Origin of the sequence: Microbacterium sp. NPDC056044 (assembly GCF_042267145.1) — a bacterium.
Lineage (GTDB): Bacteria > Actinomycetota > Actinomycetes > Actinomycetales > Microbacteriaceae > Microbacterium.
Genome location: NZ_JBHJWZ010000006.1, coordinates 339,253 through 439,395, shown reverse-complemented (window position 1 = coordinate 439,395; position 100,143 = coordinate 339,253). Strand labels below are relative to the sequence as shown.

Below are 100,143 nucleotides of genomic sequence, written 5' to 3'. Positions count from 1 at the left end.
ACCCGGCTGGATCCACTTCTACAATCACCACAGGCGACACTCCGCAATCGGAGCCGCACCCTTCAGCAGACTCAACAACCTGCCTGGACATCACAGCTAGATCTCGCCATCTGCGGGCTGATCGCCGTCGACCACCAGTCGACGATTCTCGACGTGAATCCGCAGATTCTCGAGTGGCTGAGCTGCGACCGCGAGGACGCGGTCGGAAAGCCCCTCGAGTCGCTGCTCACGCTGCGCATGCCCCTGGCCGACGCCGCCGGGCAGCGCCCGACCGATGCCACTCTCCACGGCGTCTCGGGAGTCGTCCGCCCCGTCGTGGTCGGCTCGCTCGGCGAGGACGACTGCGGGGTGGAGCGCATCGCCGTCTACGACGTGTCGACGCGCTCGTCGTTCAATCTGGGCTTCCAGGGCGCCGAGGCGAAGACCGAACGCGGCCGGCAGCGACTGCAGATCCTGCTCAACGCCGCGGTCGGCTTCGGCAATGTCCGCACCGAGGAAGACGCGGCCGAGCTCTTGGTGGACGTCGCGCAGCGCGCGTTCGCCGCGAGCGCGGTGAGCGTGCACATCAGCAGCCCGGAGGGGCTGTTCCAGGTCGCCGGCGTCAACCCGCTCGCCGCCTACTGGCCACCGGGCATCCGGCCGGCCGGGACGGTGACCATGCTCGGCGGCCAGGTGCTGATCGTGCGCTCCCCCGAAGACGCCGACGCCTACGTGCCGGGCGTCGGCATGAGCGACATCTACCGCGCGGGCGGCGTGCACGCGGCGATCGCCTCGCCGATGCGGTCCCACGGCGATGCGGTCGGGTCGATGGTCTGCTTCTTCGACCACCCCCGCGAGTTCGACGAGGAGGCCGTGCCACTTGCCGAGGCGCTGTCGAATCAGGCGGCGCAGGCGATCGCGCGCATCCGCCTCGAAGACACGCTGCGCCGCGCGGCGATGCACGACGAGGTCACCGGGCTGCCGAACCGGCGCCTGATCGAGGAGGACGTCACGCGCACCCTCTTCCAGGACTACTCGGCGCTGACGGTCATCTTCATCGACCTCGACGGGTTCAAGGCGGTGAATGACCTGCTCGGTCACGCCGCCGGCGACGCGCTCCTGCGCGAGATCGGTCAGCGGCTGCGCGGAGTCATCCGCGAGACCGACGTGCTGGGCCGATTCGGCGGTGACGAGTTCATCGCCGTCGCCGCGGTCGACAGCGTCGGCGACGCCGCGGCGCTCGCCGACCGCATCCGCGCCGCCGTCGCCGAGCCGTACGACGAGCTGCCGCCGGTGCTGTCGATCACGGCGAGCGTCGGCGTGGTCACGGTGGGCAACGACGGCGCACCCGTGATGGACCAGCTCATCCGCGCCGCCGACCACGCCATGTACGAGGCGAAGATGGCCGGCGGCGACCGCGTCGCCGTCGCCCACCACGTGCCTTCCCCCGCCGTCCTCGGCCTCTGACCCAGGCCCTCCCGACGGATGCCTCGGCCCGGCGCACGAACGCCGGGCCGAGGCATCCATCCTCGCGTCAGCTGCTCTTGCGCATCGCACGGATCCCCACGGCCAGCCCGATCACGGCGAGCACGATCGCGGCGATCCAGCCCCACAGCACCTCGACGGCGCCGAGGTCACCGACGAACAGCGCGCGCTCGGCCTGCACCACCCAGTTGACCGGGTTCACGGTCGACACCGCGCGCATCCACGCCGGCCCTTCGTCGAGCGGCAGCAGCATGCCCGACAGGATCAGCAGCGGGAAGATCAGCGTCTGCTGCACGCCCCAGAAGAGCCACTCGCGGTCCTTGGTCTTGAGCGCCAGCGTGTACGACAGCGACCCGAGCCCGACGCCGAACACGGCGAGCAGCGCGAGACCGATCACAAGGCCCGGAACGTTGATCGTGAAGCCGAACGGCCACGCGATGAGCACGATGATGAGCGCCTGCACCACGATCGGCGCGATCTCCTTGAGCGCCCGCCCGACCAGCAGCGACGACCGCGCCAGCGGAGCCACCAGCGTGCGCTCGTGCGAGCCCGTCATCATCTCGTACTGCAGGTTCGATCCGGTAGCCCCGGTGCCGAACAGCACGATCATCACGAGCACGCCCGGCACGAACCACTGCAGGGTCTCCCCCACCGGCGCACCCGACGAGCCGACCAGCAGCGGCGCGAACAGCCCGAGGAACACCAGCGGCTGCACAAGGCTGAAGATCAGCGTGAACGGGTCGCGCACCACGGGCTTCAGCTCGCGCGTCAGCACGTTCCACGTGTCGCGCGCCGGGTTCGCCCGCACCGCGGTGTCGGGCCGGGTCTCGATCTGAGTGGTCATCACTTCGCTCCTGTCGTCTGGGTCACCTGTTCGGTGACGGATGCTGCGTCCTCCGCGTCCGCCGTGTTCTCTTCCGGTTCGCCCTCCCCTTCGCCCGCCTCGCGCAGCGTGCGGCCCGTGAGCGCGAGGAACACGTCGTCGAGCGTCGGCGGCACGCCGGTCGCGGTCCGCACCGTGAGCCCTGCCGCGTCGAGCGCGCGCACGGCGGCGGGCAGCAGCGCGTCGCCTTCCGGGACCGTGAGGACGACGGATGCCCCGACCCGCCGCACGTCGCGATCGGTGAGCTGCTGCACCACGGCGACGGCGGCCGCAGCATCCGTGTCGCTCGCGAAGCCGAAGGTGAGCACGTCGCCCGCGAGCTCCGCCTTCAGCCGGGTCGCGGTGTCGTCGGCGATCACGCGGCCCTTGTCCATGACCATGACGCGCTCGGCGTAGCGGTCGGCCTCCTCGAGGTAATGCGTCGTGAGGAAGACGGTCGTGCCGTACTGCGCGCGCAGGTCGATGATGTGCTGCCAGAGGTTGGCGCGGCTCTGCGGGTCGAGTCCGGTGGACGGCTCGTCGAGGAACAGCAGCGGCGGCGCGTGCATGAGCCCGAGCGCGACGTCGAGCCGGCGCTTCTGTCCGCCCGACAGCTGCTGCACCGACCGGGTCGCGAAGCCCGAGAGGTCGAGCGATTCGATGAGCTCGTCGGCCCGTGTGCGGGCGGCCGCCTTCGACATGCCGTAGAAGGCGCCCTGGCTGAGCAGCTCATCGCGCGCCCGCTGCGAGAAGCTGCCGCTCGTGAGCTGGCCGACGTAGCCGATGCGGGCGCGCACCTCGGCGGGCTGCTTCAGGATGTCGAACCCGACGACCCGCGCCGTGCCCGAGGTCGGCGGGATGAGGGTCGTGAGCATACGCAGGCTGGTCGATTTGCCGGCGCCGTTGGGTCCGAGGAAGGCCACGAGCTCGCCGCGCGCCACCTCGAACGCGAGGTCGGTGACGGCCTCGACGGTCTTGCCTTTCACAGTGAAGCGCTTGGTGAGTCCCTGCGCTTGGATGATCGATTCGTTCGCCATGCCGCCAAGCTACGAGCGGATGCGGACAGATCTTGTCCGCGATGCATGAGATTCTTTTCGCATGTCCGACACCACGACCCGAGCCCTCTCGCTCCTCAACCTGCTGCAGACGCACCGGCACTGGCCCGGCTCCGAGTTGGCCGGGCGGCTGGGCGTCACCGAGCGCACGGTGCGGCGCGACGTCGAGCGGCTGCGCGAGCTCGGCTACCGCATCGAGTCGATTCCGGGTGCGGCGGGCGGCTACCGGCTCGAGGCGGGCAGCGCCGTGCCGCCGTTGCTGCTCACTGACGAAGAGGCGGTGGCGATGGCGATCGGGCTGCGGGTCGCGGCATCCCAACGGCTCGTCAGCGGGCCCGAGACGACCATCACCGCGCTCGCGAAGCTCGAGCAGGTGCTGCCCGCGCCGCTGCGCCGTCGCGTCGCCGCGCTGGCCGAGGCGGTGCAGCCCGCCGGACTCAACGCCGGCGCCGCCGTATCGGGCGAGGTGCTCGGCGAGCTGGCCCTCGCCACCCGCGACCACGAGCGCGTGCGCTTCACGTACACGGCAGCCTCGGGCGAGGTCACGCACCGCCGCGTCGAGCCGCACGCCCTCGCGCCCGCCGACCGGCACTGGTATCTGCTCTGCTGGGACCTCGAGCGCGAGGACTGGCGCACCTTCCGCGTGGATCGCCTGGCGGATGTCGCACACACGCGCGTGCTCTTCGAGCCGAAGCCGCTCACACCGGAACAGATCGAGGAGTTCATCTTCGTCGCCCGCTCATGGGTGCGGCAGGCGGTCGAGGCCGATGCCGTGATGGAACTGCCGCTGGACCGGATGCGCGAGTACTTCGGGCAGTGGGGGCAGGGGGCGACCGCCGAGGACGAGTCCCGCACGCGGTGGCCGGTGGGCGGGGCGGACTTCCGCGAGACGATGTACGGCCTGACCTGGATCCCCGCCGGCGTCGAGTACACGACGGACCTTCCCTCGCCGGCGCGCGAGGAACTTCGGGAGACGCTGGAACGGATGCTGCGGGCCCTCGATGCGCCGTCACCTCCGGTGCCGCCGGAGCGGGCGCTGGCCCGGGAGCGCCAGCTGCCGGCGTAGCGCGGCTCGAGGGCTCGCGGCATCCCTCCCGTTTCGCTTCGAGAGACGACCCACCAACCGGACAGTGGCTCAATAGGCTGTGCCCATGGAGCTGGGGATCTACGCGGTCATCGCCGTGGCGGTCATCGTGGCGGTCGCCGCGTTCTCCAAGAAGCTCGGAGTCGCGGCGCCGATCATCCTCGTGGTGGTGGGGGTGGGGCTGTCGTATCTGCCGGGCGTGCCCGACATCGAGCTGCCCCACGAGATCATCCTCGACGGGGTGCTGCCGCCGATCCTGTACGCCGCGGCAATCAGCGTGCCGATCACCGACTTCCGCCGGAATGCGGGGTCGATCGCGAGCCTGTCGGTCGTGCTGGTGATCGTGACCGCGTTCGTCGCGGGCTTCCTGCTGTACTCGCTGCTGCCGGACCTCAACCTGGCGGCGGCGATCGCGCTCGGCGCCATCATCAGCCCGCCCGACGCGGTGGCGGCGACCTCCATCGGCCGGCGCGTGGGGCTGCCGCCGCGGCTGCTCACGGTGCTCGAGGGCGAGGGCCTGCTCAACGACGCGACGGCTCTCGTGCTGCTGCGCTCGGCCGTCGCCGCCGCGGCGGTCGGCGGCCTCACGACACCGTGGGCCGGAGTCGTCGACTTCGCCTACGCCGTCGTCGTCGCCGTCGGGATCGGCCTCGTCGCCGGCTACGTCACCGTGTTCGTGCGCTCGAAGCTGAACGATCCCGTGCTCGATACGGCCCTGTCGATCGCGGTTCCGTTCGTCGCGTTCGCGCCGGCCGAGGCGGTCGGCGCATCGGGTGTGATGGCGGTCGTCGTCGCCGGCCTCTACACCGGACACGCGGCCCCCACGAAGTTCACCGCGCAGTCGAGGATCAGCGACCGCATCAACTGGCGCACGATCCAGTTCCTGCTCGAGAACGGGGTCTTCCTCCTCATCGGCCTCGAGATCCGCACTCTCGTGGACCACGTCGACCCGACGGTGCTCAGCGCCGGCGACGCGATCCTCATCGGCCTGCTGGCGACCGCGGCCCTCATCGTGATCCGCTTCCTGTGGATCGGCCCGCTCGTCTACTTCCTCGGCAGGCGCGAAGAGCGCACCGAGAAGCGCACGTACCACGCTCTCCTCGCCCTGCAGTACTACCGCAGCCACCCGGTCGGCACCGCGCGACAGGCCCGCGTCCGCGATCGTCTCGAGCGCGACTACGACCGCCGACGCGCCGACCTGGAGCAGCAGCGCCAGCAGCACATCGACTGGCGCGGCGGAGTCGTGCTCGGCTGGTCGGGCATGCGCGGAGTGGTGACGCTGGCCGCCGCACAGTCGCTGCCCGAAGACACCCCGTATCGCCCGCAGCTGATCCTCATCGCGTTCACCGTGGCGGTGGTGAGCATCGTCGTGCAGGGCGGCACGCTGCCGTGGGTCATCCGCATGCTGAAGGTGCAGGGCATCGACGCGCAGGAAGACCGCAAAGAGCTCGCGTCCCTCCTCGAAGACATCAGCAACGTCGGCCTGCAGACACTGGACACGATCGAGACCGAGGCCGCCACCACCGCCCCGATCGACCCCGATGTCATCGAACGCGTGAGACAGGCTTCGTTCCTCAGTACCGAGGCCGCCTGGGAGCGGGCGCACGTCGTGCGCAAACCGGGCGAGATGCCGCATCAGCGGTATCGCGAGGTGCGCCTCGCCGTGGTCGAGGCCGAACGGGAGCGCCTGCTGGAACTGCGAGCGCAGGGCGTCTTCTCCTCGCGGGTGCTGGCCGAGGCGCAAGCCGTGCTCGACCTCGAGGAGACCCGCCTGTCACGCCAGACCGGCGACCACTGACCCTCTCGCCACGAACGTTCTCCGCTCGTCGCGGGGCACTTCGGCGTCACCCACTGGGGCGCGGGGCGTGGGTGGGGTGGGGGTTGCCGGGTCGGGGCGGGTTATGCGGGTTTGGCGTGTGCGAGTTCGTGGCGGAGGAGCCGGTTGGGTCCGCGCCATCGTCGTTGCGGGTCGATCCAGCTCGGCGGTCGCAGCTGTGGCATGCCGTCGACCATGCGGATCTCCCACCCGCTGGCCTCGAGCCCGTGGTGGTGGTACCAGCAGAGCAGCACGCCGTTGTCGACCGTGGTCGGCCCGCCCCGCGCCCAGTCGACGACGTGATGCACTTCGCACCACGCCGCGGGCACCGTGCAGGCGGGGGTGATGCAGCCGCCGTCGCGGGCGCCGATCGCCTTGCGCTGCCAATGGTTGAACACCCGGTCCTCGACCTGCAGCTGCGTGATCGCCCCGTTCTCGGCGAGGGTAAGCCGGTGGATCGTGCCGTGACAGCCGGCATGCCGGGCCACCGCTGCCGGCACCGGCACCGGCCCGCCCGCGCTCTCCACGAACGCGACCCCGCCCGGGTCTGCCAGGTCGTGTGCGGTGGTCGTCACGATCAGCGTCGGCGCGGCACCGCCCAGCGTCGGCGTCGCGGCGGCGCCCGCCGCCGCGGACAGGATCGACGCGAACGCGTCGTGCCGCTTCTGATCCACGGTGCGGGGATCCAGCACCCGCTCCTGCGCCTCACCGGATGCGCCATCCTCGGCCGCCGGGTCGGCGAACCGCGGCCCACGCTCCTGTACCCGCGGGTTCAGGTGCGCGTCGATGAGCCGGTCGAACTGCGCCGCGACGACCTCGGTGACATCACCGGAGATCCGCCGCAGCCCACGATACGACCGGCGGCCGATCCGGATCCCCCGCGCCCGCTGCGCGTACTCCTCATCGGGCAGCGTGCCGTCCGGGTCCAGGAACAGCGCCCACGTCGTCGCCATGATCTTCAACTCATGGATCCCACACGCCGGCGCCCCCGCGTCCCCGACGGCGGCGGCGACGAGCTCGAGCTCGGCCACCTCGATCTGTTCGACCCCGCACCGCCCCAGCAACGGCCGCAGCGCGTCGACGATCGTCGTCAACGCGTCCGCGCTCAACCGGCCCGCCGCTGACGCCGCACGCGCATGCTCGAGCGGCGCCGGACGGGTCTGCCCCGTCAACGTCACCCGCCCCGTGATCGCCTTCGCATCCCGCAACCGCGCCCGCGCCGTCGCCGCCGACACCAGCGTGCTGCGTTCCACCAGCTCCTGCGCCGACCCGACCCCGAACTGCCGGGTGATGGCATCGTCACCGAACTCGGAGTCGGCACGACGCCCGACCTCACCGGCCAACGCCAGCCGCGCAGCATCCACCACCCGCCCCAGCCGCTCCACCACCCCCAACGCATCGATCAGCGCGCGGTGCGACAACCCCCGCTGCGCCTGACCGCCCAGCGCCCCACAGAGCGTGTCGCCGAGCAGATCGGCGACGCCCTCAAGGTCGGCCAGCGGGAAGTTCATACCCCCCATTCTGCTGACAGCCTCCGACATCGGACACACCACAAAACAGCAGATCAGCAAAGGTTCTGTGGACAACTCCGAAAGTGCGGGAGAACCGGCCACCTGGGGAGGAGCCGCCGCTCCACGCATCCGATCGACCCCACGAACAGGCGCGCCGAACAAGAAGTCCTCACATCCAGACCGTCGGCACGGCGCATCCCTCAGGCCGCGCTACCGTCGTTCGTATGACCGACGACACCGCCGCCCTGCTCGCCCGCGTCGAAGCCGATGAGGCCGAGGTGGTGCTTCCGCGCTTCGACGTGACGGATGCCTGGGCCCTCGGCACCCGCATGCACGAGGCCGCGGCGGCCCTGGGCCTGCCGATCGTCATCGGCATCACGCTCGGCGAGGCGCGGGTGTTCCACACGGCGCTGCCTGGTTCGAGCGCCGACAACGACGGCTGGCTCGACCGCAAGACGCGGGTCGCGCGGCGCTACGGCCGCTCGTCGTGGGGAGTCGGCTTGTCATTCCAGTCCGTCGGAGGCGACTTCGACCTGCACGGCCGCCTCGACACCACGCTCTACGCCGCACACGGCGGCGTGTTCCCGATCACGATCCAGGGCGTCGGCGTCGTCGGCACCGTCGGCGTCTCAGGCCTGCCGCAGGCCGACGACCACGCGTTCGTCGTCGAGCACCTCCGCGCCTGGCTCGCCGACACCGCCCGCGCCGACCACTAGCTCCTCAGCTCGGACCCCGCTCGTTGAGCGAGGAACGAGCAAGCTGGAACGCCGCGGACCCGGCGCACACCCCGGGCCGCAGCATCCGTTCCCCGAAGGCTCACTCGCCCCGCATGTCGATGGTGGCGGCCCTGCCGTCGAGCACCTTCACCGACAGCGTCACCGACTCGCCGATGGCGGCGGCGATGTCGTCGTCGGTCACGCCGAGCGCGAGTGCACCCTCGCTCTTGTCGATGAACTGCAGCGAGGTCTGCAGGTCGGCGAAGCGCACCATGTCGAGTCCGCCCTCGTGGCCGGCGGCCCGCTGCTGCTTGCGGATCTTGCGGCCGCCCATCTGGTACATCCACGTGGGGATGGTGATGACGCGCTTGCCCGGCGTGCCCACGTACTTGTGCACGATCGCGAGAAGCTCGGGCCACGTCATGTTGAACCACCCGATCGGGTACACCGCTCCGCCCTCGGTTCGCTCGAGCGCGCCCACGGTCGCCTGCGCGACCTGGCGCACCGTGACCATCGTCGTGCCGCCCTTCGGGTAGAGGGTGACGCGCTTCATCGCGCGCACCGACTCGACGAGGAACACCCAGACCGGCTTGCGACCGGGCTGCGTGCCGAAGATGTACGGCAGTTCGAGCACCGCGACCGAGAAGTCATCATCGGCGAACGACAGCGCCATCGTCTCCTGGTCGCGACGGCTGCGGATATAGGGATGCTGCTGCGCAAGGTGCTGCGCGGGCCTCGTGCGTTCGAAGTAGGCGAAGTATGAGCCGAAGACCACGGTGTGACGCACACCGCTCTCCTTCGCAAGGCGCAGGAGCCGCTCGAGGGCGTCGATGTTGTACTTCTTGAACAGGTCGTAGATGGGTGGCGGCCCCTCGACGCGTTCGTCCACGCCCGCCGCGAAGACGAAGCCATCGCAGCCGCGGAAGCACTCGCGCAGCTCGTCGTCGGCCATCTCGAGGTAATTGCCGAGCGTCACGGTCATCTCGGGTGGGAGCTGCTCCCCCGGCGGAATCGGCGGCAGCGACAGCGTCGCCACCTCGTACCCGTGCGCGATCAGCTCGCGCGCGCCGGCGCTGCCCAGCAGCCCCGTACCGCCGATCATGAACACCTTCTTGAGAGTCCCCATGAGGCGTACAGTACCGAGTCCGCGTGACGCAATCGCAACGATCGTTGCGCATGTCGGGAACGCGATCGCCGGGTGCCGCATGGCGGCGCGCGGTCCTGGTGCGACCCCGGATAGAGTGCTGCGGTGACGACACGGAAGGGCCTCGCGACGGCGGGCGGGGTGATCCTGACGATCGGGGTGGCGGTGCTCGCCATCCCGTTGACGACCCTCGAGTCGCTCAACGTGGTGAGTGCCGTCGGCGGAGCGGTCGTGCTCGCCGGACTCGTCGTGCTCGTGGTGGCGCTGTTCCGGCCGAGCAGCCCCCGCGTGGCGCCGGCGCCGCCGGTCGCACAGCAACGGAGCGCGCTTCGAGCCAAGCTCAGGGAGCTGAAAGACGAACTGGCCGATGCCGACACCAGGCTGGAGCGCAATGAGATCGAACGCCAGCGATCCGCGAGCTTCAGCGACGGCGCCGCCCACCTGTACGCCTCCATCGAGTCGGGGCTGAAGGCAGACCGCGACAAGATCGCGGGTCGGATCTCGGACCTCGAGCGCGACCTCGCGGAGCTGGAAGCCCCGTAGCCGATGGCCGCCCGGGCGGTCGTCCGCCCCCTCCCCTACCCTCGGGGTATGCGGTGCGTCGCCTTCATGCGGAACGTGAACCAGGGTCAGCGCGGCCACCCGTCCACCGCCGACATCGTAGCCGGGTTCGCCGATGCCGGGTGCCCCGAGGTGCAGATGTTCCAGAGCAACGGCACGGTCGTGTTCGACTCCGACGACCCGGCCGAGGTGGTCGCGAGCGCCGCCGAGGCGATCGCCGCTCGGTCCGGCCAGGAGCGCGACATCCTCTGGATCCCGCTGGCCGACCTGCTCGCCGTCGTCGACGCGCACGGCGCGGCGCCCGACCCGCGCCGGCACGAGTTCTCTCTCCACGGCGGTGGCACCGTCGACCCGCAGTCCGCCGACGCGGTGCGTCTCACCGGCCTCGGCAGCTGCTCGATCGTCGACGCCGGGCCAGGCTGGGCACTCGTCCGCAACGACATCGACGGCCAGGGCAACGCCACCCCCGTGATCGAGCGACTCACCGGCACCCGCGCGAGCTCCCGCGGCCTGCCGACCCTCCTCCGTCTGGCGTCCCGCTTCGGGTCCCGCTGAGGCGACCTGCGGTCGTCGCATCCCCCAGCGAGGCAGAACCCAGGGGCGCAGCATCCGTCTTCGTCTCAGCTCTCGGGTATCGCATCGGACGCCTGCTGCGCCCGGGCGAGGTCGAACACGCCCCAGACCGCCACTGCGCCGGCGGCCGCCAGCACGAGGAGCGTCCACCACGGCGCCCCGGTCGCCTCGCCGAGGATCGTGATGCCGAGCACGACGGCGACGAAGGGGTCGATGACGGTGAGCCCGCCGACGACGACTTCAGGCGAATTGACGGTGTGGGCGCGCTGCACGAGGTAGATCGACAGACCGCCTGAGACCGCGATGCCGATCAGGCACGCGAGGGTCAGCACGTTCGAGGAGTCGAACCGGTAGTCCTGGTCGTGGAGCACCGTCTGCACCCGCAGGATCACGGTCTTGCCGAGCGTCGCGACGAAGCCCGAGAACACGCCGGCGGCGATGACGATCAGGACGGCGGGCACGGGGTGTCCCCGCGCGACGACGGCCAGGACGATCGCGACCACCAGCACGACAGCGAGTGTCAGCAGGACGGCGATGAGCTGGCTGTCCTGGATCGTGCGCTGCGTGCTGACCAGGGCGGCGACGGTGACGAAGGCGCCGACCCCGATGACGCTGGTCGCGATGGCGCGGACCTCTTGGCGCGAGGGCCGTCTGTGCGTCGCCCGGGCCGTGAGCAGCGACGCGAAGACCAGCGCCACCACCCCGACCGGCTGCACGACGATGAGCGGTGCGAACGTGAGGCTCGCGAGCTGGAGCAGCACCGCCGCGCCGATCAGCAGCGCGCCGATGACCCATGGCCCGTTGCGCAGGAGGGCGAAGAACTGCTTGGCGCCGAGGGTTCCGGCGGTGTCGCGGCGCACCCCGCGCGCCTGCATCATGTTGCCGAGCGCCAGCACGGCCGCCGAGCCGACCGCCAGCACGATGCCGAGCAGCGGGAACGACGCGATGGTCGACGGCACCGGTCCCCCTCTCGGCAGTGCCCCTCACGCTACACAGCGCCGGGCGCCGCAGCGCCCGCATCACACAGGCCCGACACCGCGCCCGCGCGACTCAGCGCAGCTCCGCGTGGTCCTCGTGCCGGGCATCCCGCAGCGGGGAGAACACGATGACGAGCGCAGCGATCGCGAACACCACGGCCCCGATCGCGATGGTGACCTGGTAGCCGAACGAGGTCATCAGCACCCCGGCGAGCAGGGCGCCGACGAAGAAGACGATCCTGTTCACGGTCCGGATCGTGGAGTTCATCCGCCCCTGGATCCCGTCGGGCGCCACCCCCTGCCGGTACGAGATGTCGTTGGTGTCTTCGATGCCCATCGCGAAGCCGTAGAGGAACTGCGACGCCGAGACCGCCACCAGGACGACGGCGACGCCGCTGTCGGCGGACAGCGGCGCCACCGCGAGGAGCACCCAGGGGATGACGACGAGCGCCCGCCCGACCAGGATCGCCCGCCCGGCGCCGAGCCATGAGCCCACGCGGGGCGCGATCATCGCTCCGAGGAATCCGCCGACGCCGCCGACGCCCAGGGCGACGCCGTAGGCCCACGACGGCAGATCGAGCTCGCGCAGCACGAACACGGCGAACACGGTCGACACGATGCTGTTGCCGAGGAACCAGACGTGCACCGACAGAGCGAGCGGCCGCAGCGTCGGGTGCCGATACGTGTACTGCATGCCCTCGGCGATGTCGTGCCCCACGTGGCGTCCCGCGGCGCGCGGCTCCGGCCGGGGCTCGACGACCTTGATGCGCGACTGAAGGAACGCGGCGACGACGTTGATGAGCGCGTCGAGGGCGAACAGGATCGATGGGCCGAGCAGGTTGATCAGCGCGCCGCCGAGGGCCGGGCCCGCTGTCGCCGCGACGGTCTCGCTCTGGCCGAGCCGAGCGTTCGCCATCACGAGCGAACGACGCGGGACGATGCGCGGCAGCAGCGGCTGCGCGGCGGAATCGGTGAACAGCGTGAGCACGCCGATGGTCAGGATCACGGCTGCCAGCGACCAGAAGTTCAGTGCGTCGAGAAGCAGCAGAGCCGGGATCGAGGCGAGGGCCAGCGCCCGCCCGATCGTCGTGAGCACCAGCGCTCGCTGCCGACGCCAGCGATCCATCAGCGCCCCGATGATCAGCCCGAGGAACAGGTACGGCACCACGCTCAGCGCGCTCAGGACGCTGATCTGCATCGGGGTGGCCTCGATGACCGTCACGATGAGGATCTGGAACCCGACCCCCGCGATCGCTCCCCCGAACGCCCTGATCGTCGTCGCGCTCCAGAAATACGCGAACCCCGGCAGCCGCAGCACCTCGCCCGACGGTGGAGCAGAAGGTGATCCGCCGCCGGCTGCCTCATCGCGCACGATTTCAGCGTACCGACCGCGGATCCTCACCCTGCGTGACGGTGACGGATGCTGCGGGCCGAGGCATCCACCTCCACACCGCCGTGGTGGCCGTGGCGGACCGCCCTCGCGTCATCGACACCCACCACGGCACCACTGCGTTTCGTCAGGAGGCGGGAACCAGCACGCGGTCGATCGTGTGGATCACGCCGTTGCTGGCGGGGATGTTGATCGCCCAGACCACCAGCCGCGGGTCGGAGAGCGCCGGTGTCTCGTCGCGCAGCTTGATGCCGCGCGGCTGGACGACGCCTCCGTTGGCCATGGTCAGGGAGCCCGCCGTGATGATCTTCACGAGGCCGAGCTTCTTGCCCGCGACCACGTGGTACAGCAGGATGTTCGAGATCTGCTGGGCCGTGAACGTCGAGGTGATGGCCGCCAGCGCGTCCGCCTCGCTCGCCGGCGCGGTGCCGGTGAGGTCGGTCACGAGCCGCAGGAACGCGCGGTCGTTCGGCGCGAACACGGTGTAGGTCTTGCTCGTGTCGGCGAGTGCCCCGGTGAGCCCGGTGGCGACCACCGCCTGAACGAGGATGTCGTAGTCCCACGGGTTGTTGTCGGGAGTGCCGCCGCCGGACGCGGCGACCGCGACGTCGACGATCGTGCCGGCGGGGGCAGAGCCGCCGTGAGCCTGCGCGGGCGTGGCCGTGAGGACGAGCGCCAGGGCGGCGACCGCCGCGACGGCCAGGCGAGACTTCTTCATGGTTCCGATCTCCTTCGATGCGATGCCCGGCACGGTCCGATCGGAAGGTGCCGTAGAGGTATTCGCACGGAACCGCGGGGATGGATGCAGCGGCCACGAGTTCGTTCTCGGCTCGGGCGTGGCCCGCCCAGGCCGCACCACGCCGCCGCGAACGGTGTCAGCCGAACTCGAGCTGCCCGCGCACGATCGAGTCGCCGGAGTGGGCGGGGTTGCCGTCGAGCGGCTCCTGGGACACGTCGACGAGAACGTAGTCGCGCAGGTCGACGTCGGCCGGGACGACGAACGTGCCCTTCTTGCCGTCGAGCTCGCCGAGGCTGACCAGGTCGGAGGCATCCGCGGTGATCAGCCAGACCTCGCGGAACCCGCCGCTCTCATCGAAGTCGTCGAGACTCACCGTGAGCGTGCGCTCGCCGTCCGAGAGCTCGGTCACCTGGGCGGTGCCGACCGCGCCGGGGTGATCCGGGAAGGCGTCGAGGGTCGCCGACGCGATCTCGACCGGCTGCGTCGTTCGCACGAGGTTCCACACGCCGGCGACGGCCAGCACCGCGGCGATGCTCGCCGCCAGGGCGAACAGCATCCATCCCCTCCGTCGCGCGGGACGCCGATCCGGTCGGTTCTCCGCGACGGCCGGTGGAGAGGCGACGGCGACATCGACGGGGATCCCGGATGCTGCGGCCTCCGGCTGCGCCCGGACCTCGTCGCGGATGCGGTCCCAGACGCGCTCCGGCGGCGTTTCGAGTTCGCCCAGGGTGACGGTGGAGCGGCCGACCGCGACCGTGTGCTCGAGCTCCGCGAGCTCGAGTGAGCAGGCGTCGCACGTCGCGAGGTGCTGCTGCTCAGCATCCGTCAGCGCGTCTCCGACGGCGGCCAGCGCCAGGCGCTCGGGGTCAAGATGCGACATCGGGCACCTCCAATCGGTCGCGCAGCCGGGTGAGACTTCGGCGGATGTGGCTCTTCACGGTACCCAGCGGCATGTCGAGGCGCGTGGCGATCTGCTGGTGGGTGAGGTCGTCGTAGAACGCCAGCCGCACGACGCGCCGCGCGTCGGGCTCGAGGTGGTCGATCTCGTCGGCGAGGAGCAGCCGGTCGCCGAGGTCGATCTCGGACGACATCGGCTCGTCGCTCACCGCGAACCGCTGGAGCTTCTCGTGCAGCTCGCGCACGCGCCGGCGCGCGTCGAGGGTGTCGGCGATGCGGCGGCGGGTGATGGTCACGAGCCACGTCGACAGCCGGCCCTTCGCCGGGTCGTACGAGGCGCGCGATGTCCACGCCGAGACGAAGGTCTTCTGCGTCACGTCTTCGGCGTCGCCTCGGTCGCCGAGCACTCGCAGCGCGAGGGTGAACACGATCGGCGACCAGCGGCGGTAGATCTGCTCGAGGGCGCGCTCGTCGCCGGCGGCGAACCGGCCGCACAGCTCGCGCTCTTCCTCGTCGTCCACGGACTCCCCTGTTCGTCCGGCGGCGTCGCCGGATCACGTGATCGGGGTCGCGATCGCGACCACGCTATCCGCGCGGCGCCGCGCGCGGGAGAGTCTTCTCTCGAAGTGTGATTCCGCTGAGGAGGCGCATTCGGATGCACTCTCGATGAGCAAGCAGCGAACGAGCGAGACGAAACGCCCCGAACCGACGGCTCACGCCGGTCCGCGGCATCCGTCTCTATCGCCCGCCCGTTGCTAGTCGGACGCACCCGCTTCGAGTTCGGGCCTCGTGCTGGCGCTCAGGATCCCCGCGAGCTCGTCGTCATCGCCGCCGCGCCTCACCGACTCTCCATAGGCGCCCGCCACATCGCGCGCGACGAGATCGGCGAGGTACCGCCACGGATCCGAGCTGGCGAGGAGCCAGGTGCGGCGACTGTCGAACGCGCAGTCCTCGAGCATCTCGAACGCGATGACCGCGATTCCGTCGGGATCCACCGTCGCCCCGACGTCAGCGAGCACCCGGCGCTGCACATCGGGGACGATCCGCACGCGCGCCTGCCGCAGGAACGCGTCACGCTCCTCGTCGTCGATGGGCGGCGCGAACATGCCGCCGCCGCGGAGAAGGGTCAGGAACTCGCGGAAACGCCGGGCGCTCCAGAGGGATTCGTGCATGATCGTGCCGTCTCTCGTATCAGCCGTGCGGGGTCGACCGCAGGGGTGGTGAATCGATCAAGGTCGGCCGACAGCGTCGACCGCGAATACTCAGCGGATCGCCGAGCATTGGCTCCTTGGGTTGACGGCGCGGAGAGACGCGCGCACGTCATCGTTCACGAATGACACGCCTGCGACCCTACGACGGAGGTCCGACAGAGGTCAAGACGTCGTCGGGCGTCCGCCCGGCGAACTCCGTCATCCACGCGCACCGCGGCTCTGCCACCGTGGCCACCGACGCCGCCGGCACCGCCACTGTCTCGATTTGGCGCGGCAGCACGGCCGGGATCAGCGGCTCGATCCGCCCCGGCTGCGCGTGCAGCGGGCCGGCGAGCGCCCATCGCTCCCCCACCTGGACGACCGCGAGCGGGTGCCCGTCTGCCGTCGCGACGCCGGCCTCGAACGGCAGCGCCGCGAGCAGCGCCGCGAGGGTCACCTGCACCTCTGCCTCTGACGCCTCGCGCGAGTGCAGCACCGCGTGCGGCGACCGGAGGTCGGTGCGGTCCGAGCGCCGCAGCAGCGACCGCAGGTTGGTCCGCAGCGCGACCACTGCCGCGTCGGGTTCGCTGTGCTGCTCAGACAGCGCCAGAGCGATCGGCCAGAGTCGCGGGTCGGTGGCGATGAGCGGACGAATGCTGCCGAGCAGCCGTTTCCGCTCACCCTGAAACAATCGCCGCACCCCGCGCGCGTGGCTCAGCACCGCGTGGACCTCGGGCAGGTCGCCCAGCAGCCGCACCGCCTCCTCGACGGGTGTGCCCGAACCCACACCCTCCGGGACGTCCGCCACGAGATTCGCGTAGCCGAAGTCGCCGTCCCGCGTGTAGAGGAACACGTCCGCCGCGAGCCGGCCCGCCGACCGCGCCGGCAGCACCAGGTCGATCGGTCCGGCCGCCGGCCTCGACGTGGCGATCGCCCGGCTGGCCCCGGTGTTGCTCAGCGCGGTCACACGTGCCTGCGCGTTCGACGTGCGATAGGTCAGCTCAAGATCCACCAGCGGTGCAACGTCGAAGTCCGCCCGCGAACCCACGATCTCCGCGAACCCCTCGGCCGACACGTCCACCCCTCGCGGCCGCGCGTTGATGCCGTCGGGCGACGCGAACCCGGCGGCCCGCGCCCGTCGCCAGAGCGAAGGCAGGTGCTCGCGGTGGTGCTGGGGTTGCAGCATCCGTTCCAGCATCCAGAGCAAGCGACCCGACCCGCGTTGCGGGTGCGGTGAGAGGTGCCACCACGTCAGCCGGCGGGCGAGGTCGCCGGCGACGGCGGGCGCCCAGGTGGAGGCGTCCGCGTAGCCGAGCGCTGCCACCCACGCGAGGTAGCGAGGCAGGTCTTCGGCCGCGCGGCGGAGCTCTGCCATCGACACGCCCACCGGCGGGTTCTCGCGGGTGCGGGCGGGCGCGCGCAGCACGAGTTGCGCGGCCGCCATGCAGACGCGCGCGCCGAACCACTCGCCGGCGCGGGCGGCGACCCGCGGCGACCAGCCCCGCAGCAGCTCGTCGACGTAGTCGGCGTGCGTGCGCTCGTTGACGGGTCGCTCGCGCAGCGACAGGGTGGCGGTCGCGACCGTCTGCAGCACGAGCTCCTCGGCTTCGTCGGCCGTCGCCGGAAGCGGCAGCGACTTCAGCGCGACCAGCAGCGCACCGGCCGACGCGACGTCGATCATGAGGCGCGAGGTCAGCACACCGATCTCGGTGGGAGCGAGCCGCCCGTCGACCTCGGTCGCGAACCCGCGACGCAGCAGGTCGTCGACCACCGAGTCGAGGTCGACCGCCGACCGGTTCTGCGCGAACGCGAGCGTCTGCGCGAACCACGACCGAGCGGTCTCGCGGTCGACGACCGAGCCGAGCAGCAGCTCTGCGAGCACCGCGTCGCCCAGCGCTGCAGTGATGCGGCTGTTCGCCGCGTATCCGTCGCTGAGCTTGAGCTTCCACGCACCCTCTTCGGCGCGCGGCACGAGCATGAATCCGAAGCCCTCGGGCTCCTGTCCCGCGCGCCCGGCCCGCCCGAACATCTGTTGGGCCTGGCTCACCTCGAGCGGCGTCATCCCGAGTTCGAGGTCGCGGATGATAACGAACTTCGCGGGCGTGTTCACGCCCGTCGACAGCCCTGACGTGGCGACGAGCACTCGCAGCTGCCGCGATCGGAACGCCTCCAGCGCCCGATTCGCGCGCGGTGCATCACGGAAATGGATGCCGACGCCCCGGCGAAAGCACGCCTCGACGAGCGCGTCGAGTTCGACGCCGAAGTGCGGCACCCCGGCCGCGCGTGCGGCGGTGCGGAGGACGGCGGCCTTGCTGCCGCAGAACACGACCGCGCTGGATCCCGGTGAGTTGTCTCCGGCCGTGCCGAGGTCGTCGCCGACCAGGCTCCGCAGGAGCGGCACGACCATCTCGTCCTTCGCGGACTCGTACTGCTCGCGCTTGCCCTGCGTCGGCGCGTCGTACGGAACGAGCTGCGTCGTCAGCACCGTCGGCCGCCAGGCCGAGCGCACGAGGTCGGCGTGGAACCACGCCGCCAGCTCCTCCGCGTTCGACACGGTCGCCGACAGCGCGACGATCCGCGTGCGCCCCTCGGCGACGCGCAGCCGTGCGATGAGCGACTCGAGCGTGGCACCCCGAGTCGGGTCGCCCACGAGGTGGACTTCGTCGATGATGAGGCATCCGATCCGTCCGATGACGTCCTTCAGCGACGCGCGCCGGTACAGCGCCTCGAACTTCTCGGTGGTCGCCACCCACAGCTGCGCCTGCCGCACCGCGTCGCTCGACATGTTCGTCTCGCCGGTCAGCTCGATGGTGCGGATGCCGTGCGCATTCCACCGCCGCACGATCTCGGCGACCTCCGCGGCGAGCGCGCGTGCGGGCAGCAGCCACACCGCCGGCTTGCCGTCAGACACGATGGACCGCAGCGCCGCGACCTCGCCGATCAGCGTCTTGCCCGAGCTCGTCGGCGCGACGACCATCACGTGCCCGCTCGTCGACAGCACCGCCGGCACCGCCTTCGACTGCAGCGGGTTCAGCCGGTCGAACCTGTCGAGGTACTTCTGCAGGGCCGGTGGGATGAGAGTGGATGCTGCGGTCCACGCCTCGTCGCCGTGCGCGACCGCGTTCGCATTGTCGATGAGCGACGTGAAGCCGAGCTCGACGGCGTCGGCCATCGCCGGGTCGGTGTGGAGGAACCCGGAGTTCTGGTTGCGGCCGATCTCGGCGGCGGTGAAGTTCATCGAGTGGGTGATCGCGACGTCGTCGCTGAGGACTTCCTTCTCGTGGATGTACCGGACTAGTACGACGGATACGTCGGCAGTGCGGAGTTCGCGGAGGATCGCGTCGTTCGAGGCCTCGGGGCGCAACAGCACCTTGACGTCGACGCCACGTCGGTGGGCGGCGAGCACTGCGTCGAGCAGGCGCCGCGCGACCGGGGAGGCATCCCACCACGGCACCTTGACCCACACGCGGGTGCGCGCGGACGCGATGGCCTCGGTGAGTGCCACGAGCAGGTCGGTGCCCTCACCGTAGTTCGACAGCCGTCGAGGCTCCCCCGCCGGCTTCACGCGCTCCCCCATGTCCGGGCCAGCGTACCCGGGCGCGCCGACACCGCCCCGCCGGCTCCGGGCGCGAGCGAGCGGTGCGAGACGAAACGCCGCGGCCCAGCGAGCAACTCCGTTCCCCGCGACATCCCATCCAATTCCCTACGCGCCCCGAACAACTCTCACAGCACGGCAGATCGCCGCTGGGAAAGAGAGGTCTCTCATGGGCTCGTCACCGAATCGCATCGTCGCCACGGTCTTCGGCGCCGTCTACCTCCTCGTCGGCCTTCTCGGGTTCTTCGTCACCGGTCCGGTCAGCTTCATCGCGACCGAGGGCGGGCTGCTCCTGGGCATCTTCGAGGTCAACCCGCTGCACAACGTCGCCCACCTGCTCATCGGAGCGGCGCTGCTGATCGCCGGCATCGCCGGCGCGCGGCCGGCCAAGATCGTCAACATCACGGTCGGCGCCGCGTACCTGCTGCTGGGTGTCGTCGGCTTCTTCCTCGTCGGCACGCCGGCGAACATCCTCGCGCTCAACGCGCCCGACCACTTCCTGCACCTCGCGAGCGCCATCGTGCTGCTCGGCGTGGGCCTGGCCGCCGAGCGCTCGTCGCAGGTCGCGACGGCGTGACCGCCATGACCGAGGCACCCACGACGGGGCGCATCAGCCGCGCCCCGTCGTGGGTGGCCGTGGCCGCCTGGGGCTTCGGGCTCGTCACGGTCGCACTCGGAGCCGCGGCGATCATGGCCGTGCAGGCCGACCCACTCTCGCGGGTGCTCGGTGCGCTGTCGGTCGCGGTAGGGCTGAGCGCCTTGGGGTGGGGCGCCACGAGCCTCTATCTCAACCGCACACCGACGCCGCGGGTTGCCGTCGCCATCCTGTTCGCCGGGGTGGGCCTCGCGGTGGCGCTGCTCGCGACCGCCCCAGGGCGTGCGAGCATCCTCGCGGTGGCTCTCCTGGTGGGGCTCGGAGTCACCGTGGCCTGCGGGATCGTGCAGGGCACGCGGCATCCGTCCCCGCGGTCGAGTCTGTGGGGCCTGATCGGCTCCGCAGCGCTGGTGACGCTCGTGGTCGTGCCCGCGCTCGGCGTCTGCCAAGGCGCGGCACTCCTCGACGCCGACGGCACGGTTCTCCCCGTCGTCACCCACGACGGACATTGACGGATGCCTCGGCCGCGCGTTGCCGAGAGGGCTCGGGGCGCGTCACATCTCGTCATCGCCCGACACGCTCCGACACTCACCGGCGATCCACGCACCCGGCGTCTAGCGTGGTGTCATCGCGGCGATCCGGGCGGTCCCGGGCACCGGTTCATACCCGGGTGCGTTGCGGGTTCGACTCCCGCCGTCGCGTCCACCGAAACGTGCGGGTCGTTCAGCGGCGCACAACATCTCCCGAGCCCGACACGCGCACATCCGTGCTCGGGTCGCCGGAGTACGTGACTCGGCCACTGCCCGAAAGGTCGACCGACAGGCTGGCACTCGCCGAGACATCGACCTCGCCCGCCCCCGAGATGGTGACGACGGCATCCTGCGCCTCGAGCCCTTCGGCGTCGACGTTGCCGCTGCCCTCCAGGTCGATGGAGAGCTCGGTGGCCGAGCCGGTCAGGGTGACGTCGCTCGACCCCGAGATGCGCACCTCGACGCGATCGGCCGCCAGGCCCGACCAGTCGACGTCGCCCGAGCCATCGATGTCGAGCTGAACGGTGCCGGCGACCGAGACCGTCGCCTCGACATCACCCGAGCCGTTCAGTTCGATCCGCTCCAACCGGGGCAGGGTCAGGTCGTACCGCACGTCGCCCACCCCCATCGTGAAGCCGGGAGTGGTGTCCAGCACGAGGGTGTCGTCGCTCACATCGGAGGTGAGGCGGTCCATCATCCCCTCCGGCGCGTGCACCGTGAGCGCCGGCTCCCCCTCGGACACGACGAGATCACCGGAAGTCTCGAGCACGACATGCGACACGTCGCTGATGTCGCGCTCCTCGCTGGTCTCAGGCCCGACGGGGATCATCAGCGAGCACCCCGACAGTGCGAGGACCGACGCCGCGATCACGACGGCGCCGGGCACGCGGCATCCGTTTCCGTTCATGAGTGATCCCCTTCCTCATCGCAGGCGTGCCGACAGGTCTGCGGGCGTCCTTCGACAGCGCCGCCGGAAGCAGGCGATGCCGCGGAGTGCCTGAGCGCTCCCCGTCGCGCCCACGTCACCATGATGGAAGACCGAGTGCGCTCGTGCCACCCCTGCGGAATCTGCCGAGGTGCTGACGGACGAAGTCGCCGAACTCGGCGAGCGAGAGGGTTCAGCCGAGGGCGACGAAACGGGCAGTGGCGCCGTGGAAGGTGCTCGCGGGACCGGCGTGCGCAGCGGCCGGAGCAACCGCCTGGGCTCGCGGCGTCTCGGAGGAACGATCGACCAGTCGGCGATGCACGACGCGACGATCTCCGCGCGGACGCAGGAGTGCACCGGCTCGAACGAGGACGCGGGCGGTGTACGAGGTCGCTGCTGCAGGATGCACCCCGGCGACAGCGACCGGCGGGACGGACGGAATGGCGAAGGGCTTGCGACTACGCGGCTTCGGCATGACTCTGACACTCGAAGCACGCGGCGGCGTAGGGGAGGACTTCGAGCCGCGCGGCGGCGATCTGTGCTCCGCACCGGGTGCAGCTCCCGTACGTGCCGTGGCTGATGCGATTGAGCGCCGCGGTGATCTGCTCGATCGCGATGCGGTGGGACGCCGCCGACTGGTAGGCGACAGGATCGACGCTCGGCAGAGCGAACGGCTCGAGCTCTTGGAGGACGGCCAGCCGTTCCTCGAGCTGCCGCTCGAGCGCGCGCTGCACGCCGGCGAGAGGGACGGGTTCGGTGGTTTCGATGGGCATGGATGCTCCTCGGGGTACAAAAAAGCGCCGCAGGTGCGACGCGGGGTGTGTCCGGTTGACCGATCGTTCGGATCGGTCATCACGGGGGCGCGACGCGACGGTTGGACTGCACGGACAGACCATCCGCGTGGCTTCGCCGGGGCGGCAGCACCTCGTGACGGGCGCCCGCGATGTCGACCACTGCCGTCACCACGGAGGCGTCGGTGAGACGCTCGGCGCTGTGAGGGTGGGTCATCGGGGTCATGGCCATCACCATAGCCCGCTTCCAGAAAAAGGCAAGTCAGCGGTTTTTTCTTCGCGCACCGACCCGAGTTGACTTTCCTCGGAAGACCGCTATGGTCATGGGTTCACCCGCCAGCCAACCAGGGGAAGCGAGTCCGCATGTCAGGCCGATCACCGCGAGCACGCGACACGAAGAAGGTCGCTCAGTCGTCGCCGAAGGAGAAGCGCGCCGAGAAGCGCGCGAGCCAGGAGTCACGAGCGTTCATCAAGCCACGCAAGGGCGCGTCCGGTTGACGAACGGCGCGGGCTCCTCGCGTGAGGAGCCCGCGTGGCGGCCTCGCCGTCCGAGCGCAGCGCTGCAGCGGCGCGAGGATCACACCGGTCGACGCGGGCGCCGATCGTCACCGGCGCTGGCCGGGCCGAGGCATCCTGTCGTTCCCGATCATCGCCACGCTGCCTCTTCTTCGCCCGCGCTCTCCCCCGGGTCGTCGGCATAGCCTCCGACGAGCCCGAGAAGGACTCGGCCCAGGGTGACCACGATCGCGTCCAGGTGGGCGGCCAGTCGGTTCATCATGTCTCCAGGCAACGCCGATGCTCACGCGGGCGGGAGTCCCTGAGCTGACGTGCCCTGGCAGGGCATCCCGGTCGACGGCCCGCCCGACCTACCCTGTGTGCATGGACGACCGTTCCGAGGTTCGCGAGTTTCTGAAGTCGCGCCGCGCCCGTATCGAGCCTGAACAGGTGGGTCTTCCGCGCGGTACGGATCGTCGAGTTCCGGGGCTGCGGCGGGGCGAGGCCGCCGCGCTGGCCGGCGTCAGCGTCGAGTACTACGGCCGCCTGGAGCGCGGAGCCATCGGCGGAGCCTCGACGGCAGTGCTCGACGGACTTGCACGGGCGCTCCAGATGGACGACGCCGAACGCGAGTACCTGTACCGCATGGCCGACCAGATGAGCCGCGGCGCCGCCCGCCGCACGCGCGCCGAGCCGGCGAAAGCGTGGCAGATGTCGCCGAGCATGCGGTGGCTGCTCGACTCGCTGGAGTCTGCCGTCGCGATGATCGGCAACGGGCGCACGGACCTACTGGCCTGGAACGCGCTGGGCGGGGCTCTGATGGACGAGATGATCACGAGCGCCACGACATCGCCGCCGAACTTCGCGCGCTTCATCTTCTTGGAGCCGGTCGCACGGCGGTTCTACCCCGACTGGGACGGCATCGCGCGCATCAACGTCGCGCAACTGCGCACCGAGGCCGGGCGCGATCCGCACGACAAGGCACTCCACGACCTCGTGGGCGAACTGTCGACCCGCAACGACCAGTTCCGGCGGCTGTGGGGACAACACGACGTGTGGCACCACGACAGCGGAGTCAAGCGCTTCCATCACCACCTCGTCGGCGACCTGACGCTGCACTTCGACGGACTGGACCTGGTCGGCGAGCCCGGCGTGCAGCTGACCGTCCTCACCGCGCCGCCGGGCTCGGCCGACCACGAAGCGCTGACCCTGCTCGCGGTGGCCTCGGCGAAGAGCATCGGGGGAATGGATGCTGCGCCCCCGGCGCCGCCCACGACGACGGGGTCGGCACCGCGCGGCGTCGAGCGGCCGTGAAGCGCAACATCCGCGCGTGAACCGCCGCGCCGACGGCCACCCGAAGCGCCCGCCGTTCAGAGCGCGGCGGCGGGGCCGAGCTCGGCGAGAAGCGGGGTCATCGTCGTCCACGTCGTCGGTGCGGCGACGAACGGAGCGATCCTGCGGTCCAGCTCGGCGAGCCCCGGGCTCTCGTCATGGCGGTCGAGGTCCGAGCGCGAGGCCCACTTCTCGATCAGCACGATCGTCCCGTCATCGGCGTCGTGGATGGCGTACAGGAGGCACCCTTCCTCGCGATGCACGTCAGGAACGTAGTCGCGCAGCGCCTCGATGAGGTCGCGCTCGGCCTCCGGCCGCGGCGTGAACACCGTCACGACCACGACTGCCTGCGTGTTCTCGGTCATGCTCGTTCCTCACCACCACCACGAGCGCCCGTGGAGCATGTCGCCGAAGTCCTCGGGCGCCCCGCGCCCGCTGTGCCGCGCCCCGAGGTAGCTGTCCACCACCGCGCGACCCAGGTCGTCCAGCTCGGGCGCGACCACGTGTCCGCCGGCCCGCCGCGCGAGTGCGTCGATGAACCGGGCCAGTCCAGGGTCCTCCCCCAGGCGGAAGAAGGTCGTCTGCGCACCCATCCGCTGCACGTTGTCGAGCTCGCGCACGGTAACCGCGACCGTGCGCGAATCCGGCGGGTACGCGAAGAACACGCTCCCGTCCGGCCTCAGGTGCGACGTGGGCTCACCGTCGGTCACGATCAGCAGCACCGGCTGCGCCGTCGGGTTCTTGCGGAAGTGGCGCTGTGCGAGCAGCAGCGCGTGCTGGAGGTTCGTGCCCTTGTCCCACACGGCGTCCTTCGCGGTGAGTTGCTCGATGTCGATCACCTCGGCGTGACGGGCGAACGCGATCAGCTGCAGCTTGTCGCCGCGGAACCGCGTCGAGATCAGGTGGTGCAGCGCGAGTGCAGTGCGCTTCATCGGAACCCAGCGTCCGTCCATCGCCATCGAGAACGATGTGTCCACCAGCAGCGCGACGGCGGCCTGCGTGCGCACTTCGGTCTCGACCACCTCGACGTCGCGCGTGTCGAGCCGCACTCCACCCGACACCTCTCCCCCGTCGAGCACGGTCCGCAGGACCGCGTTCGACACCGTGCGCGGGATGTCCCATGGCTCGGTGTCGCCGAACGCCCACTCGCGCGTCGACCCGGTGCGGTCGCCGGCGGCGCCGACGTTCCGCGTCTCACGACGGCCCGAGCGGCCCGACTGCCGCGTCGCGATGTCCCTCAGCAACGCGCGCCCCAGCTGCCGCATCGCCCGCGGGGTGAGCCTGAGCTGTCCGTCGGACGCGCGCTGCAGCATCCCGGTATCCCTCAGTTCCTGCTCGAGCTCGCGCAGCGTGCGCGCGCTGACGGCGGCGTCCTCGCCGATGAGCCGCTCGAGCGCGTCGAGATCGATGTCGTCCATGCGCGCGCCCGGGTACATCTGGCCGAGCTGGTCGGTCAGCGAATCGAGGTCGGAGAGGTCCTGCATGATCCCGGTCGCCTCGCCGAGCCCCGTCGGCTGGTCGCCCGAGAAGGATGCCGAACCCGACCAGTCCTCGCCCGGCCGGAGCGAACGCAGGTTGTCGTCAAGGCGCGACAGCGACTGCATGAGGTCGGGCGAGCCGAACGCCTGCTCGGCGAGGCTCAGCAGCTCGTCGCGCTGCTCGGGCGTCATCGAGTTGAGCATCCGCTGCGCCGCGGCAGCGCGCTCGGCGAGCGTGTCGAGCAGCTCGTCGAGGTTCTGCGGATTCTCGGGGAACTGATCCCCGTGCTTCTGCATGAACTCGTCGAAGTCCTCCTGCGTGTCGTCGCCCAGCCGGCGCTTCTCGAGGAGGTCGTTCAGATCGTTGAGCATGTCGCGGATCGCCTGGCGGTCGGCATCCGTCGCGTTCTCGAGCGCGTTCTTCATACCCGCGAAGCGCTGATCCAGCAGCTCGCGGCCGAGCAGCTCGCGGATGCGGTCGTAGTCGGCCCGCGCGGTCGGACTCTGCCAGTCGTAGTCGGCGAGGTCGTTGACCGCGGCGGCGGTGCTCGCGGGGAGGTTCTCGAGCCGCATCTCGGCGAACGCCCTGGTGTCGTCGTCGAGGTTGACATCGCGCACGAGGTGCTTGCGCTCCTCGAGCACAGCGTGATCGAGGAGCCGCTTGACCTCTTCGAGAGTGCCGTCGAGGCGGTGGCGCTGGGTGAGCTGGGCACGCCGCTCGCGCACTCGCCGGGTGAGGTCGTCGAGCCCGAGACGGTTGCGGTCGCCGCGGCGCAGGTACTCCTGCATCGCGCGCTCGGCGGAGGTTCCCGACATGACGTCGCGTCCGATCGCCTCGAGCGCGGACTGGATGGCGACGGGCGGCGCCAGTGGGTCGCCGCCGGCGTAGCGGCCGTAGCGGGAGGTGTGTGCGGGGGTGCGGTGGAACGAGCGGGGCATCACGTGCCTCCGCGTGACGTATCAGCCATAGACCGTCTCGCCTCCCGCACTGTCCTTGCCGATCTTCTTCTCGAGGTACAGCGACTCGAGCAGGAGCTCCAGTGCGCCCGCCCGCTCGCCGGGCGTCACCGCCGAAAGACGATCAGCCACCTGGTCGTACAGGTCGGACTCGCCGAGCACGGGCATCGCCGCCAGCACCTCGGCCGCGGGAACCTGCTCGCCTGTCATCACCGTCGCGCCGGTGTGCAGCGCATCCGCGAGGGCCCGCGAATCGAGGCCTCGCAGGTGCGCCCGCGCCGTGTCGGCCACGGCGGTGCGCAGCAGGTGCTCGAGGATCGCACGCTCGCGGCCCTCCTCCCCCGTTTCGAACTCGATCTTGCCGCCGAGCACGTCCACGGCCGTCTCGAGGTCGACCGGGCGCGCCACCGCGACCTCCTCGTGCTGGCGCGTCGCGCGGTGCAGGGCCGCCGCGGCGATGGTCTCGGCGCCGGCGATCGCGAACCTCGCGGAGACGCCCGCACGCTGGTCCACAGCATCCGATTCCCGAAGGTTGCGGGTGAAACGCGCCAGGATCTCGAGCAGATGCGCCGGGACGGATGCGACCAGGTCGGCCTCCTGGCGGATGACGGCGATCTCCTCGTCGATCGTGTGGGGGTAGTGCGTGCGGATCTCGGCGCCGAAGCGGTCCTGCAGCGGCGTGATGATGCGGCCGCGGTTGGTGTAGTCCTCGGGGTTCGCGGTGGCGACGACGAGCACGTCGAGGTCGAGACGCAGCACGTAGCCGCGGATCTGAATGTCGCGCTCCTCCATCACGTTCAGCAGCGACACCTGGATGCGCTCGGCGAGATCGGGCAGCTCGTTGATCGCGACGATGCCGCCGTTGCTGCGCGGCACGAGCCCGTAGTGGATCGTCTCGGGGTCACCGAGCGAGCGCCCCTCGGCGACCTTGATCGGGTCGACGTCGCCGATGAGGTCGGCCACCGATGTGTCGGGGGTGGCGAGCTTCTCGGCGTACCGCTCACTGCGGTGGCGCCAGGTGATGGGCAGTTCGTCCTGCAGTTCGCCGGCGCGGCGAATGGATGCTGGGGCAATCGGGTGGAACGGATGCTCGCCGAGTTCCGACCCCTCGATGACCGGGCTGTACTCGTCGAGCAGTCCGTTGAGACTGCGGAGGAGGCGGGTCTTGCCCTGACCCCGCTCGCCCAGCAGGACGATGTCGTGGCCGGCGAGGATCGCCCGCTCGAGCTGCGGGATGACGGTGGTGTCGAAGCCGTGGATGCCGGGCCACGGATCGCGGTTGTTCGCGAGGGCGTCCAGCAGGTTCTCGCGCATCTCGACGCGGACCGGCCGGTAGGTGTGGCCCGATGCGCGGAGCTCGCCGGCCGTGGTGATCGCGGGTGAAGGCGTCATGACCGCACGCTACGCCTGGTGCGCGGGTGGGTGGGCCGGATCGGAGGAAATTGCTCAGGTGGGCGGGGCGAGGCGTGTGGGGCCCGACTGGTGGGCGCGGCGCGGCCGTGCGATACCGCGGACGGCCAGGAGTGCGGCGAGCGCGGCGGCGATGATCCAGAGGGCGCCGTGCCCGATCCAGGCGAAGGCCGCTGCGCCGAGCACGGCGCCGACCGCGATCGACGCCCACATCAGCAGGTGGCGCTGCCACCCCGTGCCGGGGTTGCCGCGCATCGCGCCGACGAGTCCCTGCCCGACCTTCACGAGCGCGCCGGTCATGTACGTGACGCCGAATGCGACCTGGCCGCCCCGCGCGAAGACGGTGTTGAGGGCGCCCATCGCCAGCGCCAGGCAGCATCCCGTCGCCCATCGCCCGTCGAATCCGGCGAGGAGCGCGGCGGCGCACACGAGCACGAGGATCAGGAGCAGCACGCGCAGCTGCCCGCGCGCGCGATCACCGGGAACGAGCGTGCCGGCCATCACGCCCGCGACGAAGGCGGCGACCAGCGCGAAGGCGAATGCGGCGCTCTCGAGCGAGAGGTGCGACACCTCGACGCTTCCGCGGGTGGTGTTGCCCGTCATGAACGACACGAAGTAGCCGCCCAGGAAGACGAACGCGAAGCCGTCGACGTACCCGGCGAAGCCCGCGAGCACCACAGCCGCCGCGAGCCCCCTCTTGCTCAGCGCCCGCACCATGATTTCGAGCGTATCGACCGGGGTGAGCGCGGCCGCCCGACTCGAGACATTGCGCGGGCCCTGCACGAGCCCCGGGGCGGAGCGTGCCGTCCCGGGACGACGGGTGGGAGCCCCGCGCGAGCCGCAACTCCCACCCGTCGACGGCTCACTGCGCGGGGCTCACGCTCCCGAACAGCCGCAGCTCGGCGACGCCGAGGATCTGCCCGTTGACGAGGCGGACGTAGCGGTACGCAGTGTCGCCCTGCACCGCCCAGCGCTGCCACTCGAGCGTCTTCGCGGGAGCGGCCGGCGTGAGGCGCGTCCACGATTCGAGGTCGTTCGAGCCCTCCAGCCGCATGTCCGCGATGCGGGACGTGCCGTACCCGTCCTGCCGGACGAGGATCTCGGCTCCCGTGAGCGCGACGCGCTTGTCAGTGCCCAGGTCCCACACGTTGCCGTAGGTGCCGGCGTTCAGACGGGTGTCGGAGTGCGTCGTCGCATCGCCGTCGAACATCCTCGCGGTGTACTGGGTCCACGCGGTATCCACCGCTCCGTCCGGGCGGAGCACCCGCGCCGCGCGGAACGCGTCGTCCACCAGCCCGACGTCGGTCGACAGGAAGAGCTTCGATCCGTCCGACGTCGCAGCGATCGCATCGGCCGGCCTGCCGTCCGGGGTCGTGAAGCGGATGTCGAACGTGACCGACCCGCCCGCCGGTGCGCTCGCCGGGATCACCGCCGTCGCGACCCAGTCGCCCGCCGCCGACGACGTCACCTGGGCCGGTGCGCCCAGCACGGTGACGGCCAGGTCGGTGTTGCCCGCCGGCCCCGTCATCCGCACCTCCACCCGGTCACCGGGCACGACCCGGCCTGCCACACCGTCCGGCGATCCGAGCGAGACGGTGTCCATGACACCAGTCGCCTCACTGCGCACACCGTCGATCCGGATGTCGGCAATGCTCCAGATACCCGGGTACGCGGGGTCGGACGGCACGCCGGGCTCGTCCACCTGGAACTTGAGGAACCGGAACCGCTGGTCGCGCACGTCCGCGCGCACCGGGATCCATTCGACCGACGCATCCTGTCCTGCATTCGGCCGCTCGGTGAGCAGCGTCCAGGTCGCACCGTCTTCGGAGCCGTACACGTTCGTACCCTCGGCACGGTTGGGGAAGGTGTCGCGCGCCTGGAAGCCGAACGCCGACGACGCGACACGGAAGCCCGCGCCGAAGTCGAAGACGATACCGCTCACGCGCTGATCGCCCCACGACGTCTGGTTGTCGCCGTCCACGAGCGCGCCCAGCTGCGCCGGCGACAGCCCCGGTGCGGTCACGACGCCCGAGAAATCGAGCGTGCCGTCCGCCAGACGCGGGCTGAGCACCTCGAGCCCGTCGATCGCCTCCCCCAGCTGCTGGAGCAGCGCCCCGAAGGTCGCCGAGTCCGCGGTCTTGCGCACCTTCTTCGCCTGCGCATGCAGTTCTTCCACACGCTGCCAGGATGCTGCGGTGTAGCGCTCGCGCGTTCCCTCGATGCGGTCGAGCAGCTTGCCGATCGCGGAGGGGCGGTTGGGAGCGACGGCCACCGCCACCGGAAGGACGGAGACCGAGGCGTCGTCGGACGCAACGAGCACCGGTTGCGCGCTCCCCGATCGTGCAGGCGTCCAGCTTGCCGTGTTCCCCGAGATCGACATCCCCGCCGGAGCGTTCTGCAATTCGATGCGGGTCTCGCCTCCGGACGCGTCGGTCGTGGCGAATGAGCGCGTCCACGGTTCGCCTGCCACTGCCATGACGTCGACCGCCGGGGACTCCGCGAACGCCGGCGGGGTCAGCACGCCGTTCGCCTGCGCCAGCACACCGGCGACGTCGACCGCGGCGTCACCGCCGGTCGCCTTCACGAAGACGATGTTGTCGCCGACCGCGCCCGGCGTCTTGTCGAGATGCAGATCGACCCACGCATAGCGCCACTGCCCGCCGGTGCCGGGGACGACCACCTCGGCGAACGGCGCCTCGCTCGCTGTGCGGGCGAGTTCGAGGCGCGCGACGCCGTCGCTGCGCACCCGGATACCGACGAGGGAGGTCTTGCTGCGGTCCGACCACACCGCGCGCCGCACAGCCACCTGGGCGTCGTCGGTGGCGGCGTCGAGCCGCACGAATGCGGTGCCGTCACCATCCACGTCGGCGTGCGCTCCCGCGCCCAGCGGCTTCCCGAAGGTGCCGACTGACAGCTCTGCGCTCGGCGCGAGCGGCGCGGCCGCGCCCTCCACCTCGGCGAGTTGCGGCGGAAACGCCACCCAGTACTCGGCGCCCGTGTAGTCCGAGCCGCGGTCGTTCCAGAAGTTCTGAACGCCTGAGCCGTAGCGGTACAGCGGCCCGTCGCGGTGCTCGTAGAGTGCGGCGACGTGGGGGGCTTCTGCCTCGACGTCGACGCCGGCGACGTAGCGGTACTGCAGGTACGCCTCGCTGAGCGGATCCTGCAGTCGGCCGCGATACGCCTGCGAGATCGCGCCGCCCTCGTTCGCCGGGATGTACGGCACCTGTTCGCCCATCATGAAGGCGTCGAACGTGTCGGCGCCCGCGAGGATGCGGTTGTCGAGGAACCGGTACGGCGAGACCGCGTCCGCTCCGTCCGACACGGTGCCGGCAACGGGGTCGAGCGTCGTGCCCTGGTTGTCGACGAGGCGCGCGATGGCGACGAGCAGATCCACGTCGCCCTGCCCGTGGGCCTGGTCGCGCAACATCTCCATGTGCTGGACGAAGGACTGACCTGTGGTGTTGCCGGGTGCGTCCGCGGGGACCTCCCGGAAGATCGATGCGAGCGCCCCGTTGACGTCGCCGCCGTACAGGTCGTGCTCGCTCTCGTAGCCCGCGTTGACCGTGAACCACTCGACGCGCTCGGCGTACAGATCGGCGTCGTCGAGGAAGATCGCCGCGGCGACCATGCCGATCACCCCGTACAGGTGCTGGTTCCACAGCCGGTTCGGGGAGTACAGGAACGTGTCGAGCACGGGGCGCACGAGGTTGTCTTCGATGCGCTGCTGGTCCTGCGCAGTCCACCGCAAGTCGTACCCGCCGAGCGAGTCGCTGACCGGCTCGGTGCCCCGCAGCACCTCCGCCGCGATCAGCATGTAGTACAGCGGCACGCCGGTGTGGATGTGGGCGTCGGCGAAGTACGCGTACTTCGCCGGGTCGAGGCTGCTCCAGGTGCGCAGCACGTGCAGCGCATTGGCCCGGTACTGCTCATCGCCGGTCACGACGTACTCCAGCGCCTGGCTCATCGCTCCGAGGCTGTCGCGCAGCGCGCTGGAACGCATGCCCGCGCTCGCGTAGGCGTCGTTCTTCGGGGTGTCGGTGCCGGGCTGGGAGTTCTCTGCGCGGAAGTCGCGCGCGGCATACCGCGTCTGCGACATCGCCTCGTAGTAGCTCTTCCACGGGTCGACCCCGGCGAGCACCTGCGTGCGCATGTTCTCGAGGTGGTCGGCGGTGAAGCCGAGACCCGGGTGCGAGAACCCGGCCTCGCTGACGCTGCGGACGATCTCGGGTGGTAGGGGCGCCTCTTCGGCGGCTGCCGGCTGAGCGGCCACGAGGGCACCGCCGAGCACGAGCAGCCCTGCGGTGAAGGCCCCGACCACCTGGTTCAAACGACGTCGTCTTGCGATCTTCATCGATCTCTCTTCTGTGTCTGCGCCGTTCTCGACAACGGCGCGGGATGAGTGGATAGCGTTTGCCACTTAACGAATGCCACAACCGCGGGTTCGCGTCAACCCCGGATCAGGAGCGGTTCACGGCGTGAAGCGCAGACGCGCGGACGCGATATCCGCGGTCCAGCCACGCCCATCGAGGTCCTCGGCACGTACGCCGACGAAGAGCCCTGTGAACCGCAGGCGCGGGCCGTAGTCGTCCGACAGCGTCCACGCCGGATACGCGCCGGGAACAGGCGCCCACTCCCCTTCGGCGCCGGTCCACGAGAATCGGAGTTCCGGTCCGTTCAGCACGGCCCGCAGCCGCAGCGGTCCCTCCGGCACCGCCACCGCAGCCGATCGCGTCGTCGTCGAGCCGTCGCGCCGCACCACGCGCAGGTGGCGGCCGTTCTCGCGGTCATGCGTGACCTGCAGCCAGATCCAGCCCGACCTGTCGTACCAGGCGATCGGCCCGACGGCCTCGCGCGGTGAGCGAGGCTCGGCGTCGACGACGACCTCGAACTCGGTGCGGTGCTCCTCGACGCGGGTGAGGATCATGGATTGATCGAACACGGATGCTGCGGAGTGGCCGCCGCGCAGCCGCAGGCGTCCCGGTCGCCCGGTCAGGTCTGCCACGTGCGGCGGCAGCGCGGCGCGCAGCGTCGACCACCGCGCGGAGTCGAGCACCGGCCCGTCGAACTCGTCGACCCACTCACGGACGCCGGCTGCAGCATCCGTCTCCGTCATCGCGGCATCCGCCCCGTCCGTCGCGGCACCCACGGCGACCTCGACCGCCGCGTGATGTCCGCCATGGGCGAGCCGCAGCCAGCCGTCGGCGTCGAACGCGACGCGCTGCAGACATGTCTCGCGCCCGAGAGTGCTGTACCGCTCGCCGAGGTGCAGAGTCGGGCGGCTCGCCAGGTGCGCGAGCAGCCAGTCGCCCTCCGGAGTCTGCACGAGTTCACCGTGGCCGGCCTTCTGCAGCGGATGGCCCGGCGCATCGCGCGTCGTCAGCACGGCCTCGCGCGGGTCGCGCTCGTACGGCCCGAGCAGGTCGCGCGAGCGCGCGAGCGTGATGCCGTGGTTCCAGCCGGTGCCGCCCGCCGCGATGAGCAGGTAGTACCAGTCGCCGAGGCGGTAGAGGTTGGGACCTTCGACGAGTCCGTCCTCGCGGTAGATGGTGATGGCGTCGCCCGTCGTGCGCCGCTCGTCGGGCAGGTACTGCTCGACGACGAGTCCCGAGAACGACGGGTGCTCGGGTCGCTGGTCCCACTGCACGCCGACGATCCAGTGCCTGCCGTCGGGGTCGTGGAAGAACGAGAAGTCGAAGCCGCGCGAGCCCAGATGCACCGGCGCGCTCCATGGCCCCGTCACCGCGTCGGCCGTCACGAGGTAGTTGTCGATGTCTTTGTCGTCGCCGTCCATCGACCGGACGATCGAGTACGCGAGCCAGAACTTCCCCTCGGCGTGCGACAGGCTCGGCGCCCACACTCCTCCGGAGTCCGGAATGCCCCGAAGATCGAACCCGTCGTCGAGCGCGTGGCCGATCGTGGTCCAGGTGGCGAGGTCGGTCGAATGATGCAGGCGGACGCTGGGGTGGAACTCGAACGTGCTCGTCGCGATGTAGTAGTCCTCGCCTACGCGCAGGATCGACGGGTCGGGGTTGAAGCCCCGCAGGACGGGGTTGTTGATCACGGCCATGACCGGGTGCTCCTCGGCGGACGGACTCAGGACAGGGATGCGGGCGGCGGCGCCGTGACCGAGGCTGCGGGGTGGGCGAACGGCTCGCCCGCGACGAACCGTTCCACCTCGGCGGTCGCCGCCTCGCCGAGACGTCGCAGCTCGACGCCCATCGAGCCGGCCAGATGCGGCGTCAGGAACACGTTGGGGAGCGAGTACAGCGGGTGCCCCGGCTCGAGCACGTCAGGCTCGGTCACATCGAGCACGGCGCGCAGCCGGCCGGCCCGCAGCTCGGCGATCAGGGCGTCCTGGTCGATGAGCGCGCCCCGCGCGGTGTTGATCACCGTCGCACCGTCACGCAGCGCCGCGAGCACGTCGCGCGAGATCATCCCGATCGTCGCGGGCATCTCGGGGGCGTGGATCGAGAGGATGTCGCTGCGTCGCGCAAGCTCCGCGAGGTCGCCGACGAGCTCCACGCCGAGCGCCGCTGCCGTCTGGGGCGTGGCGTACGGGTCGTACAGCAGCACTGTCACATCGCTCGCGGCGAGTCTCGCGATGACGAGCGTGCCGATCGCCGACGCGCCGACGATCCCGACCGTGGTGCGGTACAGCCCGGCACGCGGGGCGGCCACCTCACGCGCGATGAACCGCTGCTCGGCGCCGTAGCGGCGCGAGAGCCAGAACGCGTCCTTCGCGGCGAGCGTGATCATCGCCTGCGTGAACTCCGCCACGGGGATCGCGTTGGCGGCGCGGGCGGACGAGACATGGATGCCGCGTGCCGACGCCGCTTCGTCCAGGAACCCGATCCCGCCGCCCCAGTGCACGATGGCGCGCAGGGCCGGCAGCGCGTCCAGCTGCTCCGCGCCGAGTCGCACGACGCCCCAGCCGGTGAGGAGCAGCTCGATGCGGGAGGCGTCGCGAAGCTCGTCGAGAGAGGTCGCAGCATCCGTCATGTCGATGTCGAGGGTCTCGGAAAGTCGCCGCGTCTCCTGCTCGCTGAAGACGAACGGCACCAGGTCGGGGTCCATCAGCAGTGCGGCCCTCATGCTCTCAGCTCCTCGATGCTCCAGGCGTCGCGCCACTCGAGGCGGACCTGCCCGTCCTCGATGCGAAGCGGAAGCCAGACCGCGGCGGATTCCGCGAGGTCGTCGGGCGCCCAGCGGTCGCCGATGTAGACGAATGCGTCACCGACGGGGGCGACGACACTCACCTGGGACTCGAAGGTGTTCGTGCCGGGCGGCGCGATGGTGCGCCAGTCGTCCCAGGGCCCCGACAGGCTCGTCGCGCTCGTGTACATGTTGTCGTTCATGCTCCACCCGGTGAGGTCGGAACCGAAGAGCCAGTAGCGGCCGTCGTGGCGCACCAGCGTCGGCGACTCGTACCCGATGGCGGGGTTCGCCTGCTGCCGAAGCGTCGCCACGATGCCGTCGACGCCGAGGTGGTCCTCGCGCAGGCGGTAGAGGTGCAGGCCGTGATCGCGGTCTTCCGACAGCAGGTACCCGACGCCGTCTTCCTGGAACACGCCGATGTCGCGGCTGAGGTTGCCGAGAGGCCGCTCGCTGCGGACGTACTCGTACGGCCCCTCCGGGCGGTCGGCGACGGCATAGCCGACCCGGGCGTACGCGTAGTCGCCCGTATCGATGTGCAGGAGCATCACCCACCGGCCGTCGGGCCGCTGGAGCACCTTCGGTCGCTCGACGATGCGGTCCGCGCCGATGTCTCCGGCGCCCGCGGTGAGGGCGTCGCCCTCGAACCTCCACGTGGCCAGGTCGGGCGAGGAGTAGCACGCGACGGCCGAGAACCGGTCGCCGGCCGTCTTGTCCTCACCCCACGCGTACCAGCGGTCGCCGATGCGCTGCAGCCCGATGCCGTGCAGCTGCGCGGTGCGCCCGCGGTCGTCGGCGAACGTGCGGCCGGGCCGGATCACCGCACGCTCAGCCATGGTGCACCCGAAGCACCCGGGCGCCGAGCCCCGCCGGCGTCGCCACCGCACACCCAGCTTCGGTGGGCTGCAGCCGCCAAGCGCGACCGTTCACCGCGTCGGCGGGGAAGAGCACATCGACCTCGCCGTGCACCCCGGGCAGCTCGAATGCGGTGGCCGCAGCATCCCGATCCCATACGAACAGCAGATCGCCGTCCGTCGTATGCAGTCCGAGGCATACAGTCGCCGCATCCCACGTGGGCAGCCCCAGGGGCCAGAACGGCACCGCGTCGGTGAGCTGGTCGCGCAGGCCCTTGTGCAGCGCGACCGCCTCCGCGATGCGCGCCCGCTGCGCGGGACGCAGCTCATCGAGGAACCCAGAGAGGTACAGCCGGCCGCTGAGTCCGCTGACGAGCGTGAACACCGTCTCCTCGTCGCTCATGTCGCGCGCCGGATAGGCCCAGTTGCCGCACTGCTCGGGAAGGATCGACATCGGAGCGGACGCGGCGACGGGCGGGTAGAGCCGGTAGTCCTGCTGGTCGCTCGTCGACTGCAGGTGGGTCACCGCGAGCAGCGCGTAGTCGGCGCGCATGGCTCCCGAGCTGCAGTTCTCGATGCGGAGCGCGGGATGCCGCTGCTGCACCCGCTCGAGCCAGTCGCGGAACGCGCGCGTATGCGCGAGCAGGCCGTCCGCCGGGGTCGTGGCGTGATGGTCGGTGCCCGCGCCCGGGTTGATGTTGTAGTCCAGCTTGAGATAGCTGATGCCGTAGTCGGCGACGAGATGATCGACCGTCGCATCGAGATGCGCACGCGCGGATGGATGCCGGAAATCGAGGTGGTACCGGCGATCCTCCTGCACGCGTCGGCCGAACCGCTGGAAGAACGCCTCGTCGGGCAGCTTCGCGGCGGGACTGTCGATGCCGACCACCTCAGGCTCGAGCCAGAGTCCTGCCTCCATGCCGAGCGCGAGGATCTCGTCGATCACGCGCCGCAGGCCGCCGTCGGCGAACCGGGTGGACGCCTCGCGCCACTCGCCGACCGTCGACCACCAGTCTCCGATCGCGGGATCGGCGAACCAGCCCGCGTCGATGCAGAAGACCTCGACGCCCGCATCGGCCGCGCGCCGGATGAGCGGCAGGAGCTGCTCGGTCGTCGGCTGTCCCATGAGGGTGTTCATGAAGTCGTTGTAGACGACCGGGAGGTCCTGGTCGCGTGCCGGACCGCGCAGCCACCGTCGGTACCGGGTCAGCTCGGTGATGGCGCCGTCGCGCGCCGCGGGCGATGCCGCGATCGCCACAGGCACGACGCTGAAGGTCTCACCCGGCAGGAGCTCGTGCGCGAACTGGTGCTCGAGGTCGGTCGGGCCGAGCAGCGACAGCACGCCCCCGTCGCGCGTCTGGCTGAGATCGGCGTGCCACCCGGCGCTCGTCTCGATCTGCCACGCCAACGCCTCGCCGTCTTCGCGTGCGAGGTAACCGCACGGCACGTGCTCGCCGCTCGACCACGCGCCGTGGCTGGTGACGGCCGCGTGACCGCGCGCATCCTGCCCGTGCAGCGCCAGCGCGATGTCGGGAAGCAGGCTCCGCAGCGACGTCTCGCTCCAGCGGTTCTCGGCGAGCCACTCGCTCGCCGCGGTGCCCCACACGACGTCGTCCAGGTCATCCTGCGAGCGGCCGAAGCCGACCGTCGCCGACGACACCGCAGTCAGCACGACCGTGTCGCGCCCGCCGTTGCGCACCTCGTGCTCGACGCGGACGGCCCGTGCTCCCAGCGGGGCGGTGACCGTCGTGCGCACCTCGATCCCGCTGACTGCGTCCGTCTGCACGACGATCGCGCACGACGCCTCCTCGTCGGTCGTGACCTCCGAGCCCTGCACACGCAGGCGCTCACCCAGCGCCGATCGCCAGTACGCCTGGCTCGTCCGGGCGCGCTGCTCGACGGCGGTGAACACCTGGACGAGGCCCACGCCCGGACGGCCGGCATGCGTCGACGTCGGAACGCTCAGCGAGGCGGGTGCATCGCCCGACCAGCGCAGCTCGAACGCCCCGACCCGGGCGCGGAAGTCGGTGGGCGCGGATTCCCGGTCCGCGGCGAGGGTCGCGGACATGGTGGTGGAAGCGGCGTCGGTCACGGAGTGCGTCTCGTCTCGTCGATCAGGGGAAGACGCAGAGCGTCGTTGCAGATGTGGATCCCGGCGCCGAGAAGCGCGGGCAGGAACAGCGCGAGTGGCGGGCCGACGACCGGCAGCAGGAGCGCAGCGACACCCAGGCCGGTCAGCAGCAGCCAGCTCAGGACGACGTGCGGGCGACGGGCCATGACCTTGGCGGCCGCGGTCGCCAGCGCAACACCGCCGTGGTCGTCTTCGGCCGCGGCGGCGAGCACCGATACGGCCACGAAGAAGGCGAAGGATGCTGCGCCCGCCGCCGCGACGAACAGCAGCATCGCGTCGGAGCCGCCGAACAGCGCGAAGTCATATGCGAGCAGGAGCACCACCGCACTCGCTGCGATCACAGCCCACGCCAGGGAGCGGCATCCACTCGCGAACGACCTCCAGAACAGACGGCCGCCTTGCGCCTCGCCACGATCGGCGAGCAGGCGCCGCGTGCTCCTCAGCAGCGCGTACATCGCGGGCACGAGGGGCAGCAGGGAAGCTGCTCCCAGCCAGATCGCCAGATGCGTCGACTGCCAGCCGACCAGGGCCGAGAACGCGAGCGCAGGGCCGAGGCATCCGATGAACGACACCGACACCACGAAGCCCTGGAAGATCGTGAGAGCCGTCCCGGCCACGGGGCCGTCGAGCGCGAGGACCGCCCGCACGCGTGCGCCGGCGCCGGTCGTGCGCGATGTGTTCGACACGCTCATCCCTTCACCGCCCCTACCGACATGCCCTTGATGAAGTAGCGCTGGAACGCCGCGAAGATCGCGACCGAGGGGATGATGGCGAGGATCGCGCCGGTGTAGATCAGCTGCCACTGCGACGTCAGCAGGCCCACCATCCGGTTGATGGCGACGTTGATCGTGCCCGCCGACGACGAGTCGAGGAACACGAGCGGGATGAAGAAGTCGTTCCAGAGGCCCAGTGCCTGGATGATCACGAACGCCGAGGTCACCGGGAGCAGCATCGGGAAGACGATCGACCAGAACGTCCGCAGACGCCCGGCGCCGTCCACATGGGCCGCCTCCTCCACCTCGATCGGGATGCCCTTGATGAAGCTGCAGTACAGCAGGATGCCGAAGCTCGCCGCCCCGCCGAGATGGACCAGGATGACGCTCGTGAGCGTGCTGTACAGCCCGACCTCGTCGAAGCCCTTCACGAGCGGGATCATCCGCACCTGGAACGGGATCATCAGCCCCGCGATGAACAGGATGTAGAGGAACCGCGAAGTGCGACCGCCGATCCGTTCGATGCCGTACGCGGCCATGGGCACGATCGCGACCAGGAGCACGACGGTGGCGACCGTGATGATGAGCGTGTTGAGGAGCGCCTCGCCGTAGTCCGTCTGCTGGAACAACTGGACGTAGTTGTCGAGCGTGAACCGGGTGGGCAGGCCCATCGGGTCCACCGTGATCTCGGCGTAGGAGCGGAACGAGTTCAGGAACGCGTAGATCACGGGGCTCGCCACGATCAGTACGAGCACGGCCAGCACGACCATGACGACGATCTGGCCCGCGGTGAGCTTCTTCGGCTTGGTCCGCTGCCGCCGCGGCTTCTGCGGCGGGGCGACGAGCAGTTCGGTCTCGGTGCTCATGCCTGGATCTCCCTCTTGCGCATGTAGGCGTTCGCCGCGACGGTGCTGACGATCACCACGAGGAACAGCACGATCGCAGCGGCGCTGCCGAAGCCCGCGCGGTACTCGCCGAACCCGACCTTGTAGATGAAGAACGCCATGGTCTCGCTGACGAAACCCGGCCCGCCGGCGGTGAGGACCATGACCTGATCGAAGATGGTCCAGCCCGCGATCATCGCCAGCGTCATGTTGACCGTGACGGCGCCGGCGAGCATCGGCCACGTGACGTGCCGGAACACCTGGCGGCTGTTGGCTCCGTCGATGCGCGCCGCCTCGGTGAGCTCCTGCGGCACGGACTGCAGATTCGCGAGGTAGATGAGCGTCGTGTTGCCGCCGAGCGTGAAGCACGTGATGAAGAGGATGACGCCCACCACGATCGAGCTGTCGCCCAGCCAGTCGCGAGCCCACTCGGGGAAGCCGGCGTCGCGCAGGAAGGTGTTCACCGCGCCGAAGTTGTAGTTGAGGAGGTACTTCCACACGGTCGCGAGGATGAAGCCGCTCACCAGCGCCGGCAGATACACGGCGGTGCGGAAGAAGCCCTGCCACCGACCGACCTTGTCGAGCATGAGCGCGACGCCGAGCGAGATCGCGTTGATGATGACAGCCGAGCCGAGGCCCAGGATCAGCGTGTTCTTGACCGCGTTCCAGAACCGCCCGCTCGTCAGGATCTCTTCGTAGTTGCGGGTGCCGATGTAGTCGTAGTCGGGACTGATGCCGTCCCAATTCGTGAAGCTCAGCTGCAGGGACTGGATCGAGGGCACGATCACCATCAACAGGTAGACGATCAGCGCCGGAGCGACGAAGCCCAGCATGACCCACCGCGCGGTACGGAACCGCCGCGTGCGGCGCTGCTCGCGCTCGGGCCCGGCCGGCACGAACGACACGTCGTCGGGAACGCCCTCCGGTGCTCCGTCGAGCGGGCCGCCGCCGCTGAGGCGGACGGCGGCACCCACCACCTGGGTCTGCCCCTGCGATGCACTTTGATCTGTCATGGAGACCTCCTCGGCTCCTGGTCGCGGTGCCCGGGCGCAACCCGGGCACCGCGACATCCGGTGTGGATCAGCCTGCGGCGACCGTCTTGTCGAATTCGGCCTGCACCTTGGCGATGGTGTCGTCGATCGACGACTGCCCGTCCTGCATCTCGATCCGCGCCTGGCGGAAGAAGGTGTTGAAGCCGCTGAACGTCGAGAGGTCGGAGACGTTCTCGTACCAGACGAGGTTCGGGCTCTCGAGCAGGGCGAAGTAGTCCTCGGCGCCCGGGATCGAGGTGTTCCGCTCGATCTCGTCGGCCGCGACGATGTTCGGGGCGAGCCAGCCGTTCGCCTCCATCAGGTCGGCGGTGTCGACCTGGTAGAAGAACTCGAGGAACTCGGTCGCCGAAGCGTACTCGTCGTCGTCTTCCGCCGCCTGCGACGAGATGGCGAGGCCGCCGGCCGTGTCGCCGTTGACGGCGTTCTTCAGCACGTTGATCGAGCCGTCCTCACCCGGGACGATGAAGAGTCCGGCGTTGAAGTCGGGATCGACCTTGTGGATGTCGTTCAGGCGCCCGATGCCCGCGGACGACGTCGCCATGACGGCCATGTCGTTCACCAGCAGCGTCGTGGTCTGCGCGTCGGCGGTGGACTGCCAGCCCTGGAGGACGTACTCGTTGGTGATGTCGAGGAGCTCCTGCAGCGGCTCGCGAAGGTCTTCGATCGTGGCGTCGCCGTTCTGCGCGGCCGTCCAGAACCCGCCCTCGTCGCCCCACTCGGCGAAGTACGGCGAGGCGAGCTGCTTCCACAGCTGGTCGCTGGGCCAGACCTCGGCCGCCGCGGTCGCCAGGGGCTCGTCGCCGTTGGCCTTGATGTCGGCGAGGAGGTCCGTGAAGTCGTCGTACGTCTCGGGGACCTCGAGGTCGTTCTCTTCGAAGTAGTCCTTGTTGTAGACGATGTTCAGTCCGATCTCGCCGTTGAGCGCGCTGTACGGCACGGTGTAGACGTTCCCGTCTTCGGCCGAGCCGACCGCCTCCGGCTCGATGAGCTCGGTGACCGACTCGGGGATCGGCGCGAGCTTGCCGGCGTTGATGTACGTGAGGGTGTCGCGCATGTCGACGACGGCCGGCCAGTTGCCCGTAGCATCCATCGTCTTCAGCGCCGTCGCGTAGTCGCTTCCCGCCGGGAGCGGGTCGAGCTGGACGGTCGTCGTCTCGCTCTGCTCGTTGAAGGCCTCGACGACGGCGTCGACCACCGAGTTCCAGGTCTCGTCGCCCGTGGCGTAGAGGAAGCGGATGGTGGTCTTCTCGGCGGCGCCGGCGCCATCGCCGTCGCCTCCCGAGCTGGTGCAGCCGGTGAGCGCGAGGGCCGCTACGGCGACACCCGCTGCGCCCGCGAGCCAGGCAGAACGGCGTCGCTGCGCCCCTGCCCGCGTCGTTGCGTCGTGCATGTGATCTCCCTTGATTCGTGCCGGAACGATTCCGTCATCGAGAGAGTACCTCAAAGTGGACAACGTTTGCCACCATTTGTGGAAGACGCTTTCCAGCATGCTCGAAGGCGTCGAGGCGTGCGTCCGCCCGCCTTAGCGCCCGAGGGCTGTGATCGCCTCGCCGTGGATGATCGGTGTGCCGCTCAGCCCGACCGAGTCGACACCCTCGGCATGCTCATCCAGCGCCAGCGAGAGCGCCGCCTCGCCGAACTGCTCGAGCGGCACCTCGACCGTGCTGAACCCGGGCAGGACATCGCCCAGCATGGGGACGTGGTCGAATCCGGTCACCTCGATGCGCTCCGGACCCGCGACGCCGAACTCGCGCAGACGTGCGATCACACCGACCGCCATCGCGTCGCTCATGGCCGCGATGACGTCGACTTCCCCTAGTCGCTCCCGCAGCTGGTCCACCGCACGGTGCCCGCCATCCCGAGAGAACTCGGTGTGCACGATGTCGCGCTCGTCCACGGCGATGCCCCGATCTGCGAGTCCTTCGACGAAACCGCCGACGCGCTCGAGCGCCGTGATCTCACCGGCAGGACCGGACACGAGCGCGAAGCGGCGCCGCCCGGCGTCCACCAGACCCTCCGCCAGCAGGCGGGCGGCGTGCCGGTTGTCCACCGTCACAGTGGGGAAGCCGAGCTCGTTGTCACCGATCACGACGATCTTCGCCCCGTGGTCCCGCAGCACGGTGAGCTGCTCCTTGACCGCCGCCTCCCGCGCTGCGTCCGTCGTCCGGCTCGTCGCCATCACCACCGCGAGATGGCGTTCGCCGCGCAGCTGTGTCAGCAGATCGAGCTCGCGCGCCGGGTCGTCGCGCGTCGTGCGCACGGCGACCGAGATCCCGCGTTCCTCGGCGGCGTGCATGATGCCCGAGATCATGGTCGCCGAGCCGAAGTCGTCGATGTCGCCCACGATGAACGCCACCGTGCGCGCCCGGCCGCCCTTGATGGCCTGAGCCGCCGGACTCACGGCATAGCCGAGCGTGCGAGCGGCGTCTTCGACACGGCCGCGGAGCTCCGGCGACCCGCTTTTCTTGCCGCGCACCCCACCGTTGAGCGCACGCGACGCCGCCGGCACCGACACACCGGCCAGCCGTGCGACGTCGGTGAGGGTGGGGGGCTTGGCGGGCTTCGGCATCGGCTTCCTCTCACACGGGCGAGCGTGACTAGATAACGCTATCCAACTACGGCTGCCGGGGCGGACGGGTGCTCCTCCGGCCGATCAGCACGCCGTCATGCCGAATGAGCGGGCCGACCATCCGACGCGGCCCGTCACGGCCGAGGCGGCGATTGCTCACGGTGTTGCGCATCCCGCGCCTCTGGGAGCCCACCCACGCGGGAGTCCGGAGCGGGTGCGCGGCATCCGATACGGTTCGAAGCGTGGCTGAGACGACTGGGACCATGACCATCGACGGGCTGTACAACTTCCGCGACACCGGGGGCCTCCCCCTCGCCGACGGCGGGACGACGCGATCCGGCGTGCTGTATCGATCCGACGCCCTCGCGGCGCTCACGCCGACCGGGCTCGACGCGCTGGCCGGCACCGCCGTCGGGGTGATCGTCGACTTCCGCACCGCCGAGGAGCGCCGGAGCGCGCCCGACCGCCTGCCCGCCACGCGGCCGATGCGCACCGTCGACCTCTCCCTGATCGAGGGCGCGCTGAACGCCAGCGCGTTCGCGGCTCTCGCGCCGGGCGCTGAGCGTCCGAGCGAGAGCGACATCGCGGCGGCGATGGCGCAGATCCCCACGCTCGGGGACCTCTATATCGGGATGCTGCAGCACGGCGCCTCGACCTTCGTCGACGTCGCCCGGCTCATCGGCGACTCCACCGACGACGCGCCGTCGGCGGTGCTGGTCCACTGCACCGCGGGCAAGGACCGCACCGGCGTCGCGACCGCGCTCATGCTCGACGCCGTCGGGGTGGAGCGCGACGCGATCGTCGCCGACTACGCGATCTCGCAGCAGAACCTCAGCGGTCCGTGGGCCGACGGCATGCTGAGCATGGTGTCGTCGCTCGGTGTGCCGATCACGGCCACCCTCCGCACGCTCGTCACCGAGACCCCTCCCGCGGCGATCGAGCATGCACTCGACCACCTCGTCGCCGAGCACGGCGGCTCGACCGCCTACCTCCGCGCCGGCGGCCTCACCGACGACGAGCTCGAGCGGCTCCGCCTGCGCCTCGCCGGCTAGCGACAGCGCGGCGCCGCGCGCGGCGAGCCCGTCGTGCGGCGTCAGCCCCGGGCCTGCCGCATCGTGACGGCCGCGACCACGGTCGCCACCGCCACGAGCGCGGCGAAGACGAGCAGCACCGCGGTCTGCGACACGAACGCCAGCGCGACGCCGATCGCGAGCACCGGCAGCGCGAGGCCGCAGTAGGCGATGAGGAACATGAGGGCGAGCGTCTCGCCACGACGGCCGGGCTCGGCGAGGTCTCCGGCTGTCGCGATGGCGGACTTGAAGAGCACACCGACCCCGACGCCGGCGACGACCGCGCCGGCGATGAAGAGCGGCAGGGCGACCAGCACCGCGCCGGCCGCGATGGCGGCGAGACCCGCAGCGCAGCACACCGCCGCGAGTCCGAGCTGCGTCGCGCGGCTCAGGCGCCCGAGCACGATCTGCGCCACCGCCGCCGACCCGAACACGGTGCACACCAGCGCGCCGGCGAGCAGGTGCCCGCGCTGCCCGAATGTGACGCCGAGGATCGTGGGCGCGAGCGACGTGAAGAGGCCGAACACGGCGAAGCCGGCGAACGCGCCGAAGCCCGCGGCGACGAAGGTCGCGCGCGATCGCGGCGGCGCCGCGACGCGCTGCGGCCGGTAGCGGCGGCGCGTCGCGACCACGGTCTCGGGCACCATCGTCACCGCGATGGCGAGCAGCAGCAGCACGACCAGGAAGACCGCGTGCGGCAGGTGCAACGGCTCGGGGAGGAACTCGGCGAACAGCCCCCCGATGAGCGGACCCAGCGCGAGCCCGCCGAGATTCGCCGCGCCCGACACCGAGGCGGCGACGATGGTGTTCTCGTCGGGCCGCGCCCGCGAGCGCAGCTCGCCGAGGTGGGCGGTGGCGGTCGCCGTGAGGATGCCGATGCTCACGCCGTTGACGAACCGCGCCACGATCAGCCCGGTGACGTCGGTGAAGAAGAGGAACAGCGCGGCCGACAGCGCCGACACGAGGATCGCGATGACGAGCATGCGGCGCCGCCCGGTCCAGTCGCTCACGTGCCCCAGCAGGAACAGGCTCGCGACCACGCCGACCGCGTAGGCGGCGAAGATCACCGTCACCACCGCCACCGGGAACCCGTCGAGCTGCTGGTACAGCGGGTACAGGGGCGTCGGCACGGTGGAGTACGCCATCACCAGCAGGAAGGCGACTGCCACGACCCAGAAGCCCGCACCCTCGCCGCGCGCTGCGCGCACCATCTGCGTCGCGGTGTCGTCGAGTCGGGTCATCGTGTGCTCCTGTGGGGTCGGGCGCCCGGGTGCAGGCGCGGCACAGGCAGCCCGAGACAGTGTTCGACGGTGGGGGGATGGATGCTGAGTGCCTTCGCCCGCGCGAGGTTCGCCGCATCCCATTCCGTATGTCTGATGCGCACTTGCGCGACATGCTCGCGCCAGCTGCCGAGCTCGTACGTCTCGACGATCGACTCGGGGTCTTCGGCGGCCTCATAGAGGTGCCAGCCGCGCGCGCCGGTGCGGTAACGCGTCTGGGCGACGGCGGCCATCGCGCGGCGGAACTCCTCGCGGTGCGCGGCGTCGACCCGGTAGCGGACAAGCACGAGCACGCGGCGCTCGTCGTCGTCGGAGATGGAGACGGGCGACACGTCGTCGAGCGGCACGGGCCGCCTGCCCATGCCCTCGGTGCGCGGCAGCGGGCGCGCGAACTGAGCGAGGCCCGCCACCGCGACGACGACGCCGGCGCCCAGGAGCACCTCGGTCACGCCGAAGAGGGACGCCAGCGCGCCGCACGCCGCCGAGCCGATGGCGGTGCCGCCGAGGAGGACGAGCTGGTACACCGACAGGCCGCGGGTGCGCACCCACGCGGGGAGGAACGCCTGCACGACCCCGCCGAGGGTGGCGATGACGCCGATCCAGCCGAAGCCGGCACCGACGAGGAGCGCGATCGCGACCCACAGCGAGGGCGTCACGGCGAGCGCGGCGATCGCGACGCCGAACAGCACCGCGGACGCCGACACCACGATATTGACGCCGATCCTCGCGCGGAGGACGGGCAGCACGACGGCCCCTGCGATGGACCCCGCGCCGAGGGCTGCCAGGAGCAGGCCGTAGCCGGCGGCGCCGAGCCCGAGCGACTGCTCGGCGAGGACGGGCAGCAGTGCCCACAGCGCCACGGCGGGAAGGAGGAAGACCGCGAGCCGCAGGCAGATCGTGCGCACGACGCCGGCGTGCCGCACATAGCGCAGGCCCGCGCGCGAGGCGTCGAGGAAGGGCTCGGGGTGACTGGCGGGGCGCCGGTAGCCGCGCCAGCACAGCAGCACGACGAGGAACAGCGCGAACGACAGCGCGTTCACGGCGAAGACCGCGGGGACCCCCGCCTGCGCCACGACGAGCCCCGCCGCCGCGGGACCCACGGCGCGCGCGATGTTGACGCTGATCGACACCAGCGAGGCGGCGTCGCTCAACATGCCGGTCGGCACGACGTCGGCGGTCAGCGCCTGGTACGCCGGCAGCTGCACCGCGCTCGCGGCACCGAGGGCGAACGTGAGGGCGATGAGCGTCGGCGCGCCGAGCTGCCCGGTCGCCGCGAGGACGGTGAGCGCCGCGGCGACCGCGAGCTGCACGGCCTGCGCGGCGATGAGGATGCGGCGGCGGTCGAGGAACTCCCCGATCACCCCGGCAGGGATCGCGAGGAGCAGCACGGGGGCGGCGGCCGCGCTCTGCACGAGCGCGACGACTGCGGGCGAGCTCCCGCCCTCGACCAGCGACCACTGCGCGCCGACGCTCTGCATCCAGCTGCCGACGTTGCTGGCGAGGCCCGCGAGCCACAGCATGCGGAACGCACCCACGGCCAGAGGGGCGAACGCTCCGGATCGCACGGCGCCGCCCTCGCCGACACCGGAGCGGATGTCGACGGAGGGCGGCGCGGTGGTCATCTCGGGCTCACTCGGCGAGGAAGGCCAGGATGTCGCGGTCGAGCTCCTCCTGGTACGCGCCGTAGATGCCGTGCGGGGCGCCGTCGTAGACCTTCAGCGTTCCCTTGCTGACGAGGGTGATCGTCTTCTCGGCAGCGGCAGCGATCGGCACGATCTGGTCGTCGCCGCCGTGCGCGATGAAGATCGGCACGTCGAGCGCCTTGAGCTCCTCGGTGAAGTCCGTCTCGGAGAACGCCTTGACGCAGTCGTACGCACCCTTCAGGCCCACGAGCATGCCCTGACGCCAGAAGTCGTACTTCGCGCCGGCCGACACCTGCGAGCCCGGGCGGTTGGCGCCGAAGAACGACTCGGCGAGGTCGAGGTAGAACTGCGAGCGGTCCTTCAGGACGCCCTCGCGGATGCCGTCGAACACCTCGATCGGGGTGCCCTCCGGGTTCGACTCCGACTTGACCATGACCGGGGGCACCGCGCCCGCCGTGATGATCTTGCGCACACGGCCGTTGCCGTGCTGCGCGGCGAACCGCACGACCTCGCCGCCGCCGGTCGAGTGACCGATGAGCGAGAGGTCGTCGAGCTCGAGCGCGTCCACGAGCGCGGCGAGGTCGGCGGCGTAGGTGTCCATGTCGTTGCCGTTCCACGGCTGCGACGAGCGGCCGTGGCCGCGGCGGTCGTGGGCGATCGCGCGGTAGCCGGCGTCGGCGAGCAGCTTGAGCTCGACCTGCCAGGCGTCCGAGTTCAGCGGCCAGCCGTGGCTCAGCACGACCGGCTTTCCCTCACCGAGGTCGGTGTAGTAGATCTCGGTGCCGTCGGGGGTGGTGATGTAGGGCATGTCCATCTCTTTCTTGTGGGTTACCGGGTTGGGGCTCAGGAGAAGTCGTCGCGCACACGCAGGATCGCCGCGGCGACCTCGGCGGGGTGGGTGTGCATGAGAAGGTGAGGCCCGTCGACGGTGACGAGTTCGCGGATGCCGGCGCGCTGGTAGGCGTAGCGCACGGCGTCGGGGTTGATGAGACGGTCCTGCGCGGCGACGATGCCCCACGAGGGGACGCCGCGCCACGCGGCGGCGGGGGCGGGCTCGGCGAGCACGCCGGCGTCGAGGGGGCGCTGCGTCACGGCGAGCACGGCGGCCTCGTCGATGGGGACGCCGAGGGCGGCGAGGAGGGGGAACTCCTCCGCCGCGACGAAGACCTCCTCGTGCGCGGTGCCGTCGGGCGCCGGGTACGGGAAGTACTCGAAGAACGGCACGGCCTCGGCGTCGGGGAAGCGTGCGTGCAGGTCGCGGGCGCTCTCGCCCTCTTCGAGCACGTAGCCGCTCACGAACACCAGCGCGACGACGTTCTCGGCGTCGCCGGCGACGCCGACCACGGTGGCGCCGTACGAGTGGCCGACGAGCACGACCGGGCCGTCGATGCGCTCGACGAACGAGCGCACGTAGGCGGCGTCGGCGGCGAGGCCGCGGTTCGAGATGGCGGCGACCCGCACGTCGACCCCGGCGCCCTGCAGCCGCAGCGCGACCGGCGACCAGCTCGCGCCGTCGGTGAACGCCCCGTGCGTCAGCACGACCGTCGGGGCGGTGCGGGGTGCAGTGCTCATGGCGATCCTCTTCCGGTTCTTCCTGACGACTTCGACGCTATGAGCGGCGGGCGTCATCGCTCTCCGACAAGGTGTCGGCACTTCGCTGGACCGATGTCGCAACCGCCGCCTCCTCGTCGAGGAACGTCGTGACGACCGCGTTGAACGCGGCCGGGTTCTCGAGGAACGGGAAGTGCGACGAGGCCACCTCGCGCGGGAAGACGTGCAGTCGGGCGCCGGGGATGCGCTCCGCCACGGCCCGTTGCGAGTCGGGCGACACGTGGCTCCCCTCCGACCCCACGACGAGCGTGGGCAGCGCGATGTTCGGGAGCACGTCCCGCCAGTCCTGCACGCCGTGATCGAACAGCAGCGGCACCGCGGCCGATGGCGGCGTCTGGGCGATCTCACCGGCGACGAAGTCCCACAGGCCGTCGTCGACGTCGCCGGTGAACATGCTGCGCACGAACGCGCGTACGACATCGCCGGAGTCGTCGCCGTGGATCGCCCCGCCGAGCGCGGTCAGCCCGTCGACGGGAAGGATGCTGCCGGCCGCGGCCTGCTCGCCCTCGGTCATCCAGGGCACCGCGACCACCGCCGCGGGCTGGTCGACGAGCACGAGGCTGCGCACGCGACCCGCTCCGAACAGCTCGAGGTACGACCAGATCACGGAGGCGCCCATCGACCAGCCGAGCAGGTCGGCCCGCTCGATCCCGAGCGCGTCGAGCACGTCGCGCAGGTCGGCGGCGAGCCGCGCGATGCGGTACCCGTGACCGGGCTTCGCCGAGACGCCGTGCCCGCGCATGTCGTACGTCACGACGCGTCGCGCGGGCGCGAGGCCGGCGACCTGTCCGCGGAACATCGCCTGCGTCTGCCCCCAGCCGTGCAGGAGCACGAGCGCCGGGCCGTCGCCGCCGGTGTCGCGCACCGACAGCGCGACGCCGTCGCTGTGCGCACGGTCCGCTCGTCGACGCTCACAGCCGGCCCGCGTGTTCCCAATAGGCGGCCAGTTTCAGTGCCAGATGCAGGGCGCTGCGTGCGAACCCGTCGTCGAGCGCGTCGCGCACCGCCTGCGGCATGTTCTCGAGCCGGTAGTAGAGGGTTGTGCGGTGGATGTGCAGCGCCTCGCACACCTCGCGCACGTGCCCGGCATGGTCGAGGAACACCTCGATCGTCTGGCGCTGCAGCGGGTCGCCCTCGTGGATGAGACTGTGCGCGGCCGGCGAGTACCACGCGAGACGCGCCGGGTCCGCGACGATGTCGGCGACGAGCAGCCACGGCGCCACCTGGTCCGACGAGGCGTGGCCGCCGAACTCGGGCAGCAGCTCCGCGATCGCCGACGTCGCGATGGCGCGGTCGGCGACGGGCTTGAGGTCGTCGTCGGCCCGCGTCAGCGCGGCGGTGCCGACCGCACGCAACAGCACTCCCGCCTGCGCTGCCTGGGCCGCGATCGCGGCGTGCACCTCGGCCTCGTCGCCCGCCGGGCCGAGGAAGAGCAGGGCGGCGCCGTCCTCACCGAGGAACGACAGCCGCAGGCGCTCGACGCTCTCGAGTGCACGACCGAAGGCCGCCCGCTGCACGACCCCGGTGTCGTAGCCGATGGCGACCGCGCGGACCGCGCTCTCGGGACCGCGCGCGACGCCGTAGCTGCGCACCGCAGAGCCGAGCGCCGTACGGCGGGCCGCAGCATCCGTCGACAAGAGTGCCCGCATCACGGTGCTGCGGGCCGTCGACGCCCCCGCGGTGTCGCGCTCGGCGAGCACGCCGCGGGCGACCTCGACGGCGGCGTCGACGGCGCGGAAGTCGTGGTCCTGAAGTGGCGGCAGGTTGCCGGTGATCAGCCACAGCACCCCGAGCGGGGTGTCGTCGTGCCAGATCGGCACGGCGAGGCGCTCGTGCGCGCCGAACTGCGCGAGGTCGATCGTGAGCGGGCGACGCGACTGCGTCACGCGCAGCGTCTCGAGGTAGGCGCGCTCCCGCGGCGGCGTCATGCGGCGCAGCAGGGCGCGGGCCCGCACCTCGTCGATCTCGTCGCCCTGGGCGCTCGCCACGATCGGCCGGTAGGCGAGGTCGTTGATGACCACCGACCGGCCGAGCGTCTCGGCGAGCTCGTCGACCAGGTCCTGCAGGTTCATCGCGTCTCTCCTCGCCTTGTGGGCACCGTTCTCGAGGATTCGACGGTAGGTTCCGGATGCTGCGACCTGCCAGGCCCGCGTTGTACCAGGCAGCCGGGGTCAGGGCCTCACGCGGTGGCGGCGGTCAGCGCCGTCGACATGCGGGAGAACACCGACTCGGTGATGCTTCCGGGCGGGGCCGCCATGACAGTGAGCTGGTAGCCGGGAAGGCTGCGGACGGCGAAGTTCTGTCCCTCGACCTCGATCTCGCCGACGCCGTCGACGGCGATGTGGAACACCGCGTCTTCGGGGCCCGACACGTCGTGGCGCGCCCACATGCGGGCGAAGTCGGGGTCGGCCGACAACTGGTCGACGATCTCGCGCAGCCGCGGCGAGTCGGGGTGGGCGTCGCGGCGGAGCGTCGCGACGGCGGAGCGGGTCATCGCCTCCCACTCGACGAGCGACGCCTTCATGCGGTCGTTGAACAGGCGCACGACCTCGTTCGACCCGGCGGAGAGCCCCCCGTGCCCGAACGCGGTGGCCAGCGGGTTGGCCGCCACGATGTCGCGATGCTGGTCGGACATGTAGGCCGGCGTGTGCGGCCAGCGGCTCAGCACGCGCGCGATCTGCTCGGCGACGTGGTCGGCGACCGGCGCGATGGGCGGCGGGCTCCCCGTCGCGAGGCGGAGCAGGTACAGCCGGGACTCCTGGTCGAGCAGCAGGGCGCGCGCGATCGCATGCAGCACCTGATCCGAGGGACGCGCGCCGCGCCCCTGCTCGAGGCGCAGGTAGTACTCGGGGCTGATCCCGGCGAGCAGGGCGACCTCGTCGCGACGCAGGCCCGGTACGCGGCGGCCGGCTTCGCTGGGCAGGCCGACCTCCTCGGGCGTGGTGACGTCGCGACGCGCCCGCAGGTACTCCCCCAGAGCGATCAGATGCCTGCTCATGTGTGCTCCTTCCGCCGGCGGCGAGAACCGGCGTCGGAACGACGCTAGGTGATGGAGACGCCGCTCCACATCCCCCGTCCGGCCGGCGCACATCGCATGTCCGAGGCCTCGCATCCCGCGTTTCGTCGCATGGGCGCTCGTCACGCGTCGGATGCGGCTGCGGGCGCGGGCGGCCACAATGAGCCGAGACCCGAAGGAGGCCCCGTGTCAGGATTCCCGCTGTACGCGCCCGTGGTGGGCGGCGCGACCCAGGCGTTCGGCGCGCCGCTCACGGCGAATGCCGTGTTCCTGGTGGTGACGGTGCGCGACGACGGGATCGACACCGCGCGCGCCGTGATCGGCGGGGTCTCCGACACGATCAAGGCTGTCGCCTTCCGCGACCCCACCTCGACGCTGACCTGCACGGTGGGGATCGGCGCGCGGGTCTGGCCGGAGCTCACCGGCCTGGCGCTGCCCGCGGAGCTGCGCCCGTTCACCCCGGTCGCGGGGGCCGTGCACACCGCGCCGGCGACACCCGGCGACCTGCTGTTCCACATCCGCGCCGAGCGGGCCGACATCGTCTTCGAATTCGAGCGCCAGCTGCTCGACGCGCTCGGCGACGCCGTCCGCGTCGAGGACGAGACCACGGGATTCCGCTCGTTCGACCGGCGCGACCTGCTCGGGTTCGTCGACGGCACCGCGAACCCGGTCGGCGCCGAGATCGCCGAGGCGTGCCTCGTGGGCGACGAAGACCCCGGCCACGTCGGCGGCAGCTACGTGATGACGCAGAAGTACGTGCACCCGCTGTCGGCGTGGAGCGCGCTGTCGACCGAGGCGCAGGAGGCCGTGATGGGCCGCACCAAGGCCGACAACATCGAGCTCGAGAGCGCGACCGAGGGACAGAAGGCGCACAAGACGCTCGCCACGATCGTCGACGACGACGGCGCGGAGCGCGCGATCCAGCGCGACAACATGCCCTTCGGACGGCCAGGCGCCGGCGAGTTCGGCACCTACTTCCTCGGCTACTCGCGGCACCTGTGGGTGATGCAGCGGATGCTGGAGCGCATGTTCATCGGCGACCCGCCGGGCCTGCACGACCGCCTGCTCGACTTCTCGACGCCGCTGACCGGCTCGGTGTTCTTCGCGCCGAGCCCGGACGCGCTCGACGCCCTCGCAGGCTGACGCACGCGGCCCTGCGGCCGCCCTGCGTCCCTTCGGGTCAGTGGCTCAGGCCGCGCGCAGCGAGAGCGCCAGCGTCGAGGCACCGTGACGGGCGATCGCGCGCACCTCGGCCTCGGGCCGGCCGACGCGGTCGAGCTGGATGAGGGCCTGCGACAGCGCGATCGCGTGCGCGGCGGCACCCGCCACCTCCAGCGCATCGGGCGACTGGCCCGTCGTCCGCGCGAGCTCGCGGGCGACCGCGGCCTCCATCGCGGCCGTCGTCGAGCGGGCGATGCGCGAGACCTCGGGGTCGGCGCCGAGCTCCGACACGGTGTTGACCAGCAGGCAACCTCGCCGGTCAGGCCGGGAACGGCAATCGTCGACGATCGCGTCGAACAGCTGCCGCAGCATCCGTTCCGGATCGTCTTCAGCCGACAGGGCGTCGTCGACGAGCACGACGCGGCGGTCGCAGTAGCGCTGGAACGCCGCGAGGAACAGCGCCCACTTGCTGCCCCACGCCTGATACAGGCTGCCGTTGGTGACGCCGGTCGCGGCGGAGAGGTCGACGAGCGACGAGGCACGGTAGCCGCCGGCCCAGAACAGCTCGATGGCGGCGTCGAGCAGGTCGTCTTCGTCGAACGATCTGGGTCGGGGCATCCCCTCACGCTATCGGCGGCGACGTCCGGCCACATCCCCCGCCGAGCGGCGAGTTCCGCCGTGCACCTCCCCCGCGGTTTGTTCTGGAGGCGCGACTCCAGCAGAATGGCGGCATGCCGCACAGCCCCCGCCCAGAGGTGCGGGAGCCCGGCTCGGACCGGGAACTGCTGGCCGGCGGATCACCCGCGCTGCCGCTGCGCGGGCGGGCGGACGCGCTCGGCGGGATCGTCGCGACGCTCGACGCCGCCGCCTCGCCGGACGCCGGCACGCCCGCTCCGATCCTGCTGCTGAGAGGGTCACCGGGCATCGGCAAGACCCGGCTGCTGGCCGAGGCGATCGCCGACGCCGAGCGTCGCGGCTGGTGCACCGTCACGGTCACGCCCGACGTCGACTCGGCCGGAGTGCCGCTCGGCGCGCTGACCGAGGCCGCGCTGCGCGGCAGCCCGTCGCTCCTCAGCGAGACCGATCTGCGTCCGGTGCTGGCGGGCGGCGAACCGCAGTACTGGGTCACCCGCATGCTCGCCGACGCCCTCGAGGGCGCAGCATCCGATCGCGGCGTGCTCGTCGTCATCGACGACCTGCACTGGCTCGACGCGGCCTCGCTCGTCGCGGTGTCGTCGCTCGTCCGCACGCTGCGCGACCACCCGGTCGGGTGGGTGCTCGCGACGCGCACCGGTCCCGCACGTGCGGCGCTCGGGCGGCTCATCGACGACGTGCACGGCGAAGGCCGCGTGATCGACCTCGGACCCATCGACACGGATGCTGTCACCGACCTCACCGCGGACCTCCTGGGTGGGCCGCCCGGGCCGGCCATCGAGGCGGCGCTCGAACGCACCGGTGCGATCCCGCTCATGGTCGTGGAGCTCGTGCGGGGGCTCCGCGAGGAGAACCTGCTGGCCCGACGCGCGGGATGCGTGGATGCCGTCGACGCGGCGGTGCCGGCACGGTTCGGCGCCTCCTCGCGGGAGCGGCTCACCCACATCAGCTCCGACGCGCTGCTGCTCGCACAGGTGGGGAGCCTATTCGGCCGGCGCTTCCGGCTCGCCGACGCACTGCGCGTGCTGGACCGATCGGCCGGGTCGATGGCCGCGGGCCTCGGCGAGCTGCTCGCGGTCGAGATCCTCGCCGACGACGGCGCGTCGCTCGCCTTCGTCCACGACACGCTGCGCGAGGCGGCGGATGCCACCCTCACCGGGTCGCTGCGGCGCGCGCTGCAGCGCGACGTCGTGCGGGTGCGGCTCGAGTCCGGCGAACCCGCCTCGGCCGTCGCCGCCGCCGTCGTCGCGAGCGCCGAACCCGGCGACGAGACCTCGTTCCGCCTCGTGCGGGAGGCCTCGCTCCAGCTCGCCGGCGCCGACGCCGTCGAGGCCGCCACGCTCGCGGCCGCCGCGATCCGCCTCGCGCGGCACGTGCCGCGGTTCGCCGGCGAGGCTGCCGACCTGCTGCCCGTGCTGTGGGCGGCGGGGCGCGGCGACGAAGCCGAGGCGGCCGCGGCCGGTCTCGCCCCCTACCTGCCGCGCGAACAGCGGGCACGGAGCCTGCTCGCCGTCGCGCGGCAGCAGTCCGAGTCGTCGTTCGACCGCGCGATCGCCACCTGCGACGAGGCGCTCGCGATCGCCGACGTCTCGCGAGCGACGCGCGCCGACCTGCTCGCGGTGCGCGCGCTCAGCTGCGCCAACAAAGCGGACTTCGCCGAGCTCGAGCGCACGCTCGCCGAGGCCCGCGCGGTCGCCGATCCCGCGTCGGACGTCGCGGCCCTCGCCACGATCGACGCGACCGAGGCGGTGTACGAGTTCAACAGCAACCGGTTCGAGGACGCCGTCGCGCTCATCGACTCCGCGCTCGCGCGGATCGAGGCGAGCGGGCAGCGCGCGGCGCTGTGGATGCCCGAGGGCCTGTGGGCGGCGTTCCAGTACAACTCCATGGGAGAGCCGGCTACCGCACTGCGACTCGTCGACGAGGGGATCGCCGCCGCGCGGGCCGCGCGGAGCGTGAACGCCGAGGCCCTCTGGATGACGGTGCGCTGCCGGGCGCTGTACGACGCCGGGCGGCTCGAAGACGCGCGGATCCAGGCCGAGACCGTGATGACGCTCGCCGAGGACCTGCCGCTAGGCGACTTCGCGGGGGCCACCGCCGGAGTGGTGGCGTTCCGCGTCGCCCTGCACCTCGGCGACGGCGAGGCGCTGCGCGCGGCGCGCCCGGTCGTCGTCGGTCTCGCCGAGGGCGCGTCGGTCACCAAGGCGGGGCGCTGGACGCTCGCGATCGAGGCGATCGACGAGAACCGACTCGACGACGCGATGACGCTCAGCGCGCTCTCCCGCGCGTCGCTCGGCGACCCGGTGCCGCCCATGACCACGCCGTCCGATTTCGCCGACGACCTCACGCTCGCCGACCTGCTCGTACGCGTGGGCGACACGGCGGGCGCGGCGACCGTGGTCGACCGGGCAGCTGGGCGCGCAGCATCCAATCCCTCCCACTCCTACGCGCGGGCGATCCACGATGCCGTCCGCGGACGCGTCGAGGGCGACCCCGCCGCGCTCGAGGCGGCAGCGGCAGCGCTGCGCGACGCCGGCCGCCGGCCGCTCGTGCTGGCGCAGGTGCTGGAGGCCGTCGAGCGGGCGGGCGCCGACGACCAGCGCTCGCGCGCCACACTCGACGAGGCGCTCGGGGTGTACGAGTCGCTGGGCGCGGTGCGGGACGCCAGCCGCGTGCTGCACCGCCTGCGCGAGCGCGGGGTGCGGCGGCGACCCCGCGTCACGAGCGGCGACGAGGGGCTCTCGACCCGCGAGCGCCAGGTGCTCGACCGGCTCGTGACCGGCGCGACCACCCAGCAGATCGCCGACGCGTTGTTCGTCTCGCCGCACACCGTGATCTCGCACACCCGGCGCATCTACGCCAAGCTCGGCGTCAACTCCCGGCGTCAGCTGATCGATCGGCACCGCGCAGCGGAGTGATGCCCTGCGCGGTGCGCGGGAAGGTCGCGAGCACCGACGGATCGATGTCGAGGTGCGCGGCCACCAGCTGCGGCGGCACGTGCGCCAGCCAGTTCGCGAGCGAGACCTCCTCGTACTTGTCGGTGCGGAACACCTCGAGGAACTGCAGCACGTCGTCGCCGGTGTTCTCGATGTAGTGCCCGTAGTTCGCGCGCACGACGCCGACATCGCCCGCCCGGAAGTCGGTCGTATTCGCGTGCGGGCCGGTGTTGAACACCGTCATGCGCGCCGAGCCGCGCAGGTAGTACTGCCACTCGTCGGCGTTCGGGTGCCAGTGCAGTTCGCGCATCGACCCCGGATTCACGGTCACCAGGGCCGCGGCGACCGTGTTCGAGTACGTGAAGATCGTGGAGTCGGCGATCCGGATGCTGCCACCCGAGTTCTCGAAACGCGGCTGGGTGCGCGACAGCCGGAAGATCACCGGCTCGGCGCCCCACTCCACGCCCGCGGCGGCCTGGTCGTCGGCGAGCGGGCCGGGCTCTTCGCCCGGGAAGATCCAGAGGTTGTGCAGCGGGATGCCGGAGAAGACGTCCTGCGCGACGCCGAAGTTCTTCGCCAGCACCTCCGGCGGCGTGTGCGCGAACCAGTCGGTGAGCAGCAGCGTGTTGGACTCGGACTGGTCGCCGTCGTCGAACGCCAGCACGAACTCCGCTCCGTCAGGCCCCAGACCCTGGAGCGAGTGCGGGGTGCCCGCGGGGAAGAACCACAGGTCGCCCTCTTCGACGTCCTCGACGGCGGGCAGGCCGCTGCGGCCGAGTGTCGTGATGCGGCACTTGCCGCGCGTCATGACGGCCCACTCCGCGGTCTGGTGCCAGTGCAGCTCGCGGATGCCGCCGGGCTCGAGATACATGTTGACGCCGGCGATCTCGTCCGAGATGTGGAAGTCCTCGCGGGTCAGCTCCCGCGCCCACCCGCCGCGCTGCACGCGCCGCGGCGAGATGTTGAATGACGACCAGAAGAACGGCTGCGTCGAGATGTCGGTCGCCGGCGCGTCGATCTGGTTCGGGAACTGCGACGCGATGGCCGCGTTCTGCGGGCCGGTCATCGCGGTGCTCGAGGGCCGGTCCTGCGTGTTCACCTCGCCCTCGGGCGGCAGGTCCGGGTTGCCGAAGACCGGGACCTCGTGGTGCGGGGCGGTGTTGTCCGTGGATTCCATGGCGGCTCCTTCCGATGACGGTGGGCGTCACGGCCAGCCTGACGGCGTGCGCCTGAGAGGTCGAGCATCAATCGACGGGACGAGTTCGGACGGATGTCGAATCCCGTTGCGCTGCGAGCGAATGCGGCCGGGACGGGCGCCCGCGCGGGACGAGGATGGGGCCATGTCCGTTGAAGGTGTGGGAGTCACCGCCGTCGCCGTCGCGGCGGCGCGCGCCCTCGAGTCCGATCGCCCCGACCCGCTCGTCGTCGACCCGTGGGCCGCGGTGCTCGTGCGTGCGTCCGGCGTCGCCGTGCCGTTCCCCGAGCGCTGGCCCGACCGCCCGGAGGATGCGCCCGCCGTCGAGCACTCGATGCTGCTCGGCGCGATGTACATCGGCATGCGCACGCGCTTCATCGACGACGAACTCCTCGCCGGCGGCCTGCGGCAGGTGGCGATCCTCGGCAGCGGCCTCGACACCCGCTCGTGGCGACTCGCGTGGCCCGGCGGCACGCGCGTCTTCGAGCTCGATTCGCCCGGCGTCATCGACTTCGTCGAGAGGACGATGGATGCTGCGGCCGCGACCCCGACGGCAGATCGCACGGCACTCGGGGCCGATGTGACGGCGCCGTGGGCGGCGTCGATCGTGCGCAGCGGGTTCCGGCCCGACCAGCCCACGCACTGGGTGCTCGAGGGGCTCCTTCCCTACCTCAGCGCGCACGACCAGTCGGCGCTGCTCGACGACGTCCTCGCGCTGTCGGCGCCGGGCTCGCGCGCCGTGATCGAGCGCGCGCCAGCCCTCACCGACACCCCCGAGACGCGCGAGCGGCTCGAGACGTTCGCTCTCGCCACCGGCATCCCGTTCGACGAGCTGCTCGCCCGCACCGACCCGCCCGACCCGGCCGCGGTGTTGCGCGCAGCCGGGTGGGCGGTGGAGGAGACCGGGGTCGAGGACCTGGAGCGCCGGTACGACCGGCCGCTGCGCGTGGCGCGGGACGAGTCGGCGGGGTCGGAGCAGCGCGGCGGGTTCGTGACGGCGTACCTGGCCGACGGGGTCTGAGGTTCGTCGCCGGGCCGGGGCGCAGCGACTCGGCTCGCTCCCTCGCTCCATCGAAGCGCGGGGGCTTCTTCAGGCTCGGAAGCGGGTCCTTCCCGCGACGACCGTCGCGACCACGTGCGCCTCGAGCAGCGACTCCGCCCCGACCGCGAACGGGTCGGTGTCGAGCACCGCGACGTCGGCGGCGAAGCCCGGGGCGATCCGCCCGCGCCAGCCGCCGTCCCCGACCGAGGCGGCGGCGTCGCGGGTGGCGTGGCCGATGGCGCGGCCGAGCGGCAGCGCGTACTGCGGGTGCGTCGCCGGCACGCCGGGCTCGAGCGCCGAGGCGCGCGTCGCGGCGATGTACATGTTCGCGAGCGAGCTGTGCGGGGCCGTCGGGGCGTCGGTCGAGAACGCCAGGAGTGCGCCGGCGTCCTCGTACTCGGGCCACGCGAACGCGCGCTCGACGCGCTCGTCGCCGAGCATCGCGGCCCAGTTGGCGAAGATCGCGGGATCGGAGTGCACCGGCTGCATCGACGCGGTGACGCCGAGCGCCGCCATCCGCCCCGCCGTCTCGGGCGCCGCGTACTCGAGGTGCTCGATGCGGTGACGCCTGTCACGCGGGCCGTTGACCGCGATCGCGTGCTCGATCGCGTCGAGGGCGATGTCGCTCGCCAGATCGCCGATCGCGTGCTGCGCGATCTGCAGCCCGGCCGCGTCGGCGGCGGCCACGACGGGACGGAGCCGGTCGAGCGGCCAGATCGGCCCGGCGTTCGTGCCATCGGAGTACGGGTGGCGCATCGCGGCGGTGCACGCGTCGATGACCCCGTCGAGGATCAGCTTGATCCCGACGACGCGCAGCCACGGCGACGGCGGGCTCGCCGCGAGCTCCGCCGCCCGGGCGACCTGCGCGAGGTTCGCGGCGTCGTCGCCGGTGTTCTCGATGAGCCAGTGCGCAGCGACGCGGATCGGCAGCTCTCCCCCGTGACGTGCGCGCGCCCGCTCGAGGGCGGCGAGCCCGAACTCGTCGAACGCCATGTCGACGACGCCGGTGACGCCGGTCGCGAGGTAAGCCTCGAGGGCGCGCTCGACGGCCTCATCGCGATCGGCGTCGGTCGTCGCCGCGTCGCGGTGCGCCCACGCGAACTGCACCGCCGCGGTCTCGTACAGCATGCCGGTCGGCTCGCCGTCGGCGTCGCGGGCGATCTCGCCCCCGATCGGGTCCGGGGTGTCGCGCGTGATGCCCAGCTCGGCGAGCGCCGCACGATTGACCCAGCACGAGTGGTAGTCGTTGGCGTCGAGGTAGACGGGGATGTCCGAGACCACGGCGTCGATCATCGCCGCGGTGGGCGCCCCGCCGGGGACGGAATCGAAGAGCCAGCCGCGTCCGCGGAGGGCCGCAGCATCCGGATCCGCATCCCTGGCCGCGCGCAGCCGCGCCTGGATCTCGTCCAGCGACCGGGCATCGGTGAGAGCCACCTGCCCGAGCGCCGCGCCCATCATGAGCAGGTGGGTGTGGGCGTCGGTGAAGCCGGGCAGCACGAGCCGGCCCTCGAGGTCGATCGTCTCGTCGGCGCCCGGCGCGTCGGCGCTGTCGCCGACGAACCCGATGGTGTCGCCCTGGACGGTGAACGCCTCGGCCCACGCCTTCTCGGGATCGGGGTCGGCGGTGAAGACGCGGCCGTTGATGTAGCGGGTGGTCATGGACGGCCCTTCTTTCCGAGCGGGGTGCGCAGGAGGCCTGCGTAGAGACCGGCGGCGACGAGCATGCCGACCGGCACCGAGAGATCGATGTAGCCGGTCGCGACGGCGATCGGGCCCGACCACACGCTGGTCGAGAGGCAGAGCGCGGTCGCGAGGCCGCCGAGGAGGAGTGCGGTCACGCCCGGGATGCCCCACCCGCCCGAGTACCAGAAGCGGCCGCCGGGGTGGTCGTCGAACAGCTCCACGCCGTCGTACCGGTAGCGACGCAGCAGCACGTCGACGACGAAGACGGCCATCGCCGGCCCCGACACGATCACGAGGAACTGCAGCATGAGGTTGGCGGCCTCGAGGAGGCTCGACGACAGCACCAGGTAGATCGTGAGCGCCGTGCCGACCGCGCCCACGATGATCGCGGCGGGGATGCGGCGCAGCCGGAACCCGATCGCCTGCAGCGCCATGCTCGAGGTGTACGTGGTCATCGCGTTCAGCGCGATCGTGTTGATCACGACGCCGATCACGAGGATCGGGCCGAGCCAGCCGGGCAGCAGGTCGAGCAGCGCCACGTCGATGCCGGCGGCGAACGCGGCCTCACTGAGACCGGTGGCGAGCAGCACGCCGACGATGGTGAAGACGATGAACGGGATGCCGCCGCCCAGCCCCGTCGCGAGCGCGATGTGCGACGGCTTGGTGGAGCGCGGGAGGTAGCGCGCGATGTCGGGGCTGTTGATGAACGACAGCGGGGTGGAGGCGAGGATCGTGAACCCGATCGCCATCGCCGACCAGAGGGCCGGCCCCTCGAGGGCCACGGGAGCGCCGTACTGCCAGTCGACGGTCGGCAGGATGAACCCCGCCACCAGCAGGAAGATGACGAACAGCGCGGCCGCCATGTACGAGTACGCACGCACGATCAGTCCGTGACCGAAGATCGCGACGAGGATCGTGACCGCGGCGACCACGACCGTCACGCCGATCGGCACCCAGACCGGGTCCTCGAGCCCCATGCGGCGCAGCAGATCGGCGCCCATGAACGACGAGGCGAGCCACGTCAGCGACAGGAACACGGCGCCGATGAACCAGCCGACGAACGCCACGAAGAGCCGGTTGCCGAGGATGCCATACATCGCCCGCGTCACGACCGAGCCCGACGTGCCCGACGCCGGCCCGCTGCCGGCGATGAGACCGGGGAAGACCCAGAGCAGCGACGCCGCGAGGATCACCGCGATCGCCTGCCAGAGCTCCAGACCGAGCAGGATGAGCGTCGCGCCGATCGTCAGGTTCAGGATGCTGACGTTCGGCGCCGCCCAGATGAAGAAGAGATCGCGCGCCCGGCCGTGGCGTTCGGCGTCGCCGACCAGCTCGATCCCGCGCGTCTCGGGGCGAGACGCGGTGTCGACGAACTCATCCTCGAGTTCGCGCTGTGAATGGGTCACGGTGTTCCTTCCGGGAAAGCGTCGTTGCTATTGGTCACATGCCCAATGGACTATTGGTCACACATTCAATAACATGAACGGTGTGACGTCAAGTGAGATCTCGGTCCGCACGCGCAAGCGCCCCGAGGAGCGCCGGGAGGAGATCCTCGAGCATGCCGCCGCGATCGCCCTCGACGAGGGCCTCGAGCGCATCACGCTGCGCGCCGTCGCCGACCGGCTCGGTGTGCGTCCAGGCCTGATCACGCACTACTTCCCCGCCGCCGAGAGCATGGTCATCGAGGCCTTCACGCGCGCCGCCGTCGCCGAGCGCGAGCAGTTCTTCACGGCGTCGGGTTCACCGCTCGAGAGGGTCGCGCATTTCGTCGGTCACATCGAGCGGGGCGCCTCGCTCCCCCTCGCCCGCATGTGGCTCAACGCCCGCCACCTCGCGCGCTTCAGCCCCGCACTCGACGAGGCCCTGCAGGAGCAGGACGCCCTCGACCGCGAGCGTCTGACCGCGATCATCGAGGACGGCATCGCTTCGGGAGCATTCCGGATCACGGATGCTGCGACCGCCTGCATCCGGATCCTCATCGCCGTCGACGGCGGCGGTTCGTACGTGAACACCGCCACCCCGCCGACGCACCCCGCGCACCGGCACGTCGTGGCCGACGTGAGCGAGTGGGCGCTGGGCCTCGAGCCCGGCACGCTGCGCGCGGCGATCGACGCGGAGTCCCCGGCCCCGGCCCGTTGAGCAGCGCGCTCCGGGTGGGCCGGCGGCGGGATGGAACGGCTCAGGAGGATGCGGCGATCGAGAGGACGGATGCCGGACGTCGGGCCGGCTGCTGCCGGCGCAGAGGCGCCCTCAGAACAGGTCGCTGATCGGATCCTCGATCCCACGTGCCGGCGGCGGCGAGACGATCAGCCGCGTCTGCTCCTGCATGTAGCCCACAGCGTCGTCGTTCTTCGGGGCGTCGAGCGAGTTCTGTGTGGTCTGGATGACGAGCTCGGTGCTCCCGTTGAGGAGGAACGTCGCGTCGACCTCGTTGCCGTCCAGCCCGATCGCGTGCAGCGAGATCGCATCGGTCATCCCGGCCACGCCCAGGGCACGCGCGTACTCCATGAGCCAGTCGGCGGACTCGTCATCGAGGAAGAGCGCCTTGTCTGCGTACGTCACGTGCTTCATGCGCCCCAGCGTGCGCTCGCCCGGGGCCTCCCGCCCACGTGGTTGACACGGGTGCCCGTGAGTGCATCCGCCGGCGATTACGGAGAGTGGATGCTGCGCCCCTGTCGCATGTCGGACGCCCGTGGTTGGCTGGCGCGCATGAAGACCGTGACCTCTGCCGACGGCACCTCCATCGCCTACGATCACACTGGCGACGGGCCGGTCGTCGTGATCGTGAACGGCGCCATGTCGACCGCCGCCGACGCGGCCGGTCTGGCCGGTGCACTGGCTGATGCCGGGTTCCGGGCCGTCACGTGGGACCGCCGCGCGCGCGGCTCGAGCGGCGACGCGCGCGGCTCGGTGCCCGAGCGCGAAGCCGAGGACCTCGCGGCGGTCATCGGCGCCGTCGGCGGCGATGCCGCGGTGCTCGGGCACTCGTCGGGCGCGGTGCTGGCGCTGTTCGCGGCGTCGCGCGGGGTTCCCGTGCGGGCGTTGTTCCTGTCGGAGCCGCCGCTGCGGTTCGGCGTCGACGAGCCGGCCGACGACCTCGCCGAACGCCTGCAGTCCCTCGTCGACGAGGGCCGTGGCGACGAGGCGATCGTGACCTTCCAGCTCGAGGGCATCGGGCTGCCGCAGGAGATGGTCGACGGCATCCGCGCGAGCGACCAGTTCGCCGCACTCGTGCCGCTCGCGCAGTCCACGGTCTACGACACGAACCTCGTGGGCGCGGCGTCGACCCCGAGCCCCGAGATGCTCGCGGTCTCGGCACCCGTGACGGTGCTCCGCGGAGCCCAGACGTTCCCGATGCTGATCGCGGCCGCCGACCGCCTGTCCGACGAGATCGCCGACGCCGAGCTCGTCGTCGTGCCCGAGTCGGTCATGCACCGCCCCGACCCCGCCGCCACCGCGCGCGTCGTGCAGCAGCGCCTCGCGTAGGCGGGTCAGTCGCCGAGGCGGTCGAGCAGGTCGACCGCGGCGCGGGCGTACTCGCCGATCCAGCGGTCGTGGATGCGCTTGATGGGCACCGGCGCGAGCGCGAGGTGACGTTCGCGTCCGATCTTGCGGCCGGTCACGAGCTCCGCGCGCTCCAGCACGCGCAGGTGCTGCAGCACCGTCGTGCGGTCGACCTCGGGGAAGCGCGCGCACAGCGCGCCGGTCGTCAGCGGCTCGTCCTTGAGCGCGTCGAGCATGCGGCGGCGCAGGGGCGCAGCGAGCGCCTTGAACACGAGGTCATCGTCGGACCCCTTGCGCGCAGCATCCGTCATGTTATAAAACTACAACATGTCTGAAGAACTCACCGAACTCTCGTTCACCGTGTCGGGACGCGTGGCCCGGCCCGTCGCGGAGGTCTATGAGGCCGTCGCAGACCCCGAGCAGCTCTCGCACTACTTCACGACCGGAGGCGCGCGCGGACGGCTCGAAAAGGGCGCCGACGTCACGTGGGATTTCGCCGACTTCCCCGGTCGCTTCCCGGTGACCGTCGTCGAGTCCGACCCGCCGCGAAGGCTCGTCATCCGCTGGGAGGCGGAGGCAGGCGTCGAGACCGAGACGACGACGACGTTCGAGTTCGAGCCCATCGACGACGGCGCGCGCACGCTCGTGACGATCACCGAGTCGGCCTGGGAGGCGAACGCCGACGGCGCGAAGAGCGCGTTCGGCAACTGCGCCGGCTGGACGGGCATGCTCGCCGCCCTCAAGGCGTGGGTCGAGCACGGCATCAACCTGCGCGAAGGCTTCTACGCCTGACTCCGCCCCGGTTCAGGCGGCGAGGCGGCGCCGGTCGGCGAGGCCCTCGATCACCAGGCGGTACTCGTCGACCATCCGACCCCGCGACAGGGCGGGGCGCGCGGCGAGCGCGGCGTCGCGGTACCGGGCGCGGTCGACCAGCACTTGCTCCCACGCGGACGCGATGTCGTCCGGGTCGCGGGGCGTCACGAGGCCGAAGCCCTCGACGCTCCGGGCGGCGTCTCCGACGTCGGTCGTGACCGGAGTCGCGCCCGACGCCGCTCCCTCGAGCAGACACAGCGGGGACGCCTCCCCGTACGCGCTCGTCAGCGCCACGACGTCGGCGATCCGGTACAGCGCCGGCATGTCGCCGCGGATGCCCAGGGCGTGCACGCGGGCGGCCGGGGCCGCAGCATCCATCAGCAGCGAAGCGAAACCGGCGTTGGCTGGGGTCATGCCCGCCCCGCACAGCACGTAGTGCGCATCAGGCCGGATCGCGGCGTGCCGAGCGGTCGCCCGGAGGAACAGCGCCGGGTCCTTCATGGCGTCGAAGCGGGCGGCGAGGAGGATGACCGGGGCGCCGGGCGGGATGCCGAGGCTCTCGCCCAGCGCGACGGTCTCGGAGTCGCCCGCCGCCGGCGTGAAGACGTCGGTGTCGATGCCGTTCGGCACGACCCGGCGATCGAGGCCGAACGGCAGGTGCTGCGCGTAGGCGTCGTCGGTCGAGCGCGCGCACGAGATCGTCGCCGTCAGCAGCCCGGTCTCGGCGGCCTCGCGCAGCCACCCGAGCGCAGGGCCGGAGTGGGTCGGATCCGAGCGGTGGAGGCAGGCCGCGACGGGAACCGACGGCATGAGCCCGTGCGCGCGCAGCGCGAGGAGCAGTCCGAGGGGCTGCTCCTTCAGCGAGAGCACGACGTCGGCCTGGGCGATCGCCTCGGCGGCGCGATGCAGGTCGAGCTCGCCGAACGACGCCGGGTCGATCGGATCCGCGCCGGCGGTGCCGCCGAGCGTGGCGATGTCGACACCCATTCGCGCGAGCCGCTGATACCGCGGATCGTCGTGGGCGAACTGGAGGGTGGCGTCACGCCGGGCCTGCGCCGACAGCGACAGCACCGCGTGCGACTGGTCGTCGCCGGCATGGAGGCCGGCGACGACGTCGGAGTGGAGGATTCGCGCCCCACCGGCGAAGAATCCTTCGTAGAGGGACAGCACGCGAAGGGTCATGTGGCACCTCTCGGGTAGAGGGACGACGGACGAATCGAATGCCGGAACGTGCGTTCCGGCCGGTCACTGTCGGCGCCGGTGCCGGTCGATCCATCGTCGGGGCCGTTCGCTTCGATGTCGATGAACGGCCGGGGTGCATACGGTGAACGCTCGACGCGCGCGGGGGTCTTCGAGTCGCGCGTCCGTGCGCTCCCCTCGTCCATATCGCGTGCTCTCGCCGAGATCACGCGATCCGAACGTGAATAACGCGTGCTCTCGGTGAGAGCACGCGATGTGAACGCGCGGCGCGGCGGCCCGGGGTCAGCGCGGGCGGCTGGCCGCCATGCGTCCGTCGGGGTCGAGTCGGGCGAGCACCGCCGCGGTGATCTCGCGGAGCTGCTCCGCCTGCGCGGGCGTGATCACGTCGAGGAGCAGGTGGCGCACCGTCTCGACGTGGCCGGGCGTGGCGCGCAGCACCTTGCGGCGGCCGTCAGCTGTGATCACAGCATCCGTCGCTCTTGCATCTGCGGTGTTGCGCTCGCGCCGCACGAGGCCGCGGGCCTCGAGCCGCGAGATCACGTGCGACAGGCGGGGCAGCGTCGCGTTCGTCATCGACGCGAGCTCCTTCATCTGCAGGCGGTGGTCGTCGGCGTTGGCGAGCATCGACAGCGCGAAGTAGTCGAAGTGCGTGAGGTCCTCGTCGCGCAGCAGCTGCGCGTCGAGCTCACGCGGGAGCAGTTCGAGGAGGGCGGCGAACGGCACCCAGGTGTCCTGCTCGTCCGGCGTGTAGAACCTCGGTCTGCTCATTCTCCGATTCTAGGAATAGTTGTGGCGACAAGCGAGTTGTCTCCCTTAGATGCTTGAAGCTACAAGCAAATCGTCCGACAGGAGAGAACAGCCATGACCACGATCACGATCTTCGGAAACGGCAACATGGGCCAGGCCATCAGCGGCGTGCTCGCCCGCGGCGGCGCCGACATCCAGCGCATCGGCAGCGCCGACACCGGCGCCACGGTAAACGGCGACATCGTCGTGCTCGCCGTGCCCTACCCGGCGCTCGCGCAGATCGCCACCGCCTACGGCCCGCAGCTCGCCGGCAAGACGGTCGTCGACATCACGAACCCGCTCGACTTCTCGACGTTCGACGCTCTGGTCGTGCCCGCGGGCAGCTCCGCGGCCGAAGAGCTGCAGACCGCGCTCCCCGACGCGAAGGTGCTCAAGGCCTTCAACACGAACTTCGCCGCGACCCTGGTGAGCGGCCGCGAGGGCGACGCCACCACCACCGTGCTCGTCGCGGGCGACGACGCCGAAGCCAAGGCCGGCCTCATCGCCGCGATCACCGCGGGCGGACTCGAGGCGATCGACGCCGGCTCTCTCGCCCGGGCTCACGAGCTCGAGTCGATCGGCTTCCTGCAGCTGACGCTCGCCGTCGGCGAGCAGATCGGCTGGACCGGCGGCCTCGCCCTCGTGCGCTGACCCCTCGGCGCCCGGCGCGGTCCCACCCGGCGCTCGCCCGGTGAGACGACAGTTGCGGGACGAGACCTTGGGCTTTTCCCAGGGTCTCGTCCCGCAACTGTCTTCTCACGGGCAAAGGGCCGCCCGACCCGAACCCTGCCCCGGCCCGCCCCGCCCCGCCTCAGGCGATGCGGGTCCCCGTCGGCAAACGCCCGGCCGGAGTCCGCGTGCGTGCCCACGCCCACCACATCAACCCCGCAGCGAGCAGGAGCTGCAGCGTCATTCCGACGAACCAGCTCGGCGTCGACTCGTCGATCACCTCGGCGGGTGTCGGCCGGTCGTCCTGCTGCTGCGGCGCGCAGTCGTCCCAGCGCTGCTCGAGCTCGGGCGGCTGCTGGGCCGCGCGCACGCCGAACTTGATCTGGCCGAAGAGGTCGTTCGGGTTGCCGTACGGGTCGTACTGGGTCGGCGTCGCGTCGGCGAGGATCACGAACGGGTTCGCGGCGAGCAGCCACCACACGTGATCGAACCGCGGGATGTCATAGGTCGACGTCTGCCACTCGCCGCAGCGCACCTCGGTGTCGTCGTCGCAGGGGTAGTCGTCGGTCGGCGTCTCGCCGGGCATGCACGGGAAGCCGTCGCCCGAATACTGGTCGTACTCGATCGAGCGGTAGTGGTTCGTCACCTCGGCCCGCATCGTCATGCCGACGAGCGCGAACGCGATGAGCGTGCCCACGACGAGCGCCGCGACGACCAGGTACGTCGTCGCGACCGAGAACAGCGGACGCGAGAGGATGCCGCTGAGCGCGACGCCGATCGCCGAGATGATGCCCACCTCGAACACGAGCACGAGCAGCGACACCGTGATCGTCGCCGGCGCTCCCCCGCCTCCGATGGTCGCGAGCACGAGGAACGGCACCGCCACCGCGACGAACGCGAGCCCCGTCACCCACGCCGCGAGGAACTTGCCGATCAGGATCTCGAAGGTCGTCGCCAGAGTGACTTGAACGGGCGCGAGGGTCGCAGCATCCCGATCCCCGTTGATCGCGTTGCCGCTCAACGTGGGCGATACGAGCACGACCAGGAGCAGCGTGATGTAGACGATCGTCGAGTAGATCGCGCCGCCGGGCCGGTCGACAGACCCCCACGCGACGAACGACAGCCCGGTCACGATCGCGAGCAGCAGCGCGAACACGCCGAGCAGCACGTACCAGGCGACGCTGCGGGTGCGCTGCGTCAGTTCGAGGCCGACGATGGTGCCGAGTCGCTGACCGTTCACGACGTCGCCTCGCTCTCGTCCGTGCCCGCTGCCGGGGGTTCCTGCGGTGGTGGCGCTTGCGGCGGCCGCCCGTCGCCGAGGTCGAGGAACGTCCGCTCGAGCGCGCCCTGCGCTGCGGCGAACTCGACGACGTCGAGCCCGGCGTTCACGAGGTCGCGGAGGGCCGCGGCCGCGGCTTCTTCCGACTCGAACGACACCATGACGTCACGGCGGTCGACGCCCAGGCTCTCGGCCGGGATCCGCAGTGCGCCCGCGATGCGTTCGGCGGCGACGGATGCTTCGGCCCCCGCCAGCCGCACCCGCCAGGGTCGCGCACGGCGCGAGGCCGCTTCGACGCGGGCCGGGTCGACGGTCGTGCCGGCCATGAGGAAGACGGCGTCGTCGACGACCTCTTCGAGCTCGGACAGGATGTGGCTCGACACGAGCACGGTGCGCCCCTCGGCGGCGAACCGGCGCAGCAGCAGACGCAGGTCGATGCGGGCCTGCGGGTCGAGCCCCGACGCCGGCTCGTCGAGCAGCAGCACCCGCGGGTTGTGCACGAGCGCCCGCGCGAGTCCGAGGCGCTGCTTCTGCCCCCGCGAGAGCACGCGGGCGGGCGCATCGGCGAGATCGACCAGCCCGACTTCGGCGAGCAGGGCATCGGCGCGGACGGATGCCTCGGCCCGAGGCATCCCGTACAGCCTCGCCGTGACGGCCAGCGTCTCGCGGGAGCTGAGCGAGTTCCACGCGCCGAGCGCGTCGGGCATCCAGCCGAGAAGGGCCCGGGCGGCCTGCGGGTCGGTGACGGGGTCGACGCCGTCGATGCGGATCGAGCCCGCGTCGGGCGCCAGGAGCGAGGCGAGCATGAGGAGCAGCGTCGTCTTGCCCGAGCCGTTCGGCCCGACGAGGCCGGTGACCCGGCCGGCGTGGGCCCGCAGCGTCACGTTGCGGACGGCCTGCACCTCGCCGAACGAGCGGCGCACGCCCTGCACGACGATGCCGGGCTCGGCGGGGAATCCGGGGACAGGACCCTGAGGGGCCGGACTCGGCATGCTCACGCGCCCCACCCTAGCGACCCCGCGCCGCCGGGCCCGGCGTTGAAGAGACTCCGAGTGTCAAGACACCCGGACCCCGGCCACGCCCAGAGCCGAACCGTCGCACACGGCCGCGCCCGCAGCATCCACCCGACCACACGCGACGGCTCGCACAGGGTCCGACGACTCAGCCCCGGAAGAACGCGACCCCGAGGTCCGGGTGATCCACGAAGACGCCGTCGACGCCCGCGTCGCGGATCACGGCCCACTCCGCTTCCCAATCGCCGAATGTCCCGGGCCCGCCCCGGCCGCGGAACTGCGGGATCAGGAACCGGTTCTCGGGCCGGCACGTCCACGTGAACACCCGCAGCCCGCGCTCGTGCGCGTCGGCGACGACGCGCGACGGCCCTGCGGTGCGCCCGAGCTTGTCGGGGCGGAGGATCGTGCGCTTGTCGATGCTGATGCCGTCGACCCGGCCGGCGAGCCCGTCGAGCCCTTCGGGCGCCGCCGTCTGCCGGTACGTCGGCGACGCCTTGCCCTGCGCGCTGAAGAGGTCGAACGGACGCCCCGCGTCTTCGAGCAGATACACGTACGAGCCACGGATGCCTCGCTCGCGCAGCGCGAACAGCACTGTCGACTCGAACGACTCGATGGTGAGCGGCAGCTCCCCCGCGGCCCAGCCGGCCTCGCGCAGCTCGGCGTCGACGAGCGCGGCGACGTCCCATCCGAGCGAGCCGAAGTACGTCGCGTGCTTGATCTCGAGCACCACCCCGATCTCGCGGCCGAACTCGAGCGAGGCGTCTCGGGCCGCGTCGAGCACGTCGCGCAGCCGCAGCACGGGCTGCTCGCCGTCGAAGCTCGCGCTCGTGGGGCGCAGGTCGGCGATCCGCTCGCGGCAGCGGAGCGTCGCCAGCTCGTCCCACGTGAAGTCCTCGGTGAACCAGCCGCTGAGCTCGGCGCCGTCCACGTACTTCGTCGTGTGGCGGTCGGCGAACTCCGGCCGGTCCGCGACATCCGTCGTGCCCGAGATCTCGTTCTCGTGCCGCACGACCAGCACGCCGTCCTTCGAGACGACGACGTCGGGCTCGACGGCGTCGACGCCCAGCTCGAAGGCGAGCGCGTACGACGACCGCGAGTGCTCGGGCCGGTACCCGGGGGCACCGCGGTGTCCGATCACGAGGGGATGACGACGGGGCACCGTCTCAGGGTAACCACGAGCGTCCGAGCGACCGGCGGCCGCAGCATCCGTTCATAGTCAGCTCACAGCGCCGACCCGTGCCCGGTCCCGGCCCGTCGGATAGTGTTGATCAACAGCATCGTGCTGGGATTCCCTTGACATTGGAGTGTGAGAGCAGTGGCCCTCAACAACCCCGCGTTCAACAACCCGGCCTTCCAGGACCCGAAGGCCGTTCAGACCTACCCCGGCGGTTCGCAGGCGGCGAACCTGGGCGGGCAGACGCAGTTCCAGGCGGCGCAGCGTGCCGGAACGGATGCTGCGGCTCAGGCGCAGCTCGAAGGCATGTATGCGGCGCCGGCCGCCGGTGCCGTCGAGACCGGCCGCATGTCGTACGAAGACACCATCTGGAAGACCGTCGGCCTCTTCGCCATCCTCCTCGTCACGGCAGCCGTCGGCTGGGTGTGGACGATGGCAGGCGTCACCGCCGCAAACCCTGACCCGTCGATCCTCCCCTGGATGATCGGTGCGCTCGGTGGCTTCGTGCTCGCGATGGTCGTCATCTTCACGTCGCGCAAGAAGATCCGCCCGGGGCTGATCTTCGCCTACGCCGCGTTCGAGGGCCTCTTCGTCGGCGCGATCTCGGCCTTCTTCGAGTTCCTGTGGCCGGGCATCGTCGTGCAGGCGACGCTCGCGACCCTCGCGGTCGTCGGTGTGACCCTGGCCCTCTTCGCGAGCGGCAAGATCCGGGCGTCGAAGCGCGCGACCAAGGTCTTCATGATCGCGATGATCGGCTACCTGGTCTTCTCGCTGGTCAACATCTTCCTGATGCTCTTCAACGTCCCGATCGCCGGTGGCGCGTTCGGCCTGGGCAGCAACCCGAGCCCGCTCTTCGGCATCCCGTGGGGCGTGCTCATCGGCGTCTTCGTCGTGATCATGGCCGCGTACTCGCTCGTGCTCGACTTCGACCAGATCCAGCAGGGCGTGCGCAACGGCGCTCCCCGCCAGTTCGGCTGGCTGGGCGCCTTCGGCATCATGGTGACCGTCGTGTGGCTGTACCTCGAGATCCTGCGCATCCTCGCGATCGCCCGCGGCAACAACTGACGCTGACGCATTCGCTTCGAGCGGCCGCCCGGTTCTCCGGGCGGCCGTTCTGTTCTGAGCCCACGGCGCTTAGGCTGAAGCCGATCCGAGGAGTGGCATGGCTCGACGTCGCACGGCCTTCGGCGCGCCGGCAGTGCTTCTCGTGTGTCTCACCGCCTGTTCAGGAGGGCCGATGACCGCACCCACGCAGCCCGAGCCGACACCGGCGCCGTCGTCGTCGACACGCCCGCCGTTCGCCTCCGCATCCCCGGGCCCGCTCGCGCCCACCGGAACACCCGTCCCGGTACCGCCCGCGCGCTGGGACGCGATCGTCGCCGACCTCAGCTCGCGCGGGGTCACCGGCACGCCCGAGCTCGTGTCGTCCGAGGCCGTCACCTGGAACAACGGAGCGCTCGGCTGCCCGTCGCCGGGCGTCTCGTACACGCAGGCGATCGTCGAGGGCATGCGCGTCGTCGTCAGCGTCGGGGGCACGACCTACGACTACCGGTTCGGCACCACCGACTCGCCCCGGCTCTGCACACGCTGAAGGAGGACGGATGCTGCGGGCCGCAGCATCCGTCCTCCTTCTGTGTTGTGCGTTACTTGGCCTTCACGAGGATCGCCTCGTCGGCCCCCGCGCGGTTGTCGAGCACGACGGCCATGACGCCCAGCGGCTTCTGCGCGGTGTACGCCGCGGCATCGACACCGACCGGCACATCGACGCGTCCGCCCGCGGGCACCGTCGCGTACTGGCCGTTCTCGAGCGCCGGGGTCCACGCGTCGTACGTGGCCGCCCCGTCGAACCCGTCGAAGCTGGCGTCATCGAGCACGTTGAACGACTCCACCGTGTAGTCGAACAGCGGCGCCTGGGCGGTGATGCCGAGGTCGCCCGCCCACACCGGGATCAGGATCGTGCTGCTGTCGGTCGGCGCCACCGGTGCGAAGTCCAGCGCGAAGGCGCCGGGTCCGTTGAGGTTGAACGCGAACGCCGCCGCCACGCCGTCGGCACTGCCGCTGGTGATCAGCCCGCCGTCGGTCACGACGACTGCCCAGTCCGGCGTGCCGTCGCGGTTGGTGTCGACGAGCACATCGAACTCGTTGTTGGCCGCGTTCGACCAGCGCTGGTGCGTGTTCACCGCGAACACGAGCAGCTTGTCGGTGGCACCGGGGAGATCGAGCGACTGCACGCCCGCGGCCCGCAGGTCGAAGCCGGTGTCGGTGAACTCCTTCTTGACGTCCTTCTTGTCTTCCAGACCCCACGTGTAGAAGTCCGCGTTGACGTCGAACACGCCAGCCTTGTCGCGCAGCGGCACGCTGAGCGTTCCGCTGACGGGCTTGTTGTTCTTCGTCACCTTGAGGTCGCCCTGCGCCGACACGTTGCTGGTCGCGCGCGGCACCATCAGGTACGGCACCCGCAGGGTGTCGGCCGCCGACGTGAAGACGACGTCGCCCGAGAACTCCGCGAACTGGAACCCGTTGCCCTCGGACGTGCCGGCCGCGGCGGCCGGTGCGCTGAGGTTCACGGTGACCTTCGCCGACCTGCCGGGCGCCACGGTCACCGTGCTCGGGCTGGCCGTCACGGTCGCCTGGGCCGACTGCTCGGACGCCGCGGTGCTGACGTTGTACGTCACCGGGGCCGTGCCCTTGTTGGTGAGCGTGACCGTCTTCTTGCCGTCGAAGGTCTTCGAGCTCTCCTGGAACCCGAAGCTGAGCCCCGCCTCCTGCAGGCGCCCGTTCGTCGTCTTGAACGAGTCGCCCACCGCCGTGACCTGCTGGGCCACCGCCTGCGCCGCGTCGACCAGGCCGACGCCGCCGCGCACGAGGTTCTGCCCGGCGACCTTGTCGGGGTCGGCAGACGAGACGAGCACCGACGACACCTCGGCCGCCGACCACGTCGGGTGAGCCTCGACCGCGAGCGCGGCGACTCCCGCGACATGCGGCGCGGCCATCGACGTGCCCGAGATGGTCGCCGGACCGTTACCGGTGCCGACACCCGTCGAGACGATCGAGACGCCCGGTGCCGCCACGTCGACGGCGAGAGCGCTGTCACCCGTGCGCGGACCGCTCGAGCTGAACGACGCGTACCCGCGGAACCCGGGGTTCTCGAGGTCGGCCTTCGTGATGGTCGCGGCCGCGTCGGCGACGAGCTTCGGGCCGTCCGAGCTGCGCACGCCGAGGAAGGGGATCGTGACGGTGTAGTCGTCGCCGGTGTCGGGGTTCTCGGTGATCGTGCCCTCGAACGGCGGGTAGTCGTCGGTGCTGTTGATCATGACGGATGCCGCCGCCCCCGCCTGCTGCGCGAAGATCGCCTTCGCGACACGGGCGCACACACCGCGGGTCGAGACCGCGAGCACGTTCTGGGTGGCGGTCGTCACTCCCGCGTAGTTGTAGGCGGCGACCGAGCAGCCGAGCGCTTCGTTCTCGCCTGTCGTCGCGGGGTTGTCCTTGAGGCGCACCACCGTCATCTCCGGCAGGTCCGTGAGCACCGCGCCGTTGGCGTTGATCGCCGGGATGTCGACGCCGTCCACCGTGATAGTCGCGCCCGGGAACGTCGCCGTGCTGTCGACGGCCGAGACCGTGACCACGCCGTCGCCCTCCCCCGCGAGGTAGGGGCTGGGCCCGTCGTTGCCCGCGGACTTCACGACCACGACACCCGCGCCGATCGCGTTGGTCGCGGCGACGGCCTCGGGGTCGCTCCCGCTGTACGGCGAGCCGAGCGACATGTTGATGACGTCCATGCCGTTCTCGACGGCCCAGTCGATCGCGGGCACGACGATGTCGGTCGAGCCGCCGCAGCCGAAGACGCGCAGCGCGTAGACGTCGGCCTGCGGTGCGACACCGGGGCCGATCTTCCAGTCCGCCGACGCGGTCGACTCGTCGTACGGGCCCGTGTAGGTCGCACCTTCGGCGGTGACGCCGCTGCCGGCCGCGCTGCCGGCGACGTGGCTGCCGTGGCCGTTGCAGTCGAGCGGGTTGGCGTCGGGCTTGGGCACCGGGTCGTAGTCCGCGGCGGAGGGGTCGGCGTTGTACGTGTCGCCGACGAAGTCCCAGCCGCCCTTCACGCGGGGTGCGGTCGGGCCGAACTGCGCCGGGTCGGCCGGTGCCGCCTCGGCGGCATGCGCCGCATCGTACGCCTCGACCGTGCCGAGGCCGCCGAAGTTGGCGTGCGTGTAGTCGACGCCGGTGTCGATGATCGCTACTTTGACGTTCTGCCCGGTGAATCCGGTGTTCTCCCACACCTGCGGCACGCCGAGGAACGGCACCGACACCGCGTTGTCGAGTTCGAAGGTGTTGACCGCGTGGATCCCCACGACGTTCGGCAGCGCCGCGACGGCGTCGACCTGATCGGCCGGAAGCGTCACCTGGATGCCGTTGTAGGCCGACTGCATCTCGGCCTGGATCTTCCCGCCCTTGGCCTTCAGCGGCCCCGCGATCGCGTCCTGGTTCTTCTTCAGCGCGTCTTTGACGGCCTTGCGCTCGGCCTTGCTGAGCTCGCTGCCCTTCTTCGCCTGGGCGACGGCGACAGGGTCGCCGGCCATCTCGACGATGACGGTGACCGACTTGTCGCGGTTCTCGCTCATCGGACGGAAGGTCGTTCCGAGGGGACCGGAATTCTCTGCCTGCTGGAAACGCGACGACGGATCGTCGTCGGGCGCGGCGGCCATCGCCGCAGTGGGGGTTGCGATCGCGAGAGCGAGAGCGCTCACGATCGCGAGGGAACGTCGGTACAAGGGGAGCCTGCTTTCTCGTCAGCGAAACAGCGAGGGGTACGGGCGGCACGCTATGCGCGAATTCTCAAAAGATCAACAGAGACCTCCCAGGTTGAGCAAACTTCGATCCGACAGATGCCCGTCACCGCATTCTGCTCAGAGCGGAACAGCCTCGGCTTCGGGCGGCCTCGCGTTCTATGGTGAGCGCATGGCCGAGATCATCCCGCTGCCGACGAAGGCGCCACGTCCTTCTCGTGAGCCCGAGCCGCTCTGGCGCGACGCGCTGGGCGAGCGGCTGCGCACGCTGCGCCATGACCGCGGCGAGCGCCTCGCCGACACGGCGGAGCGTGCCGGTGTCTCACCGCAGTACCTGTCCGAGATCGAACGCGGCCTGAAGGAACCGTCGAGCGAGATGATCGCCGCGGTCGCCGGCGCCCTCGAGGTGACGCTGATCGAGCTGACGGCGGGTGTCGTCGACGATCTCCGCTCGCGCGCTTCCGAACGGGCGGTGGTCGGATGCTGCGCCGCCTACGCCCTCGCCGCCTGATCCGTCCGTTCGCGCCTCTGGCCCATGTCGTGGGGCGCGGCTAGCCTGGGCCGGGTGACGCCCGCGAAGTCGGAAGCCGAGATCCTCGAGATCGACGGGCACGAGGTGCGCATCTCGAGCCCGACGAAGATCGTGTTCCCCGAGCCCGGGATCACCAAGCTCGACATCGTCCGCTACTACCTCGCGGTCGCCGACGGCGCCCTGCGCGGTGCGGGCGGCCGCCCGATGGTGCTCAAGCGCTTCCCGAAGGGCATCGACCAGGAGCCGTTCTTCCAGAAGCGCGTCCCCGAGAACCACCCCGACTTCATCGACACCGCGACGCTGCAGTACGCGCGCGGTACGTCCGCCGAGGAGGCGGTGATCCGGGATGCTGCGGGCCTCGCGTGGGTCGTCAACCTCGGGTGCCTCGACCTGAACCCGCATCCCATCCGCGCCGAGGACCTCGACCACCCCGACGAGCTGCGCATCGATCTCGACCCGATGCCGGGGGTGGACTGGTCGCAGATCGTCGACGTCGCCTTCGTCGCGCGCGAGGTGCTCGACGACGTCGGGCTCGTCGGCTGGCCCAAGACGAGCGGGTCACGCGGCATGCACATCCTGGTGCGCATCGCGCCGCAGTGGGACTACAAGCAGGTGCGCCTCGCCGCCGAGACGCTGGCCCGCGAGGTCGAGAACCGTGCGCCCGGCCTTGCGACCGCACGCTGGTGGAAGGAGGAGCGCGGCGAGAGCGTGTTCGTCGACTTCAACCAGAACGCCAAGGACCGCACCGTCGCGTCGGCGTACTCGATCCGGCCGCTCCCCGACGCCCGCGTCTCGACGCCGCTCGACTGGGACGAGGTACGCTCGCGCCGGCCTGCCGAGTTCACGGTGCTCACGGTGCCCGCACGGTACGCCGAGGTCGGCGATCCGCACGCCGGCATCGACGACGCCGTCGGAACGCTCGACGGGCTGCTGCGTCTGGCAGAGGAGCTCGGCCCCGCCGAGAAGCCGCCGCGCGGCGGGGATGGGTCGGGTCGCCGACAGTCGACGATGCCGCTCATCGAGATCGCCCGCACGAAGACCAAGCCCGAAGCGGTCAGCGCCCTCGAGACGTGGAAGGGCGCGCACGCTTCCGTGGTCGAGCAGCTGCACCCCGCCGACGTGCTCATCGACGGCATGCGCGGCTCGAGCTCGCTCTGGTACCGCGTGCGCGTCAACCTCCAGCACGTCCCCGAGTCCGAGCGCCCCGCCCAGGAGGCCCTCCTCGCCGACTACGACCCCTGGGAGGGCAAGACCTGGCCCGGAGGCCCCACCCCCGCTCGTTGAGGCGACGCTGCCGAACGCAGCCTCCTCCGCCGGGGACGACAGCCCTGCGACCGCGCGCACGCGGGCGGGCCCCAGTCAGCGAACGGGGAGGGGAGTGCGTTCCAGCACGGCATCCGCGAGGCCGTAGGCGACGGCGTCGGCGGCGGTGAAGACGCGGTCGCGGTCGGTGTCGGACCGGAGTCTCGCAGCATCCTGTCCCGTATGCAGTGCGAGGATCTCCTCCACCTCGCCGCGCACGCGCACGAGCTCGTCGGCCTGGAGGATGAGGTCGGGGATCGCGCCCCTCCCCTGGCCCGCCGGCTGATGCAGCACGATGCGCGCGTGCGGCAGCACCGAGCGCTTGCCCGCTGCGCCCGCCGCGAGCATCACGGCGCCGACGCCGATCGCCTGTCCCACGACTGTCGTCGCGACGTCCGGCCGCACGTGCTGCATCGTGTCGTACACCGCGAGCATCGCCGACGGATCGCCGCCCTCGCAGTTGATGTAGAGCTGGATGTCGCGGTCAGGACTGTCGGCGTCGAGGTGCAGCAGCTGCGCGATGAGCGCGTTCGCGACGCCCGCGTCGATGCCCGTGCCGAGGTACACGACGCGCTCTGCGAGCAGGTGCGAATAGACGTCCATGATGCGGTCGCCGCGCGGATGCTGCGCCACCACGTTGGGGATCGTGTACCCGCTCATGCCGCCACCTCCGCCGGGCCGAGTCCGAGCCCCGCCGGCCGTCGCCGCCGCGGCACCACCTGTGCGAAGGACTCGACGATCCCGTCGATGAACCCGTAGTCGCGCGCCTCGGCCGCGGTGTACCAGCGGTCGTGCAGCGAGTCCTCGAAGACGCGCTCGACGCTCTGCCCGGTGTCCGCGGCGATGAGGCCGAGCACGGTGTCGCGCATGTGGCGAAGGTCGTCGGCCTGCACCTCGACCTCGACCGCCGACCCGCCGATGCCCGCCGACCCCTGGTGCATGAGGATGCGCGCGTGCGGCAGCGCGCGCCGCTTGCCGCTGGCCCCCGCCGACAGCAGGAACTGCCCGGCGCTGCACGCGAGCCCGAGGGCGAGCGTCGCGACGTCGTTCGGGATGAGTTTCATGACGTCGCGGATCGCGAGCATCGAGGGCACGGATCCGCCCGGCGAGTGGATCCAGAGGGCGATATCGGATGCTTCGTCCTCCGCGGCGAGCGCCAGCAGCTGCGTCGCGATCAGGGTGCCGTTGTCGTCGTCGAGCGGGCCGTCGAGCACGAGCACGCGCTGGTGGAACAGCTCGCGCCGCGCCTCCGCCCCGAACTGCGGGATCTTGCCTTCGTCAGTCATGCCCTCAGCCTGCGCGCGCGGCCGGGTCGCAGCATCCATTTCCGCTCCCGGCGGCTCTGCCGTCAGCGGACGCCGCCGCTCGGCGGGTGCGGCTGCCGCCGCTCCGCGCAGAGGTGCTCTCTACGGGCCAGTGAACTTCCGGTTCACACAGCACCCGCCTCGGCCCCGACCTCGCGGGCTGCCACGCCGGCCCATTCCGTCGCGTCCATGCCCGGAAGCGACCGCACCGGCCAACCCAGCGCGCAAGCGTCTACCGGGTGCCGGGTCGAGTGGGCCCATTCCGTCGCGTCCCAACCCGGAGGCGACAACACCGGCCAACCCAGCGCCCGGGCGGGGATGCCGGGGCCGGTTGGGTCCGTCTGGTCGCGTCCCCACCGGGAAGCGACCGCACCGGCCCACCGCGCGGGCGGCGGGCGCTGCTGGGATCGCACAGCCTTTCGCCCGGGCGTCAGCCCTGTGTGAACCGGAAGTTCAATGGCCGAATGAGAGTACGTCTACGGGGAGCGGTCACCGATCGCCGAGCGGGTCAGCCGCCGCGGAGACCTCAGACCCGGCGCGAGGGCGCGTCGACCGCGGCGCGGAGCGCGGCGATGAGCGCGGGGCGCACGGCGTCGGGCGTGAAGGCCGCCGCCGCGTCGCGCGCCCGCGACGCCAGCTCGGCGCGGCGCGCGTCGTCCTGCAGCAGATCGATGATCGCGTCGGCGAAGGCGTCGACGTCGCCCGGCGGCACGACGATGCCCGCGCCGGCGATCGCCTCGCGCGGCCCGTACCGGGCGTCGAACGACACCACCGGCAGGCCGCGGGCGAGCGCCTCGGCGATCGAGAGCCCCTGTCCTTCGAACGCCGTCGACGTGACGAACAGCGCGGACCGGTCGAAGATCGCGTCGCGATCGGCGGTGGCTCCGTGGAGCGTGACGGATGCTGCGACCCCGACCTCGTCGATCAGCCGCTGCAGCTCGTCCATGAGCGGACCGTCGCCATACACGTCGAGGCGGGCGTCCGGCACCGCGGCAGCTACCCGCTGCCAGGCGCGGATCGCGAGGTCGACGCGCTTCTGCGGGGCGAGCCGGTTCAGCATGACGACGCGGAGCGGATCACGGGACGCGGCACCCGGCGGGGTCGCGCCGAGCTCGATCGTGTTCGGCACGACATGGAAGGTGCCGGGGTCGCCGAACCGGTCCGCGACCTCGTCGCGCTGCGCGGCCGTCGGCCACAGCACCGCGTCGTAGCGGTCGAGCGTCGCGAGCCACCGCCGCCACAGTCCGACGACGGGAGCCTGGGGGTCGTCGTAGGGATCGGGCACATGCGAGTTGTGCACGGTGTGCACGATCCGCACGCGCGGGTCGTCCCAGTCGACGAGGGCCTCGCCGATCTGCCGCGACTCGCACACCACGATGAACAGGCGGTCGGGGTCCCCTGCCGCGCCCCGGCGCTCGTCGGCGATCGCCTCGAGCCACGCGATGTACAGCCCGCGGAACCCGACGAGCGCGCGATCGCCGCCCGCCGCGTGCACGACGACCGCCGCGTCGCGCAGATGCCATTCGGGGTCGTTCTCGAACACCGGGAGCGACACGATCGGCCGGGCCGCGGCATCCATGATCGTCCGATACGCCACGCCGGGCGTCCGCCCCCCGGGCTCGCCGACGCGCTCGAGCCACTCGCCGCCGGCCACGAGCTCGTCGAACAGGTTGCGCACGCGCGCGGCGTCGGGCAGGTGGCCGCCGTCGACGAACGCCTGCCGCTGTGCGGCATGGGCCTCGGGCGGCTGGCCGTCGACGCTCAGCAGCAGCGGTTCGACAGCACCGGATGCCTCGAGCAAACGCAGCCGCGACGGCACCGCGACGGCGAACCCGCCGTCGAGCCCGAGGGCGACGCGGCTGCCGAGAACCACGTAGTCGGCATCGGGCAGCGAGTCCGCGGCATCCCTCATCCGTCCATCCTTCCGCACGCGCACAAACGACGGATGCCCCGAACCGGCGAGGTTCGAGGCATCCGATCACATCACTCCCACTCGATGGTCCCCGGGGGCTTCGAGGTCACGTCGAGGACGACGCGGTTGACGTCGCGCACCTCGTTGGTGATGCGGTTCGAGATCTTCGAGAGCACGTCGTAGGGCAGGCGCGTCCAGTCGGCGGTCATCGCGTCCTCAGACGAGACCGGGCGCAGCACGATCGGGTGACCGTAGGTGCGACCGTCGCCCTGCACGCCCACCGAGCGGACGTCGGCGAGCAGCACGACCGGGCATTGCCAGATCTCGCCGTCGAGCCCCGCCGCCGTCAGCTCTGCGCGGGCGATGGCGTCGGCATCGCGCAGAATCTCGAGACGGTCAGCGGTGACCTCACCCACGATCCGGATGCCGAGGCCGGGGCCCGGAAACGGCTGGCGGCCGACGATGACCTCGGGAAGCCCGAGCTCGCGGCCGATCGCGCGGACCTCGTCCTTGAAGAGGGTGCGCAGCGGCTCGACGAGCTCGAACTGCAGGTCTTCGGGGAGGCCGCCCACGTTGTGGTGCGACTTGATGTTCGCGGTGCCGGTGCCACCGCCCGACTCGACGACGTCGGGGTAGAGCGTGCCCTGCACGAGGAAGCGGATGGGCTCGCCGTCGGCCTCGGCCTCCGCCACGAGCGCGGCCTCGGCCTGCTCGAACGTGCGGATGAACTCGCGGCCGATGATCTTGCGCTTCTGCTCGGGGTCGCTGACCCCGGCGAGCGCCGAAAGGAACTGCTCGCGCGCGTCGACCGTGACCAGACGCACGCCGGTCGAGGCGACGTAGTCCTGCTCGACCTGCTCGCGCTCGTCCTTACGGAGGAGCCCGTGGTCGACGAAGATGCAGACCAGCTGGTCGCCGACGGCCTTGTGCACGAGCGCCGCCGCGACGGCGGAGTCGACGCCGCCCGACAGCCCGCAGATGACGCGGCCGGAGCCGACCTGCGCCTGGATCTTCGCGACCTGCTCGGCGATGACGTTGCCGCTGTTCCAGTCGGCGGGAAGACCCGCGGCCTTGTGCAGGAAGTTCTCGATCACGTTCTGGCCGTGGTCGGAGTGCTTGACCTCGGGGTGCCACTGCACGCCGTAGAAGCGGCGCTCGTCGCTGCCGAAGGCCGCGACCGGCGTCGCGCTCGTCGACGCGAGCACCTCGAAGCCCTCGGGCGCGCGCGAGACCTGGTCGCCGTGGCTCATCCAGACGTTCTGCGCGGCCGGCTGACCGCCCAGCAGCACGCCGCCGTCACCCGTGACCGCAGCATCCGTCGCTCCGTACTCACGGAGTCCGGTGTTCGCGACCTCGCCGCCCAGCGCCTGCGCCATGACCTGGAAGCCATAGCAGATGCCGAGGGTGGGAACGCCGAGGTCGAAGACGCCGGTGTCGAGTGCGGGGGCGCCGTCTTCGTACACCGACGACGGGCCGCCCGACAGGATGATGCCGACCGGGTTCTTCGCCGCGATGTCGGCGGCGGTCGCGGTGTGCGGCACGATCTCGCTGTAGACGCCGGCCTCACGGACGCGGCGGGCGATCAGCTGCGCGTACTGGGCGCCGAAGTCGACGACGAGGACGGGACGCTGTTCGGTCTCGGTCTGTGCGGTCAACGCTGGTTCTCCGTCGGGATCGAGTGAGTGAGGGTGGAGTGCTCGGCCTGGGAGTGCAGCTCGGCTGCCTCACGCTCGGCGAGGTATTTCTTGACGTCGCGGCCGACGCGCGCCTCCATGAAGAACGACAGGAGGGGCACGATGCCGCCCGCGGCGAGCATGCCCAGGCGCAGCAGGTTCCAGCGCATGAGGCTCCACACGCGGAAGCACGAGATCAGATAGACGACGTAGAACCAGCCGTGGGCGACGAGGATGCCGAGCGACAGGTTGAGACCGTCGCCGGTCGACTCGAGGCCGTTGGCCGTCTCGACGACGGGGGCGAACCACAGGAACCCGCCGGAACCACCGAGGAACAGCTCATAGCCGAGCGCGTACTTGCCGATCATCTCGGCGACGAGCAGCAGCAGCATCGTGCCCGTGATGACGGAGCAGATCTGGTAGAACTTCAGGGCTCCGCGGATAGCCGGAAAAGAAGCGAGCTTCGGGGCGCGGGGCATGGCCACCAGTCTACCCGCGGGGTTCCCGGGCGTTTCCCGCCCGCCGCGTGACGCGGAACCGCCCTCCCCCGGGTCCGGGAGAGGGCGGTGACGGATGCTGCGGCCCGGGGCCGCAGCATCCGTCATCGTCACTTCGGCAAGGTGACCTTGATGAGGCCCGACGGGTACCGCTCGCGTGCCGAGACATACAGCAGGTCGCGCTCGGCGTCGATCGAGACGCCGTAGACCTTGTTGCCGTACTTGTGCGCCGCAAGACGCTCGACGAGCGACAGGTCGGCGGCGTCGAACACCGTCACACCGGACTGGTCGAACAGCGTGTTCTGGTTGCCCACGATCACGATGCCCGCCTCGCCGTCGACCGCGATGGAGCGGTAGTCGGCGGCCGCGACGGTCTGACGCTGGACGAGCGAGTCGTCCGCCGTCTTGTACACGCGGATGCCCTCGGTCGATCCGCCGGCGTCGCTGTTGCTGACGTACAGCAGATCGTTCACCGAGTCGACCGCGATGCCGTGCGAACTCCACGCCCCACCGTCAGCCGGGCCCTGGATCGTGCGCAGCAGCGCACCCGACATGGCATCCGCCACGTCGTAGCCCGAACCACGCACGCCGCCGTAGACGAGACCCGCCTCGACGTCGACATCCATACCCCGGACGCCGCCCGAGAACGCGAACGGTCCGCGCACGAGCTCACCGGTCTCAGCATCCATCACGACCCAGTTGCTGCCGAACCCGACGTACAGCCAGCCGTTGACCGCGTCGTACGCGATATCGCGCAGACCGTCCTGGACCGGGTCGGTCGTCGGAGCCGTCATCGTGCGCACGACCTTGTCGGTCGCCGGGTCGATCACGTGCACCCGCGCCGGGCGCATCTCGTCCGCCAGGAACAGGTGACCCGTAGCCGGGTCGACCGCCGACCCGACCGGACGGATCTCGTCGGCGCCCTCGGTCGTCTCGGTCGGGATCGCGGTGAGCGCGGTCGCCGCGTACGGCTCGACGCCCGGGTCGGTCGGGTCCGTGGGATCGGTCGGGTCGGTCGGGTCCGTGGGGTCCGTCGGGTCCGTCGGATCCGTCGGGTCCGTCGGGTCCGTGGGATCGGTCGGGTCGGTCGTTCCGGTGCGGACCGTGACGGTCACGGCCTGGGGGGCCGTCTCCACTCCGGGAGGGCTGAGGCGGAAGTCGCGGTTCGACACGAAGACGCGCTGGTCGTCCTCGTCCACGACGATGCCGTAGCCGTCGCGACCGAACTCGGGGCCGACCTTGTCGACGCGCAGCGTGCCCGTCTTGAGGTCGTGCACCGAGAAGCCTCCGCCGGTGTCACCGCTGCCCGAGTAGCCGACGTACAGCAGCCCGTGCTCGGAGTCGACGTCGAGCTGACGTGCGTTCGGACGCACCGCCAGTTCCCACGCCTTCGCGAAGCCGTTGGCCGCGTCGAACGCCTGGATGCCGGGGTTGCCCTCGACGTCGGTGTTGGACGTGGTGACGATCCAGCCCGTCGCCGGGTCGGCCGCGACGTAGTACGCGTCCGCGGTGTTGCGGATCACGCCGAGCGACTCACCCGTCGAGGCCTTGAACACCTCGACCCCGCGCGCCGGGACGGCGACGTAGACGAAGTCGTTCACCGGGTCGACGTCGATCGAGCGATTCGACTCGATGATCGGGTACGATCCGCGCACCACCTCGCCGAAGTTCGCGTCGGCGATCGACACGACGACCCAGTTCTTGTTCTGCTGGCCCACGTAGAGCAGCTGGCGCTCCTCGTCGATGCCGAGATCGCGGACGTTCTCGGGCACCGTCATCTCGCGCAGCACCGTGTCGGTGCCGGGGTCGATCTCGAAGATCTTCCGGCTGTTCTGGTCGCCCAGATACAGCAGGTCGCGCTTCTGGTCGTAGGTCACGCCGGCCGGGAGCGCCGCCGTGTGCGCCCCGCCGATGCTGTTCGGCATGACCGAATCCAGGTGCGTGAGGTGCTCGTACGTGAACGCCTCGACCGGGTCGGTCGGCTCGTCGGAATCGATGCGGGTGCTCTCGGTCACCGCGAAGGGCACGAGCTCCTCACCCGGAGGGTTCAGGCGGAAGTCGCGGTTCGCCACGAAGACGCGCTCGTTCTCCTCGTCGACCGTGATGCCGTAGCCGTCCTTGCCGAATTCCGGGCCGACCTTGTCGACCAGGAGCGCGCCGCTCGCGAGCGAGTGCACCGAGAAGCCGCCGCGGTCGGCCGACGTGCCGGTGTAGCCGACATAGAGCAGCCCCCGCTCCGAGTCGATGTCTACCTGGCGGGCGCCCGCACGCACCTCCTTCTCCCACTTCAGGGCGAAGCCGTTGAGCGCGTCGTACGCCTGCACGTCGGGGGTGCCCGCGACGCTCTGGAACTTGGTCGTGACGACCCAGCCCGTCTCGGGGTCGGCCGCGACGTAGTAGGCGTCGGCCGTGCCGCGGATCACGCCGAGCGACTCGCCGGTGGAGGCGCGGAACACCTCGACGCCGCGCGCCGGGACGGCGACGTAGACGAAGTCGTGCACCGGGTCGACGTCCATCGAGCGCTGCGACTCGATGATCGAGTACGGCCCGCGCTTGATGGTGCCGAAGTCGGCGTCGGCGATCGAGACGACCAGCCAGTTCTTGTTCTGCTGGCCGACGTAGAGCAGCTCGTTCGCCTCGTCGATGCCGAGATCACGGATGTTCTCGGGCAGCGTGATCGTGCGCAGCACCGCGTCGGTGTCGGGGTCGATCTCGAACACCTTGCGGCTGTTCTGGTCGCCCAGGTACAGCACGTCACGCGTCTGGTGGTACGCGACGCCCGCCGGCAGCGCCGCGGTGTGCTCGCCGCCGAAGCTGTTCGGCATGACGGCGTCGAGCTGAGCGGTCTGCTCGTAGTCGAAGTCCCCCACCGGATCCGTCGGGTCTGTCGGGTCTGTCGGGTCGGGTCCGCCCGGCTCGCAGCCGAGGCACGGCGCGGGGTTGCCCGGGTCGATGACCTGGGGCTCGACGCCGTCGACGACGAGCTTCTGGCCGTCCTTCTTGGTGATGGTGAATCCGTCGAAGAACGCGCCGTCGGCAGTGCGCGACTCGAACCGCAGCGTGCCGCCGCTCACGTCGACGACCTGGTAGGTCTGCAGCCCGGTCTCGAGACGGCGCAGGTGCCCGCCGTTCTCGTTCCAGTGCCGCGGACCGGCGTCGTAGAACTTCGAGCCGACGCTGGACGAGACGTACACCGGACCGGTCGAGCTCAGCTCGGGGTCGGCGCCTGCGGGCAGGTTCTGCTCGTTGGCGGTGAGGTTGCCGCGTCCGTAGGCGTGGTCGTGCCCGGTGAGCACCAGGTCGACGTTGTGCTCCTCGAGGATCGGCCCCCACGACTGGCGGATGCCGAGGTTGTTGCGGCCCTCGTCGAGCGAGTAGACGGGGTGGTGGAAGTACACCACGGTCCAGGGGTTGGGGTTGTCGGTGAGCACCTCGTCGAGCCACTCGGCCTGCACGCGCAGACCCTCGGTGTCGACGACGTTGCTGTTGAGCGAGACGAACCGGACGCCCTGGTTGTCGGTGTAGTACACCGTGTCGTCGAGGGTGTCGTAGAGCGCACCCTCGCCCTGCGGTCCGTTGTCGGGGTACTGGTACAGGTCGCGGAACTGCTGCGATCCCCCGCCGCCCCATTCATGGTTGCCCGGGGTCGTCAGCAGGTTCTGCGTGCCGAGCGAGTACGAGAACGCCTCGTACAGCTCGCCCCACTGCTGCTCGGACTCCGCGTCGTCGACGAGGTCGCCGATCTGCACGACGAGGTCGGCATTCGGACGGTCGCGGAACGCGTTGCGGATGACCCGCGACGCGTCGGACAGGATCCCGTTCTGGACGTCGCCGAGATAGATGAACGAGAAGCGGTCGTCGGTCGCCGCCGCCGTCTCGAAGTCCTGCCACTCGCTGAAGTTCGTGCCGTCGCCGACGCGGTACTGGTAGGCGACGCCGGGCTGCAGACCCGAGATCGTGGCGGTGTGCACGGCGTGCGTGTAGCCGAGGTCGGTGGCCTGCTCGGTGCGCTGCTGCGCGTTCACCGTCTGCACCCCGCTGGGGTACGGCGTCGGGATGAACGAGCGGTACTCGACCAGTCCCTGCGTGACGGCGGTCGAACTGCGCCACGACACGACCTGCTGGGTCGTCGGGTCGGTTCCGGGGGTGAGCGTGATGCGGTCGGGCACACGCGAGGGCGCATACCGTTCCGCGGCGGGAAGGGATGCTGCGTGCGCGGGCGCTGCGACGAGCACGCCGCTCGTCGCCATCACGCCGAAGGCGAGTCCGGCGGCCAGAAGCCGGCCGGGGGTGCGGAGGCGAGCCATCTCAGGAGGCCTTTCGGTTGCGGAGGACGGAACGTGCGATGAGCGCGGCGCCGCCGGCGGCGAGCGCACCGCCGAGGACCATGAGCGACACGGGCAGCGCGCCGCCCGTCGCGGGGAGCTGACCGGTCGGAGCAGCAGACGCGGCAGCACCGACGACGGTGATCGGGATCGAGACGGTGCGACCCGAGGCGCCGGTGAGCACGATGGTGTGCGAGCCGGGAGCCGTGCCCGCGGGGATGGTCACCGTTGCGGAGACGGCGCCGTTCGCGTCGGCCGTCGCGCGCGCCAGCACCACCGGGTCGGAGTGCAGCTCGATCGTGACGCTCTCGCCGGCCACGAAGCCCGCCGCGGTGAGGTCGAGCGCGTCACCCGGAGCGACGGTGGTGTCGCTGAGCGTCACCGTCGGATCGGTCGGGTCCGTGGGATCGGTCGGGTCCGTCGGGTCCGTCGGGTCCGTCGGGTCCGTCGGGTCCGTCGGGTCCGTGGGATCAGTCGGGTCCGTGGGATCGGTCGGGTCCGTCGGGTCCGTCGGGTCCGTCGGGTCCGTCGGGTCCGTCGGGTCGGTCGGGTCGGTCGGGTCCGTCGGGTCCGTCGGGTCGGTCGGGTCGGTCGGGTCCGTCGGATCGGTCGGGTCCGTCGGGTCCGTCGGCAAGGCCGGCGGCGCGACGCCTTCGCGGCTCGAGCCGGGACCGCCCGTCCACGCGTCGGCGTCCGAGACGAGCTTCGTGCCGTCGTCGTCCTTCGTGATCGTGAAGGCGTCGAACAGTGTGCCGTCGACGGTGCGTGCCTCGACGTGCATGCGACCGTCGTCGGTCACGTCGACCGTCTGGAACATCTGCTGGTTGGTGGCCGCGATCCGGCGGTGCGCGCCGTTCTGCGTCCAGTTGTTGTCGCCTTCGGGCGACAGGCCGTAGTCCTTCGGGCCGGCGACGGTCACCATGTAGACCGGGCCGGTGTGGCTGACGGCGGGGTCGGCGCCCGCGGGCAGGTTCTGCTCGTTGACGAGGAGGTTGCCGCGGACGTACGTGTGGTCATGGCCCGACAGCACCAGGTCGACGTCGTGCTTCTCGACGACCGGCAGCCAGGCGTCCCGGATTCCCGCGTTGTCGCGGCCGGAGCTCCCCGAGAAGATCGGGTGGTGGAAGTAGACGACGCTCCACTGGTTCGGGTTCTCTTCGAGCACCTCGTCGAGCCACTCGGTCTGCGCCGTCAGCGCCGTGGGGTTCTGCACGTTGCTGTTGAGCGAGACGAACCGCACGCCCTGATAGTCGACGAAGTAGGCCGTCTCGGGGTGGGCGCCGATCTCAGGGCCGTTCGCGGGGAACTCGAACTGCGCCGGCCAGAACTTCGACAGGTCGGGACCGGGGTAGTACTCGTGGTTGCCGGTGGTCGCGATGAGGTTGGCGCTCTGGTTGACCAGCGCCCCGGCTTCGCTCCACTCGCCCCACTCGGCGTCGCTCGTCTCGGTGTCGATGAGGTCGCCGAGGTGCACGGCGAGCTTCGCGTACGGGCGCGCCTCGAACCCGGCCCGGAACGACCGCGACGAGAACGCCTTGTTGTCGTTCTGCGCGTCGCCCTGGACGATGAAGCTGAACGCCTCCGGCTCAGCCGTGGCCGTGCGGAACTCGAACCACTCGCTCCACGTCTCGCCGTCGCCCACGCGGTACACGTACGTCGTGTCGGGCTCGAGCCCCTCGACAGTCGCGGTGTGGAACGAGACGGCGTACTTCTCGGCGTCGAACGTGGTCGTGGTCGCAGCATCCACCGATGCCGCCCCCGTCACCAGGCTGGGACCCGACAGCGCCCACTCGACCTTCGGGGCCGTGACCGCCGTCGACGTGCGCCATGTCACGGACTGGCTGGTCTGCGGAGTGCTGGTCGGGGTGAGCACGATGCGGTCGGGCGCCGCGGTCGGGTAGTACACCGTGGCCGGGTCGACAGCCGGCGGTGCGAGACCGCCTCCGGCGGCGACGGCGACGCCGCCCCCGAAGCTGCTGAGTCCGAGAACCACGGCGATGCACCCTGCGGCGACCATCGTGGGACGGGCGAATCGAGGCACGCGAAAACCCTCTCCATCGAGCCGGCTCGGGTGCCGGCGAACGAGTGCGCACAAGGCGCAGGCCCGCCGCACGGCGGGCCTGAGGTGAGTCTCGCGAAGCGTCGGGGCCGATTCCGGCCCATTCCCGGACTCGTCACGGAGTGTTCATCGGCGCTCGGAACATTCACGAGCATGGATCAGAAGCGATCCCCTGACGTTGCCCGTCCGGTCGGATCCCGTTCACCTCGGGTCGTGAGGATTCCCCTCACAGCCTCGGAATTGTTGGCCTCGGTTCAGGATGCCGCGGGCTCGGGATCGCCGTCGGACTCGCGACGGTCGTCCTCGAAGTCCTCGACCTCTTTCTCCCACGCGTCCTTCGCGAGGCGGTACCAGAGGTAGAAGGCGAAGCCGGCGAACACGGCCCACTCGACCGCGTAGAAGATGTTGAGCCAGTTGATTCCGGAGCCCTCGACCGGCGCCGGCGACGAGATCGCGTCGAGACCGGCCACCGCGTCGACCGAGGCGATGTACGGGCGGTACACGAACAGCGCGTCGATGTCGTGCCACTGGCCGAGCAGCGCGGCGGGCGACATTCGCGTCATCGTCTGCGGGTCGCCGTCGCGGGCCGGGGGCAGGGGCCCTTCGTCCGAGATGAGGCGCCCCGTCACCTCGACGGTCTCGGAGGCGGATGCTGCGCCCTCGAGCTCGTCGATCGCGGCACGCGCATCCTCCTCGGTGGCGGCCCACCCGAGGGCGACGGCGACAGAGGTGGGGCCGACCGTCTCGCTCACGTCGGGGTCGATGCGCAGCTGCCCGGTCACCCAGTAGCCCTCGACGCCGTCGTTGTAGCGCGACTCGACGACGAGGAAGTCCTCGGGAACCCACGTGCCCCGCGTCTCGACGCGCTGACCCACGAGGGGCTCCGGGAGGTACTCACCCGGAAGCGCGACGTCAGCGAGGGGCTCGACGGCTTCGGTGGCGCCGGGAGGCACCGGATTGGTCTGCACCGCTCGACCCAGCTGCCACTGCCCGAGCCAGGCGAACACCCCCGCGACGACGAGGCAGAGCAGCAGCATCCCGATCCATTGCGGGCGCAGCATCACCTCGCGCAGGGTCGGCGGGAAGACCTCGGGCGCGAGGTCGGCCGCTCCCGTCGGGTCGGGGTCGGTCATGGCACCCGTCATCCTGCGGCGTACGGCGCGACGACGACCTCGACGCGCTGGAACTCCTTGAGGTCGGAGTATCCGGTCGTGGCCATCGACTTGCGCAGCGCGCCGATGAGGTTCGCGGTGCCGTCGGCGACGGGCGCGGGCCCGTAGAGGATCTCTTCGAGCGACGCGACCTGGTCGACCTTCACGCGGCGGCCGCGCGGCAGCTTGGCGTGGTGCGCCTCGGGGCCCCAGTGGAAGCCCCGGCCCGGGGCATCCGTCGCCCGTGCCAGCGCGACGCCGAGCATGACGGCGTCGGCGCCCATCGCGATCGCCTTGACGATGTCACCAGAGGTGCCCACGCCGCCGTCGGCGATGACGTGCACGTAGCGCCCGCCCGACTCGTCGAGGTAGTCGCGGCGCGCGCCGGCGACGTCGGCGACCGCGGTCGCCATCGGGGCGTGCAGGCCCAGGGTGGCGCGCGTGGTCGAGGCCGCTCCCCCGCCGAAGCCGACGAGCACTCCCGCGGCACCCGTGCGCATGAGGTGCAGGGCGGCGGTGTAGGTCGAGGCGCCGCCGACGATGACGGGGACGTCGAGGTCGTAGATGAACTTCTTGAGGTTCAGCGGCTGGTCGACGCTCGAGACGTGCTCGGCAGAGACCGTGGTGCCGCGGATCACGAAGAGGTCGACGCCCGCGGCGACAACGGTCTCGTAGAGCTCCTGCGTGCGCTGCGGCGTGAGGGAGCCGGCGACCGTGACGCCCGCGGCGCGGATCTCGGCGAGCCGGTCGCGCACGAGCTCGGGCTTGATGGGCTCGCTGTAGAGCTCCTGCATGCGACGGGTCGCGGCGGCCTTCTCCATGCCGGCGATCTCGGCGAGCAGCGGCTCGGGGTCGTCGTAGCGGGTCCAGAGGCCCTCGAGGTCGAGGACGCCGAGACCGCCGAGCTGGCCCAGCATGATGGCGGTGCGCGGACTCACGACGGAGTCCATCGGGGCGCCCAGCACCGGGATGTCGAAGCTGAAGGCGTCGATCGTCCACGTGGTCGAGACGTCTTCAGGGTTGCGCGTGCGCCGCGACGGCACCACCGCGATGTCGTCGAACGTGTAGGCGCGTCGCGCCCGCTTGGCCCGGCCGAGTTCGATGTCCATGCTCACGGGTCCAGCCTACCTTCCGGGGTTCTCCCGACTCGATCCGGCTCCCTCCCCCGTCACCGCGCGCGGGCGACGCGGGACTCGTCCCACACCGGTTCGGTCGATTCGAACACGCGCCCGTCGGAGCCGAAGACGAGGAAGCGGTCGAACGATTTCGCCAGCCACCGGTCGTGCGTGACGGCGAGCACCGTGCCCTCGAAGCGGGCGAGGGCATCCTGCAGCGCCTCGGCCGAGACGAGGTCGAGGTTGTCGGTCGGCTCGTCCAGGAGCAGCAAAGTCGCGCCCGAGAGCTCGAGCAGCAGGATCTGGAACCGCGCCTGCTGCCCGCCCGACAGGCTGTCGAACGTCTGCTCGGCCTGCGCGACGAGCCCGTAGCGGTCGAGCGCACTCGACGCGGCCTCGCGGGGCAGCCCCGCGCGGGCGTCCTCGCCGCGGTGCAGGATGTCGAGCAGCGTCTTGCCGTCGAACTCGGGGTGGCGGTGCGTCTGCGCGAACCACCCGGGAACGACGCGAGCGCCCAGGATGCCGCGGCCGGTATGCGCCACGGCGTCCAGGCCCGCGCCGGTCGTGGTCACGTGCCCGAGCCGGCCGTCGGGGTCGGTGCCGCCACGGGCCAGCAGCCGCAGGAAGTGGGACTTGCCCGAGCCGTTCGAACCTAGAACGGCGACCCGGTCGCCGAACCACACCTCGAGGTCGAACGGCTTCATGAGCCCGGTGAGCTCGAGCTGCTCCGCCACGACCGCGCGGCGGCCGGTGCGCGCGCCGCGCAGGCGCACGTCGAGATCCTGCTCCTTCGGGCGCTCCTGCGGGGGACCTGCCTCCTCGAATTTGCGCAGCCGCGTCTGGGCCGCCCGGTAGCGCGAGGTGAACGTGTCGTTCGCGGTGGCCTTCACCTTCAGCGTCGCGACGAGCTCCTTGAGCTTGACGTGCTGCTCGTCCCAGCGGCGGCGCAGTTCGTCGAGGCGCAGCATCCGTTCCTCGCGTGCCCGGTGATACGTGCCGAAGCCGCCGCCGTGCACCCACGCCGTGCTGCCCGCGCCGCCGGCCTCGAGCGTGACGATGCGGTCGGCGGCCCGCGCCAGCAGCTCGCGGTCGTGCGACACCAGCAGCACTGTCTTGTTCGTCTCGCGCAGGCGCTCTTCGAGCCAGCGCTTGCCGGGAACGTCGAGGTAGTTGTCGGGCTCGTCGAGCAGCAGCACCTGGTCGGGGCCGCGCAGCAGCGCCTCGAGCGCGAGCCGCTTCTGCTCGCCGCCCGACAGGGTCGTGAGCTCGCGGAACCGCGCACGCGCGAACGGGATGCCGAGGGCCGTGGTGGTGCACGTGTCCCAGACGGTCTCGTACTCGTAGCCGCCGGCCTCGGCGTAGTCGGCGAGCGCGCCGGCGTACCGCATCTGGGTGTCGAGGTCGTCGTGCTCGATGATCGCCGCCTCGGAGTCCTCGAGCTCGCGCGCGGCGCGGCGCACGCGGTCGGGAGCGACCGCGATGAGGAGGTCGTGCACGGTCTGCCCCGCTTCGCCGTGGCCGACGAACTGGTCCATCACGCCGAGGCCGCCGTCGATCGAGACGACGCCCGAGAGCGCCGGGGTCTCGCCCCGGATGATGCGCAGCAGCGTGGTCTTGCCCGCGCCGTTCTGGCCGATGAGCGCCGTCGTCGACCCCTCGCCCACGCGGAACGAGACCTCGTCGAGCAGCGGCCGGCCGTCCGGCAGCGCGTACGAGACGGCGGCGATGTCGATGTACCCCACGGTGTTTCGCTGTCTGCTCCGTGCGGCAACGGTCGCCGTTCAGGGAGCCGACCAGACTACCCCAGCCCCGGCCGTCCGTCCCCTCCTGTCCGTTGCCGAAACACGGGTCGGTAACGGCGACACGCCGGGATCCGGCGTCAGCCCGCGGCGTGTCTCGTGACCGACCCGTGTTTCGGCACCTGCAGGAGGCCGGGAACGAGCCGAAGACCCCGGGGTCAGGCGGCGGGGTCAGGCGGCGGGGGCGGCGTAGCGGCCCGAGCGGATCGCGCGCTCGCGCGCCTTCGCGGCCTCGACCTCGCGGTTCTTCGGCGGGGTCACCGCGACGAGGTCGTCGAGCAGGTGCTGCGTGAGGTGCGCGATCTCGTGCACGGCGTGGTCGAAGGCCTCCTGGTTCGCCTTCGAGGGCTTCGTGGTGCCCGCGATCTTGCGCACGTACTGGAGCGCGGCGGCGTGCACCTCGTCGGAGGTCGCGGCGGGCTCGAAGTTGTGGAGCGTGTGGATGTTCCGGCACATGCCCCCGACCCTACGCCGCACCCCCGACGCAGGCCAGGGCGCAGCATCCGTCCCCGTTCACATCGTGTGCTGTCACCGAGACCACCCCTTGTGCGCGCGAACGACGCACGCGCTCGGTGAGATCACGTGATGTGAACGGATGCTGCGGCCCGCAGCATCCGTCATCATCCGAGCGGAGCGACCTACCAGCGGTCGGTGCCGCGCGGGAGCACCTCGAGCACGTGGGGCAGCTCGGTCGGGAAGCAGGAGCGGAACAGCTCGGTGATCTGCGGGTCGGAGCCGTAGTCGTCCACGATGCGCAGGCCGATCATCGTCGAGATGAGCATGCCCTCGGCCATGAACGCGCGCGATTCGTCGGCGTCGAGGCCCATCTCGTCGCGGAAGAACCTCCACACCTTCGCGAAGCCCTGGCGTGCGGCAGCGCCGATCACGGGGTGACTCCCGAGCAGGTAGGCGTGCGCGAGCGTCTGGTGCAGGCCCCGCACCGAGATGAGGTCGACGTAGGCCTGTCCGATGCGCTTGGCCGCCGCCTTCTCGGGCGTGATGTCGGGGTCGTGCGGGGAGTCGTCGGCGAGCGCGGCGCGGAAGCCCGCGAGCATGCGCGCCAGGGCGTCTTCGATCGCCGCGAGGAAGAGGTTCTCCTTCGAGCCGAACAGCCGCACGACGTACGGCTGGCTGACGCCGGCGGCGCGGGCCACCTCGTCGGTCGTCGCGCCCTCGTAGCCGCGGGCGCCGAACACCGCGAGCGCGGCCACCAGGATCTGGCGACGCCGCTCCTCGGACGACAGGCGTCTGCCCGTGTCGGCCGGCGCCTCGTCCACGGAGGCGCCGCTGCCTGCCACTGCCGGAGATGTCATGCCGAAAGGTTATCAGCGAATGACTTGACTTTGTAATCAGTCGATTACTACAGTGCAGTAATCATTCGATTACAACCGGAGCCTCCCATGACCGAATCACCCCTCACCCGGGCCCCGCGCCGCGCGCGGCCGTTCGCTCTCGTGGTGGCCGCAGCATCCCTTCCGATGTTCATGGCCACGCTCGACAACCTCGTCATGACGAACGCGCTCCCGGTGCTGCACCGCGACATGGGCGCGAGCGTCGAAGAGCTGCAGTGGTTCGTCAACGCGTACACGCTGGCGTTCGCCGGTGCGATCCTCATCGCGTCGGCGCTGGGCGACCGCTTCGGCCGCCGCACGCTCTTCGCGATCGGCATCGCCGTCTTCGGCGTCGGTTCGGTGTTCGCCGCGCTGAGCACTGATCCGGGTCAGCTCATCGCCGCCCGCGCCCTGCAGGGTCTCGGCGCCGCGGGCGTCATGCCGCTGTCGCTCGCCCTCCTCAGCGGCGCAGTCGCGCCGGCCAGACGCGCGCTCGCGATCGGCATCTGGGGCGGCGTCTCGGGCCTCGGCGTCGCGGTCGGCCCGCTGGTCGGCGGGGCGATCATGGAGGGCTGGGACTGGCAGGCGATCTTCTGGATCAACGTGCCCGTCGCGATCATCGCGATCCCCCTCGCCCTCGTCGTGCTCAACAACGACTTCGGCGCCCGCGCCCGCATCGACGTCCCCGGCGCACTGCTCGCAGCCGCCGGCGTGCTCGCCCTCGTCCACGCGATCGTGCGCGGCAACGACGACGGCTGGGACTCGTTCGGGGTCATCGCCGAGATCGTGCTCGGCGCTCTGCTCATCGCGGCGTTCCTGTGGTGGCAGACGCGGGCGACGGCGCCCCTCATGCCGCTGCGCCTCTTCCGCGACCGCTCGTTCTCGATCACGAACATCGTCGGCTTCGCGTTCAGCTTCGGCACGTTCGGCGCGGTGTTCATCCTCATCCAGTACCTGCAGGTCGTGCAGGGCTCCACGCCGCTCGAAGCCGCCGTGCAGACCACCCCGTGGACGCTCGCACCCATGATCGTCGCGCCGATCGCCGGCATCCTCGCCCCGCGGGTCGGCACGCGCATCCTGCTGGTGCTCGGCCTCGCCCTGCAGGGCGTCGCGCTCACCTGGATCACCGCGGTCATGTCGACGGACCTCGACTACCCGGTGCTGATCGCGCCGTTCATCATGGCCGGCGTCGGCATGGCGCTCGTGTTCGCCCCGTCGGCGACGGCGCTGCTGGCGACCCTCGGGCTCATCGACCACGCCAAGGCATCGGGCGTGAACTCGACGGTCCGCGAGCTGGGCGTCGCCCTCGGCACGGCCGTGATGACAGCGATCTTCGTCAGCGCCGGCGGCGAGCTGCTGCCCGACCTGTACGTCGACGCCGCCCGCCCCGCCGTGTTCACGGGTGCAGCGGTCCTCTTCGCCGCGACGATCGTGGCGCTGTGGCTCCCCGCTGGCAAGGGGACGACGGATGCCGCGACCCCCGACACGTCCGAGTCCGAGGCCGCAGGGCTCGGGGCCGCGGACGCCGCCGGGGCCGAGGCATCCGTCCTCACCCGCTGATCCCCTGCCGAAACACGGGTCGGTCGCACGACACGCCGGGAACGGATGCCCCGTCCCGGCGTGTCGTCGTGACCGGCCCGTGTTTCGGCACGACGCCGGAGGGTGGTCGCGCCGACAACGGTCAGGTGTTCCCGCCCCGGAGCAGCCGCGTGAACGGCCCGTCGAGCACGAACAGCAGGAACGCGAGCGACCCGATCCACGGCGCGAGCACGACGACGGCGGCCGAGATGAGGAGGGCGCTCAGCGAGCTGCGACCGTAGGCGACGGCGTCGTCGCGGCTCATGTCGGGGAGCAGCACGTCGCGGCGGCGCACCGCCCACGCCCACTGCAGCCAGCTGAACAGGATCGCGAGGAAGAAGGTCACGGGCATCGCGAGACGCCCGGCGAGCCAGTCGGAGTACTCGGTCGTGAGGTTCGTCGCGAACGGCACGAGCACGATGAACAGCAGCCGCGCGTTGTTGAGCCACACCGTCGTCGCATCCACGCGCGCGACGTGCTCGAACTGCTGGACGTGCACCATCCACATCAGGCACAGCAGCACGAAGCTCAGCCCGAAGTTCAGGAACAGCTCCCACATGCCGCCGAGCGCCGCCCACATCTCGGCGTTCGAGTCGACGTCGCCGAGAGAGTGCTGCGTCAGATCGAGCACGAGGAGCGTCGCCGCGATCGCGAACACCCCGTCGGTGAACGCCTCGAGACGCGTCGTGCGCTGGGTCGCCGCCGGATGCCGCCGCTGCCGGATCATGCCGCCAGGCTAGCGATCCACCGCCCGCAGCGCCCGTCACACTCCGTCACCGCACGGGACCGGCCGGCGCCCGCCGCGCGAAGATGGACGGGAGACGGATGCTGCGCCCCTCGGCATCCGGGATCGTGGAGGCCCTCGTGACCGAGCATGTTCCGTACGTCGTCGTCGGCGCGGGTGCGATGGGCCTCGCGACCACGTGGCAGCTCGCCCGCCGCGGCCACCGGGTCGTCGCGCTTGAGCGGTTCGAGCGCGGTCACACCCGTGGCGCCTCGCACGGCGCGACCCGCAACTTCAACAACGCCTATGCCGCCGCACATTACCTCGACCTGCTCACGCTCGCCCGCACCGAGTGGGACGAGCTGTCTCGTGCGACCGGCGAGCCGCTGCTGCGCCTGCACGGCCTCGTGACCCACGGCACGCCGGGTCTGCTCGAGGGCGTCCACGCGGCGCTCGACGCCCGCGGCGAGCGTGCCGAGCTGCTCACCCGCGACGAGGCGACCCGCCGGTGGCCGGGCATGAGGTTCGAGGGCGACGCGCTCTTCACCCCGGATGCCGGCGTCGTGCGCGCATCCGCCGCACTGGCCGCGCTCGAGGACTCCGCCCGCTCGCACGGCGCAGAGGTGCGCTTCGCACATCGGGTCGTCGCACTCGACGAGACGGCCACAGGCGTGACGGTCACCGTCGAAGCGGGCGACGAACGCTACGACCTGGTCGCCGACACGGTGGTGGTGACCTCCGGAGCGTGGACCCCCGGCATCCTTCCCGGCGCTTTCCCGCTCCCCCGGCTCACCGTCACCGAGGAGAGCCCCGCGCACTTCACGCCGCGCGACGCCGCCCTGCCGTGGCCGTCGTTCAACCACTTCGTCGACGCCGACCGCGGGCCCATCGGCAACGTCTACGGCATGCCGACGCCGGGCGAGGGTGTGAAGGTGGGCTTCCACAAGGTCGGCCCCGTCGTCGATCCCGACGCGCGCACCTTCCAGCCCGTGCCCGAGCGCGCCGCGCAGCTGCGCGAGTACGTCGCGGAATGGTTCCCCGGGCTCGACCCCGACTCGGCCGTCCCGATCAGCTGCACCTACACCTCGACGGATTCCGAGGACTTCCTCCTCGACCGCCGCGGCCGCATCGTCGTCGGAGCCGGCTTCTCGGGCCACGGCTTCAAGTTCACGCCCGCGGTCGGGTCGGTGCTCGCCGACCTGGCGACCGACGACACTGCACGGGCGGCGGCCCCGTTCCGCCTCCCCTGACCCCGAGAAGACGACGGAAGACGGATGCCTCGGCCCCGCGCAGTGCGCCGGGCCGAGGCATCCACTCCCCGAAGGGGTCTACTTCTTGTAGTTGGGGGCCTCGACGACGATCTGCACGTCGTGCGGGTGGGATTCCTTGAGGCCGGCCGCGGTGATGCGGACGAACTTGCCCTTGGCCTTGAGCTCGTCGATGGTGCGGGCGCCGACGTAGAACATCGACTGGCGCAGGCCGCCGACGAGCTGATAGGCGACGGCCGAGAGCGGGCCGCGGTAGGCGACCTGGCCCTCGATGCCCTCGGGGATGAGCTTGTCGTCGGTGGGGACGTCTGCCTGGAAGTAGCGGTCCTTCGAGTAGGACGTCTTCTTGCCGCGCGTCTGGAGGGCGCCGAGCGACCCCATGCCCCGGTACTGCTTGAACTGCTTGCCGCCCTGGAAGACGATCTCGCCCGGCGACTCGTCGGTGCCGGCGAGAAGCGAGCCGAGCATGACCGTGTCGGCACCGGCGACGAGCGCCTTCGCGATGTCGCCCGAGTACTGCAGGCCGCCGTCGGCGATGATCGGGATGCCCGACTCGCGGGCCGCGAGCGACGCCTCGTAGATCGCGGTGACCTGCGGCACGCCCACGCCGGCGACGACGCGCGTCGTGCAGATGGAGCCGGGACCGACGCCGACCTTCACGGCGTCGACGCCGGCGTCGATGAGCGCCTGCGCGCCCTCACGCGTGGCGACGTTGCCGCCGATGACGTCGATGTGCGCGAACGACTCGTCGCCCTTGATGCGGCTCACCATGTCGATGACGCCGGCCGACTGGCCGTTCGCGGTGTCGACGACGATGACGTCCACGCCCGCGTCGCGGAGGGCCTCGGCGCGCTGCCACGCATCGCCGAAGAAGCCGATGGCGGCGCCGACGCGGAGGCGGCCCTGCTCGTCCTTGGTGGCGAGCGGGTACTTCTCGCTCTTGTCGAAGTCCTTGATGGTGATGAGCCCGGCGAGCTTGCCCTCGCCGTCGAGCAGCGGGAGCTTCTCGACGCGGTGCTGGGCGAACAGCGCGATGACCTCGCCGGCGCTGATGCCGACCTTGCCGGTGACCAGGCCCTCGGTCGTCATGACGTCGCGCACCTTGGTGGTCTGGCGCTCGAAGCCCGAGACGAAGCGCATGTCGCGGTTCGTGACGATGCCCACGAGGTGGTTCTCGTCGTCGACGACGGGAAGGCCCGAGATGCGGTACTGCGCGCAGAGCGAGTCGACCTCTTCGATCGTGGCGTCGGGGGTCGTCGTGATCGGGTCGGTGATCATGCCCGACTCGCTGCGCTTGACGCGGTCGACCATCGACGCCTGGTCCTCGATGGAGAGGTTGCGGTGGATGATGCCGATGCCGCCCTCGCGCGCGATGGCAATCGCCAGACGGGCCTCGGTCACGGTGTCCATCGCTGCCGAGAGCAGCGGCGTGGCGACGGTGATGCGGCGGGTCACACGCGACGACGTGTCGGCTTCGCTGGGGATCACGTCGGTGTGGCCGGGCAGCAGCAGCACATCGTCGTAGGTCAGTCCGACGAAGCCGAAGGGGTCGTTGTGCTCCATGGGGGGTCTCCTTGCGCGGGCGCGCGCGTGCTCGGGGGTGGACGGCGGC

Annotated in this window: 85 protein-coding genes and 1 tRNA gene; 24 read left to right on the top strand and 62 right to left on the bottom strand. The window is 71.1% G+C overall.

What is annotated here, in order from left to right; all coding sequences use genetic code 11:
- Nucleotides 1–153 precede the first annotated feature (153 nt).
- On the top strand, nucleotides 154–1,446 hold the full coding sequence (locus tag ACFC1I_RS19130) for a diguanylate cyclase (protein ID WP_376013088.1): 1,293 nt from the start codon (nucleotides 154–156) through the stop codon (nucleotides 1,444–1,446).
- Between the two features lie 67 nt (nucleotides 1,447–1,513).
- Here the strand turns inward: ACFC1I_RS19130 and ACFC1I_RS19125 are convergent, their stop codons facing one another.
- Together ACFC1I_RS19125 and ACFC1I_RS19120 are read right to left on the bottom strand one after the other, a co-directional pair.
- A complete protein-coding gene (locus tag ACFC1I_RS19125; RefSeq protein WP_376013085.1) occupies nucleotides 1,514–2,308 on the bottom strand; it encodes an ABC transporter permease in 795 nt (264 codons plus the stop codon).
- Nucleotides 2,308–3,363, bottom strand: a complete 1,056-nt coding sequence (locus ACFC1I_RS19120) for an ATP-binding cassette domain-containing protein (RefSeq protein ID WP_376013083.1) — start codon at nucleotides 3,361–3,363, stop codon at nucleotides 2,308–2,310. Before ACFC1I_RS19120 ends, ACFC1I_RS19125 begins: the two co-directional genes overlap by 1 nt.
- Before the next feature lie 61 nt (nucleotides 3,364–3,424).
- On the opposite strand from ACFC1I_RS19120, the gene ACFC1I_RS19115 reads away from it, so the two are divergent.
- Both ACFC1I_RS19115 and ACFC1I_RS19110 read left to right on the top strand, forming a co-directional pair.
- On the top strand, nucleotides 3,425–4,447 hold the full coding sequence (locus ACFC1I_RS19115) for a helix-turn-helix transcriptional regulator (RefSeq protein WP_376013080.1): 1,023 nt from the start codon (nucleotides 3,425–3,427) through the stop codon (nucleotides 4,445–4,447).
- An 85-nt stretch (nucleotides 4,448–4,532) separates the two neighbouring features.
- Complete coding sequence (locus ACFC1I_RS19110) at nucleotides 4,533–6,263, top strand: cation:proton antiporter (protein WP_376013077.1); 1,731 nt, start codon at nucleotides 4,533–4,535, stop codon at nucleotides 6,261–6,263.
- A gap of 101 nt (nucleotides 6,264–6,364) precedes the next feature.
- Here ACFC1I_RS19110 and ACFC1I_RS19105 read toward each other — a convergent pair whose 3' ends face one another.
- The gene (locus tag ACFC1I_RS19105) at nucleotides 6,365–7,894 is read right to left on the bottom strand and encodes a DUF222 domain-containing protein (protein WP_376013075.1); all 1,530 of its coding nucleotides are present in this window, start codon (nucleotides 7,892–7,894) and stop codon (nucleotides 6,365–6,367) included.
- A 122-nt stretch (nucleotides 7,895–8,016) separates the two neighbouring features.
- Here ACFC1I_RS19105 and ACFC1I_RS19100 point away from each other — a divergent pair, with 122 nt between their 5' ends.
- Nucleotides 8,017–8,508 (top strand): heme-degrading domain-containing protein, encoded by a 492-nt coding sequence (locus ACFC1I_RS19100; RefSeq protein WP_376013072.1) that lies wholly within the window; start codon nucleotides 8,017–8,019, stop codon nucleotides 8,506–8,508.
- Nucleotides 8,509–8,608: 100 nt separating this feature from the next.
- Here ACFC1I_RS19100 and ACFC1I_RS19095 read toward each other — a convergent pair whose 3' ends face one another.
- Nucleotides 8,609–9,634, bottom strand: a complete 1,026-nt coding sequence (locus tag ACFC1I_RS19095) for an NAD-dependent epimerase/dehydratase family protein (RefSeq protein ID WP_376013070.1) — start codon at nucleotides 9,632–9,634, stop codon at nucleotides 8,609–8,611.
- A 123-nt stretch (nucleotides 9,635–9,757) separates the two neighbouring features.
- On the opposite strand from ACFC1I_RS19095, the gene ACFC1I_RS19090 reads away from it, so the two are divergent.
- Both ACFC1I_RS19090 and ACFC1I_RS19085 read left to right on the top strand, forming a co-directional pair.
- Nucleotides 9,758–10,195 carry a hypothetical protein gene (locus tag ACFC1I_RS19090; RefSeq protein WP_376013067.1) on the top strand — a complete coding sequence of 146 codons (438 nt, stop codon included), beginning with the start codon at nucleotides 9,758–9,760 and terminating at the stop codon, nucleotides 10,193–10,195.
- A 48-nt stretch (nucleotides 10,196–10,243) separates the two neighbouring features.
- Nucleotides 10,244–10,768 (top strand): DUF1697 domain-containing protein, encoded by a 525-nt coding sequence (locus ACFC1I_RS19085; protein ID WP_376013064.1) that lies wholly within the window; start codon nucleotides 10,244–10,246, stop codon nucleotides 10,766–10,768.
- Between the two features lie 65 nt (nucleotides 10,769–10,833).
- Here ACFC1I_RS19085 and ACFC1I_RS19080 read toward each other — a convergent pair whose 3' ends face one another.
- From ACFC1I_RS19080 to ACFC1I_RS19050, 7 genes are all read right to left on the bottom strand, one after another.
- Nucleotides 10,834–11,745, bottom strand: coding sequence for a DMT family transporter (locus tag ACFC1I_RS19080; RefSeq protein WP_376013061.1), 912 nt, complete (start codon nucleotides 11,743–11,745; stop codon nucleotides 10,834–10,836).
- Between the two features lie 91 nt (nucleotides 11,746–11,836).
- Complete coding sequence (locus ACFC1I_RS19075) at nucleotides 11,837–13,135, bottom strand: MFS transporter (protein WP_376013058.1); 1,299 nt, start codon at nucleotides 13,133–13,135, stop codon at nucleotides 11,837–11,839.
- Between the two features lie 145 nt (nucleotides 13,136–13,280).
- Nucleotides 13,281–13,871, bottom strand: a complete 591-nt coding sequence (locus tag ACFC1I_RS19070) for a fasciclin domain-containing protein (RefSeq protein ID WP_376013055.1) — start codon at nucleotides 13,869–13,871, stop codon at nucleotides 13,281–13,283.
- Nucleotides 13,872–14,028: 157 nt separating this feature from the next.
- A complete protein-coding gene (locus ACFC1I_RS19065; RefSeq protein WP_376013052.1) occupies nucleotides 14,029–14,772 on the bottom strand; it encodes an anti-sigma factor domain-containing protein in 744 nt (247 codons plus the stop codon).
- Nucleotides 14,759–15,310 (bottom strand): RNA polymerase sigma factor, encoded by a 552-nt coding sequence (locus ACFC1I_RS19060; RefSeq protein ID WP_376013049.1) that lies wholly within the window; start codon nucleotides 15,308–15,310, stop codon nucleotides 14,759–14,761. Before ACFC1I_RS19060 ends, ACFC1I_RS19065 begins: the two co-directional genes overlap by 14 nt.
- A gap of 234 nt (nucleotides 15,311–15,544) precedes the next feature.
- Nucleotides 15,545–15,961, bottom strand: a complete 417-nt coding sequence (locus ACFC1I_RS19055) for a hypothetical protein (protein ID WP_376013046.1) — start codon at nucleotides 15,959–15,961, stop codon at nucleotides 15,545–15,547.
- 178 nt (nucleotides 15,962–16,139) lie between these two features.
- A complete protein-coding gene (locus tag ACFC1I_RS19050) occupies nucleotides 16,140–19,556 on the bottom strand; it encodes a DEAD/DEAH box helicase (RefSeq protein ID WP_376013043.1) in 3,417 nt (1,138 codons plus the stop codon).
- Nucleotides 19,557–19,743: 187 nt separating this feature from the next.
- On the opposite strand from ACFC1I_RS19050, the gene ACFC1I_RS19045 reads away from it, so the two are divergent.
- From ACFC1I_RS19045 to ACFC1I_RS19035, 3 genes are all read left to right on the top strand, one after another.
- Nucleotides 19,744–20,151 carry a DUF4383 domain-containing protein gene (locus ACFC1I_RS19045; RefSeq protein ID WP_376013040.1) on the top strand — a complete coding sequence of 136 codons (408 nt, stop codon included), beginning with the start codon at nucleotides 19,744–19,746 and terminating at the stop codon, nucleotides 20,149–20,151.
- A 5-nt stretch (nucleotides 20,152–20,156) separates the two neighbouring features.
- A complete protein-coding gene (locus ACFC1I_RS19040) occupies nucleotides 20,157–20,681 on the top strand; it encodes a hypothetical protein (protein ID WP_376013038.1) in 525 nt (174 codons plus the stop codon).
- A gap of 117 nt (nucleotides 20,682–20,798) precedes the next feature.
- Nucleotides 20,799–20,874, top strand: a tRNA-Met gene (locus ACFC1I_RS19035).
- Between the two features lie 18 nt (nucleotides 20,875–20,892).
- Here ACFC1I_RS19035 and ACFC1I_RS19030 read toward each other — a convergent pair.
- The 4 genes from ACFC1I_RS19030 to ACFC1I_RS19015 form a co-directional block, all read right to left on the bottom strand.
- On the bottom strand, nucleotides 20,893–21,606 hold the full coding sequence (locus tag ACFC1I_RS19030) for a head GIN domain-containing protein (RefSeq protein WP_376013035.1): 714 nt from the start codon (nucleotides 21,604–21,606) through the stop codon (nucleotides 20,893–20,895).
- Nucleotides 21,607–22,082: 476 nt separating this feature from the next.
- Entirely contained in the window at nucleotides 22,083–22,397 is a 315-nt protein-coding gene (locus tag ACFC1I_RS19025; RefSeq protein WP_376013032.1) for a TraR/DksA family transcriptional regulator, read from the bottom strand.
- 79 nt (nucleotides 22,398–22,476) lie between these two features.
- Nucleotides 22,477–22,641 carry a hypothetical protein gene (locus ACFC1I_RS19020; protein ID WP_376013029.1) on the bottom strand — a complete coding sequence of 55 codons (165 nt, stop codon included), beginning with the start codon at nucleotides 22,639–22,641 and terminating at the stop codon, nucleotides 22,477–22,479.
- A 420-nt stretch (nucleotides 22,642–23,061) separates the two neighbouring features.
- A complete protein-coding gene (locus ACFC1I_RS19015) occupies nucleotides 23,062–23,193 on the bottom strand; it encodes a hypothetical protein (protein ID WP_376013027.1) in 132 nt (43 codons plus the stop codon).
- A 101-nt stretch (nucleotides 23,194–23,294) separates the two neighbouring features.
- Here ACFC1I_RS19015 and ACFC1I_RS19010 point away from each other — a divergent pair, with 101 nt between their 5' ends.
- Nucleotides 23,295–24,224, top strand: coding sequence for a helix-turn-helix transcriptional regulator (locus tag ACFC1I_RS19010; RefSeq protein WP_376013024.1), 930 nt, complete (start codon nucleotides 23,295–23,297; stop codon nucleotides 24,222–24,224).
- 56 nt (nucleotides 24,225–24,280) lie between these two features.
- Here the strand turns inward: ACFC1I_RS19010 and ACFC1I_RS19005 are convergent, their stop codons facing one another.
- The 14 genes from ACFC1I_RS19005 to ACFC1I_RS18940 form a co-directional block, all read right to left on the bottom strand.
- Nucleotides 24,281–24,607, bottom strand: coding sequence for a putative quinol monooxygenase (locus ACFC1I_RS19005; RefSeq protein ID WP_376013021.1), 327 nt, complete (start codon nucleotides 24,605–24,607; stop codon nucleotides 24,281–24,283).
- Nucleotides 24,608–24,616: 9 nt separating this feature from the next.
- Complete coding sequence (locus ACFC1I_RS19000) at nucleotides 24,617–26,659, bottom strand: VWA domain-containing protein (RefSeq protein ID WP_376013018.1); 2,043 nt, start codon at nucleotides 26,657–26,659, stop codon at nucleotides 24,617–24,619.
- A 21-nt stretch (nucleotides 26,660–26,680) separates the two neighbouring features.
- Nucleotides 26,681–28,069 (bottom strand): AAA family ATPase, encoded by a 1,389-nt coding sequence (locus ACFC1I_RS18995; RefSeq protein ID WP_376013016.1) that lies wholly within the window; start codon nucleotides 28,067–28,069, stop codon nucleotides 26,681–26,683.
- Nucleotides 28,070–28,123: 54 nt separating this feature from the next.
- Nucleotides 28,124–28,804: a YoaK family protein gene (locus ACFC1I_RS18990; RefSeq protein ID WP_376013013.1), complete on the bottom strand. Its 681-nt coding sequence runs from the start codon at nucleotides 28,802–28,804 to the stop codon at nucleotides 28,124–28,126.
- Between the two features lie 145 nt (nucleotides 28,805–28,949).
- Nucleotides 28,950–32,438 (bottom strand): alginate lyase family protein, encoded by a 3,489-nt coding sequence (locus ACFC1I_RS18985; protein ID WP_376013011.1) that lies wholly within the window; start codon nucleotides 32,436–32,438, stop codon nucleotides 28,950–28,952.
- A 117-nt stretch (nucleotides 32,439–32,555) separates the two neighbouring features.
- The gene (locus tag ACFC1I_RS18980; RefSeq protein ID WP_376013009.1) at nucleotides 32,556–34,154 is read right to left on the bottom strand and encodes a glycoside hydrolase family 43 protein; all 1,599 of its coding nucleotides are present in this window, start codon (nucleotides 34,152–34,154) and stop codon (nucleotides 32,556–32,558) included.
- Between the two features lie 26 nt (nucleotides 34,155–34,180).
- Nucleotides 34,181–35,179, bottom strand: a complete 999-nt coding sequence (locus ACFC1I_RS18975; RefSeq protein WP_376013007.1) for a hydroxyacid dehydrogenase — start codon at nucleotides 35,177–35,179, stop codon at nucleotides 34,181–34,183.
- Entirely contained in the window at nucleotides 35,176–36,075 is a 900-nt protein-coding gene (locus tag ACFC1I_RS18970) for a family 43 glycosylhydrolase (RefSeq protein WP_376013004.1), read from the bottom strand. Before ACFC1I_RS18970 ends, ACFC1I_RS18975 begins: the two co-directional genes overlap by 4 nt.
- The gene (locus ACFC1I_RS18965) at nucleotides 36,068–38,185 is read right to left on the bottom strand and encodes a glycoside hydrolase family 36 protein (protein ID WP_376013002.1); all 2,118 of its coding nucleotides are present in this window, start codon (nucleotides 38,183–38,185) and stop codon (nucleotides 36,068–36,070) included. The genes ACFC1I_RS18970 and ACFC1I_RS18965 overlap by 8 nt, the downstream gene beginning before the upstream one ends.
- Complete coding sequence (locus tag ACFC1I_RS18960) at nucleotides 38,182–38,910, bottom strand: hypothetical protein (RefSeq protein WP_376013000.1); 729 nt, start codon at nucleotides 38,908–38,910, stop codon at nucleotides 38,182–38,184. The genes ACFC1I_RS18965 and ACFC1I_RS18960 overlap by 4 nt, the downstream gene beginning before the upstream one ends.
- A 2-nt stretch (nucleotides 38,911–38,912) precedes the next feature.
- The gene (locus ACFC1I_RS18955) at nucleotides 38,913–39,803 is read right to left on the bottom strand and encodes a carbohydrate ABC transporter permease (RefSeq protein WP_376012997.1); all 891 of its coding nucleotides are present in this window, start codon (nucleotides 39,801–39,803) and stop codon (nucleotides 38,913–38,915) included.
- Entirely contained in the window at nucleotides 39,800–40,834 is a 1,035-nt protein-coding gene (locus ACFC1I_RS18950) for a carbohydrate ABC transporter permease (protein WP_376012994.1), read from the bottom strand. The genes ACFC1I_RS18955 and ACFC1I_RS18950 overlap by 4 nt, the downstream gene beginning before the upstream one ends.
- A 67-nt stretch (nucleotides 40,835–40,901) precedes the next feature.
- A complete protein-coding gene (locus tag ACFC1I_RS18945) occupies nucleotides 40,902–42,263 on the bottom strand; it encodes an ABC transporter substrate-binding protein (RefSeq protein ID WP_376012991.1) in 1,362 nt (453 codons plus the stop codon).
- 132 nt (nucleotides 42,264–42,395) lie between these two features.
- Nucleotides 42,396–43,442 carry a LacI family DNA-binding transcriptional regulator gene (locus ACFC1I_RS18940; RefSeq protein WP_376012988.1) on the bottom strand — a complete coding sequence of 349 codons (1,047 nt, stop codon included), beginning with the start codon at nucleotides 43,440–43,442 and terminating at the stop codon, nucleotides 42,396–42,398.
- A gap of 242 nt (nucleotides 43,443–43,684) precedes the next feature.
- Here ACFC1I_RS18940 and ACFC1I_RS18935 point away from each other — a divergent pair, with 242 nt between their 5' ends.
- Nucleotides 43,685–44,494: a tyrosine-protein phosphatase gene (locus ACFC1I_RS18935; RefSeq protein ID WP_376012985.1), complete on the top strand. Its 810-nt coding sequence runs from the start codon at nucleotides 43,685–43,687 to the stop codon at nucleotides 44,492–44,494.
- A 41-nt stretch (nucleotides 44,495–44,535) separates the two neighbouring features.
- On the opposite strand, the gene ACFC1I_RS18930 is transcribed toward ACFC1I_RS18935, so the two are convergent.
- The 7 genes from ACFC1I_RS18930 to ACFC1I_RS18900 all read right to left on the bottom strand — a co-directional run bounded on the left by ACFC1I_RS18930 (nucleotide 44,536) and on the right by ACFC1I_RS18900 (nucleotide 52,044).
- Nucleotides 44,536–45,753 carry an MFS transporter gene (locus ACFC1I_RS18930; protein WP_376012982.1) on the bottom strand — a complete coding sequence of 406 codons (1,218 nt, stop codon included), beginning with the start codon at nucleotides 45,751–45,753 and terminating at the stop codon, nucleotides 44,536–44,538.
- A complete protein-coding gene (locus ACFC1I_RS18925) occupies nucleotides 45,750–47,414 on the bottom strand; it encodes an MFS transporter (RefSeq protein WP_376012979.1) in 1,665 nt (554 codons plus the stop codon). The genes ACFC1I_RS18930 and ACFC1I_RS18925 overlap by 4 nt, the downstream gene beginning before the upstream one ends.
- Nucleotides 47,415–47,421: 7 nt before the next feature.
- Nucleotides 47,422–48,243 carry an alpha/beta fold hydrolase gene (locus tag ACFC1I_RS18920; RefSeq protein WP_376012976.1) on the bottom strand — a complete coding sequence of 274 codons (822 nt, stop codon included), beginning with the start codon at nucleotides 48,241–48,243 and terminating at the stop codon, nucleotides 47,422–47,424.
- Nucleotides 48,244–48,278: 35 nt separating this feature from the next.
- Nucleotides 48,279–49,007, bottom strand: a complete 729-nt coding sequence (locus ACFC1I_RS18915; RefSeq protein ID WP_376012973.1) for an alpha/beta fold hydrolase — start codon at nucleotides 49,005–49,007, stop codon at nucleotides 48,279–48,281.
- 37 nt (nucleotides 49,008–49,044) lie between these two features.
- Nucleotides 49,045–49,911: an alpha/beta fold hydrolase gene (locus tag ACFC1I_RS18910; RefSeq protein WP_376012970.1), complete on the bottom strand. Its 867-nt coding sequence runs from the start codon at nucleotides 49,909–49,911 to the stop codon at nucleotides 49,045–49,047.
- A 46-nt stretch (nucleotides 49,912–49,957) separates the two neighbouring features.
- On the bottom strand, nucleotides 49,958–51,118 hold the full coding sequence (locus ACFC1I_RS18905; protein ID WP_376012967.1) for a helix-turn-helix domain-containing protein: 1,161 nt from the start codon (nucleotides 51,116–51,118) through the stop codon (nucleotides 49,958–49,960).
- A gap of 107 nt (nucleotides 51,119–51,225) precedes the next feature.
- Entirely contained in the window at nucleotides 51,226–52,044 is an 819-nt protein-coding gene (locus ACFC1I_RS18900) for a helix-turn-helix domain-containing protein (protein WP_376012964.1), read from the bottom strand.
- Between the two features lie 204 nt (nucleotides 52,045–52,248).
- On the opposite strand from ACFC1I_RS18900, the gene ACFC1I_RS18895 reads away from it, so the two are divergent.
- On the top strand, nucleotides 52,249–53,205 hold the full coding sequence (locus ACFC1I_RS18895) for a Dyp-type peroxidase (protein ID WP_376012961.1): 957 nt from the start codon (nucleotides 52,249–52,251) through the stop codon (nucleotides 53,203–53,205).
- Nucleotides 53,206–53,250: 45 nt separating this feature from the next.
- Here the strand turns inward: ACFC1I_RS18895 and ACFC1I_RS18890 are convergent, their stop codons facing one another.
- Entirely contained in the window at nucleotides 53,251–53,841 is a 591-nt protein-coding gene (locus ACFC1I_RS18890; RefSeq protein ID WP_376012959.1) for a TetR/AcrR family transcriptional regulator, read from the bottom strand.
- 113 nt (nucleotides 53,842–53,954) lie between these two features.
- On the opposite strand from ACFC1I_RS18890, the gene ACFC1I_RS18885 reads away from it, so the two are divergent.
- Nucleotides 53,955–56,795: a LuxR C-terminal-related transcriptional regulator gene (locus tag ACFC1I_RS18885; protein WP_376012956.1), complete on the top strand. Its 2,841-nt coding sequence runs from the start codon at nucleotides 53,955–53,957 to the stop codon at nucleotides 56,793–56,795.
- Here the strand turns inward: ACFC1I_RS18885 and ACFC1I_RS18880 are convergent.
- Complete coding sequence (locus tag ACFC1I_RS18880; protein WP_376012953.1) at nucleotides 56,749–57,990, bottom strand: cupin domain-containing protein; 1,242 nt, start codon at nucleotides 57,988–57,990, stop codon at nucleotides 56,749–56,751. The two genes, ACFC1I_RS18885 and ACFC1I_RS18880, sit on opposite strands and share 47 nt — an antisense overlap.
- 163 nt (nucleotides 57,991–58,153) lie before the next feature.
- On the opposite strand from ACFC1I_RS18880, the gene ACFC1I_RS18875 reads away from it, so the two are divergent.
- Nucleotides 58,154–59,029, top strand: coding sequence for an SAM-dependent methyltransferase (locus ACFC1I_RS18875; RefSeq protein WP_376012950.1), 876 nt, complete (start codon nucleotides 58,154–58,156; stop codon nucleotides 59,027–59,029).
- Between the two features lie 69 nt (nucleotides 59,030–59,098).
- Here the strand turns inward: ACFC1I_RS18875 and ACFC1I_RS18870 are convergent, their stop codons facing one another.
- Nucleotides 59,099–60,709, bottom strand: a complete 1,611-nt coding sequence (locus ACFC1I_RS18870) for an amidohydrolase (protein WP_376012947.1) — start codon at nucleotides 60,707–60,709, stop codon at nucleotides 59,099–59,101.
- Nucleotides 60,706–62,139: a purine-cytosine permease family protein gene (locus ACFC1I_RS18865; protein WP_376012944.1), complete on the bottom strand. Its 1,434-nt coding sequence runs from the start codon at nucleotides 62,137–62,139 to the stop codon at nucleotides 60,706–60,708. Before ACFC1I_RS18865 ends, ACFC1I_RS18870 begins: the two co-directional genes overlap by 4 nt.
- 73 nt (nucleotides 62,140–62,212) lie before the next feature.
- On the opposite strand from ACFC1I_RS18865, the gene ACFC1I_RS18860 reads away from it, so the two are divergent.
- Complete coding sequence (locus ACFC1I_RS18860) at nucleotides 62,213–62,872, top strand: TetR/AcrR family transcriptional regulator (RefSeq protein WP_376012941.1); 660 nt, start codon at nucleotides 62,213–62,215, stop codon at nucleotides 62,870–62,872.
- Nucleotides 62,873–62,983: 111 nt separating this feature from the next.
- Here ACFC1I_RS18860 and ACFC1I_RS18855 read toward each other — a convergent pair whose 3' ends face one another.
- Nucleotides 62,984–63,304 (bottom strand): hypothetical protein, encoded by a 321-nt coding sequence (locus ACFC1I_RS18855; RefSeq protein WP_376012938.1) that lies wholly within the window; start codon nucleotides 63,302–63,304, stop codon nucleotides 62,984–62,986.
- A 138-nt stretch (nucleotides 63,305–63,442) separates the two neighbouring features.
- On the opposite strand from ACFC1I_RS18855, the gene ACFC1I_RS18850 reads away from it, so the two are divergent.
- Nucleotides 63,443–64,219 carry an alpha/beta fold hydrolase gene (locus ACFC1I_RS18850; RefSeq protein WP_376012936.1) on the top strand — a complete coding sequence of 259 codons (777 nt, stop codon included), beginning with the start codon at nucleotides 63,443–63,445 and terminating at the stop codon, nucleotides 64,217–64,219.
- A gap of 5 nt (nucleotides 64,220–64,224) precedes the next feature.
- On the opposite strand, the gene ACFC1I_RS18845 is transcribed toward ACFC1I_RS18850, so the two are convergent.
- Nucleotides 64,225–64,548 carry an ArsR/SmtB family transcription factor gene (locus tag ACFC1I_RS18845; protein WP_376012933.1) on the bottom strand — a complete coding sequence of 108 codons (324 nt, stop codon included), beginning with the start codon at nucleotides 64,546–64,548 and terminating at the stop codon, nucleotides 64,225–64,227.
- A gap of 16 nt (nucleotides 64,549–64,564) precedes the next feature.
- On the opposite strand from ACFC1I_RS18845, the gene ACFC1I_RS18840 reads away from it, so the two are divergent.
- Nucleotides 64,565–65,029: an SRPBCC domain-containing protein gene (locus tag ACFC1I_RS18840; protein WP_376012930.1), complete on the top strand. Its 465-nt coding sequence runs from the start codon at nucleotides 64,565–64,567 to the stop codon at nucleotides 65,027–65,029.
- 12 nt (nucleotides 65,030–65,041) lie between these two features.
- Here ACFC1I_RS18840 and ACFC1I_RS18835 read toward each other — a convergent pair whose 3' ends face one another.
- A complete protein-coding gene (locus ACFC1I_RS18835; protein WP_376012928.1) occupies nucleotides 65,042–66,232 on the bottom strand; it encodes a glycosyltransferase in 1,191 nt (396 codons plus the stop codon).
- 300 nt (nucleotides 66,233–66,532) lie between these two features.
- A complete protein-coding gene (locus ACFC1I_RS18830) occupies nucleotides 66,533–67,018 on the bottom strand; it encodes a MarR family winged helix-turn-helix transcriptional regulator (RefSeq protein WP_376012925.1) in 486 nt (161 codons plus the stop codon).
- Between the two features lie 93 nt (nucleotides 67,019–67,111).
- Between ACFC1I_RS18830 and ACFC1I_RS18825 the strand changes: the two genes are divergently transcribed.
- On the top strand, nucleotides 67,112–67,687 hold the full coding sequence (locus tag ACFC1I_RS18825; protein ID WP_376012922.1) for an NADPH-dependent F420 reductase: 576 nt from the start codon (nucleotides 67,112–67,114) through the stop codon (nucleotides 67,685–67,687).
- 160 nt (nucleotides 67,688–67,847) lie between these two features.
- Here the strand turns inward: ACFC1I_RS18825 and ACFC1I_RS18820 are convergent, their stop codons facing one another.
- From ACFC1I_RS18820 to ACFC1I_RS18810, 3 genes are all read right to left on the bottom strand, one after another.
- On the bottom strand, nucleotides 67,848–68,945 hold the full coding sequence (locus ACFC1I_RS18820; protein ID WP_376012919.1) for an ABC transporter permease: 1,098 nt from the start codon (nucleotides 68,943–68,945) through the stop codon (nucleotides 67,848–67,850).
- Entirely contained in the window at nucleotides 68,942–69,976 is a 1,035-nt protein-coding gene (locus tag ACFC1I_RS18815) for an ABC transporter ATP-binding protein (RefSeq protein WP_376013128.1), read from the bottom strand. Before ACFC1I_RS18815 ends, ACFC1I_RS18820 begins: the two co-directional genes overlap by 4 nt.
- Nucleotides 69,977–70,145: 169 nt before the next feature.
- Complete coding sequence (locus ACFC1I_RS18810) at nucleotides 70,146–71,156, bottom strand: glycerophosphodiester phosphodiesterase family protein (RefSeq protein ID WP_376012916.1); 1,011 nt, start codon at nucleotides 71,154–71,156, stop codon at nucleotides 70,146–70,148.
- Between the two features lie 156 nt (nucleotides 71,157–71,312).
- Between ACFC1I_RS18810 and ACFC1I_RS18805 the strand changes: the two genes are divergently transcribed.
- Together ACFC1I_RS18805 and ACFC1I_RS18800 are read left to right on the top strand one after the other, a co-directional pair.
- Nucleotides 71,313–72,236 (top strand): Bax inhibitor-1/YccA family protein, encoded by a 924-nt coding sequence (locus ACFC1I_RS18805; RefSeq protein ID WP_376013125.1) that lies wholly within the window; start codon nucleotides 71,313–71,315, stop codon nucleotides 72,234–72,236.
- A 172-nt stretch (nucleotides 72,237–72,408) separates the two neighbouring features.
- The gene (locus ACFC1I_RS18800; RefSeq protein ID WP_376012913.1) at nucleotides 72,409–72,762 is read left to right on the top strand and encodes a hypothetical protein; all 354 of its coding nucleotides are present in this window, start codon (nucleotides 72,409–72,411) and stop codon (nucleotides 72,760–72,762) included.
- Between the two features lie 52 nt (nucleotides 72,763–72,814).
- Here ACFC1I_RS18800 and ACFC1I_RS18795 read toward each other — a convergent pair whose 3' ends face one another.
- Nucleotides 72,815–75,922, bottom strand: a complete 3,108-nt coding sequence (locus ACFC1I_RS18795; protein WP_376012910.1) for a S8 family serine peptidase — start codon at nucleotides 75,920–75,922, stop codon at nucleotides 72,815–72,817.
- 211 nt (nucleotides 75,923–76,133) lie between these two features.
- Here ACFC1I_RS18795 and ACFC1I_RS18790 point away from each other — a divergent pair, with 211 nt between their 5' ends.
- Both ACFC1I_RS18790 and ligD read left to right on the top strand, forming a co-directional pair.
- Nucleotides 76,134–76,472, top strand: a complete 339-nt coding sequence (locus ACFC1I_RS18790; protein ID WP_376012908.1) for a helix-turn-helix domain-containing protein — start codon at nucleotides 76,134–76,136, stop codon at nucleotides 76,470–76,472.
- A gap of 54 nt (nucleotides 76,473–76,526) precedes the next feature.
- Nucleotides 76,527–77,777, top strand: coding sequence for a non-homologous end-joining DNA ligase (gene ligD, locus ACFC1I_RS18785; RefSeq protein WP_376012905.1), 1,251 nt, complete (start codon nucleotides 76,527–76,529; stop codon nucleotides 77,775–77,777).
- A 75-nt stretch (nucleotides 77,778–77,852) separates the two neighbouring features.
- Here the strand turns inward: ligD and ACFC1I_RS18780 are convergent, their stop codons facing one another.
- The 12 genes from ACFC1I_RS18780 to ACFC1I_RS18725 form a co-directional block, all read right to left on the bottom strand.
- Nucleotides 77,853–78,455, bottom strand: a complete 603-nt coding sequence (locus ACFC1I_RS18780) for a ClpP family protease (RefSeq protein ID WP_376012902.1) — start codon at nucleotides 78,453–78,455, stop codon at nucleotides 77,853–77,855.
- Nucleotides 78,452–79,081 (bottom strand): ClpP family protease, encoded by a 630-nt coding sequence (locus ACFC1I_RS18775; protein ID WP_376012900.1) that lies wholly within the window; start codon nucleotides 79,079–79,081, stop codon nucleotides 78,452–78,454. Before ACFC1I_RS18775 ends, ACFC1I_RS18780 begins: the two co-directional genes overlap by 4 nt.
- A gap of 544 nt (nucleotides 79,082–79,625) precedes the next feature.
- Entirely contained in the window at nucleotides 79,626–81,011 is a 1,386-nt protein-coding gene (locus ACFC1I_RS18770) for a glycosyltransferase (RefSeq protein ID WP_376012897.1), read from the bottom strand.
- 71 nt (nucleotides 81,012–81,082) lie between these two features.
- Nucleotides 81,083–82,666 carry a glutamine-hydrolyzing GMP synthase gene (guaA, locus tag ACFC1I_RS18765; protein WP_376012894.1) on the bottom strand — a complete coding sequence of 528 codons (1,584 nt, stop codon included), beginning with the start codon at nucleotides 82,664–82,666 and terminating at the stop codon, nucleotides 81,083–81,085.
- Nucleotides 82,663–83,163: a DUF3817 domain-containing protein gene (locus ACFC1I_RS18760; protein ID WP_376012891.1), complete on the bottom strand. Its 501-nt coding sequence runs from the start codon at nucleotides 83,161–83,163 to the stop codon at nucleotides 82,663–82,665. The genes guaA and ACFC1I_RS18760 overlap by 4 nt, the downstream gene beginning before the upstream one ends.
- A 128-nt stretch (nucleotides 83,164–83,291) precedes the next feature.
- Entirely contained in the window at nucleotides 83,292–87,488 is a 4,197-nt protein-coding gene (locus ACFC1I_RS18755) for a metallophosphoesterase (protein ID WP_376012888.1), read from the bottom strand.
- Nucleotide 87,489: 1 nt separating this feature from the next.
- Nucleotides 87,490–89,547 (bottom strand): fibronectin type III domain-containing protein, encoded by a 2,058-nt coding sequence (locus tag ACFC1I_RS18750; RefSeq protein ID WP_376012885.1) that lies wholly within the window; start codon nucleotides 89,545–89,547, stop codon nucleotides 87,490–87,492.
- A 272-nt stretch (nucleotides 89,548–89,819) separates the two neighbouring features.
- A complete protein-coding gene (locus ACFC1I_RS18745; protein WP_376013123.1) occupies nucleotides 89,820–90,626 on the bottom strand; it encodes an SURF1 family protein in 807 nt (268 codons plus the stop codon).
- An 80-nt stretch (nucleotides 90,627–90,706) separates the two neighbouring features.
- Complete coding sequence (locus ACFC1I_RS18740) at nucleotides 90,707–91,825, bottom strand: GuaB3 family IMP dehydrogenase-related protein (protein ID WP_376013121.1); 1,119 nt, start codon at nucleotides 91,823–91,825, stop codon at nucleotides 90,707–90,709.
- 59 nt (nucleotides 91,826–91,884) lie between these two features.
- Complete coding sequence (locus tag ACFC1I_RS18735; protein WP_376012883.1) at nucleotides 91,885–93,573, bottom strand: ABC-F family ATP-binding cassette domain-containing protein; 1,689 nt, start codon at nucleotides 93,571–93,573, stop codon at nucleotides 91,885–91,887.
- Between the two features lie 228 nt (nucleotides 93,574–93,801).
- On the bottom strand, nucleotides 93,802–94,086 hold the full coding sequence (locus ACFC1I_RS18730; RefSeq protein WP_376012880.1) for a DUF2277 domain-containing protein: 285 nt from the start codon (nucleotides 94,084–94,086) through the stop codon (nucleotides 93,802–93,804).
- 182 nt (nucleotides 94,087–94,268) lie between these two features.
- On the bottom strand, nucleotides 94,269–94,943 hold the full coding sequence (locus ACFC1I_RS18725) for a TetR/AcrR family transcriptional regulator (RefSeq protein ID WP_376012877.1): 675 nt from the start codon (nucleotides 94,941–94,943) through the stop codon (nucleotides 94,269–94,271).
- Nucleotides 94,944–95,030: 87 nt separating this feature from the next.
- Between ACFC1I_RS18725 and ACFC1I_RS18720 the strand changes: the two genes are divergently transcribed.
- Nucleotides 95,031–96,521: an MFS transporter gene (locus ACFC1I_RS18720; protein WP_376012874.1), complete on the top strand. Its 1,491-nt coding sequence runs from the start codon at nucleotides 95,031–95,033 to the stop codon at nucleotides 96,519–96,521.
- Between the two features lie 121 nt (nucleotides 96,522–96,642).
- Here ACFC1I_RS18720 and ACFC1I_RS18715 read toward each other — a convergent pair whose 3' ends face one another.
- Entirely contained in the window at nucleotides 96,643–97,266 is a 624-nt protein-coding gene (locus ACFC1I_RS18715; RefSeq protein WP_376012871.1) for a TMEM175 family protein, read from the bottom strand.
- Between the two features lie 137 nt (nucleotides 97,267–97,403).
- On the opposite strand from ACFC1I_RS18715, the gene ACFC1I_RS18710 reads away from it, so the two are divergent.
- Nucleotides 97,404–98,513 (top strand): FAD-dependent oxidoreductase, encoded by a 1,110-nt coding sequence (locus ACFC1I_RS18710; protein WP_376012868.1) that lies wholly within the window; start codon nucleotides 97,404–97,406, stop codon nucleotides 98,511–98,513.
- 78 nt (nucleotides 98,514–98,591) lie between these two features.
- Here ACFC1I_RS18710 and guaB read toward each other — a convergent pair whose 3' ends face one another.
- Nucleotides 98,592–100,094, bottom strand: a complete 1,503-nt coding sequence (gene guaB, locus ACFC1I_RS18705; RefSeq protein ID WP_376012866.1) for an IMP dehydrogenase — start codon at nucleotides 100,092–100,094, stop codon at nucleotides 98,592–98,594.
- Nucleotides 100,095–100,143: the final 49 nt, after the last annotated feature.

Coding starts and splice junctions, on each gene's coding strand:
- ACFC1I_RS19125 (WP_376013085.1), bottom strand. CDS start 2,308: ATGACCACTCAGATCGAGACCCGGCCCGACACCGCGGTGCGGGCGAAC.
- ACFC1I_RS19120 (WP_376013083.1), bottom strand. CDS start 3,363: ATGGCGAACGAATCGATCATCCAAGCGCAGGGACTCACCAAGCGCTTC.
- ACFC1I_RS19115 (WP_376013080.1), top strand. CDS start 3,425: ATGTCCGACACCACGACCCGAGCCCTCTCGCTCCTCAACCTGCTGCAG.
- ACFC1I_RS19110 (WP_376013077.1), top strand. CDS start 4,533: ATGGAGCTGGGGATCTACGCGGTCATCGCCGTGGCGGTCATCGTGGCG.
- ACFC1I_RS19100 (WP_376013072.1), top strand. CDS start 8,017: ATGACCGACGACACCGCCGCCCTGCTCGCCCGCGTCGAAGCCGATGAG.
- ACFC1I_RS19095 (WP_376013070.1), bottom strand. CDS start 9,634: ATGGGGACTCTCAAGAAGGTGTTCATGATCGGCGGTACGGGGCTGCTG.
- ACFC1I_RS19085 (WP_376013064.1), top strand. CDS start 10,244: ATGCGGTGCGTCGCCTTCATGCGGAACGTGAACCAGGGTCAGCGCGGC.
- ACFC1I_RS19070 (WP_376013055.1), bottom strand. CDS start 13,871: ATGAAGAAGTCTCGCCTGGCCGTCGCGGCGGTCGCCGCCCTGGCGCTC.
- ACFC1I_RS19065 (WP_376013052.1), bottom strand. CDS start 14,772: ATGTCGCATCTTGACCCCGAGCGCCTGGCGCTGGCCGCCGTCGGAGAC.
- ACFC1I_RS19055 (WP_376013046.1), bottom strand. CDS start 15,961: ATGCACGAATCCCTCTGGAGCGCCCGGCGTTTCCGCGAGTTCCTGACC.
- ACFC1I_RS19050 (WP_376013043.1), bottom strand. CDS start 19,556: ATGGGGGAGCGCGTGAAGCCGGCGGGGGAGCCTCGACGGCTGTCGAAC.
- ACFC1I_RS19045 (WP_376013040.1), top strand. CDS start 19,744: ATGGGCTCGTCACCGAATCGCATCGTCGCCACGGTCTTCGGCGCCGTC.
- ACFC1I_RS19040 (WP_376013038.1), top strand. CDS start 20,157: ATGACCGAGGCACCCACGACGGGGCGCATCAGCCGCGCCCCGTCGTGG.
- ACFC1I_RS19030 (WP_376013035.1), bottom strand. CDS start 21,606: ATGAACGGAAACGGATGCCGCGTGCCCGGCGCCGTCGTGATCGCGGCG.
- ACFC1I_RS19025 (WP_376013032.1), bottom strand. CDS start 22,397: ATGCCCATCGAAACCACCGAACCCGTCCCTCTCGCCGGCGTGCAGCGC.
- ACFC1I_RS19020 (WP_376013029.1), bottom strand. CDS start 22,641: ATGACCCCGATGACCCACCCTCACAGCGCCGAGCGTCTCACCGACGCC.
- ACFC1I_RS19015 (WP_376013027.1), bottom strand. CDS start 23,193: ATGATGAACCGACTGGCCGCCCACCTGGACGCGATCGTGGTCACCCTG.
- ACFC1I_RS19010 (WP_376013024.1), top strand. CDS start 23,295: ATGGACGACCGTTCCGAGGTTCGCGAGTTTCTGAAGTCGCGCCGCGCC.
- ACFC1I_RS19005 (WP_376013021.1), bottom strand. CDS start 24,607: ATGACCGAGAACACGCAGGCAGTCGTGGTCGTGACGGTGTTCACGCCG.
- ACFC1I_RS19000 (WP_376013018.1), bottom strand. CDS start 26,659: ATGCCCCGCTCGTTCCACCGCACCCCCGCACACACCTCCCGCTACGGC.
- ACFC1I_RS18995 (WP_376013016.1), bottom strand. CDS start 28,069: ATGACGCCTTCACCCGCGATCACCACGGCCGGCGAGCTCCGCGCATCG.
- ACFC1I_RS18990 (WP_376013013.1), bottom strand. CDS start 28,804: ATGGTGCGGGCGCTGAGCAAGAGGGGGCTCGCGGCGGCTGTGGTGCTC.
- ACFC1I_RS18985 (WP_376013011.1), bottom strand. CDS start 32,438: ATGAAGATCGCAAGACGACGTCGTTTGAACCAGGTGGTCGGGGCCTTC.
- ACFC1I_RS18980 (WP_376013009.1), bottom strand. CDS start 34,154: ATGGCCGTGATCAACAACCCCGTCCTGCGGGGCTTCAACCCCGACCCG.
- ACFC1I_RS18975 (WP_376013007.1), bottom strand. CDS start 35,179: ATGAGGGCCGCACTGCTGATGGACCCCGACCTGGTGCCGTTCGTCTTC.
- ACFC1I_RS18970 (WP_376013004.1), bottom strand. CDS start 36,075: ATGGCTGAGCGTGCGGTGATCCGGCCCGGCCGCACGTTCGCCGACGAC.
- ACFC1I_RS18955 (WP_376012997.1), bottom strand. CDS start 39,803: ATGAGCACCGAGACCGAACTGCTCGTCGCCCCGCCGCAGAAGCCGCGG.
- ACFC1I_RS18950 (WP_376012994.1), bottom strand. CDS start 40,834: ATGACAGATCAAAGTGCATCGCAGGGGCAGACCCAGGTGGTGGGTGCC.
- ACFC1I_RS18945 (WP_376012991.1), bottom strand. CDS start 42,263: ATGCACGACGCAACGACGCGGGCAGGGGCGCAGCGACGCCGTTCTGCC.
- ACFC1I_RS18940 (WP_376012988.1), bottom strand. CDS start 43,442: ATGCCGAAGCCCGCCAAGCCCCCCACCCTCACCGACGTCGCACGGCTG.
- ACFC1I_RS18930 (WP_376012982.1), bottom strand. CDS start 45,753: ATGACCCGACTCGACGACACCGCGACGCAGATGGTGCGCGCAGCGCGC.
- ACFC1I_RS18925 (WP_376012979.1), bottom strand. CDS start 47,414: ATGACCACCGCGCCGCCCTCCGTCGACATCCGCTCCGGTGTCGGCGAG.
- ACFC1I_RS18920 (WP_376012976.1), bottom strand. CDS start 48,243: ATGCCCTACATCACCACCCCCGACGGCACCGAGATCTACTACACCGAC.
- ACFC1I_RS18915 (WP_376012973.1), bottom strand. CDS start 49,007: ATGAGCACTGCACCCCGCACCGCCCCGACGGTCGTGCTGACGCACGGG.
- ACFC1I_RS18905 (WP_376012967.1), bottom strand. CDS start 51,118: ATGAACCTGCAGGACCTGGTCGACGAGCTCGCCGAGACGCTCGGCCGG.
- ACFC1I_RS18900 (WP_376012964.1), bottom strand. CDS start 52,044: ATGAGCAGGCATCTGATCGCTCTGGGGGAGTACCTGCGGGCGCGTCGC.
- ACFC1I_RS18890 (WP_376012959.1), bottom strand. CDS start 53,841: ATGCCCCGACCCAGATCGTTCGACGAAGACGACCTGCTCGACGCCGCC.
- ACFC1I_RS18885 (WP_376012956.1), top strand. CDS start 53,955: ATGCCGCACAGCCCCCGCCCAGAGGTGCGGGAGCCCGGCTCGGACCGG.
- ACFC1I_RS18880 (WP_376012953.1), bottom strand. CDS start 57,990: ATGGAATCCACGGACAACACCGCCCCGCACCACGAGGTCCCGGTCTTC.
- ACFC1I_RS18875 (WP_376012950.1), top strand. CDS start 58,154: ATGTCCGTTGAAGGTGTGGGAGTCACCGCCGTCGCCGTCGCGGCGGCG.
- ACFC1I_RS18870 (WP_376012947.1), bottom strand. CDS start 60,709: ATGACCACCCGCTACATCAACGGCCGCGTCTTCACCGCCGACCCCGAT.
- ACFC1I_RS18860 (WP_376012941.1), top strand. CDS start 62,213: ATGAACGGTGTGACGTCAAGTGAGATCTCGGTCCGCACGCGCAAGCGC.
- ACFC1I_RS18855 (WP_376012938.1), bottom strand. CDS start 63,304: ATGAAGCACGTGACGTACGCAGACAAGGCGCTCTTCCTCGATGACGAG.
- ACFC1I_RS18850 (WP_376012936.1), top strand. CDS start 63,443: ATGAAGACCGTGACCTCTGCCGACGGCACCTCCATCGCCTACGATCAC.
- ACFC1I_RS18845 (WP_376012933.1), bottom strand. CDS start 64,548: ATGACGGATGCTGCGCGCAAGGGGTCCGACGATGACCTCGTGTTCAAG.
- ACFC1I_RS18840 (WP_376012930.1), top strand. CDS start 64,565: ATGTCTGAAGAACTCACCGAACTCTCGTTCACCGTGTCGGGACGCGTG.
- ACFC1I_RS18835 (WP_376012928.1), bottom strand. CDS start 66,232: ATGACCCTTCGCGTGCTGTCCCTCTACGAAGGATTCTTCGCCGGTGGG.
- ACFC1I_RS18830 (WP_376012925.1), bottom strand. CDS start 67,018: ATGAGCAGACCGAGGTTCTACACGCCGGACGAGCAGGACACCTGGGTG.
- ACFC1I_RS18825 (WP_376012922.1), top strand. CDS start 67,112: ATGACCACGATCACGATCTTCGGAAACGGCAACATGGGCCAGGCCATC.
- ACFC1I_RS18815 (WP_376013128.1), bottom strand. CDS start 69,976: ATGCCGAGTCCGGCCCCTCAGGGTCCTGTCCCCGGATTCCCCGCCGAG.
- ACFC1I_RS18800 (WP_376012913.1), top strand. CDS start 72,409: ATGACCGCACCCACGCAGCCCGAGCCGACACCGGCGCCGTCGTCGTCG.
- ACFC1I_RS18790 (WP_376012908.1), top strand. CDS start 76,134: ATGGCCGAGATCATCCCGCTGCCGACGAAGGCGCCACGTCCTTCTCGT.
- ACFC1I_RS18780 (WP_376012902.1), bottom strand. CDS start 78,455: ATGAGCGGGTACACGATCCCCAACGTGGTGGCGCAGCATCCGCGCGGC.
- ACFC1I_RS18775 (WP_376012900.1), bottom strand. CDS start 79,081: ATGACTGACGAAGGCAAGATCCCGCAGTTCGGGGCGGAGGCGCGGCGC.
- ACFC1I_RS18770 (WP_376012897.1), bottom strand. CDS start 81,011: ATGAGGGATGCCGCGGACTCGCTGCCCGATGCCGACTACGTGGTTCTC.
- ACFC1I_RS18760 (WP_376012891.1), bottom strand. CDS start 83,163: ATGCCCCGCGCCCCGAAGCTCGCTTCTTTTCCGGCTATCCGCGGAGCC.
- ACFC1I_RS18755 (WP_376012888.1), bottom strand. CDS start 87,488: ATGGCTCGCCTCCGCACCCCCGGCCGGCTTCTGGCCGCCGGACTCGCC.
- ACFC1I_RS18745 (WP_376013123.1), bottom strand. CDS start 90,626: ATGCTGCGCCCGCAATGGATCGGGATGCTGCTGCTCTGCCTCGTCGTC.
- ACFC1I_RS18740 (WP_376013121.1), bottom strand. CDS start 91,825: ATGGACATCGAACTCGGCCGGGCCAAGCGGGCGCGACGCGCCTACACG.
- ACFC1I_RS18730 (WP_376012880.1), bottom strand. CDS start 94,086: ATGTGCCGGAACATCCACACGCTCCACAACTTCGAGCCCGCCGCGACC.
- ACFC1I_RS18725 (WP_376012877.1), bottom strand. CDS start 94,943: ATGACATCTCCGGCAGTGGCAGGCAGCGGCGCCTCCGTGGACGAGGCG.
- ACFC1I_RS18720 (WP_376012874.1), top strand. CDS start 95,031: ATGACCGAATCACCCCTCACCCGGGCCCCGCGCCGCGCGCGGCCGTTC.
- ACFC1I_RS18715 (WP_376012871.1), bottom strand. CDS start 97,266: ATGATCCGGCAGCGGCGGCATCCGGCGGCGACCCAGCGCACGACGCGT.
- guaB (WP_376012866.1), bottom strand. CDS start 100,094: ATGGAGCACAACGACCCCTTCGGCTTCGTCGGACTGACCTACGACGAT.